Here is a 112827-nt window from a genome sequence, read left to right as displayed (position 1 = left end):
GAGGTGAAGGTGCCGGCCTCGAACATCGACTCGTCGTTTCCGGAGCCCGCGATCAGCAGCACCTTGCCGTTGTGCAGGACGACGGAGTGCATCGAGCGGACCGGGTTCTGCGTGGGCAGCACGTCCCACTTGCCGTTCGCGCACTGCTCCGCCGTGCCGGTGCACTCGGGCGGCAGGACCGGGTCGGGCACCTGGTCCATCGTGTAGTCGTCGGTGGTGGCGGAGCCGGTGCCGTAGACGGAGACGCCCCAGGAGATGCGGTCGGTGCCGGCCGGGACCTCGGGGGTGCGGACCGTGGCCTCGGTCCAGCTGCCCGCCATGTCCAGAGTCCTGAGGTCGGTCCAGTACTGCCAGCCGGACGTGGTGTCGTGCCGGAACAGGGTGATCGCGGCGTCCGGGGTCGTCGTCTTGTACCAGAGACCCAGGTCGTACTGCTTGCCCGGCGTCACCACCGGAGCGCACGCTGCGGACTCGGTGATCAGCGCCTTGCGGTCGCCCTCGACGCGGCGGGTCAGCTCGACCTTCATGGCCTTGGAGCCGGTGTGCGCGTCGGCCGTGGTGGTGAAGGTGAAGTCGTTGTCGCCCCAGCCGGACTTCTCCCAGCAGTACGGCATGTCGCCGGTGCCGGCGGTCTCGAAGCCGGGGTTCTTGATGAGGTTGGCGGCGGAGGCGGACTGGGGTGCGGTCAGGAGCAGGCCGGCGGTGAGGCCCGCCACGGCCAGGAATGCGGTACGTCTACGACGTCTGTTCACACGGCTCTCCTTGCTGTGCGGTGCTCCCGCGCCCGGGCTTCTCACGTCCCCGGCGCGGCAGGTAGACCAGCGCTTCGGTCCCGGCGAAGCGCAGGACGAACGTCGTCACCAGCGCGAGCGCGGTGGCCGACAGCACGCCCAGGTGCAGCTGGTGCACGAACAGGGCGATCAACGGGATGCGCAGCACCAGATCGGCGTTGGCGAGCAGCGCGAACCGCCCGGCCCGGTCCCACCAGCGCCGGTGCCGTCGCCGCTCGCGGAACAGCAGGTGCTCGATGAGCACGAAGTTCCAGGCGACACCCAGTTGGTTGGCGAGGATCTCCGCCGGTACGTAGTGCATGCCGGCGGCGGTCAGCGCCCACAGGCCCAGCAGGTTCGGCACGAAGCCGGTCAGCCCGATCAGGCCGAACCCGATCATCCGCGCGACGGGCGAGGCGGAGCGCAGCCCGGCCAGGTGGCGCAGGAAGCGCAGGCCCTCCTGCGCGGTGGACTTGGACTCCCCGGCGAACCGGTCCTGGAAGACGAAGGGCACCTCGGTGACCGTGCGGGGGCGGCTGCGGACGGCGAGTTCCAGGAGGATCTTGTAGCCGAGCGGCTGGAGGACTTCGGCGGTGACCGCGCTGCGGCGGATCGCGAAGAAGCCGCTCATCGGGTCGCTGATGCCGTGCAGCCGGCGCGGGAAGAGCGCCTTGGTCAGCCAGGTCGCCCCGCGCGAGACGGCCACGCGGTAGCTGCCCGCGAGCCCGGCCCGGCTGCCGCCCTTGATGTACCGGGAGGCGACGACGAGTCCGGCGTTGGCCCGCTCACCGGTGGCGACCAGGTCGGGCACGAGGGACGGCGGGTGCTGGCAGTCGCCGTCCATGACGACGATCCAGTCGGACGTGGCCGCCTTCAGTCCCTCGACGACCGCGCCGCCGAGCCCGCCCACCGGCTCCTCGCGGTGCAGCACGGTCACCGGGAACGGGCAGTCCTGCGCCGCCTTCTCGATGGCCTCGGGCGTGTCGTCGGTGGAGTCATCCACGAAGACGACCTCGCAGGGCAGCCGGGCCGGGACGGCCTCGGTGATCTGGCGCAGCAACTGCCGTACGTTCGCCGACTCGTTGAACGTCGGTACGACGATGGTGACGGCGCCCGGTTCGGGGATCTCGGTGGTCTCGACGACCTCGCCGGGGACGGTGGACTCCTGGCTCATCGCGCGCCTCCGGCGGACGTCTGGATCTGGCGGATCTCGATGCGGTCCTCGCCGGTGCCGAAGGTGGCGACCGGTTCCGAATGCTCCATGGCGGCCTTGACGTTGGGCAGGTCGGCCGCGTCACGCCGGACGGTCGGCGAGGCGACGACGTAGTCGAGGTCCTTCCAGCCGCGCGGCATCGTCTTCGTCACCGCCGGGTCGAGGTCGGCCTTGTAGAACCAGATGACGCCGAGCCCGGGCCGGTAGCCCTGGTGCACCAGGTCCAGCCAGAGGGCGTCGTCCACCAGCACCCGGGTGCGCTCCGGGTCCTCGACCTCCGTGGCCAGCCACTGGGAGGCGGCCTTGTAGGGGGCGTTGGCGTCGGTGGTGACGGCCGTGTGCGCGCCGTCGTACCAGCGGGGCACGACGTAGGCACCGGCGGCCAGGGCGAGGACGGCGGCGAGCGCGTACCGGCCCACACTGACGTACCGTTTCTCCGCCTCGGAGCGCCAGCGGCTCAGCACCGCGTGGGCGACGGAGGCGGTCCCTCCGGCGAGGACCAGCGCGAGGAACGGCAGGGCCTGGATGACGTACATCGCGGGCAGGTAGCCGTTCGGGCGCAGGGCCAGCGCCGCGAAGATCGCCACGGCCAGGGCGGGACCGGCCAGGGCCCGGGCGGTGACCGACCACCGCCAGGTGAGGAGCAGGAGCAGGGCGCCCGCGAGACCGCCGAGGGGCAGGACCTTGTCGTAGTACAGCCACGACTGGAGCACGCCCCAGGAGCCGGAGCCCCGGTCCAGGATGAAGCCCGAACCGGGTCGGGTCATCTGGTACTTGACGCCGTCCCAGAGGGACACGTGTCCGGCGCCGGGCAGCAACTCGCCCTTGAGCAGGGCGAACAGCGGGTACGAGAAGCCGATCAGGGCGCAGGCCGTGACGGCCCCGGTGATGGCGAACTTGCGGGTGTCCCGGTGGCTGTGGCGCCACATGGTGAGGAACAGGGCGGGCAGGACGACGAGCATCGTCTCCTTGGTGAGGACGGCCGTGGCGGCCGCGATGCCCGCGCCGAAGTGGTGCCACAGGTGGCGGCTCGGGGAGGCGGCCAGGGTGAAGGCCAGCAGCGTCCACATCACCGCGAGGTTGTCGAGGAAGATCTCCCGCTGGAGGACGACCGACAGCGGGGAGAGCCCGAAGAACACCATGCCGAGGGCGGCCGCCCAGCGGGGCAGCGCGAGGCGCCGGCCCAGTACGTAGACGAGGACCGCGCTGATGCCGCTGATCACCAGCATCGCGGCGCGCATGGTGCCCACCGTCATCGACTCGGGGCTGATCAGCGCGGGGATCCAGGTCAGCACGGCGATCTGGATCCAGCCGAGCGGCGGATGGTCGTACCAGTAGGTGTAGTGGGCCAGGCCGTTGCCCTGCTGGACCGACCAGGCCTGGGCGAGATAGGTGCCCTCGTCGTCACTGAGGGCCGGGTAGTCGGCGATGTTCCAGCCCTGCACGACGAGGATCGCCGCGAGGAGGACGCCGCAGAGGATCAGGTCGGAGCGCGAGGAGCGCAGCCGGCTCGGCGGCTCCGGTCTGCGGTGCGCACCGGTCCGGGGCGCAGGCCGGCGCTGCGCGGGGACCTTGGCGGTGGTCACCGCGGGAAGGGTGGAGGTCACGCGGGAACGTCCTCTCGGGTCACGGGAACGTCCTGGCGGGGCGTGGCCGGCTCGTCGAGATGCGCTCCGACATGGGTCGTCAGCTCCCAGTCGTTGCGGCCGCGCTGCTCACGCCAGACGGCCCGCACGGCCGCTCCGGCGAGCAGGACCTGGTAGAAGGGGCCGCCGAGGATCAGCTTCAGGTAGTGCGCGAAGCGGACGCGCAGCCCGTACTGCTTGCCGAAGTCGTGCAGTCCGACGACCTCGAAGACGAAGGTGACCAGGGCGGTGACGGCCGGCAGGAAGGTGATGAAGGCAATGCCGACGGGCACGTCCAGGAACAGCGCGATCGCCACGTTCAGCGGGATGATCAGACCGGTGAAGGCCTGCATGAACGGCGTCATCAGGGTGTAGCGGGCGAGCAGCCGCTGCCCGAGGGTGGGCAGTTGCCTCCAGTCCTTCTTCCGGTACACCTGGAGGAACCCCTGGTTCCAGCGGGTGCGCTGCTTCAGCAGGGACATGAGCGAGCCCGGGGTCTCCTCCCGGGTCACCATGTCGGAGTCGTAGGCGACGACGACCTTCTTGCCGACGCTGGACAGGCGCACTCCGAGGTCGCAGTCCTCGGCGAGGCAGTTCGGGTCCCAGCCGTCGGCTTCCCGCAGGACGTCCGTGCGGACGAAGACGGTGTTGCCGCCGAGCGGAATGAAACCTTTCTGCGCGTGCAGGTGGAGCCGCGAGCGGAACCAGAAGAAGTACTCCAGGCAGTTGCGCAGGCTGTACCAGCTGGAGTGGAAGTTGATCAGCTGCACCCCGCCCTGCACGACGTCCGCGCCGGTGGTGCGGAAGGCGTGGTCGACGTGCGCGAGAAGCTCGGGGTGGACCTGGTCCTCCGCGTCGAACACGCCGACGACGTCGCCGCGGCAGTGCGGCAGCGCCGTGTTCATGGCCTTCGGCTTGTTCTTCTTCTCGTGCGTGTCGACGACGACCCGGACCCGGCGATCACGCGCCGCGGCCTGCTCGGCCACGGCGGTGGTCTCCGGGTCGTCGTGCCCGACGATCACGATGATCTCGAAGTCGGTGTGGCTCGACTCCAGCAGCCGCTGGATCGTGTGGTCCAGCACCGCCTGTTCGTGCCGCGCGGGCAGCAGCAGCGAGAAGGAGACGTGCTCGTCCCCGTCCGGACTGCTGAACCGGGTGGAGGCGAGCACTTCCGGCGTGCGCCAGGCGTGCATCTGCCACCACAGCGTGAACGCCGCCATCCAGAACAAGGCCAGTGAAACGGCAGCGATGAAGACAGACGTCAGCAAACAGATCCCCCCAGATCCCAGAGCCCCCGGTCGTGACGGTGTGCCGGTGCGGCCCCTCCCGTCACGTCACTGTGCAGAGATTAGGGGGGAACTGTGAAGCCTGGGGGCTGTTCAGATAAAGAGCGTGTTTCCGTTGATTCCCGACTTCAGTCGCTCAGCACCGCACGCAACCGTTCAACTTCCGTTGTCGGCGCGTCACACGTGAAGTTACGGCAGACATAGGCCGCTGGTTCACCGCCGACCAGCGGACGGCCGCTGACCAGCGGGAACTCGTCGCTCTCCGGCACGCCGACGGCGACGACGGCACCCGGCGCGGTCCCCAGAAGTGCCGTGCGGTGCAGCGACCTCGTGCCCTCGTCGTCGAGCGACGGCCCCACGACCGCGACTTCCCGCGGACCGTCCAGCACGGCCTCCGCGACCGCGAGCCCCCAGCCGATGAAGCGCGGCACCCGCGGCCCGAGCGCCTTGACGACACCGAGGGCCTTCTCCGCGGCCGTGCGGTGCGGCTCGGAGCCGGTGTGCGCGGCGTACCCCAGCAGGGCACCGGCCGCCGCGCTCCAGCCGGACGGCGCGGCATTGTCGGTCGGGTCCTGCGGACGACGGATCAGCCGCTCGGCGTCGGCCGCGGTGTCGTACAGCGACCCCGACTCCGGGTCGGTGAAGCGGGCCAGGACGTGGTCGACGAGGAAGCCGGCGAATTCCAGCCAGACGCCCTCACCGGTGACGGACGCGAGCGCGAGGAAACCCTCCGCCACATCCGCGTAGTCCTCCAGGACACCCGCGTTGGCACCGGCGTGGCCGTCCTTGCTGGTGCGGGTGAGCCGGGCCTGCTCGTCCAGGTGCAGCCGGACCAGGAGATCGGCCGCGGCGACGGCGGCCTCGACCAGGTCGGGCCGGTCGAAGTAGGCGCCCGTCTCGGCCAGCGCGGCGATCGCGAGGCCGTTCCAGGCGGCCACGACCTTGTCGTCCCGGCCGGGCGCGGGCCGCTCCGACCGCGCCGCCAGCAGCCGCTCCCGGACCGAGGCGACCTTCTCCGCGTCGGACAGGGCCTCCCGCACGGGCAGTTGGAGGACGGACGCGCCCTCCTCGAACGTGCCCTCCTCGGTCACCCCGAAGTGCCGCGCCGCGAGGTCCGCGTCCTGCTCGCCTAGGACCTCCCGCAACTGCTCCGGCGTCCACACGTAGTACGCGCCCTCGACGTGCTTCCCGGTGCCGTCGTCGCTGTCGGCGTCCAGCGCGGAGGCGAACCCGCCCTCGTTCGTGCGCAGTTCGCGCACCATGAAGTCGGCGGTCTCCAGGGCGACGCGGCGCGCGAGCTCCGAGCCGGTGGCGCGCCAGAGGTGGGCGTACACCCGGCACAGCAGGGCGTTGTCGTACAGCATCTTCTCGAAGTGCGGCACCACCCAGTCACGGTCGACCGAGTAGCGGGCGAAGCCGCCCCCGAGCTGGTCGTAGATCCCGCCCCGGGCCATGCGCTCGCAGGTGTCGCTCGCCATCTGGAGCGCACCCTCGGCGCCGGTCCGCGCATGGTGCCTCAGCAGGAACTCCAGCACCATCGACGGCGGGAACTTCGGCGCCCCGCCGAATCCGCCGCGCTGCGGGTCGTACTCCCGGGTCAGCCCGAGCAGCGCCTGCGCGAGCTCCTCCTCTCCGGGGGGCTGCGCGTCGCCGTAGGAGATCTCCCGCCCGGCCAGATCCCGGACGATCTTCCCGGCGACCTCGGTCACCTCGTCCCGCCGCTCGTCCCACGCCTGGTGCACGCCCTGGAGCACCTGCCGGAAGGACGGCATGCCCTGGCGGGGAGCGGGCGGGAAGTACGTGCCGAAGTAGAACGGCTCGGCTTCCGGGGTGAGGAAGACGGTCATGGGCCAGCCGCCCTGCCCGGTCGCGGCCTGCACGGCTTCCATGTAGACGGCGTCCACGTCGGGGCGTTCTTCGCGGTCGACCTTGATGTTGACGAAGTGCTCGTTCATGACCTCGGCCGTCACCTCGTCCTGGAAGCTCTCCTTCGCCAGGACGTGGCACCAGTGGCAACTGGAATAGCCGACACTGAGATGCACCGGCACCCCCCGCCGCCGCGCCTCTGCGAAAGCCTCTTCCGACCAGGGCCACCAGTCGACGGGGTTGTCGGCATGCTGGAGCAGGTACGGGGACGTCTCATGAGCCAGTCGGTTCGGCATGCTTCCATCCTGCCTCACGGCGGCCGGCCTGCCGCGGAACGCGCCTCCCGCCCCTGTCCTCTGCCGGTGCGAAGGGGCTCGCCTCACGCCAGACGGGCTCGACGCGAGAGTGGTCCCATGTGCACCGCAGCGCCGAAAGCCACTGGCGAGACCACTGGGAGCAGTGGTCCCCGTGGTACGCCGCGGAGCAGCACTGCCGCGGTGCATGTAGAGGTTCCCGGGAGAGAACGTCGCACACACCGCCATCCACTGCTCCGGCGTCACCACGGGCTCCCACCGGCCGGGAACCGGTCCCCCAGTCTCCGGCAAGAGCAGCAACTCGCCCTTGTCGGCTCGGTAACCGCACACTCGGGGCGCCGTCATGATCTGTGTGATCGTCTGGGCGTTGGGTCTGCCACCACGAGTCCCTGTGACCCCGAGATCGCACCATTCCCGTGCGATGGCGCGGACTGCCCTGCCACCGACACGGTCGGTCACCGCCTTTCGGATGAGTGCCGCCTCGACCGGATGGAGCGTGGGTCTGTCTTCTTGCCGGCCGAAAAGGCCGCGGCCCGCTGTGCGGAGCCCCCTCCACAGCTCGTGCCCAGTGCCGGTCCGATACCCGTCGGCTCCTCAGTCGCGTCTCTGTCATAGCGGCCTCCAGTGACCGTTGCCGGAAGTCCTCGGACGTGCGGGCGTAGGACACAACGGGGGTCCCGCCGCTCCTTCGCCCCTCCGTGGAACCCGTCACTTCCCCCCGCCCGACCGTCAGCCCGGCACTCGCACCAACGAGCGAGCAGTGTGTGGGGCACCGGACCGCATCCGTTGATCGTCGCCCCCTCGCGCTCGCGTCTCCCACCAAGGACACTCAGACGCAAAGGAGTTGCCGCCGGAGGGGGACGTGACATGCGGGACGCTCATCGGGCGGAGGCCGAGCGGTTGCTGGTGCGGGCCGTGGAGGAGGAGGTGCGTCGCTCGGGCGGGCGCAGTGACGGGAAGGTGCTGCTCGCGCGGGCGCGCGGGGCGCTCGACACGATGGCGCGGAGTGCGGGCGACGAGTACGAGGCCTTCACGCGCGCCCTGGACGAGGCGGCGGCCGGTCAGCAGACCTTCGGGCAGCGTTACGCCCGGGAGGGCGCCGGGACGCCGCTGCTGGTGGCCGGGGTCGCGGCGGTCGCGGCCGTCGTCGCCGACCTTGCGCTGGGCACGGGGACCGGGACGGCTCTCGGGGCGGGTGTGACGGTGGGTGCCGTGGGGGCCGCGGCGACGGTGGTGAAGGTGGTCGGGTCGCATCTGCCGGCCGCGCATCGCCGTGCCGGTGCCGTGAGCCAGCCGGGCGGCCCGGAGCAGTTGCGGTTGCAGTGGCTGACGGCGCTGGAGGTGCGGGGCATCCGGCCGTTCCTGGACCAGCAGCGGGTGCTCGCGGCTTCGACGGGGCGGAAGAAGCCGGGTCCGCGGCTGCGGGGGGCGGACAAGAGCGCGGCGGCACGCGGGCGCAATGTGCTGGAGCAGTCCTTCGGGCAGCTCCCCGAACAGGCGGAGCCGTTCGCGGGGCGGCGGCACGAGCTGGCGCAGATCCGGCAGTGGGTGCAGTCGGCCCGGGCGAGCACACAGACGCAGCCGACCGTGGTCGTGCTGCACGGCACGCCCGGCAGCGGCCGTACGACGCTCGCGGTGCACGCTACGCACGATCTGAGGGACTACTTCCGCGGTGCCTGTGTCGTCGACCTGCGCGCGGACGGGCCGGGCGAGTCCCCGCTGTCCACCCGTGACGCGCTGCTGCATCTGCTGAACCGGCTCGGCGCTCCCCGCGAGCAGCTGCTGTTCCGCGAGCGGTCCTCGCCCCACCAGCAGGTCAAGCGGCTGAGCGAGCTGTATCACCAGCATCTGACGGGCCTGCCGGTCACGGTCGTCCTCGACGACGCCGCCGACGCGGAGCAGGTCCGCGCCCTGATCCCGGAGCGGTCCGACAGCCTGGTGCTGGTGACCGCGCGGGGCCCGCTGGAGCTGGAGGGCCTGCCCGCGCGGGTGCACCAGCTGGCGGTGGCACCGTTGGACGCGGCGGGTGCGGAGGAGCTGCTGGGCGCGGCGGCGCAGGACCGTTCCGGGCCGTACGACGCGGAGTCCGCGGACCGGGTCAGAGAGCTGTGCGGTGGGCTGCCGCTGGCGTTGCGCATCGCGGGCTCGTGCCTGGGTCCGCGCTCGCCGCGCGCGCTGGCGACGGACCTCGACGCCTACGGCCCGGTCGAGCCGGTCGAACGCGCCCTGTGGCTGCGTTACACCGACCAGTCGGAGACCGTACGGCGGTTGCTGCGCCGGCTGGCCCTGGCCGGGCGGGCCTCGCTGGGTGCCGCCGCGGCCGCCGCGCTGCTGGCGACGGACGAGGCGGAGGCCAAGCGTCATCTGCGGGTGCTGACCCGGGCCGGTCTGATCGACCACGTCCGGGGCGACCGCTACCGGCTGCACGATCTGGTGCGTTCGTTCGCGCAGGCCCGCCTGCTCGACGAGGAGGAGCCGGCGGAGCGCACGGCGGCGCAGGAGCGGCTGATCGTGAACTACGCGGAACTGGCCGACTCGGTGCTGCGGATGGTCGACGGCAACATGTCGACCCGGACGAACCGCTTCAGCCCCTACGGCTTCACCTCCCTCGACGAGGCGCTGCGCTGGCTGGACGACGAGTCGAGCTTCATCACGGCGGCGCTGCGGCATGCCGAGGGTGTGAACCAGGCGGCGGTGCTGAACCTGCTGGGCGCCCTGTGCGACTACTGCCTGCTGCGGGGCGACCTGTACCGCCTGGGCGAGATCAGCGAGCTGGCGCAGGCGGTGGACGAGGGGCTGATGGTGCGCTCGGTGCAGTGGCGTACGGGTATTGCGGCCCGGCAGCTCGGCGAACTCGACAAGGCCCGCACCACTCTCGCCTCGGTCGTGGACCTCTACCGGGAGGCCCACCACGACGCGGGTGCCGCCCGCGCGCTGTGCTCCCTCGGCATCACGCTGCACCACCAGGGCAACCTGACGGAGGCGTCGGCGAAGCTGCGCGAGGCACTTGCCCTCCAGGCCTCGCCCGCGCTGGCGGTGGACCGGGCGTGGACGATGCACGCCCTCGCGGCGGTGGAGCGGGACCGGGCCCGGCTGGCGGAGGCGCTGGAGCTGCTGACCGAGTCGCTGGTCCTGCACCGGCGGGGCGAGTCCGTGCACGGCCAGGCGTGGGCGCACTTCCAGCTCGGTCAGCTGGGGCTGCGCATGGGCGACGTCCCGCGGGCCGAGGGCGAGCTGCGGGCGGCCCTGGAGCTGTACGGGCGGACCCGTGACGCCCGTGGTGAGGCGTGGGCCCTGACGCAGCTGGCCCGTGCGCTGCTGGTCGCCGGGGACGCGTCCCCGGCGGTGGAGGAGCTGCGCGGGGCGGCGGCCCGGCACCGCGACAACGAGGATGCGCGCGGCGAGGCCTGGTCGCTGTACTACCTGGGCCAGGCCCTGGAGGAGACGGGCGATCTCGATCAGGCGGTCCGCGAACTGGAGCGCGCCCGCACGATGTTCTCCCGCATGCGTGACGTCTACGGTCTGGCCTGCGCCCGCCACCACTCGGCGCGCGTCACCCGCGACCAGCGGGCGGCCCAGACGGGCTCGCTGCGCAATTCGGGCTTCGCCCGCCAGCTCCTGGTCGACGCCCGGGCCGACTTCCAGCGCATCGGCGTCGCTCATGGCGAGGCCTGGACGTGCCTGGAGCTGGCGGTCGTGGACGCGGGCAACGCCCGCACCCAGCAGGCTCTGGCCCTGTGCGACGAGGCGGTGGAGCTGTTCGCGTCCTACGGAGACCGCCGAGGCGAGGACTGGGCCCGTTTCCTGCGCTGCACCCTGCTGCCGTATGCGGCCCCGGGCGGCATGGAGGTGGGTACGGCGGTGGCCCAGGAGGAGCTGACGCAGCTGTCCCGCGCGAGCCACGAACTGCGCGACCGGAAGCTGGACGACTACCTCGACGCGTACCAGCTGCTGCTGGAGCGGGGCGTGACCCTGGAGGCCGGCTGGCAGGCCTGGCGCCTCGGCATGGTCCCGGACCGGCATGCGCGGGAGGTGATGGGCGTGGCGGTCACGACAGAACAGAAGTGAGGTTCTCGCGCGGGTCGTTGTGGGACGTTTCGCTGGCGTCGCCGCCGCGCGACTGCGACCGTTGAAGAGCAGCGCCGGTGCGGGCGGGCGACGGGGGGAAGCCATTGCGACAGGACCTGCGGTGTCCGACACCGCCTCCGGACTTCGGTGGGTTCTTCGGACGAGCGGACGAACTCGACCGGATCGAGGCGTGGATGAGGGACCACGTGGCCACACGACCGCCGTCCGGACACGGCTACCTGTCCCCGCTGGTGCTGCACGGTCCGCCCGGCGTCGGCAAGTCCGCCCTGGCCGCCGAGGCCTGCCGTCGGCTGAACGTCGTGACGCACTGGGTCTCCCTGTACGACGCCGACCGCTCGGACGTGGAACCGACACTGTTACGGCTGCTCGGCGAGAGCCGAGCGGCCCGCGCCGTCATCGTGCGGGCGGCCTCGGGTGACGACCGTGCGTTCCGGCGCACCCTGCGCGATGAACTCACCCGGCGGCTCTCCGGCCGTCTGCTCGTTCTGGACGGGGTCCCGCCGCCCGTGGGCCGGGCCCTGCTGTCCTTCCTGCGTGACTGCCCCGGCCTGGCGGTGCTCGTCACCTCACGGCAGAAGGCCGGCTGGCGGCGCACGGGCGCCCGACTGCTCGCCGTCAAGCCGCTGGACGTCAGGGCGACCAGGGATCTCGTCGCGCGGAGCGTGACCGGAGAGCCCTGGCCGGACCGGGGGCCCTGGTCCTCTCGCGCGCGCTGGGCGGCCTCCCTGACCGACGCTGCGCAGGGGCTGCCCGCACTCGCCCGGATCACGAGCTCCTTCATCGCCCACGAGAGGAAGCCGCGGTCGCAGGCACAGACGGACGAGTCAGGGCCTCAGTGGCTCGTCCGGCTGGCCCTGGAAGGCTGTACGTCCGATGAGCGGGACCTGCTGGGACATCTCGCGGAGCGGAACTCCGCTTCACCCTTCACCCCGCGTGCCGTGCAGTGGCTGTACTCGCCGGACAGCCACCCGCGCGACGTACGCTCCGTGCTCGGCGGCCTGCTGGCCAAGGAGCTGGTGCAGCGGTGGAGCGGCGAGGCCTACTGCCTGCCCCAGCCGGTGGCGGACGCCGTGAGGACGGCGGAGCGTCCGTCGCCCGTTCCCTCGTCCAGGGCGGTGACGAGCCTCTGGGCGGAGCGCGTCCTGCAGAGCACCGCCGTACTGCTGGACGGCCGGGCCCTGCCGGAGCACCGGCACGGCCCGGAACCCGGGCCCGTCGACCCTTCCGAACTCGTCCCCCACTTGGACGAGTTCATGTCCCTGCTCACCGGGGACGCGCCCCGGGGACGGCAGCAGGACGCCATCGCCGACGGTCTGGCGTTGCTGCTGGCCGTCCTCGGGGATGCTCACCGGCTCGTCGCGCTGCACCGGCTGTGGCCCACGCTGCCCGTGCGCCGGGCGCTGAGCTCCCTCGCCGCCGACCTGGGCCTGCCGGAGCAGGCCGGGCAGCTGTACGACACCGACACGTGGATGAACCCGGCCGCGAGCCACCACAAGGCCGACGTCCTCTACCGGTCGGGCCGGCTGGGCGACGCGCTGAAGGCGCTGGAGGAACTGCTGGACGAGGACCGCACCGTGGACCGGCACACGGCCTGGGCCTTGCTGATCCTCGGGGCAGTCCGGTGCGACCGGGGTGAGGTGGCGGAGGCCGAGCAGGCACTCTTCAGGGCGGCCACCCTGCACCGCGCCTCGGGGTGCCGGCGCGGACTCGGCTGGTCGCTGCTGCACAGCGCGCGGGTGTGCCTGCTGAGCGGCAGGGAAGCGGAAGCCGGCCGTCTGCTCGAGGAGGCCGATGAGGTGCTGCTGTCCGTCGCTGACACCCGTGGCGGCAACTGGGTCACGACAGAGTCGCTCCGGATCACCCTGCGGAGCGGCGAGCAGGACGCGGGCATGGAGCTGGCCCGGCAGGCGCAGGCACAGCACGCGGCCGCGGAGGACGTCCGCGGGCTGGCGTGGACGCTGCTGCACATGGCCCCCTGGGCCCTGGAGCAGGGCGACGTCCGTGGCGCCCGCGCGGCGCTGGAGTCGGCCGAGAAGTTCTCCGTGGAGTGCGGGGACGACCTGGGCCGTGCCTGGGCGAAGCACCGGATCGCTGTTCTTCCCTCCGCCCGCGACGGGGATCACTCCGCGTCCGTTCTGGTGTCGCTGGGTCCCGCCCTCGCCCTGTTCGGGGAGATCGGATGCCCGCTCGGTGCGGCGTGGACCGGTCTGGAGATGGTGGCCCGCCGCAGGCCCACCGACATCCACGAGCCTCTCCTGAACATGGCGGAGGAGCGCTTCCAGGCGCTGGGGGACGCCTACGGCCTGGCATGGACGGCCGGCGTAAGGGCCGTGCACCACGGCCGGTTGCACGAGGAGTGGCGCACTGCCGCGGCCATCATCGCCTCCCTCCCGCGCGACATCCCGGTCCCGGACCCGGAGCGGCTGATGCGGGAGCTCACGCGGTTCCTGGACGGCTCGAGGGCGCTGGGAGGCCGGACCATTCCCTCCCATGCCCGGGACCACGTCGCCGTCCGCCACACGGGCCCCTGGTTCCTGGATCTGCCCGGCCAGGCCGCGGCACGCTGCCGCGTGCGGGTCACGCTGCTCGACGACTCCCCCTCCGACGACACCACCGCACGTCTGCTCGTGCGGGTCTCCCCTGAGGACGGCCACCCCTGGGCGGCGGCGCGGGGAGAGCGCCCCTGGCTGACCGTGACGGCCACGCCCCTCACGCACGCGTCCGTCGACCCCGCAAGCGCACTGCTGCTGCCCTCGGAACAGACCGTGCACGGCGCCGAGTTCGGCTTCACCGCGCATCGCATCGGTACCCACCGCATCCGCTTCACCATCGCCTTCGAACGCACCGGGACGGTCCTGCAGCAAGTGGAAACAGAACTCGACATCCTGGATCAGGACGAGCACCGTGGGCTGACTTCGCCCGAAGCCGTCCCTCACCGAGGCCGCTAGGAACGCCCCGCGCATGCCAAGAGAGCTACAGGTCCGCATCATCCAGGACCCCAGCCGCGGCTTCACCGCGCTGCCCGACGCGTTGACCCGGGGGCCGGACATCACGATGTCCCTGGACGTCCTCGGCGAGGACCGTCTGAGAGCACGGCTGTACGGCCCTGCCGTACAGCCGTTGTACGGCACCGAGCACCGCGTGGATCTGGCGGTGCATCCGGCGGAGGTACGGGCCGCCGCGGCCCGCCTGTGCCGGATGTGGAAGGAGGTCCTCGTCGACCACCGTCCGCTGACGGCCGACGGCCGGCCGGTGCCGGGTGAGCCGGAGACGCCGTACGCGTCCCTGGTCGACCTGCGCACCCGCCCGGAGGACGAACTGACCGCCCTCATGGAGGAACTCGCCCTGGTCGGCTCGGAGTTGCTGTACGGCACCTTGCTGGGCGGCAGCGACCGGCGGATCGACCGGTTCCGCGGCTATCTGACCGAGGCACTGGCCGGCAGTGAGGATCTGCGGATCCGCTTCGACTCGGATCTGCACCTGCCCTGGCCGATGGTGTGCCTGGCACCCGAGGACCTGGCGCCCGACACCGGGGCCTCCTCGACGGCCTCGCCCCTGTCCGCGCTCTTCAGCCGCTTCCTCGGCCACCGCCATCAGATCGAGCAAACCGGCGGCGCGTACCCGTGGCTCGCCGGCCTGCGCGAGGTTCCCGACGTGCCCGCCGTCAGCCTCAACCACGACACCCGAGTAGACCGGGCGGGCCGCACCCGGGCCGCTGACGTGGCCGCGCTCCTCGCCAAGGGGACCCGGTTCGTCGAGCGGTCCACGTGGCGGGAACTGGTGAGCGCGCTGGCCCGGTCCGATCTGTGCGAGCAGCTGATGTACTTCTGGTGCCACGGCCGCTTCGCCGCCGACGGGCCGCAGCCGCCTTCCCTGGTGCTCAGCCTGACCGACCAGAAGAGCATCGACGCGCACACGATCCGGGACCGTCGGCGCCGGTTCGGCGTCGACCATGCTTTCCAGCCGTTCGTCGTCCTCAACGCCTGCTATGCGGGGCTGCCCGAGGGAAGCGCGGACGCCAAGTTCCTGAGCCGGGCGTTCGTCGACGCGGGAGCGCGGGGCGTGCTGGGCCCGCAGACAGAGATACCCCAGGTCTTCGCGGCCGAGTACGCGCTGGAGTTCCTGGCCCGCTACCTGGACGGGACGCAGACCGCGGGCAGCATCGCCCTGGAGGTGGCCCGGTACTTCGCCGCCGAACTCCACAATCCGCTGGGTCTGGCCTACGCCCTCCACCACGGCATGGACACCCGGCTGGAGCGCTCTTCCGGAGCCCGCTCCGACGCCGATCAGGAGGTGCCCGTGTGAATGCCCCCGAGGCACCGGTGCGCACCATCGATCTCGGGCCGGACGGCTGGCTGCTGGAGGACACCGCCCGCGGACCACGCGCGGTGCCCGCCGACCGACTGGCCGACCACTTCGCCGAGGAACTGTCCCCGCCCGCCTGGGCGACGGATCTCCTCGTCTACGTCCACGGATGGCAGACCGGCTCCGATTCGGCCCTGGCCGCGATCCGCCGTCTGCTGGCCCTTGTCACGGCCCAGTACGAGAAGGACCCGGCGGCGTACCGTGCACTGCGGCCGTGGCGCCCCTGGACCGTCCTGGTCCGCTGGCCCTCCCGCTCCCTGCCGTCGCTCGGTGGCTACCGGCTCATCCGGGACCGGGCGCACGCCATGAGCACTCGGGGTCATGCGGCCCGGGTCATCGGCCGGCTGCTCGGCTATCTGGACGACCGGCGTGGAGACCCGGCCGCCCCGCCCGTCCTGGCCAACCGCGACGGCCAGTATCTGCACCTGATCGGGCACTCCTTCGGCTGCCGCTTCCTGTGCGAAGCCGTGCAGTGGGCAGCGGACGGGCCGCTCACGCTGGGCTGGAGCACGCCGACGCCGCCCGGGCGTCCCTTCACGGTGGACTCGATGCTGCTGCTGCAGATGGCAGCCCCGCGCGATGCGTTCGCGACCCGCTTCACCGCTCTCGCCGAGGCGCCCCTGCGCGGCCCGGTGGTCGCCACCTACTCCCAGCACGACCGCGCGACCGGCTTCTGGCACCTGCGGGCCGAGAAGCGGGCGGGCGTCGGATATGCCGGCATCGGCACCGCACCAGCGCCGGTGTCAGCGGTTCGGATGCTGCCGCCCGCCGAGCCCTACCCCCTCGCCGCTCTCGACCACCGTTTCGTCAGTGTGGACGCGAGCGATGTCTTCACCCGGGGGAAGGGCCCGGCAGGCGCCCACTCCGATCATCTGCGGCCGGAGACGGCGCACCTGCTGCTGTCCCTGGCCGCGCACTCCCGGTGAGGACGCCTGCTGTCCCGCCGGGTGTCAGCCGTTCCCGGACGGCTTCTTGCCGGCACCGGCAGCGCTCTCGGCGGACTCCTCCGGCGCGGCCTGCTCCGCCGGTTCCGGCTGCTCCGCCTTCGGGTCCGGGACCTGGGTGAAGTCGACCCGGTTCATGTGCCGGCTCATCGACTTCATCAGGGCCCACACCGCCAGGGCCATCGCCGCGAAGACGATGAAGCCGAGGACGCCGGGGGTGACCTTGTCCTCGTCGACCTCCTTGGCGAAGGAGACGAGGTGCGTCATTGCCAGGCTTGCGCTTGCGCTCATGTCAGGCATTGTCGCGGATGCCCGCGAAGAGGTCGTCCTCGGGGAGGGAGGTATCGACGAGGGCCTTCGCCAGCTCGTACTCCTCCGTCGGCCAGACCTCCTTCTGGATCTCCATCGGCACCTTGAACCAGCCGCCGTCCGGGTCGATCTGCGTGGCGTGGGCGATCAGCGCCTTGTCGCGGATCTCGTAGAACTCGGCGCACGGGACGTGCGTGGTGAGCGTGCGCTGCTTCATACCGAACTCCTCCCAGCGCTTGAGCCAGTCCCCGTAGGGGGACTCCAGGCCGCGGTCGAGCATCGCCTGGTGCAGGGCCTCGGTACGCGGGCGGTTGAAGCCCTGGTTGTAGTAGAGCTTCTGCGGCTGGTAGGCGGGGCCGTACTCCGCCTCCGGGTACTTCTCGGTGTCCGCCGCCGACTCGAACGCCACCATCGAGATCTTGTGGGTCATGATGTGGTCGGGGTGCGGGTAACCGCCGTTCTCGTCGTAGGTGGTGATCACCTGCGGGCGGAAGGCACGGATCTTGCGCACCAGCTCCCCGGCCGCGTGGTCCACGTCCTCCAGGGCGAAGCAGCCCTCCGGCAGCGGCGGCAGCGGGTCGCCCTCGGGCAGGCCCGAGTCGACGAAGCCGAGCCATTCCTGCTTGACGCCCAGGATCTCCCGGGCCTCGTCCATCTCCTTCTTGCGTACCTCGTGGATGTGCTCCTCGATGTACGCGTCGCCCTGGAGCTTGGGATTGAGGATGGAGCCGCGTTCCCCGCCCGTGCAGGTCACGACCAGCACGTCCACCCCCTCGGACACGTACTTCGCCATGGTCGCAGCGCCCTTGCTCGACTCGTCGTCGGGGTGGGCGTGAACGGCCATCAGTCGCAACTGGTCAGTCAAGACTCAATCCTCAGTAAGTCGGCGCCCTGTGTGCGTCGGCGCAATCAGCGGCTTCTATAGTGACCGAATCGGGGGGCGAATAATTCCGGGGCCCGGTGCTGGAGCCCCTTCCGGGACCTTCGTCCCGGCCCTGCCAGGAGGACGATCATGAGTACGGCGAGCACGCGACTGCCCGAGGGCCGATACGGCCGTTCCTCGGACGAGCGCGCCGACCGTACGCTCAAGGTCGTGGGCGCCGTCCTCGCGGTGGCGCTGCTGGGGCTCGTCGGCTGGTTCGGCTACCACTACGTCGCCAAGAGCGAGATCAGTGCCGAGGTGATCAGCTTCGAGCCGGGCAAGAAGTCCGTGCAGGTGCATCTGGAGGTCCGCAAGGACGCCGGTGCCAAGGGCTACTGCACGGTGCGCTCGCAGGCCGAGGACGGGGCCGAGGTGGGCCGGGCCGACTTCCGCTTCGACGGGGACGGGACCCGCATCGACAAGGTCGTCACGCTCCGTACGACCTCCCCGGGGACCACGGCCGAGCTGCTGGGCTGCCACACCGGCTGACGGCCACCGGGCATCACCTGTAATCCGTAGGGCCTGACCTGCCTTGACGTAAATCTGGTGGCTTATGTCCTCCCCCTTGGGCCCCTGAATTGTTAGGCTCGTGGTTTCGCCCTTCCGTGAAGGAACATTCTTCTGTGTAGGGCGATGCTTTGTATTCCCAGTACCTACGAGGAGCACCTGTGACCCAGACCAGCGAGAACGTCACCTGGCTGACCCAGGAGGCGTACAACAAGCTCAAGGCTGAGCTTGAGCACCTTACTGGTCCCGCGCGGGCGGAGATCTCCGCGAAGATCGCCGCGGCGCGCGAAGAGGGCGACCTGCGTGAGAACGGCGGGTACCACGCGGCCAAGGAGGAGCAGGGCAAGCAGGAGCTCCGTGTGCGCCAGCTCACCCAGCTCCTCGAGAACGCCAAGGTCGGCGAGGCGCCCGCGGCGAACGGCGCGGTGGCTCCCGGCATGGTCGTCACGATCGCGTTCGACGGCGACGAGGATGACACGCTGACGTTCCTGCTCGCGTCCCGCGAGTACGCGAGCTCCGACATCGAGACGTACTCCCCGCAGTCCCCGCTGGGCACCGGCGTGATCGGCCACAAGGTCGGCGAGGACGCGGAGTACGAGCTGCCGAACGGCAAGAAGGCCCTGGTGAAGATCCTGAAGGCCGAGCCGTACGAGGGCTGACCCACCGCGGTCCGAGCCCTGATCTGCCCCCGGCGCCAGAGCGGCACCGGGGGCATCGTCATGCCGTCGCCGAGCGGTACTTGCGCACCGCCAGGGTCCGGAAGACCACCAGGATCAGGATCGAGTAGATCAGCGAGGCCCACACGGGGTGCTGCATGGGCCAGGCGTCCGACGTCGACTGGCCCGGGTTGGCGAAGAGGACCCTGCAGGCCTGGACCGTGGCACTGAAGGGGTTCCACTCGGCGATGTGGCGAAGCCACGGGGTCATGTGGCTGGTGTCCACGAACGCGTTCGAGATGAAGGTGACCGGGAAGAGCCAGATCAGGCCGCTGGACGTGGCCGCCTCGGGGGTCCGGACGGACATGCCGATCAGGGCGCCGATCCAGGTGAACGCGTAGCCGAGCAGGAGCAGCAGGCCGAAGGCCGCGAGGACCTTGGCGGCGTTGGTGCTGCCGTCCGAGCCGACGCGCCAGCCGACCAGGAGGGCGACCACGGCGAGGACCACCAGGGTCAGGGCCGTCTGCACGGAGTCGGCGAGGGTGCGCCCGGTGAGCACCGCGCCGCGTGCCATGGGCAGGGAGCGGAAGCGGTCGATGAGGCCCTTGTGCATGTCGTCGGCGATGCCGGCGCCGGAGCTGGCGGTGGCGAAGGTGACGGTCTGCGCGAAGATGCCGGCCATCAGGAAGTTCTTGTAGTCGGCGGCGCTGGTGCTGTTGCCGATCTGCATGGAGCCGCCGAAGACGTAGGTGAACAGCACCACGAACATGATCGGTTGGATCAGCCCGTAGATGATCATCTCGGGGATCCGGGACATGCGGATCAGGTTCCGCTTGGCGACGACCATCGAGTCGCGGATCGACTGGCTGACCGGGGTCGCGGCCGGCGCGACCCGCACGGTGTCGGTGACGGCGCTCACTGGGCGGCCTCCTTGTCGTTCTCCTGGTCCTTGGCCTCGGCGACGTGCCCCGTGAGGGACAGGAAGACGTCGTCGAGGGTCGGCCGGCGCAGGCCGATGTCGTCGATCTCGATGCCCCGGGTGTCCAGCTCGCGGATGACCTCGGCGAGGAGCTTGGCGCCGCCGGTCACGGGGGCGGTGAGCTTGCGCATGTGCTCCTCGACCGTGGTCTCGCCCTTGCCGAAGCCGGCGAGGACCTCGGTGGCGGCCTGGATGTGCTCGCGTTCGTGCACCACGACCTCGACGCGTTCGCCGCCGGTGCGGGCCTTGAGCTGGTCGGAGGTGCCCTGGGCGATGACCTTGCCGTGGTCGACCACCGCGATGTCGTGCGCCAGGTGGTCGGCCTCCTCCAGGTACTGGGTGGTGAGCAGCAGCGTCGTGCCTCCGGAGACCAGTTGCTTGATGACCTCCCACAGCTGCTGGCGGTTGCGGGGGTCGAGGCCGGTCGTGGGCTCGTCCATGAACATCACCGGCGGCGAGACGACCAGGGCCGCCGCGAGGTCGAGGCGGCGGCGCATGCCTCCGGAGTAGGTCTTGGTGGGGCGGTCGGCGGCGTCGGTGAGGTGGAACTGCTCCAGCAGTTCGGCCGCGCGCTCCTTCGCCGCCTTCGCCCGCATCTGGTAGAGCTGGCCGACCATCTGGAGGTTCTCCCGGCCGGTCAGGTATTCGTCGACGGCCGCGAACTGGCCGGACAGGCCGATGGAGCGGCGGACCGCGTCGGGCTGCTTGAGCACGTCGATGCCCGCGACGACCGCCCGGCCGCTGTCGGGGCGCAGCAGGGTGGTCAGGCAGCGGACGGTGGTGGTCTTGCCCGCGCCGTTCGGCCCGAGCAGGCCGAGGACCGTGCCCTCGGGCACGTCCAGGTCGACGCCGTCCAAGGCCTTTACGTCACCGAAGGTCTTGACCAGACCTTCGGCATAGATGGCGCCTGGCATATGAGTCTCCACGTCTTCGGGGATGACCGGACAGACGTCCGGTGAGGCTTCGCACCAACACACCATAACGCGATGTATCGCGTCTCACAATGCGTTTTTCCTCGTTGCATTCCGTGAGACGAAAGGATCTTGGACCGGCAGCCGGGCCGGCCAAGGCCGATGGCCCTGTGATCAGCCGATGACCGTGTAGCCGGCCTCGCGCAGCGCCTGACCCACCTCGGCGCAGTGCGCCGGGCCCTTCGTCTCCAGGTGCAGCTCGACCTCCGCCTCCGTGAGCCCGAGCCGCGGGTCGGTTCGCACATGGCTCACATCGAGGACGTTAGCGTCGACCACTGACAACGCGCCCAGAAGAGTGGCGAGAGCACCTGGCCGGTCCGTCAGCCGCAGCCGCACCGCCAGGTAGCGGCCCTGCGCGGCCATGCCGTGCCGCAGGACCCGCTCCATCAGCACCGGGTCGACATTGCCGCCGGACAGCACCGCGACGACCGGGCCCTCGAACGCGCCGGGCTCGCTCAGCAGCGCCGCGACCGGGCTCGCCCCGGCCGGCTCCACGACCAGCTTGGCCCGCTCCAGGCACAGCAGCAGCGCGGCCGACAGCTCGTCCTCGCTGACCGTGCGCACCTCGTCGACCAGCTCGCCGACGATCCCGAACGGCACGTCGCCCGGCCGCCCGACCTTGATGCCGTCGGCCATGGTCGCCGGGTTCTCGACCGACACCGGCCGGCCCGCCGCCAGCGAGGGCGGGTACGCCGCCGCGCCGGCCGCCTGCACGCCCACGACCCGCACGTCCGGCCGCAGGGACTTCACCGCCACCGCGATCCCGGCGGCCAGCCCGCCCCCGCCGATGCCGACCAGGATCGTGCGCGCCTCCGGGCACTGCTCCAGGATCTCCAGGCCCACCGTGCCCTGCCCCGCGATGATGTCGGGGTGGTCGAAGGGGTGGATGAACACCGCACCCGTCTCGGTCGCGTACTCCTGTGCCGCGGCCAGCGTCTCGTCGACGACCTGGCCGTGCAGCCGCACCTCGGCCCCGTAGTCCCGGGTGGCACTGACCTTGGGCAGCGGCGCGCCCTTCGGCATGAACACCGTGGAGCGCACGCCGAGCAGGGCGGAGGCGAGGGCGACGCCCTGCGCGTGGTTGCCCGCGCTCGCGGCGACGACACCCGCGGCGCGCTCCTCCGGCAGCAGACCGGCGATCCTCACGTACGCGCCGCGCAGCTTGAACGAGCCCGTCCGCTGGAGGTTCTCGCACTTGAGGTGAACCGGCGCACCGACCATCTGGGACAGGTGCCTGCTGCCCTCCATCGCGGTCACCCGCGCCACACCCGAGAGCATCTTCTGCGCGCCGCGCACGTCGTCGAGGGTGACGGGCCGAAAGGAGTCAGCCGTGCTGTAGCTCATGACTCCAGCATCGCAGTTCACAGGCGGGAACGACCGTTGTGACCAACCTCCGAGACCCGCTTTGCGCAGCGCCGGTACGGCCCGCCTTCCGGCCGCGTACCCTGTCCCCCAATCTGCCAGCCCTCCACGAAGTGAGCCCCCGGCCATGCCCACAACACCTGAAATGTCGATGGACATGACGACCGTCGGTGACACCGGTCTTCTCGACACGCTGCAGCACGAGGTGGCGCTGTTCGCCCGCCGTGCCGAACAGACCCGGCTCGGCGGAGTCGGGCAGGTGCGCAACTCCATGGACCGCGCCGCGTACCTGCTGCTCAACCGTCTCGACAAGGAAGGCCCGATGGGCGTCAAGGCGCTCGCCGCGAGCATGGGGATCGACTCGTCGACGGTCACCCGGCAGGTGGCACCGCTCGTCGACACCGGCCTGGTCAAGCGCACCTCGCACCCCGAGGACGGGCGCGCGGTGGTGCTGCAGCTGTCCCCGCGCGGACAGGCCCGCCTGGAGGAAGTGCGCTCCTCCCGACGGCAGTTGATGGCCGAACTGACCCACGACTGGCAGCCCGAGGAGCGCGAGGCGTTCTGCGACCTCCTCACGCGCTTCAACAGCGCCCTGTCCTCCCGGATGGCGGCCCAGGGGGTGCCGGGGCCGGAGGCGGACCCGGCGTCCTGAACGCCCTGCCGCGCGGGGGCGCCGCGTACGACGGCCGGGCCTCCACGCGTGCGTGGCACCGTCCGGGCCGTGCGCGGCTCTTGACCTCGGGGCCGTCCCTGGCCTGATATGAGACCGGGCCCCCGACATGTGCGGCGGGTGCCCGCATCCTCAGGGTCGCCGTCAGGCGGGAGGCGCGGTGCTGGAGCGGCATGCGTCCCGGGCAACCCGTCGCGCCCGGGAGTTCGAGGCGTTCGTCGCGGGCGCGGCCGGGCGGCTGCTGCACGCCGCCACGCTGCTCACCGCGGAGGCCCCGGACGACAACCCCCGCGCGCGGCGCCTTCTGACGCTGTCACTGGCCCACACGTACGCGAGCTGGGACCGGCTGCGCGGCGAGGACCCCTACGACCGCACCCGCTCGCACCTCGCCGTCCGCTTCGCGCGCGGCGCGTGGCACCACCACGGCGGGCTCGGCCGCTCCCGCCCGGACCCCGCGGGCCCTCTGGCCCCGCTGACCCCGCAGGAACGGCTGGTCCTGGTCCTCCGGCTCCACGAAGGCGTCGCCGAGGAGCAGACGGCGGCCCTGCTCGGCCTGTCCCCGGAGCGCGTACGGGCGATCTGCCACCGGGCCACATCGACCCTGCTGCACAGGCCGCGGGGCCCGGCGCCCGCGGTGAGGGCCACCAAGGCGGTGCCGTCATGAGCCCGGACCGCGACCGGAGGGCGACATGAGCGGGAACGACCGCGAGGCGGCCGTACGACGGCTCCTGGAGCAGGCGCCACGCTCCCTGCCGCCCGAGATCCACACGGAGGCGGTGCGCCGCGGCGGCCGCATGCTGCGGCGCCGGACGCTCGCCCGCCGCGCTCTGTGGCTGCTGATGCTCGCGGCGGCCCTGGCGTTCACCGTGTGGGCGCTGACGGCCCGCCCGTGGGTGGAACCGCCGTCCGAGACGACTCCACCCCTGAGCGGCTGGTGACCCCGTGAGGGGGCCGGTCTAGCCGAGCGCCTGCTGAAGGTCCTCCAGCAGGTCCTCGGCGTTCTCGATGCCCACGGACAGACGCACCAGGTCACCGGGAACCTCCAGCGCCGAGCCGGCCACGGACGCGTGCGTCATGCGGCCGGGGTGCTCGATCAGCGACTCGACGCCGCCCAGGGACTCGCCCAGCGTGAAGATCTTCGCCCGGTTGCACACCTCGACGGCCGCCTCCTCACCGCCCTCGACACGGAAGGAGACCATGCCGCCGAACGACTTCATCTGCTTGGCGGCGACCTCGTGACCCGGGTGCTCCGGCAGCCCCGGGTAGAGCACGCTGCTCACGCGCGCGTGCCGGGTGAGCATGTCGGCGATCTTGGCCGCGTTCTCGCTGTGCCGGTCCATGCGCACGGACAGGGTCTTGGTGCCGCGCAGCACCAGCCAGGAGTCGAAGGGGCCGGCGACCGCGCCCATCGCGTTCTGGTGGAAGGCCAGCTCCTCGCCGAGGCCGGCGTCGCCGGTGATCAGCGCGCCGCCCACGACGTCGGAGTGACCGCCCATGTACTTGGTCAGCGAGTGCACGACGATGTCCGCGCCCAGCGCCAGCGGCTGCTGGAGGTAGGGCGTGGCGAAGGTGTTGTCGACGACGAGGCGGGCGCCCGCGTCCCGGGCGACCTGGGCGACGGCGGCGATGTCGGTGATGCCGAGCAGCGGGTTGGAGGGGGTCTCCACCCAGACGACCTTGGTCTTCGGGGTGACGGCGGCCCGCACCGCGGCCGGGTCGCTCGTGTCGGCGACCGACCACTCCACACCCCAGCGGGCGACGACCTTGGCGAACAGACGGAACGTGCCGCCGTACGCGTCGTTCGGGATGACCACGTGGTCGCCCGGGCTGAGCAGCGTACGCAGCAGGCAGTCCTCGGCCGCCAGCCCGGACGCGAACGCGAGACCGCGGCGGCCGCCCTCCAGGGCGGCGAGGTTCTCCTCCAGCGCGGTCCTGGTGGGGTTGGCGCTGCGGCTGTACTCGTAGCCGCCGCGCAGGCCGCCGACGCCGTCCTGCTTGTAGGTCGAGACCTGGTAGATCGGCGGGACGACCGCGCCCGTCAGGGGGTCGGCGGTGTTGCCCGCGTGGATCGCGAGCGTCTCGAAGTGCTGACTGATGTGCCTGTCGCTCATGAGCACCGAGGGTAGTGCGCCGGGGCGAAGAGTGCCGGGGGTCCGGGTGACGCGGGGTTTTCCACAGGTTCGGGGAGCAGGTTGGCCAATTGTCGGCGCGGTCTGGTTCGCTTGTTGCATGGAGATTCTCTGGGTCCTGATCGCGCTGGTCATGCTGGGCTTCGTGCTGCTCCCCTTCCTGCGGCGCAGGCGCGGTGGTGCGATAGGGCTGGTCTCGCCCGACCACCCGGACGCGGCCGACCCGGCGAACTACGGCTTCGTCCTGGAGGAGGAGCTCGACATCCGCATGCCCGGCCCCGACCAGGACCTGCTGGACGTCTTGGACGTGGTGCAGCGCACGCAGGACTACCGCGCCGCGCAGCAGCTCCTGGCGGGCACGGAGACGGAGGGCGAGCGGCGCTGGCAGCGCGTCCAGGCCTTCGCGGGCGCCGCCTCGCTGGAGCTCTCGCGGCGGTCCGGCGGGGTGAGCGAGGCGCCGGGCGGGCAGTGGCTGCGCGTGTGGCGGGCCGAGGCGCCCAAGGACGCGGGCGGCGCGGCGGTGCACGCCGAGTTCCTCGTGCAGCAGGCCTGGCGTACGGCCACACCCGGGACGGACGAGTTCCGGATCATCATGGAGGAGGCGAGGACGGCGTGTGGCGAGGCGGCGCTGCTCGCCCCCGGCGACCCGATCCCCTACATCGTCGAGCTGTCGGTGGCCCGCGGTCTCGGCTACTCCCAGAAGGACTTCGAGCAGATCTGGCTGAAGATCCTGGACCGCGCCCCGGCCCACATGGGGGCGCACCTGGCCGCGCTGCACTACTGGTGCGAGAAGTGGCACGGCTCCCGCGCGGAGGCCTACTCGTTCGCCGAGGCCGCGGCGGCCCGGGCTCCCCAGGGCTCCCTCCTCTCGGCGATGCCCCTCTTCGCGGTGTTCGAGCACCTCCCCGAGGTGACCCTCGTCGCGAGCTTCTGGCAGAGCGAGGTGGTCACGAAGGCGGTCCACGGCGCGCTGCACGCGGTGCACTCGGCCCGGCCGGACGACCCGATGCTGGCGCACGTACGGCACATGCTGGTGTTCTTCCTGGTCCGCAGCGAACGCTGGTCGGAGGCGATGAACCAGCTGGTCCACATCGACGGCCATGTGGGCGCCCTGCCCTGGACGCTGTCAGCCGACCCGGCGGCGGAGTTCGCGGTGTACCGGGCGCTGGCGGTGGCGGGCTACGAGGCGAACGGCGGCAGCCCCGCGAGCCTGCCGCACTGACGCCGGCCCTTGCGGTTCCCCGCCGGAATTCCGGGAAGTCCCGGCACGTTGCAGAGGACGCCGACCCGATGGGAGACCGCATGTTCGCGCACAGCCGCACGCCCCACCTGCCGACCCCCGAGCAGGCGCTGCCCGGCCGCCCGGAGCCGGTGTTCACGGTCCCCGACCGCCACACCGTCCTCGGCAACCCGCTGCTCGGCCCCTACCCCGAGGGCCTGGAGACCGCCGACTTCGGCCTGGGCTGCTTCTGGGGCGCGGAGCGCAAGTTCTGGCAGCTCCCGGCCGGTGTGTGGACGACGCTCGTCGGCTACCAGGGCGGTCACACGGAGAACCCCACGTACGAGGAGGTCTGTTCGGGCCTGACCGGCCACACGGAGGTCGTGCGCGTGGTCTTCGACCCGGCGCGGATCTCGTACGAGCGCCTCCTCAAGACGTTCTGGGAGTCCCACGACCCCACGCAGGGCTTCCGCCAGGGCAACGACGTGGGCACGCAGTACCGCTCGGCGGTCTACACCCACACCCCCGAGCAGGAGGCCACCGCCAGGTCCTCCCGCGAGGCGTACCAGAAGGTCCTCACCTCCTCCGGCTACGGCAGCATCACCACGGAGATCGTCTCGGCGCAGGGCCGCCCCTTCTATCCGGCGGAGGGATACCACCAGCAGTACCTTTCAAGCAGCAAAAACCCGAACGGGTACTGCGGGGTGGACGGCACGGGGGTGTCTTGCCCGATCGGTGTCGCCAAGGCCGGTGGGTGACCCTTCGGGCTCCGCTGGGCACTGCGCATCCTCAGCTGGTACGCCGTCCGCTGACGGCGCGCTTCCGGGGGCGGGGCTGCTGCGGGTGCGCTCGCAGCCAATAGGGTGCCTGCGTGACTGCGCCTCTGAGTTCCGACAGATCCCGTGCCGCGTTGCGGATATCCGCGCGGGTGTCCGCTGAGTTTCTGCTGGTGTTGGCCGGGCTGACCGTGACCCTGTGGCTGCTGGGCCGGATGTGGTCGGTGGTGTGGCCGCTCGTGGTCGGGCTGCTGCTGACCACGCTGACCTGGCCCGCGGCCCGGTTCCTGCGCCGCCGGGGGTGGCCGCCCGCGTTGGCCGCCTCGGTCGTGACCGTGCTGTTCCTGCTGGTCGCAGCCGGTGTGGTCGCACTGATCGCCGTGCCGGTGGCGTCCCAGTCCGGGGAGCTGACCGACGGTGTCGTGCAGGGCATCCAGCGGCTGCGCGAGTGGGCCGCCGGGCCGCCGCTGAACATCGGTGACGCGCAGATCAACCAGGCCTTCGACAGTGCGGTCGCGCGCGCCCAGGAGGGCGTCGGCAGCATGGTGGGCGCGGTCGTCACGGGGGTGAGCACCGTGGTCAACGGTGTCGTCACCGCCGTCCTCGCGCTGTTCCTGATGTTCTTCTTCCTCAAGGACGGCCCGCGGTTCCTGCCGTGGCTGTCCCGTCAGCTGCCCGGCCGGCTCGCCACCGACGTGCCGACCGTGTTCGAGCGCGGCTGGGCCACCCTGGGCTCCTTCGTGCGCTCCCAGGCGGCGGTCGGCCTGCTCGACGCCGTGCTGATCGGCCTGGGCCTGTGGATCCTGGGCGTTCCCCTGGTGCTTCCGCTGGCCGTGCTGACCTTCGTCTCCGCGTTCGTGCCGATCATCGGCGCCCTGTTCGCCGGGTTCGTCGCGGTGCTCATCGCGCTGGTCTCCAACGGCCTGACGGACGCGCTGATCGTGCTGGCGATCATCGTCGTGGTGCAGCAGCTGGAGGGCAACGTCTTCCAGCCCATGATCCAGAGCCGCGGCCTGGGCCTGCACGCGGCCGTCGTGCTGCTGGCGGTGACCCTGGGCGGCAGCCTGGCCGGCATCGTCGGCAGCCTGCTCGCCGTCCCGGTCGCCGCGCTGATCGCGGTGGTCTGGAACTACGTGCGGGAGCAACTGATCGATCCGGCGGACGAGGCGAGCACCGGCGAGCCGGACGCCGACGCCGCCGACCCGTCCTGATGGGCCGGTAGCCGGGGCCGGCAGCCGGAGCCGATGACCGGAGCCGACAGCCGGAGCCGGTTACCGGCCAGGCCGGTAACCGGGAAGGCGGAGCCCGTGACCAGGGCAGCCGGGGCCGTTGGCCTGAGCTCGCGGCCGGGCCGGCCGAAGCCGGTACCCGGAGCCGGTGTCCCGGACCGGCCGAGGCCCGTAGCCGGAGCCCGTGATCGGGGCGGACGGCGCCGCGCGAACGGCCCCGTCCAGGTCGCGGGGCCGCTTCCCGCTTGCGAGTCTGCAGGCGAGAGGAGTGCCGCCCATGGTTCCTGCCGCGTCACCCGTACGTCTGGAAGCGTCCGTCGATCCCCGGCTGTCCCGATGGCTGTGGCTGGTGAAATGGCTGCTCGCCATCCCGCACTACGTCGTGCTGTTCTTCCTGTGGATCGCGTTCGCCGTCGTGACCGTGATCGCGTTCTTCGCCGTCCTGTTCACCGCGCGCTACCCCCGTCCCCTCTTCGACTTCAGCGTCGGTGTACTGCGCTGGAACTGGCGGGTCACCTACTACGCGCACACCGCGCTCGGCACCGACCGGTACCCGCCGTTCACTCTCGCCGACGTACCCGACTACCCGGCGCGCTTCGACGTCGCCTACCCCGAGCGGCTGTCGCGCGGACTGGTGCTGGTGAAGTGGTGGCTGCTGGCGATTCCCCAGTACGTCGTCGTCGCGATGTTCGCCGGTGGCGGCTGGGACGGCGGGGACACCTGGCGGGGCGGCGGGCTGATGCCGTTCCTCTCCCTGGTGGCCGTCGTCATCCTGCTCTTCACAGCCCGCTACCCGAGGCACCTCTTCGACTTCCTGATCGGCCTCGCCCGCTGGGCGGCGCGGGTGGCGGCCTACGCCGCGCTGCTGACGGACCAGTACCCACCGTTCCGGCTCGACATGGGCGGGCAGGAGCCCGCACCGGCGTCACCACCGGCATCGCCGCCACCGGCGGACCCGCTGACCAAGGCCTGACCCCGCAAAGGGCGCAATCCACAGCGGAAGCGTTTCCTCCCGCCCTACGCTCCCTCGCATGGTTCTCAGACGAGCGTTACAGCTGATCATGGTCATCGCTCTGGCCCTCGCGGGGGCGGTCCAGGGCGGATCGGGCACGGCGCGGGCGGAGGAGGACGGCACGGCGACCGGGCGGCAACTGCTGTTCTACAACCATGCCTACGGCGTGCTCGACCGGGAGACCGCGGACGCCATCGAGCACTCCTCCTACCTCCGGGACTTCGCCGCCTTCCAGGTCCGCACCACGACCGGTGCCGGCGGGCAGACCTGGACCGGCCGCTATCTGATGGGGCGCGAGACCTACCTGGAGTTGTTCGGGGTGGGTGACCTGCCCGGCAAGGACGGCACCCTCGGCGCCACCGGCATGGGCGTGTCCACCGAGCGCGCCGGTGACCTGCCGACGGTGGTCGAACGGCTGCGGAAGGCCGGGATCACCGACCCTGTCGAGTTCCGGCAGACCCGCGACTTCGGCGACGGCGTTCCCGTGCCCTGGTTCGACGCCGTCTTCACCACCGGCGAGTACGACCTGTTCGGCACCTGGGGGATGGAGTACCGGCCGGAGTACTTCGCCGACCCGCGCGGCAACACAGAGCCCGCCGCCCACCCCGGTGACGTGGGCCGGGAGCGCTACCTGCCCGACACCTACCGCGACCGTCTGATGCGGGACGTGACCGGGATCCGGCTCGCGGTGACCGCACGGGACCTCGCCAGCACGGTGCCGTTGCTGAAGGCCGGCGGTTTCGCGGTCCGGTCCCTGCCGGGTGGGGGCGTCGTCGCGAACGGCGGCGGCACCACGATCCGCTTCGACTCCGTGCCCGTGGAGCAGGTGGGCCTCAAGCAGGTCGAGATGTCACTGAACCAGCCGGTGTCGTACCGGCACGTGGAGCGGATCGGCCACTCGGCCCTCGTGGTCGGCCCGGGCTCACGCGCGGTGTGGACCTTCCAGGAGCAGGACCCGCCCGGCACAGCGGGCCAAGGGTCCTAGGGGCACCGCCTAGGCAAGCCTCTCCCTCAGGAACTCCTCCCACGTCCGCTTCCCCGCCTGCGCCCCGTCCAGCGTCAGGTTCGCCCCCGCCCGGTACGCCCGCCCCGCCTTGCCGGGGATGCGCACCGGCAGCATGGGGCGGCGCCTGCCGCGCAGGCCGAGGTAGGGGCGGGCCAGCGCGGCGAGGTCGTGGACGTCCGGCCCGGTCAGGTCCGGGACCAGGCCGGACGGGGTGCCGAGGGCCAGTTCCGTGAGGCGGGCGGCGACCTCGCGCGGATCGACCGGCTGGAGCCGGAGGCCGCCGGGGACCGGGAACACCGGCAGCTTCGCCGTCTTCTCGACCATGGTGAACACGAGGTCGTGGAACTGGGCCGCGCGCAAGGTCGTCCACGGGATGCCCGAACCGGCGACGGCCCCTTCCGCCTCCAGCTTCGTCCGCATCCAGGCCAGCGGCACCCGGTCGGCGCCGATGACGGAGATGTAGAGCAGGTGGCGTACGCCGGCCCGGGACGCGGCGCGTACCAGCGTGCGGGTCGCCTCGTCGTCGCCCTTGGGACCGCCCGCCAGGTGCAGCACGGTCTCCACTCCGTCGACAGCGGCCTCGACACCCTCGCCCTTCAGCAGGTCGCCGGTGACGTACGCGATGCCGTCCGTGGCGGGGCGGGCGTGCCGGGTGAGGATCCGCACGTCGTGGCCGGAGGCGCGCAGCAGCGGGACGAGGTGGCCGCCCAGGGTGCCCGTGCCGCCGGTGACCAGGATCGGTGATGTCATGACTGCTCCCCAGCTCGTCGGCCGTGTCTCGTTGGCCGTGTGATGTCGCCTTTCGCCGGTATGACGTGTGGCGGCGCGACGATGTGACGAGCCGGGGGGCGGAGGCCCGGCGGCGGCTCAGCCGCCGCTGCCGTAGGGCCTCGTGATGATCTCCAGGCGGTGGCCGTCGGGGTCGTCGAAGTACGCCCCGCGGCCGCCGTCGTTGTGGTTGATCTCGCCGGGACGGCTGTGGAACGGGTCCGCCCAGTACGTCAGGCCGGCTTCCCGGATGCGGCCGAAGATCTCGTCGAACTCGTCCTCCGAGACGAGGAAGGCGTAGTGCTGCGGCGTGATGGCGCCGGGACTGTCCATGAAGTCGAGTGTCACGCCGTTGGAGATCTCGACCGGGAGGAACGGGCCGTAGGGCGGACTGACGTCGAGCCCCAGGAGGTCGGCGAGGAACCGGGCCGAGGCGCGCTTGTCGTGGGCGGTGACGATGGTGTGGTTCAACTGCACGGTCATGGTGGGCCTCCCCTGACGTACTTGGCGGACCCCCCCCGGTGCACTCCCCTCACGCGTACCCCGCGCACTCCCCCACGTGTACCCCGCGTGCGCCCCGTCGTGCATCACGCGTGCGCCCCGTCGTGCATCACGAACGCCCTGAGGGCCCCGGCACACGTCCGGGGCCCTCGGGGGGTGCGTTCCAGCGAGTCAGCGGGTCATCGCTCAGATGGTCGCCGTGTCGATCACGAACCGGTAGCGCACGTCGCTGGCCTGGACCCGCTCGTACGCCTCGTTGATCTGGTCACCGCGGATCAGCTCGATCTCGGCGCCGAGGCCGTGCTCGGCGCAGAAGTCCAGCATCTCCTGGGTCTCCGCGATGCCGCCGATCATGGAACCGGCGAGGGTCTTGCCGCCGCCGATCACCGAGAAGAGGTTGAGGGAGATCGGCTCCTCGGGGGCGCCGACGTTCGCCAGCGTGCCCTCGGTCTTCAGCAGTGACAGGTAGGCGTTGAAGTCCAGCGGGGCGGAGACCGTGGACACGATCAGGTCGAACGTGCCGGCCAGCTCCTCGAAGGTCTTCGGGTCGCTGGTGGCGTAGTAGTGGGCCGCGCCCAGTCGCAGGCCGTCCTCCTGCTTGCGCAGGGACTGCGACAGCACGGTCACCTCGGCACCGAGGGCGTCGGCGATCTTGACGCCCATGTGGCCGAGGCCGCCCAGGCCGACGATCGCGACCTTCTTGCCGGGGCCGGCACCGAAGCGCCGGAGCGGGGAGTACAGGGTGATGCCGGCGCACAGCAGCGGGGCCGCGACGTCGAGCGACAGCCCGTCGGGGATGCGGACGACGAAGTTCTCGTCGACGACGACCTTCTGCGCGTAGCCGCCGTAGGTGGGCTCGCCGTCCTTGCCGATGCCGTTGTACGTGGGGACGTTGCCCTTGACGCAGTACTGCTCGCGTCCGTCCTTGCAGTTCTCGCACTCGCGGCAGGAGTCGACCATGCAGCCGACGCCCACACGGTCGCCGACGGCGAACTTCGTGACGCCCGGACCCACCTCGGTGACGACACCGGCTATCTCGTGGCCGGGGACCATCGGGAAGATCGCCTCGCCCCAGCCCTCCTGGGCCTGGTGGATGTCCGAGTGGCAGATGCCGGCGAACTTGATGTCGATCAGGACGTCGAACTCGCGCACCGCGCGGCGCTCGATGGTGGTGCGCTCCAGCGGAGCCTTGGGAGCGGGAGCGGCGTACGCAGCAACAGTGGTCATGCCGGGGGTTCTCCTAGCGGGGGTCGTGTGCCCGGCTGCCTTCTGGATCTTCTGACCGGGCACGATCACCAGCGTGCCCGATCCGCGAGCGCTCACCCAGACCACGCTTTTGCGTACGCACACGGTGCGTACCACTGGTGGGGTCAGGCTCGTGTGCGTACGACCGTGAATACTGGACGGCATGGACGAACAGCCCGAACCCGCACAGACGGCCGGTGGCGGCCTGGACCGGCGCGCCGACCTCAGTGAGTTCCTGCGCACCCGGCGGGCCCGGCTGAAGCCCGAGGACGTGGGGCTGCCCGACTTCGGGCGGCGCCGGGTGCCCGGGTTGCGCCGCGAGGAGCTGGCGCAGCTGGCCGGGGTGTCCGTGGCGTACTACACGCGGCTGGAGCAGGGCAACGGCCGCAACGTCTCGGCGGAGGTGCTGGACGCGATCGCGCGCGCTCTGCGGCTGAGCGACGCCGAGCACGCGCACCTGATGCATCTGGCGAAGCCGAAGCAGCACAAGAAGAAGACGGTGGCGCGCAGCCAGCAGGTGCGGCCGGCGCTGCGGCATCTGCTGGACTCGATCGAGAGTGTCCCCGCGTACATCGTCGGACGCCGCTCCGACATCCTGGCCTGGAACCGCATGGCCTCGGCCCTCTTCGGCGACTGGGCCGAGGTGCCGGCCCAGGAGCGGAACTGGGCGCGGATGGTTTTCCTCCGCCCGGAGTACCGCGAGCTGTACCTGGAATGGGAGCAGAAGGCGTCCGACATGGTCGGCTACCTCCGCATGGACGCGGGCTGCCACCCGGACGACCCGCGGCTGTCGGCCCTGGTGGGCGAGCTCTCCGTGAAGAGTGAGGACTTCCGCCGCCTGTGGGCCGCCCACGACGTCAAGGAGAAGAGCTACGGCGTCAAGCGCATGCGCCACCCCCTGGTCGGCGACCTGGCCTTGTCCTTCGAGACGTTCCGCCTGGTGGACGACGGCGAGCAGTCCCTGATCACGTACCACGCGGAACCGGGCACCCCTTCGGCGGAGGCCCTGCGCCTGCTGGCGAGCTGGGGGGCGGACGCGACCCGCTCCGGCACCAGGGCATCGGCGCCGTCGGAGTAGGAAGAGTCCGCTGGCCGGCCCGGGGCTCCTCGGCCCGCTGCCGTGCCGTCAAAGAGCCCCTGCCGACGCGGCAGGCCCGCCGGAAGCCGAGGCTTCCGACGGGCCGTCAACGCGCTTGCCCTACGGCATGGTCACTTGCCGAAGTACGCGTTGTAGATCGAGATCGTCGACTTGTTGCCCTTCTTGTCGGCGATCTTGGCGTGGAAGGAGATGCCCTTCCCCTTCGCCGGGTTCTTGACGCTCACCTTGCCGTCCTTGACGGTGAGCTTCTTCCAGGTCTTGCCGTAGTCGTACGACGCGTACACCGCCAGCGACTTCAGGTTGCTGCCCTTGGCCGCGCCCTCGACGGTGACCGGGATCTTGACGGTCTTGTCGGCCGGGGCCTTGCTGTCCAGACCCGTGGCCGCGAGGAAGCGGGCCGTGGAGACGGGCAGCTTGGTGATGTCGCTGGTCTTCTTCGAGCGGAACGTCCAGCTGGCGTCGACCCGCGTGGAGGCCGCCGCGACCTTGACGCTGCGCTTGACCGACGTCGTCAGTTTGTACGCGGCGTCACCGGCCGGGACCTTGAACTGCTTGTCGCCGAACAGCGGGTCGTCGTTGCTGCCGACCTTGGTGCCGTTGCGGTACAGGGTCGTGTCGACCGCGGAGAAGTCGGAGTAGCCCACGTTGCCCTTGCCGTCGGCGAACAGCGGCAGGGAACCGTAGATCTCGTTGCCCTCGCGGAAGACACCGAAGTCGGTCGTCAGGCGCGGTCCGAAGACAGCCGTGTTGACGGTCTTCGAGTAGCTCTTGCCGGCGGCGAACTTGTGCGTGCCCATCGCGTAGGCGGCCTCGTCGACCGGGAACCCGTCCTCGTCGACACCGCCGGACTGCGCGAATTCGAGCTGCCACTTCACGCCGCCCTGCGCGGACAGGTGCAGAGTGCGGGTGCCGGGCAGCGTCTGCAGCATGCCGATCGAGGAGGCGCTGGAGCTCCACGGCATCCAGCCCACCGCGTTGACCGAGCCCTTCTTGCCGCTCGCCGAGGCGCCGAGACCCGCCTTCACCGTGGCGAGTTCGCCGGCCTTGTAGTGCTTGGTGAAACCGGTGGCGAGCTGCTTGACCGGGCCGCCGGCGACGATGTTGTACTCCTCCTTGCCGCCCTTGGACCAGTGGCCGTCCCACTGCTGGGTCACCGAACCGTCGGTGATCTGCGAACCGACGTGGGCGGTGCGGATGTCGGCGAAGGAGTCCAGCCACCAGCCGAAGCCATGGCTCGCGTCACCGGCCTCCACGGTGTAGTCGGCCGAGGCGAACTCCGACTTGACGCCCGTGGCCGGGACGGTGATGTTCACCGGCTTGGCCTTGCGGGCGTCCAGCGTGACCGTCGTGTTCTTGGTGACGCTCAGCTTGGGCTGGGCCAGCCAGTCGACGCCCTCGAACTTCTCCGGGTCGTCGCCCACGAAGATGTTCGCGTTGAGGACGTAGGTGCCCTTGGGGACACGGGCGGTGACCGTGCCGTCCTCGTCGTACGGCATGGACGACTTACCCTTGCCCAGGCCCGCGAGGCCGGTCAGGTCGGCGCTGTAGTTCTTCGCCGCCTTGCCGTCGCGGTCGAGGAACTTCATCGTCACGTCGTACGACTCGACCTCGCGCTGCACCGCCGCCGCCGTGCGGACGGTCTGGCCGCCGCCCGTGGCCGTCACGTACGCCGAGTACGCTCCGTCGACCGTGCCGCCCAGCTTGGTGTTGACGGTGAACGGCACGGAGGCCTTGCCGCCGGCCGGGACCGTCACCGAGGTGGCGCCGAGCTTGAAGAAGCCGGCCGGGGCCGCCTGGCCCTTCGGGTTGGTGGCTGTCGACGCCAGCTTCAGCGTGACGTCCTTCGTACCGAGGTTGCGGTACGTCAGCTCCTTGGCGACCGGCTTGTCGTCGGTGTGCGGCCACTGCTGCACGCCGAAGCTCACCGAGGCCGGCTCGGCGATCACGGTCTGCTTGATGGCCTTGTCGACCTGGATCCGGCCGGAACCCTGCTGGAACGGGGTGTACTTGCCGCCCTTGGTGGAGCCGGTGAGGGCGCCCTTCAGCTCGGCGTACTTCCACTCCGGGTGCTGCTGCTTGAGGATCGCCGCCGCGCCCGCCACGTGCGGGGTCGCCATCGACGTACCGGAGATCGTCATGTAGCCGGCCGGCTTCTCGCCGACCTCCTGGGCTATCAGGTTGCCCTCGGCGGAGGCCGCCGTGATGTCCACGCCGGGCGCGGTCACGTCGGGCTTGAGGGCGCCGTCCATACCGGGGCCGCGGCTGGAGAAGTCGGCGAGCTTGTCCTTGTCGTCGACCGCGCCGACGGTCAGGGCCGCGGCGGCGCTGCCCGGGGATCCGACGGTCTGCTCGCCGAAGTCGCCCTCGTTGCCGGCGGCGATGGCGAACAGGACGCCCTTCTCCTCGGAGAGCTTGTTCACCGCCGCTTCCATCGGGTCGATCGCGGGCGAGTCCGGGCCGCCCAGGCTCATGTTGATGACGTCGGCACCCTGCGCGGCGGCCCACTCCATGCCGGCGACGATCTCGGAGTCGCTGCCGAATCCGGCGTCGTCGAGCACCTTGCCGTTGAGGATCTTGGCGCCGGGCGCGACACCCTTGTACGTGCCGCCGGACTTCGCGCCGGTGCCGGCCGCGATGGCGGCGACGTGCGTGCCGTGGCCGACCTTGTCGGTGGTGTCGGGCGCGCTGGAGAAGTTCTTGGCGTCGACGACCTGGCCCTTGAGGTCGGCGTGCGTGCCGTCGACACCGGTGTCCAGGACGGCGATCCTGACGCCCTTGCCGTCGTAGCCGGCCGACCACGCCTTGGGGGCGCCGATCTGCGGGACGGACTTGTCGAGGCTGGCCTTGCGGACGCCGTCGAGCCAGACGTGTGCGATGCCGGAGGCGGTCTTGTCACCGTTGGTGACCGCGTCCCAGAGCTCGGGCGTCTCCGCCTGCGGCGTCTGGACCGCGTCGGCGTTCAGGGTCTTCAGCGTGCGGCTCAGGGTGCCCGCGTCACGGACGTCGGCCTTGGTGGACGCGGCGCTGCCCTGGTAGCCGACGATGACCTTCAGGCCCTTCTTCTGGGCCTTCCGGGTCGTCGACTTGTTGAGCTCGGTGACGTCGAACAGCCGCTGGTCGAGCTTGCCGGTGGCGACCAAGCGGGCCGCGTCGGCCGGGATGACGAGGGTGTGGCCGTCGACCTTGCGGATCTGGACGGGTACGTTCTCGCGGCCCTTGGCGTGCTCCAGGCCGATGACACGGCCCTTGGCGTCCAGGACGACGCGGTCGCCGGTGATCAGTGTGATGCGGTGCTTGGCGGTAAGGGACGCCGGCTTGGCGGACGCTGCCGCCTGCTCGCCGTTGGCCGACGCCGGGCTGGTCATACCCGCCGCCAGGGCCACGGCCGCCGCTGTGGCGACCGTGGCCGCGCACGCCCTTTTCACTTGTCTGCGCAAGTTTCCCCCTTGCAGAAGAACCGGGCGAATTCCCCGTTCACCCGGCCGGGGGTGGTCTCGTACGCATGCCCGTACACCCCCGGAATAGGCAGTATGCCGAGGGGTGATCAGGTGCTCAATAGATGAGAAGAAGGTAAGAATTCCGTCGGCTGACTGTTACACGGCCGTCGGAACTCCGTTACAGGGCAGCGTGGTTACGCACGCGTGTTCTCCTTGACGCTGATCCGGCCCTTGCGGATCGTCGCCAGGCACGGGGCCCGATCGCCGAGTCGTGGGTGATGGCCGTCGGGCCGATAAGAGACGAAAAGGCCGCCGCCCACCCCTGGCGAGGGGTGGGCGGCGGCCTTTTCGTCAGCGAAGCCGGCGAACCGTCAGACCGCAGAGCCGGCCTTCCAGTCGGCCCAGTTCATGTTCCAGCCGTTGAGGCCGTTGTCCGGCGCGATGGTCTTGTCGCCGGTGTTCTCGACGACCACCACGTCACCGAGCATCGAGTTCTTGAAGAACCACGCACCCGGGGTGTTCGGGTCGTTGGCGCCCTTGGCGTCCTGGAGGCCGACGCAGCCGTGGCTGGTGTTCACGCTGCCGAAGATGGACTTCGCGCCCCAGTAGTTGCCGTGGATGAACGTGCCGGAGCTGGAGAGGCGGATGGCGTGCGGCACGTCCTTGATGTCGTACTCGCCCTTGCCGTCGTCGTCCGTGAAGCCCACGGTCGCGCCGTTCATGCGCGTCTCCTTGAACTTCTCGGACATCACCATGATGCCCTCGTAGGTCTTGTTCTCGGGCGAGCCGGCGGAGATCGGGATCGTGCGGACGACCTTGCCGTCCTGCGTGATCTTCATCTGCTTGGTCTTCGCGTCGACGTACGAGACCTGGTTGCGGCCGATCTTGAAGGTGACCGTCTTCTGCTGGACGCCGAAGACGCCCTTGGCTCCCTCGACGCCGTCGAGCGCGAGCTTCAGCGTGACGGTGGAGCCTTCCTTCCAGTAGTCCTCGGGCCGGCAGTCCATGCGGTTGGCGTTGAACCAGTGGCAGGCGACCTCCTGGCCGCCGGTCGTGCTGACCTTGATGCCCTTCTGGACCGCGGCCTTGTTGGTGATCGCCTTGTCGAAGTTGATCGAGACCGGCATGCCGACGCCGACGGTGGTGCCGTCGTCCGGCGTGAAGTTGCCGATGAAGCTGTTGGCCGGAGAGACCGTGGTGAACGAGGCGTTCTCGTGGGCGACGCGTCCGTCGGAGTCCTTCGCCTCGGCCGACAGCTTGTAGGTGGTGGACCGCTCCAACTGGGTGGTGGGCTTCCAGCTGGTCTTGTCGGCGGATATCTGGCCGCTGACCTCCGCGCCCTCCGACGTCGTCATCTTCACGTTCGTGAGCGTGCCCTTGCTCACAGTGACGGCGGCGGAGTTGTTGATGGAGGCGTTGTCGGAGCCGTCCTCGGGTGTGATCTTGATCTGGGCCTCGGAAGCCTTCTTCGCCGCGGCCTCGTCGACCTTCGACTGGGAGCTGTCGCCGCCGTCGCCCCCGGAGGCGCCGTCGTCGCCTCCGGAACACGCCGAGAGCATCAGCACTCCGCCGAGCAGTGCGGACGCGACCGTCAGGCCCTTGCGCCGCTTACTGACCGTCATCACACGCTTCTCCATCGTTGCCGATTTCCCCAGAACCCCGAGTGTTCCCGTCACAACTGAGTGCCCCCGCCGCCACTCGTGAGTCCTCGTCCCGAACTCTCAACGCTACGACCGGTTCGTCCGGTTCCCCATGTCACGCAGGTGTGGGGATCACCACGTCCGTGACGGACGGTGCCGGCGATACGGGGGCGGTCGGTGCGCCGCTTGAGACGCGAAGACCCCGGGCGGCGGTTGCCACCCGGGGTCACGATTTTCCCGGACGCTCAGCCGTCGCTGTCGTCGCCATCATCCTCGTCGAGGTCCCAGTCGGGCGAATCGGGGTCGTAGTCGATGCGCTCGCTGCTCCAGGAGGCCTGCTGGAGCTCCACCCCCGGCACCTGACTGACCAGGTCGAACGGGTCCACGAGGTAGGCCAGGGCCTCCGCGGTGTCTTCCGTCACAGCGCTCTCGGCGTGGGCCCGCTCCGACGCCGGCATCTCTGCCTCGTCGGCGATCCGGCGCAGTGCCGACTTGGTGACCGCGTCCGCGTCGTCGACCTCAAGGACGAGTTCCACCCGAAGCCGTACAAAACGTGATGTCTCTGGAGTGCTCATGGCGCGAGCGTACGTCCAGGTCCTCCCGTGACTTTCCCGTGACCCGCGACTTTCACTAACATCGCCTCACACGGCCAATTCGCCAGCGCCACAAGGGGGATCGATATTCCGTGTCATCCGCTCGCCGATCGTTGCTGACCGCCACCGCCGCGGCGTCCCTGCTGGGCGCCCTGTGGTTCGTCCCGTCCGCGAACGCGACGTCGGACTCCCCGGTGAGAGACGCGGTCTCGGCGAGTCCGTCGCCGCAGGTCACAGAGCAGGCGCGGATCGCCGCCACGACAGCGGACGCCCCCGTCGGCGGCACCCGCCTCGCCGACACCGGCAGCTTCGACAGCACGCCGTACGTGCTCGGCGGGACCTTCTGCCTCACGCTGGGCGCCGGGTTCGTCGTGTACTCGGTGCGCCGGGAACGTCTCGGTTTCTGACGGCGGTTGACGCGGGACCCCGCCGGACGGCAGGGCCCCGCGTGCACTGACGGCAGGGCCCCGCCCGCCCTGACGGCAGGGCCCCTCCGGCCCTACCGGAGCGGCCCGGTGACCTTCTCGACCGCGGCCAGCAGCCGTCCGTCGCGCACGAAGGCGTCCGCCGCAGCGAGGTCGGGCGCGAGGAACCGGTCGGGTCCGGGACCCTGAACTCCCGCCTCCCGCAGGGCGTCGATGACCGCCCGCGACGCGGGCGCCGGCGTCAGCCCCTCGCGCAACTCGACGGCGCGCGTGGCGGCGTAGAGCTCGATGGCGATCACACGGGTGAGGTTGTCGACGGCCGTACGCAGCTTGCGCGCCCCCGACCAGCCCATCGAGACGTGGTCCTCCTGCATGGCGGAGGACGGGATCGAGTCGGCCGAGGCGGGTACGGCGAGCCGCTTCAGCTCGCTCACCAGCGCGGCCTGCGTGTACTGAGCGATCATCAGGCCCGAGTCCACACCGGCGTCGTCGGCGAGGAACGGCGGCAGGCCGTGGCTGCGGTTCTTGTCGAGCAGCCGGTCGGTGCGCCGCTCGGCGATGGAGCCGAGGTCGGCGGCGGCGATGGCGAGGAAGTCCAGGACGTAGGCGACGGGCGCCCCGTGGAAGTTGCCGTTGGACTCCACGCGGCCGTCGGGCAGCACGACGGGGTTGTCCACCGCGGACGCCAGCTCGCGGTCGGCGACCAGCCGGGCGTGGGTCATGGTGTCCCGCCCGGCGCCGGCGACCTGCGGGGCGCAGCGCACCGAGTAGGCGTCCTGGACACGCGGGGCGTCGTCCTGGTGGTGCCCGGTCAGGCCCGAGCCCTTCAGCACGGCCAGCATGTTGGCGGCGCTGGCGGCCTGCCCCGGGTGCGGCCGGATGGCGTGCAGTTCGGGGGCCAGGACCCGGTCGGTGCCGAGCAGGGCCTCCAGGGACAGGGCGGCGGTGACGTCCGCGGACCGGTAGAGCGTGTCCAGGTCGGCCAGGGCCATCACCAGCATGCCGAGCATGCCGTCGGTGCCGTTGAGGAGGGCGAGGCCTTCCTTCTCGCGCAGTTCGACCGGCTGGATGCCGTGCGCGGCGAGGAGTTCGGCGGCCGGGCGCACGACACCGTCGGGGCCCTCCGCGTCGCCCTCGCCCATGAGCGCCAGCGCGCAGTGGGACAGCGGCGCGAGGTCGCCGGAGCAGCCGAGGGAGCCGTACTCGTGGACGACCGGGGTGATTCCGGCGTTGAGGAGGTCGGCCATGGTCTGCGCGACCTCGGGCCGGACGCCGGTGTGCCCGGAGCAGACGGTCTTCAGCCGCAGGAACATCAGGGCGCGCACGACTTCGCGCTCCACGGCCGGGCCCATTCCGGCGGCGTGCGAGCGGACGATGTTGCGCTGGAGCTGTGCGCGCAGCTCGGGGCTGATGTGCCGGGTCGCCAGGGCCCCGAAGCCGGTGCTCACGCCGTACACGGGGTCCGGCTTGGCCGCCAGCGCGTCCACGATCTCGCGGGCCGCGGCGAGGGCGGCCACGGCCTCCTCGGAGAGCTCGACGCGGGCGCCGCCGCGCGCCACGGCGAGCACGTCGGACGCGGTCACCCCGGCCGTCCCCACCACCACAGTGTGCATATCCATATTCAGGAGCGTACGCAGTGAATTCGACGATGTCACCACTGGGGGCGGGGTTCACCCCTTACCGAATGCGTCACACCGCCGGTTACCGGTCACACCGCCCGGGCCGGGGTCAGGGCGCGTGCCGGCCCCGGAACCGCCGGCGCTCACCGCCGGACTCCTGGGACGGCTCGTCCGCCAGCCGCACGACGGGATCGTCGGGCCCGGCCCGCCCCGCCACGACCGGCCTGCTCGCCCGCTCGGCCTTGGCCCGGTACTGGGCGGCGTCGGCGAGCCGGAAGAGCCGCCGGGCCGAGCGCACGGGCCCGATCGGGTCCTCGGTGGAGGCGACCCCGCAGGCCACTCCGTCCCCGAGCTCCAACTCCGCTGCCCTGCGGCACAGTTCACCGGCCGCCTTGACGACCTGGTCAGCGGGCGGCCCGACCGCGAGCAGACAGAACTCGTCCCCGCCGAGCCGTGCGGCCAGCGCCCCGGGCAGCATGGCCCCGCACAGCGACAGCACCGACCCGAACCGTTCCAGGAGCCGGTCGCCGGCGGCGTGCCCATGGGTGTCGTTGACCCGCTTGAGCCCGTTCAGATCGCAGACGACGAGACTGACGACGGCCCCGTCCCTGCGGTGCCGCTCGATCGCCCGCTCCAGGCGTACGTCCACGGCACGGCGGTTGGCGAGCCCGGTGAGGGAGTCGGTGAAGGCGAGCCGCCGGGCCTCCTCCAGCCGCTCGGTCTGGGCGATGCCGGCGGCCACGACGGAGGCCAGGACCGTGGCGAAGTCGGCGTCGCCCCGCCCGAAGACGGCCTCACCGGCCGGGCGGGCCACGTACAGCTCGCCCCAGGCCCGGCCGTGCAGCACGATGGGCGCGACCACGCAGCAGCCGCGGCCCCGGCGGCGCAGGGCGGCGACCCGCTGGTGGCAGTACCCGGACTGCCGCCCGGCGGCGGGCCCTTCGGCGGTCTCCACCCAGGCGTCGGGCTCCCCGCCGCCGGCCCACTGCTCGTGCAGGAACTCGGTGATCTCGGCGAACTGGTGCACCGGGTAGGCCTCGTCCTCCGGGAACTCCTCCTCGCCCTCCGCCAGCTCGCCGACGTTCACGAGGACCCGCAGCCGCCCGAGCTCCCGCTCCCACACCGACAGCGCGGCGAAACTCCCACCCAGCGCCCGGCACGCCCCGACGGCCGCGGCACGCCACGCCTCACGCGACCCGTGTGCGGCCGCCATCCCCTGAGCCAATGCGACGACGGCCGCCAGCCGTCTGTCCTCACCCATCACTCCAGGCTAGGGAGTTTCCAGCCAGACTGACCTGTTTACGACGCGAACGGGGACGACCGATCTCGCCCGGTCCGCTCCGGCCCCTACTCCCCCGGCCACTGCGGCTTGCGCCGCTCGTTGAAGGCCGCGACACCCTCCGCCCGGTCCCCCGAGAACGCCGTGGCCCGCCATGCCGCGTCCTCGACCTCCAGCCCGGCACGCAGATCCAGTCCCTGCCCGAGCCGCAGCGCCCGCTTCGCCGCCCGCAGCCCCACCGGGGAGTTCCCGGCGATCCGGGCCGCCAGCGCCAGCGCCGCCTCCCGGTCCCGCCCCTCCTCCACCAGCTGATCGACCAGCCCCAGCTCGCCGGCCTCCGCGGCCTCCACCCGCCGCGCGGAGAAGATCAGCTCGGCCGCCCGGGCCGCCCCGACCCGCCGCGGCAGCAACTGCGTGCCCCCGCCCCCGGGGATCACCCCGACCGACACCTCCGGCAGGCCCACGACCGCCGTCCGGTCCGCCACGATCACGTCGCAGGCCAGCGCCAGCTCGAACCCGCCCCCGAGCGCGAACCCGTGCACCGCCGCCACCGTCGGCACCGGCAGCTCCAGCACCCCGGTGTACGCCCCCCGTGTCACCGGCCGCTGCCGCAGCAGATCCGCGTCGCTGAACGAGTTCCGCTCCTTCAGATCTGCGCCGACACAGAACGCCCGCTCGTGCGTCGAGGTCAGGACGACGGCCCGCACCTCCCGGTCCTCCCCCAGCGCCGCACACGCCCCGGCGATGGAGCGCGCCATCTCCGTCGACACCGCGTTCATGGCCTTGGGCCGGTCGAGGACGAGCTCCGCGACGTGCCCCTGCTCGTGCCGCCGCACCGCCACGAACTCCCCGAACCGTTCCTCACTCATGACACCCTCCGGTTAACGCGGGTTAACAAGGTCGACGCTCAGATCATCGCAGCCGCACCCCACCCGCGAAAGGGCGGACGCCCCCGGCCCCACCACCCCCGCCGACCCGTTCGAGTGACATCACCGCAACTCCCACCCAACCGCCCATGGGAGCGCATAGCGTGCGTCCCCCACGGCGCACAGGGGGCGCATGTGCATCGGGGAGGGACCGTGATGACGACGAACACGCCGACGAAACCGCACCAGGCCACCAGGGCCGCCCCGGCACCCCGCCGGCGGGAGCCGCCCGCGCCCCACGAGCCGGCCCCGGCCGAAACCCCCCGCGTCCGGGGCCGTCACCGCAAGCCCCACCCCCGCAAGGTCCTGCTCGCCGCCGGCGGCCTCGCCCTCGCCGCGGGCGCCCTGAGCCTCCTGCGCCTGACCTCCGGCCCGGGTCCCGACGCCCGCATCGTCGAGGCCGGGCCCCGCCCGGAGCCCGTCACCACCGCCACGGACGACACCACCGGCACGGCCGCGGCCTTCCCGGCGGCCCCCGACACGAGCCCCTCGTCGCCCGCGGCCCTGGGCGGCCTCACCCCGTCACCGGCCACCAAGGGCGCGCGCCCCTCCCCGTCCACCACGACCGGCCCTCCGGCGGCCTCCACGGCAGCCGTCCCGGCGCCCACGACCATCCCCGGCACGCCGAACCCGCCGAACGCCCCCGCCCCGGCACCGACGACCCCCGACGGCGACACCACGCGCCCGACCCCGGCCCCGGCACAGCCCGCACCGCCGAGCCGGACCACACCGACCCAGGCGCCCAAGCCCGAGGAGACGGAGAAGCCGCATGACCCGGGCCTGTGCGTACCGGTCATCGGCCTGTGCGTGGACTCGCCGGTCGACCGCCGCTGACACCTTCTCGACGGCCGGTAAGGGCACGCCCTCGCCGACACCCGGGTTACGGACGCCCGGGTTACGGACGCCTGGGTTACGGCGCGCTGTCCCGCCGCGTGAGCAGCCACGGCTCCACGACGCCCAGGCCACGCACCGGCCGCTGCCACATCGGCTGCAGCCCGAACCGGTACGACGGGGGCTCCTCGCCCTCCTTCTCCGCCGCCGCGGCCTCCTCGACCGCCTCCGCCTCCGAGGCCGGGGCGTCCTGCGTACGGATCAGCTCCTCGGCGAAGGCGGTGTCGACGAGGACGGCGTCCTTCGGAGCTATCGAGGTGAGCCGGGAGGCCAGATTCACGGTCGTACCGAACACATCACCCATACGGGTGGTCACCGTGCCGAACGCCATGCCGACGCGCAGCTCCGGCATCGTCTCGTCGTGCGCCATGGTCTCGATCAGCCGCAGGGCGATCTCGGCGGCCGTACCGGCGTCGTCGGCGGCGTAGAGCACCTCGTCGCCGAGGGTCTTGATCAGCCGCCCGCCGTTGGCGGCCACCAGGTCCGCGGCCGTGGTCTCGAAGGCCTCGACCAGCTCGCCGAGCTCCTCCTCCTCCATGCGGCGGGTGAGCCGCGTGAACCCGACCAGATCGGCGAAGCCGACGGCGAGGCGCCGGTCGACCATCTCCTCGTCGTCGGCCGCCTGCACGACCCGTCCGGCCGAGGCGGCGAGCTGCCGGCGCCAGACGTAGACCAGGAACTCCTCCAGCTCGGGCAGGAGCAGCTCGACGATCGGGTACGTCACCTCGGTGCGCGTCATGCCCGGCTCGGGCGGCTCGGTCAGCCCCTCCAGGAAGGAGTCGATCTGCCACTCGGCGAGCCGCGCGGTGGTCTGCCCGGTGGACCGGGCCACCTGCACGGCCATCGCCTCGCTCAGCAGCCCCGCCTCGACGAGACCGGCGAGGCGCCGCAGGGCGAGCACATCGGCCTCCGTGAGGGCCTTGGCCTGGCCGATGTCGGCGAAGCCCATGGCCCGCCAGAAGCGGGAGGCCAGTTCCATGGAGACGCCGGCGCTGCGGGCCGCCTGAAACGGGGTGTAGCGGCGCTCGGCGCCCAGGATGAGCCCTTCGAGGCGCAGGGCGAGCGGGTCCTCGCCGGAGTCGGCGCCCTGCGCGTCCTCGCCGGAACCCGAGTCGTCGACGGTCACGCGTGTTGCCCTTCCGATCTGTCACGGTCATGTATCGACCGGCCTCAACTCTACGGCAGGTGTGCGCCAGCTCACTCCGATAGGCACCGAGCTGCGGGCATGCGTGCCGCCGGGGGGCACGGGTGGGCGCTGCGCCGCTGCGGGCATGCGTGCCGCCGGGGCGGCACGGGTGGGCGCTGCGGCGCCCCGCTCCGCCGGGTTGCGGACCCACCCGGCCTCAGCTCACGCCGGCCTCAGGTGCACGATGTCCCCGGCCCCGACCGGCTCCTGCACCCCCTCCTCTGTCGCCAGCACCAGTCGCCCGTCCCCGTCCACAGCCACCGCTTCCCCCACGACCGACCGATCCCCCGGCAGCTCCGCCCGCACCACTCTCCCGAGCGTCGCGCAGCCGGCCGCATACGCCTCCTGCAACCCGCTCGGCCCCGGGTCGCCCCCGGCCCCGCGCCACTTGCCGTACCACTCCTCCAGCGAGCGCAGCACCCCCCGCAGCAGCGGATCCCGGTCCGTGCTCACGGCCCCGGCCAGGCCCAGCGACCCCGCCGTCGGCACCGGCAGTTCGTCGTCCTTGAGCGAGACGTTGATGCCGACCCCGATGACGACCCCGTCGCCAGCCCGCTCGGCCAGGATTCCGCCGGCCTTGCGCTCCACGCCCCCCACCGTGACCAGCAGGTCGTTCGGCCACTTCAGGGCCGTGTCCACGCCGGCCGCACGCGACAGGCCCGTCGCCACCGCGACGCCCGTGAGCAGCGGCAGCCACCCCCAGCGTGCGACCGGCACCTCGCTCGGTGTGAGCAGGACGGAGAAGAAGAGGCCGGAGCGGGGCGGCGCCGTCCACTGGCGGTCGAGGCGGCCGCGGCCCGCCGTCTGCTCCTCGGCGACCAGCACCGCGCCCTCGGTCACCTCGCCCTTCGCCGCCCGGGCCACCAGATCGGAGTTCGTGGAGCCGGTGCGCTGCACCACGTCCACCTCCGACCACAGCCCTCCCTGCCGCACCAGACCCCGGCGCAGGGCCGTGACGTTGAGGGGCGGGCGGCCAAGGTCGGACCATCGGCTCGACCTCGGCTCACGGGGCCCGTCGGACGAGTTTCCATCTGCACCTGGTGGCGTCTTCATGCAAGCCACCCTAGGTTTGACATCCTCCATCCCGCAGAGGGAGTGGATTCCAGCGACACCTTGATCGTATGCGCCGCCGTTGGCCGCTGCGCCGCCGGTTCCGTAGATCTCATCGGCGATCCTGGGAAGGCAGGGGCGGTGTGGCAAACGCCGCACTGCCGATGTGGAGGCCCCCCACTACTCTACGGATGAGTAACCGTCCCCCCTTTTGAGCAGGCAGGGAGCCGCATCCCGATGTCCGAGCCGGAAGAGCAGCAGCAGCCCGACATTCACACGACCGCGGGCAAGCTCGCGGATCTGAAGCGACGCATCGAGGAAGCGACACACGCCGGCTCCGCACGCGCAGTCGAAAAGCAGCACGCCAAGGGCAAGCTGACGGCCCGTGAGCGGATCGAGCTCCTGCTCGACGAGGGCTCCTTCGTCGAGCTGGACGAGTTCGCCCGGCACCGCTCCACCAACTTCGGCCTCGACAAGAACCGCCCCTACGGCGACGGCGTCGTCACCGGGTACGGAACCGTCGACGGCCGTCCGGTCGCCGTGTTCTCGCAGGACTTCACCGTCTTCGGCGGAGCCCTCGGCGAGGTCTACGGGCAGAAGATCGTCAAGGTCATGGACTTCGCCCTGAAGACCGGCTGCCCGGTCATCGGCATCAACGACTCCGGCGGCGCCCGCATCCAGGAGGGTGTCGCCTCGCTCGGCGCCTACGGCGAGATCTTCCGCCGCAACACCCACGCCTCCGGCGTCATCCCGCAGATCAGCCTGGTCGTCGGCCCCTGCGCGGGCGGCGCGGTCTACTCCCCGGCCATCACCGACTTCACGGTCATGGTCGACCAGACCTCGCACATGTTCATCACCGGCCCCGACGTCATCAAGACCGTCACGGGCGAAGACGTCGGCTTCGAGGAACTGGGCGGCGCCCGCACCCACAACGCGACGTCCGGCGTCGCCCACCACATGGCGGGCGACGAGAAGGACGCCATCGAGTACATCAAGCAGCTGCTGTCCTACCTGCCGTCCAACAACCTCTCCGAGGCACCGGCCTTCCCCGAGGAGGCCGACCTCGAGGTCAGCGACGAGGACCGCGAGCTGGACGTGATCGTCCCGGACAGCGCCAACCAGCCGTACGACATGCACGCGGTGATCGAGCACGTCCTGGACGACGCCGAGTTCTTCGAGACGCAACCGCTGTACGCGCCGAACATCGTCACCGGCTTCGGCCGCGTCGAGGGCCACCCGGTCGGCATCGTCGCCAACCAGCCCATGCAGTTCGCCGGCTGCCTGGACATCAAGGCCAGCGAGAAGGCCGCCCGCTTCGTGCGCACCTGCGACGCCTTCAACGTCCCGGTCATCACCTTCGTCGACGTCCCGGGCTTCCTGCCCGGCGTCGACCAGGAGCACGACGGCATCATCCGCCGCGGCGCCAAGTTGATCTACGCCTACGCCGAGGCGACCGTCCCGCTCATCACGATCATCACCCGCAAGGCGTTCGGCGGCGCGTACGACGTCATGGGCTCCAAGCACCTGGGCGCCGACCTCAACCTCGCCTGGCCCACCGCCCAGATCGCCGTCATGGGCGCCCAGGGCGCGGTCAACATCCTGCACCGCCGCACCATCGCCGAGGCCGAGGCGGGCGGCGAGGACCTGGAGGCGGTCCGCGCCCGGCTGATCCAGGAGTACGAGGACGCCCTCCTCAACCCCTACGTCGCGGCCGAGCGCGGCTACATCGACGCCGTGATCCTGCCCTCCGACACCCGCCGTCACGTCGTACGCGGCCTGCGTCAACTGCGTACCAAGCGGGAATCCCTGCCTCCGAAGAAGCACGGCAACATCCCCCTCTAGCCCGCAGCGAGCCCAGGAGGCCCACATGACGATCAAGGTCGTACGGGGCAACCCGACCCCGGAGGAGCTGGCCGCCGCCCTGGCGGTGGTCAGGGCCCGCGCCGCGGCGGCGGCAGCCGCCCCGCCCGGCGCGCCGACGTCCCGCGATTCCTGGTCCGACCCGTCCCGCATCGCGTCCCACCGCCTGCCCCTGCCGGGACCGGCGGCGTGGGGCCGCACCTACTGGCCGGGGTGACCTGTGGGGTGGGCCCGACAAGTTGAGTACGCGTACTCAGGCGCCGGCCCACCCCCCCTCCGACCATGGAAGGCATGCTGTGGTCCGACCCCGAGAACGAACCGCCCGAAGAACTGCGTGACATGCAGGGCATGCTGCGGCGGCTGAGCGTTCTCCTGGCCCTGGCGATGGTGCTCGCGATGATCGTGATCGGAGTGAGGTGAGTCCGCCTCGCCAAGGTGACTAACCTGACGGGCATGACTGATCAGCGCCGCAGGCGACTCGTCCTCGCCTCCCAGTCCCCCGCCCGGCTCGGACTGCTCCGCCAGGCCGGCCTCGCCCCCGAGGTGATCGTGAGCGGCGTCGACGAGGACGCCGTCACCGCCCCCACCCCCGCCGAGCTGGCCCTCGCCCTGGCCGAGGCGAAGGCGTCCGTCGTGGCGGCCCGGCCGGAGGTCAAGGGCGCGCTCGTGATCGGCTGCGACTCGGTGCTCGACCTGGACGGCCAGGCCCTCGGCAAGCCCGCGGACGCAGGGGAGGCCACCGCCCGCTGGAAGTCGATGCGCGGCCGCGCCGGCACCCTCCAGACCGGCCACTGCGTCTACGACACGCTCACCGGCCGCTACGTCTCCGCCACCGCCTCCACGGTCGTCCACTTCGGCGACCCCAGCGACGAGGAGATCGCCGCCTACGTCGCCTCCGGCGAACCCCTCTACGTCGCCGGGGCGTTCACACTGGACGGCCGCTCGGCCCCGTTCATCGACGGCATCGACGGCGACCACGGCAACGTCATCGGAATCAGCCTGCCCCTGCTGAGGCGGCTGCTGGCCGAACTGGGTGTCGGCATCACGGAGTTGTGGGCGCCGGCGGAGAAGTGACCGGGGACCCCTCGCCGCTCCTCCCGCCTCCGGGCGCGGTGTCGGCGGGCTCGGCCGGACGGTCGTACGTCATCAGCAGCAGCACGATCAGGGCGAGCACCAGCACCATGAACAGGAACGCGGGCCAGCCGACGAGCCCCACGGTGAACGCGCCCAGCAGCCCGTGCACGACGGCCGCGCTGATCAGCAGCACGCGTCCGAAGCCCGCCGGGGGCCGGTCCCGCAGCGCCACGAGCAGGGCGACCAGGCCGCACAGGGCGAAGTAGAGGCCGAAGGCGATCCCGCCGATCTTCGACGACACCGACATCATGTGCGGGTCCAGCCCGGCCAGCGACATCTCCTGCCGGTCGACGACGACCCCCAGGAACCAGTTGAGCGCGGCGATTCCGAACGCCTCGGCGAACAGCACCACCGCCACGACCCACGCCACCGGCCTGCGTATCACCGGGCCCACCCTCTTCCGCTTTGGGACACCGCGAACGCTACTAACGGGTAAACCCCGGGACAAGGGTTCGGCCGCCGGCAAAGAATCATTGGGCCATTCGTAGGGACTCCACAAAGAAACCGAGTGGCCCGCAGCACGTGATGACAGAGACCTTGGCCACAGGAGAGGGCTAGGGTTTCCCGGAGGAGTACTGCGTACCGCGGTGCGACAAGGGATTTCGCGGGTCGAGCGAGCCTCGCATCACGCTCCGTGTGGGCAAGCTCACCACTGGGGACGGGTCGAAGTGTCGTGTCGGCAGTCCCTAAACTCGGCTTGTTTCAAGGAGGGAGCCTCAATCGTGCGCAAGGTGCTCATCGCCAACCGTGGCGAAATCGCTGTCCGCGTGGCCCGGGCCTGCCGGGATGCCGGTATCGCGAGCGTGGCCGTCTACGCCGACCCGGATCGGGACGCTCTGCATGTCCGCGCCGCGGATGAGGCGTTCGCCCTGGGCGGTGACACGCCGGGCACCAGCTACCTCGACATCGAGAAGGTGCTGGGCGCCGCCCGCGAGTCGGGGGCGGACGCGATCCACCCCGGCTACGGCTTCCTCTCCGAGAACGCCGAGTTCGCGCAGGCGGTCCTGGACGCGGGCCTGATCTGGATCGGCCCGCCGCCGCAGGCGATCCGCGACCTGGGCGACAAGGTCGCCGCCCGGCACATCGCGCAGCGCGCCGGTGCCCCGCTGGTGGCCGGTACGCCCGACCCGGTGTCCGGTGCCGACGAGGTCGTCGCCTTCGCCGAGGAGCACGGCCTGCCGATCGCGATCAAGGCCGCCTTCGGTGGCGGCGGTCGCGGTCTGAAGGTCGCCCGCACCCTCGAAGAGGTGCCGGAGCTGTACGACTCGGCGGTCCGTGAGGCCGTCGCCGCGTTCGGCCGGGGCGAGTGCTTCGTCGAGCGGTACCTGGACAAGCCGCGGCACGTGGAGACCCAGTGCCTGGCCGACCAGCACGGCAACGTGGTCGTCGTCTCCACCCGTGACTGCTCGCTGCAGCGCCGCCACCAGAAGCTGGTGGAGGAGGCCCCGGCCCCCTTCCTGTCCGACGCGCAGATGGAGGAGCTGTACTCCGCCTCCAAGGCGATCCTGAAGGAGGCCGGCTACGTCGGCGCCGGCACGGTCGAGTTCCTCGTCGGCCTCGACGGCACGATCTCCTTCCTGGAAGTCAACACCCGTCTCCAGGTGGAGCACCCGGTCACCGAGGAGGTCGCCGGCATCGACCTCGTGCGCGAGATGTTCCGCATCGCCGACGGCGAGGAGCTCGGCTACGGCGACCCGGAGCTGCGCGGCCACTCCTTCGAGTTCCGCATCAACGGTGAGGACCCGGGCCGCAACTTCCTCCCCGCTCCCGGCACGGTCACGACGTTCGCCCCGCCGTCCGGCCCGGGTGTGCGTCTGGACGCGGGTGTGGAGTCCGGCTCGGTCATCGGCCCGGCGTGGGACTCCCTGCTGGCCAAGCTGATCGTCACCGGCCGCACGCGCAAGGAGGCGCTGCAGCGGGCCGCCCGTGCGCTGGAGGAGTTCCAGGTCGAGGGCATGGCGACGGCGATCCCGTTCCACCGTGCGGTCGTCAAGGACCCGGCGTTCGCGCCCGAGCTGACGGACTCGTCCGACCCGTTCACGGTCCACACCCGCTGGATCGAGACGGAGTTCGTCAACGAGATCAAGCCGTTCGCCGCGCCGGCCGACACCGAGGCGGACGAGGAGCCGGGCCGCGAGACGGTCGTCGTCGAGGTCGGCGGCAAGCGTCTTGAGGTCTCCCTGCCGTCGTCGCTGGGCATGTCCCTGGCCCGTACGGGTCTCGCGGCGGGCGCCAAGCCGAAGCGCCGCGCGGCGAAGAAGTCGGGCCCGGTGGCTTCCGGCGACACCCTCGCGTCCCCGATGCAGGGCACCATCGTCAAGGTGGCCGTCGAGGAGGGCCAGGAGGTCAAGGAGGGCGACCTGGTCGTCGTCCTGGAGGCCATGAAGATGGAGCAGCCCCTCAACGCGCACCGGTCGGGCACGATCAAGGGCCTGAGCGCGGAGATCGGCGCGTCGGTGACGTCGGGCGCGGCCATCTGCGAGATCAAGGACTGAGTCCCACCCCGGCGCGGCGCCCACCCCTCGGGGTGGGTCGGGGCCGCGCCGGGGGGGCCGTCCCCGGAACGGCGCGATGGACCCCCGTACCGACTGACTGGCTCGACGCGCCAACCGCGGCGGGCGGACACCCCCCCGACACGTCCCCTTCCCGCCGTACGCGGGTGCGGTTCCGCGTACGCGGGTGCGGTTCCGCGCAGCCTGCGCGCATGCGTGCCGCCCGGGGCGACATGGATGGCCGCAGGCGGCCCCCCGGTCCCCGCAGCCTGCGCGCGTGCGTGCCGCCCGGGGCGGCACGGGTGGGCGCTGGGGGGCACCCCCTGCTCGAAGAGCTTGGGGGAGGCACCCCGTTCCGCCGGGTTGCGGACCCACCCGGCCTCAACGGTAACGCCGGGTGAAAGCAACCGCGGCTCAACCCACCGTCGGCGTCAACGCCGCCGCAGATCCGCCACCCGAGCCCGCTCGGCCCCGGGCCCCTGGTCCCCCAGCATCGTCGTGGAGCGCAACCCGCCCCCACCCCCCGGCACCTGCCGCCGAGGCCCCGGCACCGGCACATCCCGGCGCTGCTGACGCGCCGGGACGGCATCACCCCCCGGGCCCCCCGGACCCGACCCCGCCGAACCCCCTTGCCCCCCGGCCACGGCGATCTGAACGCCCTGGTCGGCAAGCGCCTGGAGTTCCGTGGCCGCACGGTCGTCGTGGGCGGGCGGTTCGTCCGTGACGAGGCGCGTGATGAGATCCGTGGGCACCGTCTGGAACATGGTGTCGGTACCGAGCTTCGTGTGGTCGGCGAGTACGACCACCTCCGCCGCGGCCTGAACCAGCGCCCGGTCGACGGAGGCCGACAGCATGTTGGACGTGGACAGCCCGCGCTCGGCGGTCAGCCCGCTCCCGGACAGGAACGCCCGCGACACCCGCAGCCCGTGCAGGGACTGCTCGGCACCGCTGCCGACGAGGGCGTAGTTGGAACCGCGGAGCGTGCCGCCGGTCATCACCACCTCGACCCGGTTGGCATGGGCCAACGCCTGGGCGACGAGGAGTGAGTTGGTGACGACGGTCAGCCCGGGCACCCGGGCGAGCCGGCGCGCCAGCTCCTGGGTCGTCGTACCCGCCCCGACCACGATCGCCTCCCCCTCTTCCACGAAGTTCGCGGCGAGGTCGGCGATGGCGGTCTTCTCGGCGGTCGCGAGATGAGACTTCTGCGGAAAGCCGGACTCCCGCGTGAAACCGCCCGGCAGTACCGCACCGCCGTGCCGGCGGTCGAGGAGTCCTTCTGCCTCCAGCGCGCGCACGTCCCGCCGTACGGTCACTTCGGAGGTCTGGACGACGCGGGCGAGCTCACGGAGCGACACGGCCCCGTTGGCTCGCACCATTTCGAGGATCAATTGGCGACGTTCTGCAGCGAACACGAAACTGACAGTAACGCCAGCGACCGTCTGCTTTCAGCAGTTTGCGCTGAATAGCAGAAGATGTTCGCACTGAGCAGCGGGAGGTGGTATAAGGCCTATTCCCGCCGCCTATGCCGCACGCACGGCCGAGCACTCCCCGTGACCAGGGAGGAGTCGGATTCGGCCGCTCAGCCCTCGCCGTCCTCCTTGCGGGTGTGCAACTGCCGTGCCACCTCGGCGATCGAGCCCGACAGGGAGGGGTAGACGGTGAAGGCCTTCGCGATCTGTTCGACGGTCAGATTGTTGTCGACCGCGATCGAGATCGGGTGGATCAGTTCCGAGGCGCGCGGCGCCACGACCACACCGCCCACCACGATGCCCGTGCCCGGCCGGCAGAAGATCTTGACGAAGCCGTCCCGGATGCCCTGCATCTTCGCGCGCGGGTTGCGCAGCAGCGGCAGCTTCACGGCCCGGGCGTCGATCTTCCCGCCGTCGACGTCGGCCTGCGTGTAGCCGACGGTGGCGATCTCGGGGTCGGTGAAGACGTTCGACGAGACCGTCTTCAGGTTCAGCGGGGCCACCGCGTCGCCCAGGAAGTGGTACATGGCGATGCGGCCCTGCATGGCGGCCACGGACGCGAGGGCGAACACGCCGGTCACGTCACCGGCCGCGTACACGCCCGGAGCGGTCGTGCGCGACACCTTGTCGGTCCAGATGTGACCGGACTCGCGCAGCTTGACCCCGGCGTCCTCCAGCCCCATGCCCGCGCTGTTGGGCACGGCACCGACGGCCATCAGACAGTGCGATCCGGTGATGACGCGCCCGTCGGAGAGGGTCACCTCGACCCGGTCCCCCACCCGTTTGGCGGACTGCGCCCGGGAACGGCCCATGACGTTCATGCCGCGCCGCCGGAAGACGTCCTCCAGCACGGCGGCCGCGTCCGGGTCCTCGCCCGGCAGCACCCGGTCCCGCGACGACACGAGCGTCACCCGCGAACCCAGCGCCTGGTAGGCACCGGCGAACTCCGCACCGGTCACACCCGAACCGACCACGATGAGCTCCTCGGGGAGTTCGTCGAGGTCGTACACCTGGGTCCAGTTCAGGATCCGCTCACCGTCCGGCTGGGCGTCGGGCAGCTCACGAGGGTGCCCACCCGTCGCGATGAGGACGGCGTCAGCGGTGAGCGTCTCCTCACTCCCGTCGGCGGTGCGCACCACGACCTTGCGCGACCCGTCGAGCGCCTGCATGCCCTCCAGCCGCCCGCGCCCGCGCATGACACGCGCCCCGGCACGCGTCACCGAGGCGGTGATGTCGTGCGACTGTGCGAGCGCGAGCCGCTTCACACGCCGGTTGACCTTGCCCAGGTCGACGCCCACCACCCGGGCGGCCTGCTCGATGTGCGGGGTGTCGTCGGCGACGATGATCCCCAGCTCCTCGTACGAGGAGTCGAAGGTGGTCATCACCTCGGCCGTGGCGATCAGGGTCTTCGACGGCACGCAGTCGGTGAGCACCGACGCCCCGCCCAGACCGTCGCAGTCGACGACGGTCACCTCCGCGCCGAGTTGGGCGGCCACCAGGGCCGCTTCGTATCCGCCGGGTCCGCCACCGATGATCACGATCCGAGTCACGTACTCCATTGTCCCGCACCGCTCGCGGTGCCACCGCCCCGGGGCCCCGCCGCTGCGCCTGTTGTTACGACAGTGACGCCGGGCGGCCTGCCGTACCCTCTCCCCATGTCGCTCTACGCCGCGTACGCCGGCAACCTCGACGCGCGGCTGATGTCCCGCCGCGCCCCGCACTCGCCGCTGCGCGCCACCGGCTGGCTGAACGGATGGCGACTGACCTTCGGCGGCGAGCACATGGGCTGGGAGGGCGCACTGCCGACGATCGTGGAGGACCCGTTCTCCCAGGTCTTCGTCTCCCTCTACGACATCGCCCCGATGGACGAGGAGTCACTCGACCGCTGGGAGGGCGTGGGCCTGGACATCTACCGTCGTACACGCGTCCGGGTCCACACCCTGGAGGGCGAGGACACCGCCTGGGCCTTCACCCTGAACGCCTACGAGGGCGGCCTGCCCTCCGCCCGCTACCTGGGCGAGATCGCCGACGCGGCGGAGTCGGCCGGCGCCCCCCACGACTACGTGATGGAGCTCCGTAAGCGCCCCTGCTGACGGCCGCCCCCGCGAGCCGCCTCGTCGGAAACGACAAGACAACGATCGCCACCCCGTGAGCTCTGCCATCTACGCGCGTAGGCAATCACCGGCTACCCTCATCGGCGTGAACGCATCTCTTCTTCCGGACGACATCCAGGGCGACCCCCACGCGGCCGCCGACGCCGCCGCGGCCCGCCTGCGCGAACTCACGGGCGCCGAGACCCACGACGTCGCCCTCGTGATGGGCTCCGGCTGGGCACCGGCCGTGGACGCGCTGGGTGCCCCCGAGGCCGAGTTCCAGGTCACCGAGCTCCCTGGTTTCCCGCCACCGGCGGTGGAGGGCCACGGAGGCAAGATCCGCTCGTACCGGATCGGCAACAAGCGCGCCCTGGTCTTCCTGGGCCGTACGCACTACTACGAGGGCCGCGGGGTGGCCGCGGTCGCCCACGGGGTCCGCACCGCGGTCTCGGCCGGCTGCAAGACGGTCGTCCTCACCAACGGCTGCGGCGGCCTGCGCGAGGGCATGCGCCCCGGCCAGCCGGTCCTCATCAGCGACCACATCAACCTCACCGCCACCTCCCCCATCATCGGCGCGAACTTCGTCGACCTCACCGACCTGTACTCCCCGCGTCTGCGCGCCCTGTGCAAGGAGGTCGACGCCACGCTGGAGGAGGGCGTCTACGCCCAGTTCCCCGGCCCGCACTACGAGACTCCGGCCGAGATCCGCATGGCCCGGGTCATCGGTGCGGACCTGGTGGGCATGTCGACGGTCCTGGAGGCGATCGCCGCACGTGAGGCGGGCGCCGAGATCCTGGGCATCTCCCTCGTCACCAACCTCGCCGCGGGCATGACGGGCGAGCCCCTGAACCACGAGGAAGTCCTCCAGGCGGGCCGCGACTCCGCGACGCGCATGGGTTCGCTCCTGACACAGGTCCTGGGCCGCCTGTAAGAAGACTTCGCCAGGGCGGGCGGCTGCGGGCCCCCGTAGTGGCTGGTCGCGCAGTTCCCCGCGCCCCTGGGGATCGTTGGCGGCCTGCGCGAAGGAGCAGCCGCGTCCGCCACGGAAAGGGGGCGCACGCGCGCCCGCGTACGGCGAGCAGGGGACGTGTCGGGGGGGGGCCGCCCGCAGCGGTTGGCGCGTCGACGAACGGTTGGCCGGTACGCAACCCCATCGCGCCGTTCCGAGGACGGACACACCCCGGCGCGGCCCCGACCCACCCCCGGCGGCAGGCGGAGGCGTGCACCCCGACCACCCCGCGCAGGCCGCCGCAGGCACACCCCCACCACACCGGAGAGGCTGACACCCCACCGTGCACGAAGAACTCATCGCACAGGCCCAGGCGTGGCTCACCGAGGACCCCGACCCGGAAACCCGCACCGAGCTCGCCCGCCTCATCGACGCCGAGGATCACACCGAACTCGCCGCCCGGTTCAGCGGCACCCTCCAGTTCGGCACCGCCGGCCTCCGCGGCGAACTCGGCGCCGGCCCCATGCGCATGAACCGCTCGGTCGTCGTCCGCGCCGCCGCCGGCCTCGCCGCGTACCTCAGGAAGCAGGGCCACGGCGACGGCCTCGTCGTCATCGGCTACGACGCCCGCCACAAGTCCCACGACTTCGCCCGGGACACCGCCGCCGTCATGACCGGCGCCGGCCTGCGCGCGGCCGTCCTCCCCCGCCCCCTCCCGACCCCCGTACTCGCCTTCGCGATAAGGCACCTCGGCGCGGTCGCGGGCGTGGAGGTCACCGCCAGCCACAACCCGCCCCGCGACAACGGCTACAAGGTCTACCTCGGCGACGGCTCCCAGATCGTCCCCCCGGCGGACATCGACATCGCGGCGGAGATCGCCGCCGTCCCGTCCCTCACCACCGTCCGGCGCCCCACCGAAGGCTGGGACACCCTCGACGACAGCGTCCTCGACGCCTACCTCGCCCGCACGGACGCCGTCCTGTCCGAGGGTTCCCCCCGCACGGCCCACACGGTGTACACGGCGATGCACGGCGTCGGCAAGGACGTCCTCCTGGCCGCCTTCGCCCGCGCCGGCTTCCCGGCACCGGTCCTCGTGGCCGAGCAGGCCGACCCCGACCCGGAGTTCCCGACCGTCGCCTTCCCCAACCCGGAGGAACCCGGCGCGATGGACCTGGCCTTCGCGACAGCACGCGCCTGCGAGACCGCCCCGGACCTGATCATCGCCAACGACCCGGACGCGGACCGCTGCGCCGTCGCCGTCCAGGACGGCACCGACTGGCGCATGCTCCGCGGCGACGAGGTCGGCGCCCTGCTCGCCGCGCACCTGGTCCGTAGCGGGGCGACCGGCACCTTCGCGGAGTCGATCGTCTCGTCGTCCCTCCTCGGCCGGATCGCCGAGAAGGCGGGCCTCCCCCACGTCGAGACCCTCACCGGCTTCAAGTGGATCGCCCGCGCCGAGGGCCTGCGCTACGGCTACGAGGAGGCCCTCGGCTACTGCGTCGACCCGGACGGCGTACGCGACAAGGACGGCATCACGGCCGCGCTGCTGATCACGGAACTGGCCTCGCAGCTCAAGGAGGAGGGGCGTACGCTCCTCGACCTGCTGGACGACCTGGCGGTGGAGCACGGCCTGCACGCGACGGACCAGCTCTCGGTCCGCGTCGAGGACCTGTCCATCATCGCGGCGGCGATGCAGCGCCTGCGCGAGCAGCCCCCGACCGAGCTGGCCGGTCTGCCGATCACCCGTACCGACGATCTCACCGAGGGCACGGCCGAGCTTCCGCCCACGGACGGTCTGCGCTACACCCTCGACGGCGCCCGGGTGATCGTCCGCCCGAGCGGCACGGAACCCAAGCTGAAGTGCTACCTGGAGGTCGTGGTCCCGGTCGGGTCGCACCCGGGCCTCCCGGAGGCCCGGGCGAAGGCGACGGCGCTGCTGGAGTCGATCAAGCGCGACCTGTCCACGGCGGCGGGCATCTGAGGCCGAGGGCCCGCACCACCGCCCTCCACCGAGGGCTCAGGAACTCTTCCGGGCGGCCTCTCGCCGCTGCCGCTTGCCGAGAGGCGCCTGGGAGAGGTCCTCGGCGCTGGACCTGAGGTTCTTGTAGCCGTACCCGCGCTGCTCCAGCCGGCCAGGCCCGCGCCGCGTCCTCGGCCCGCCCGGTCGCCTCCAGGATGTCCTCCTCGCCCTCCCCGGAGTCCAGGAAGCGGAAGACGAAGGCGGGCCGCACGGCCACGTCGTACGTGAGGCTTCCCTCGGGGGAAGGCCGCGCGCAGCACGTCGTGCTCCGCGGCCCGCTCCCACAGCCCGCCCCGCTGATCGGCACTCAGCCCGCCGAAAACGCCTCGGACCGGAACCCGGTACCGGCGGAACCGCGCGGCCGGTCAGCCCAGCGCCATCAGAACAGGTCGGGCGCTCAGTCCACCGGAACCGGCGTGACGGGTCAGCCCAGCACCCACAGGACCAGCCGGGCGTTCATGGTGGGTGGGCTGATTGCCCGGCCGGCTCTGATGGCGCGCGCCACTCAGGCCGGCCCCACCAGCACCACCGGGGTCGTCACCGCCCCCACCAGTACCACTCGGGCCGTCACCCCAGCCCCACCAGACCCGACAGGCCCCTCACCCCAGCCCCACCAGAATCAGCGCCAGCACGGCCCCCGCAACCGCCGGCGCCAGCACCTCGTACGCCCACCGCACGGTCACCTCGCCCCGCGCCGACTCGGCCTGCCGCCGCGCCTCGTGCAGTCCCCGCAGGTCGTCCATGATCCGGTCGGTCTCCGCCCGGACGGGCCCGTCCGACAGCGGCTCCCGGCTGAAGCCCTGCCTCAGCCCCTCGGTCGTGCCGAGCGCGCCGCCCCGGCTCACTTCGCGCCCCATCCCCCGCCGCGCCTGCGCCGTCGCCCTCATCTCACGCCGCGCGGCCTTCTTGCGCGCGCGCAGCGACACCGGCACGGCCCACAGCTGGTACTTCGCACCGGACTCGGTGAGGACCTCGTTCGAGTAGGCGGAGCGCAGCGAGGCGACCTGTCCCCAGGGCACGACGACGATGCGGAAGGGGTTGCGGATCCGCAGCCGGTCGTCGCCGGCGTAGACGGCCGGGCGCAGGGTGAAGGCGACGACCAGCGGCACGACGAGGAGCAGCAGCGCGAGCGCGAGCCACGGCGTGCGCCCCTCCCCGGTGATCACCGCGTCGACGCCGAGCCACCCGGCGATGGCGAGCAGCAGGACGCCACCGGCGATGGCCGGGGCCGACCGGTACACCCGGTCCTTGGACTCGGGCTCCGCAGGCTGCGGCGTCGGCGGCTGGGATTCGGGGCTCGTCATGTCTCGATTCTGCCGGACCGGTCCGCACGTCCCTCATCCACGTCCCCGATGCCTGAGAACCCATCGGCGGATCCGCCCGAGGAGAACCAGGAGAAACCGGGGGGCTGTACAGCCGCTACGCGCGTAGATATGCTCGTCTGGTGACCATGCCCAGTTCTGCACTCACCGCAGCTCACCCCCTCAAGGACGTCGCCGCGTCCGACAGCGCGCTGCGCCGCTTCCTCCACGGGCTCCCCGGCGTCGACGCGGTCGGGCTCGAAGGCCGTGCGGCCTCGCTCGGCACCCGTTCGATCAAGACGACCGCCAAGGCGTACGCCATCGACCTCGCCATCTCGATGGTCGACCTGACGACGCTGGAAGGCGCGGACACCCCGGGCAAGGTCCGGGCGCTCGGCGCGAAGGCGGTCAAGCCCGACCCGACGGACCGTACGACGCCGTCCACGGCGGCGGTCTGCGTCTACCCCGACATGGTGGCCGTGGCCAAGGAGGCCGTCGCGGGCTCCGGCGTGAAGGTCGCCTCGGTCGCCACGGCGTTCCCGGCCGGCCGCGCCGCGCTGGACGTCAAGCTGGCCGATGTCCGTGACGCCGTCGCCGCGGGCGCCGACGAGATCGACATGGTCATCGACCGCGGGGCGTTCCTCTCGGGTCGATACTTGAAGGTGTACGACGAGATCACCGCCGTGAAGGAGGCCTGCGGGACCTCCGCGCGCCTGAAGGTCATCTTCGAGACGGGCGAGCTCTCGACGTACGACAACATCCGCCGCGCGAGCTGGCTCGGGATGCTGGCGGGCGCGGACTTCATCAAGACCTCCACCGGCAAGGTCGCGGTGAACGCCACCCCCGCGAACACCCTCCTCATGCTGGAGGCCGTCCGCGACTTCCGCGCCCAGACCGGCATCCAGGTCGGTGTGAAGCCGGCCGGCGGCATCCGCACCTCCAAGGACGCCATCAAGTTCCTGGTGCTGGTCAACGAGACGGCGGGCGAGGACTGGCTGGACAACCACTGGTTCCGCTTCGGCGCCTCCTCGCTGCTGAACGACCTGCTGATGCAGCGCCAGAAGCTGGCCACCGGCCGCTACTCCGGTCCCGACTACGTGACGGTGGACTGATCACCATGGCATCGGTATTCGAATACGCCCCGGCCCCCGAGTCGCGCGCGATCGCCGACATCGCGCCCTCGTACGGCCTGTTCATCGACGGCGAGTTCGTCGAAGCGGCGGACGGCAAGGTCTTCAAGACCGTCTCCCCGTCCACCGAGGAGGTCCTCTCCGAGGTCGCCCGGGCCGGTTCCGAGGACGTCGACCGTGCGGTGAAGGCCGCGCGCCGGGCCTTCGAGAAGTGGTCGGCCCTCCCGGGCGCGGAGCGCGCGAAGTACCTCTTCCGGATCGCCCGCATCATCCAGGAGCGCTCCCGCGAGCTCGCCGTCCTCGAGACCCTGGACAACGGCAAGCCGATCAAGGAGACCCGCGACGCCGACCTGCCGCTGGTCGCCGCGCACTTCTTCTACTACGCGGGCTGGGCCGACAAGCTCGACCACGCCGGCTTCGGCGCGAACCCGAGGCCGCTGGGCGTGGCGGGCCAGGTCATCCCCTGGAACTTCCCGCTCCTGATGCTGGCGTGGAAGATCGCCCCGGCGCTCGCGACCGGCAACACGGTCGTCCTGAAGCCGGCCGAGACCACTCCCCTGTCGGCGCTGTTCTTCGCGGACATCTGCCGCCAGGCGGGCCTGCCCAAGGGTGTCGTCAACATCCTCCCGGGCTACGGCGACGCCGGCGCCGCGCTGGTGTCCCACCCGGACGTGAACAAGGTCGCCTTCACCGGCTCCACGGCCGTCGGCAAGGAGATCGCCCGCACGGTCGCCGGGACGCGCAAGAAGGTCACACTGGAGCTGGGCGGCAAGGGCGCCAACATCGTCTTCGACGACGCCCCGATCGACCAGGCCGTCGAGGGCATCGTCAACGGCATCTTCTTCAACCAGGGCCAGGTCTGCTGCGCGGGCAGCCGTCTCCTGGTCCAGGAGTCGATCCAGGAGGAGCTGCTCGACTCCCTCAAGCGCCGCCTGTCCACGCTGCGCCTCGGCGACCCGCTGGACAAGAACACGGACATCGGCGCGATCAACTCCGAGGAGCAGCTCACGCGCATCACCTCGCTCGTCGAGCAGGGCGAGGCGGAGGGCGCCGAGCGCTGGTCCCCGGCGTGCGAACTGCCCGAGAGCGGCTACTGGTTCGCCCCGACGCTGTTCACGAACGTCACCCAGGCGCACACCGTCGCCCGGGACGAGATCTTCGGCCCGGTGCTGTCGGTGCTGACGTTCCGCACGCCGGACGAGGCGGTCGCCAAGGCCAACAACACGCCGTACGGCCTGTCCGCCGGCATCTGGACGGAGAAGGGCTCGCGCATCCTGGCGGTCGCCGGCAAGCTCCGCGCGGGTGTCGTCTGGTCCAACACGTTCAACAAGTTCGACCCGACGTCGCCGTTCGGCGGTTACAAGGAGTCGGGCTTCGGCCGCGAGGGCGGCCGCCACGGCCTGGAGGCGTACCTCGATGTCTGATCGGCTCAACGTCCTGAAGACCTACAAGCTGTACGTGGGCGGGAAGTTCCCGCGTTCCGAGAGCGGCCGGGTGTACGAGGTGACCGACTCCAAGGGCAAGTGGCTGGCGAACGCGCCCCTGTCGTCCCGCAAGGACGCCCGGGACGCGGTGGTCGCCGCCCGCAAGGCGTTCGGCGCCTGGTCCGGGGCGACGGCGTACAACCGCGGTCAGGTCCTCTACCGCGTGGCCGAGATGCTGGAGGGCCGCCGCGACCAGTTCACCCGTGAGGTGGCCGACGCGGAGGGCCTGTCGAAGTCCAAGGCGGCGGCGGTCGTGGACGCCACGATCGACCGCTGGGTCTGGTACGCGGGCTGGACCGACAAGATCGCCCAGGTGGTCGGCGGCGGCAACCCGGTCGCGGGCCCGTTCTTCAACCTGTCCTCCCCCGAGCCGACCGGCGTGGTCGCCGTCCTGGCGCCCCAGGAGTCGTCCTTCCTGGGCCTGGTGTCGGTGCTCGCCCCGGTGATCGCGACGGGCAACACGGCGGTCGTGGTGGCGAGTGAGAAGGCTCCGCTGCCCGCCCTGTCCCTGGCCGAGGTGCTGGCCACCTCGGACGTCCCCGGCGGCGTGGTCAACGTCCTGTCGGGCCGCACGGCGGAGCTCGCGACCCCGCTCGCGGCCCACCAGGACGTCAACGCGATCGACCTCGCGGGGGCCGACGAGTCCCTGGCGAAGGAACTGGAGATCGCCGCGGCCGACAACCTCAAGCGCGTCCTGCGTCCACAGCCTGTGGATTACGCGGAGACCCCCGGCATCGACCGCATGACGGCGTTCCTGGAGACGAAGACGGTCTGGCACCCCACGGGTTCGCTGGGCGCGTCGGGTTCCTCGTACTGAGCGACCCCTCACAGCCGAAGCCCCGGCCCTCCTCCGTCCGGGAGGGCCGGGGCTTCTCCGCGTGCGCACCTACTGCTGCGACAGCAGCCCCGCCACCTGTCCCACCACCGGGACGCTCCCGACCGACTGCGCCTGCGCCACCGGCCCCGTGAGCGCCTGGGACGTCATCGGCTTGAAGTCGGCGAGCTGGGTGCCGAGGCCGTTGTCGAGGGGGTCGACTCCGGTGCCGGCGAGCGGATTGGGCTTGAGGCCGGCTACGGGGCCGGTGACATAGCCGACGGTGCCGGTCGCGGCCTGGAGGCCGGACTGGGGGTCGATCTTGCCGAGGGAGGTCGGGCGGGTGTTGACCACGCCCAGGATCGAGGTCGTGTCCGCCGCGGCCGACGCCGTGCCCGCCCCCAGTGCCACGCCCGCGGTCGCGAGGACGGCCAGGGCACGCTGGGCGGCCGGCTTCTTGGGAGAGTCGTGTCGGGCCATGACTGCCACCTTCTGATGCACTGAGTAATCAGGACGGGACCGAGGGTAGTTGAGGTGTGACGCGCGTATCAAAGGCGACCCGCGGGGTCGTACGGCCCCCGGTGGATGCCTCACACTGGTGTCCCGTGAGTTCTCCACTGCCCATATCGACGCGAGTCGTGCTGCTCTGCGGCCCTTCCGGCTCCGGCAAGTCCCTCCTCGCGGCCCGCTCCGGCCTCCCGGTGCTGCGGCTCGACGACTTCTACAAGGAGGGCGACGACCCGACACTGCCACTCGTGCCGGAGAGCTCCGACATCGACTGGGACCATCCGGACTCGTGGGACGCGGACACGGCCGTGGCCGCGATCACCCGGCTGTGCCGCACGGGCCGTACGGACGTTCCCGTCTACGACATCTCGCTCAGCGCCCGCACCGGCGCGGAGACGGTCGACATCGGACGGACCCCGCTGTTCATCGCGGAGGGCATCTTCGCCGCGGAGGTCGTCACGCGCTGCCGTGAACTCGGTGTCCTGGCCGACGCGCTGTGCCTGAGCCGCGGCCCGGTGAAGACGTTCCGCCGCCGCTTCCTGCGGGATCTGAAGGAGGGCCGCAAGTCGGTGCCGTTCCTGCTGCGCCGCGGCTGGCGCCTGATGCGGGAGGAGCGCACGATCGTCGCCCGTCAGACGGCACTGGGCGCGCACGCATGCGACCGCGACGAGGCGATGGGCCGGCTGGCCGCAGCGGCGGCAGGCCGGTGCGCGAGCCTCCGTACGGCGGCCTAGCCCGCGGCTTGGCCCCAGGAGGCCGGAGCACAAAGGAAAGCGGGACTGGACGGACCCCCCGGCCCTCCAGTCCCGCTCCTGTGCTCCCCCGTGGTGCTCCCCCGAGTCCCCACTCTCCCGCGAAGACGCCCCCCAGCGTCCGTACGGTTCCCCCGTGGGCCCCCTTGTGGTGCTCCCCCCCGACCTTCAGGCGACGAGCTCGCCGAAGGCGTCCTCCTCGTCACGGCCGAAGCTGAGGACCTCGTCCTCGCGCAGCCGGCGGAGCGACCGCCAGATGCTGGACTTCACCGTGCCGACACTGATGTCGAGGATCTCCGCGATCTCCGGATCCGTGCGGCCCTCGTAGTAGCGCAGGACCAGCATGGTGCGCTGGAGTTCGGGAAGCCGGGCCAGCGCCTGCCACAGGACGGCGCGCAGCTCGGTGCCGCGCATCGCGTCCGTGTCGCCGGGCGTCTCCGGCAGTTCCTCGGTCGGGTACTCGTTGAGCTTGCGGCGCCGCCAGGCGCTGATGTGCAGGTTCGTCATGGTGCGGCGGAGGTAGCCCCCGACCGCGGCCTTGTCGCTGATCCGGTCCCACGCCCGGTAGGTCGAGAACAGCGCGCTCTGCAGCAGGTCCTCGGCCTCGAAGCGGTCGCCGGTGAGGTGGTAGGCGGTTGCGTACAGGGAGGCGCGGCGCTCCTGGACGTAGGCGGTGAACTCCGCCTCCGACAGCGAGCGGCGCTCCCCCGAGCCCTCCCCGTACGCGGCCCCCCCGTGAGCCGCCCCCGTCCCCTTGCTCTCCCCCGTGGGTGCGTCAACCACCGTCATGAACGCGGTGTGCTGACGCCCGGCGCCGCGAGCGCACCCCCGCCCGCTCACGGCACCGGACTTCTCGGAACCCCTGTGCACGTCGTGCAGACGCGTGACAACTGCGCTGGTGCTGATGCCGTGCAGCGTGTTCATCTCGCGCCCCCCGTCGTGGACTTCCGGTGTGCGGCCCGCCTGTTCGGGCGGGCTTCCTTGCCTGTGCCGAAAAGCTTGCCGCGGCACTTTCATGGCCGTGTCCGCCGACTGTCACAGACCTGTCACAGGGGCCGGCCACAGGTCGTCCACAGGTCGCACACACGCGTCGGCGGTACCGGCCGCACCGAGTGGGCCCCACCGGTCGAACCCCGACCCCCTCATGGGCCAGAATGAGCGCGTGCCTTCCCTGTTGCTGATCGAGGACGACGACGCCATCCGGACGGCCCTGGAGCTCTCACTGACGCGCCAGGGCCACCGCGTGGCGACCGCTGCCAGCGGTGAGGACGGTCTGAAGCTCCTTCGCGAGCAGCGGCCGGATCTGATCGTGCTGGACGTGATGCTGCCCGGCATCGACGGGTTCGAGGTGTGCCGGCGCATCCGGCGCACGGACCAGTTGCCGATCATCCTGCTGACCGCGCGCAGCGACGACATCGACGTGGTCGTCGGACTGGAGTCCGGCGCCGACGACTATGTCGTCAAACCGGTGCAGGGACGGGTGCTGGACGCCCGGATCCGGGCCGTGCTGCGGCGCGGCGAGCGGGAGTCGAACGACGCGGCGAGCTTCGGCAGCCTCGTCATCGACCGCTCGGCGATGACCGTGACGAAGAACGGCGAGGACCTCCAGCTGACGCCGACCGAGCTGCGGCTGCTGCTGGAGCTGAGCCGGCGGCCGGGCCAGGCGCTGTCCCGGCAGCAGCTGCTGCGGCTGGTGTGGGAGCACGACTACCTGGGCGACTCGCGGCTCGTGGACGCGTGTGTCCAGCGGCTGCGCGCCAAGGTCGAGGACGTGCCGTCGTCCCCGACGCTGATCCGTACCGTGCGCGGTGTCGGCTACCGGCTGGACGCGCCTCAGTGACCCAGGCGCACCAAGGGGGGGCCCGCGGCTGGACCGGGGCGCGCAAGGGAGTTCTGTCGCGGCTGCGCTTCACCAGCCTGCGGCTGCGGCTGGTCGTCGTCTTCGGCCTGGTGGCCCTGACGGCCGCCGTGTCCGCGTCCGCGATCGCGTACTGGCTCAACCGCGAGGCCGTGCTCACCCGCACCCAGGACGCCGTGCTGCGCGACTTCGAACAGGAGATGCAGAACCGGGCGGCCGCGCTGCCCGAGCGTCCGACGCAGGACGAGCTGCAGCACACCGCGGGCCAGATGGCGGGCAGCGACCAGCGCTTCAGTGTGCTGCTGGTCGGCCGCGACACCGCGGGCCGGACCGTCTACGGCAGCTCCGGCGGCCTGAGCGGCTTCTCGCTGGGCGACGTGCCGGTCTCGCTGCGTACGGCCGTGAACAAGGCGCAGAAGGTCGACGCAGGCAACAAGCAGCCGTACCACCTGTACTGGCAGCGGATAGTCGACCACGACACGCCGTACCTGGTGGCCGGTACGCGCGTGATCGGCGGCGGGCCGACCGGTTACATGCTCAAGTCGCTGGAGCCGGAGGCGAAGGACCTCAACTCATTGGCCTGGTCGCTGGGCATCGCCACGGGCCTCGCGCTGATCGGCTCGGCGCTGCTCGCGCAGGCCGCGGCGACGACCGTGCTGAAGCCGGTGCAGCGGCTCGGGGCGGCCGCGCGGCGGCTCGGCGAGGGCAAGCTGGACACCCGGCTGCGGGTGTCGGGGACCGATGAACTCGCCGATCTGTCCCGGACGTTCAACAACGCGGCCGAGGCGCTGGAGAAGCGGGTCGCCGACATGGCCGCCCGGGACGAGGCGTCCCGGCGGTTCGTGGCCGACATGAGCCATGAGCTGCGCACGCCGCTCACCGCCATCACCGCCGTCACGGAGGTGCTGGAGGAGGAGCTGGAGGCGGAGACCGGCAGCATGGACCCGATGATCGAGCCCGCCGTCCGGCTGGTGGTGAGCGAGACGCGGCGGCTGAACGACCTGGTCGAGAACCTGATGGAGGTCACCCGCTTCGACGCGGGCACCGCCCGGCTCGTGCTGGACGACGTCGACCTCGCCGACCAGATCACCGCCTGCATCGACGCCCGGGCCTGGCTGGACGCGGTCGAGCTGGACGCCGAGCGCGGTCTGCACGCCCGGCTGGATCCGCGCCGCCTGGACGTCATCCTGGCCAACCTCATCGGCAACGCGCTCAAGCACGGTGGCTCCCCGGTGCGGGTGTCGGTGCGGGAGGCGGACGACTCGATCGTCATCGAGGTGCAGGACCACGGGCCGGGCATCCCGGAGGACGTCCTGCCGCACGTCTTCGACCGCTTCTACAAGGCCAGCGCCTCCCGGCCGCGTTCCGAGGGCAGCGGCCTGGGTCTGTCCATCGCGCTGGAGAACGCCCACATCCACGGCGGCGAGATCACCGCGGCCAACTCGCCCGATTCCGGCGCGGTGTTCACCCTGCGGCTCCCGCGCGGCACGTCCCCCGCGGAGGAGCAGCCCGCCGAGGACGGGCTGAGGCCCGAGAGCGACACCTCCCGCCCCCAGGGCGAGGACTCGAAGGGGGACGCATGATGACCGCCCGTCTCACGGCCGTGCCCCGTCTGCTGGCCGTTCCGGCGCTCGCCGTGCTGCTGGCCGGCTGCGGGATCCGGGCCACGGAGGTGCCGACGAACTTCGGGCCCGCGCCCTCGCGGGTGCAGTGCTCGCTCTCCGAGCCGGACGTCTCGACGCAGGCGGCCCGGGGGCTGTCGGTGCAGGTGTTCCTGCTGTGCGGGTCCGCGCTGGTGACCGTCGACCGGACCGTGCGGGTCCCGGACGGCGCGGCCGACTCCGAGCGGCGCATGCTCGTCGCGCAGGGCCTGCTGGACCAGCTCGCCACACCGCCGTCGGCCGCCGAGAAGGAAGCCGGCTACAGCACGGCCGTCCGCGACGGCATCACCGTCGGCGGGCCGCGCCCCGGCGACCCGGAGGACACGCTGCGGCTGAGCACGACCCCGGCCGGACTCACCTCGTACGCCCTGGCGCAGATCGTCTGCACCTTCTCCGACTCGGCGGCGGCCGAGGGGGACGGCTCGGTGGTCCTGGGCGGGCCCGGCACCGAGGCACCGCGCCGCTACGAGTGCACGCATGAGGTGCGGGCCCGGCCTGGCAGCACGGAACCGCCGTCCAAGGGCGTGGCCGGGGAGTGACCCGGCCGGGTTGTGGCGCATGCCTCACAGGCCTGTCGGGGCCCCTCCCGGAACCGATCCTGCCGGAGGCCGCGTCTAGGGGGGCGTGCAGCGTCAAGGCTCCATCGGCGGCAGCGCCGCGTTCCGCATCCGTGTGACAGGAGGTGTCCTCCTCGTCGCCCACCTCGCGTTCGTCGCCTGGTTCACACTGCGGCCGCTGGACGTGCCCTGGGTGATGCCCGCCAATCTGCGGCCGTTCGCCGGTATCCGGGCCGATCTCGCCCTGGGCTGGCCCGCGGCGGCCCGTCGGATCGGCGAGGGGCTGGCGCTGCTCGCCCCGCTGGGCGTGCTGCTGCCGATGGTGAGCGGCAGGCTGGTCGTCTCGCCGCTGGCGTCCCTGCTGCGCACCGTCGCGGCCGGCGCCCTGCTGTCCTGGGGCATCGAGCTGCTGCAGACCGGTGTGCCCGGTCAGGTCGTCGACGTCGACTCGCTGTTCCTGAACACCGTGGGCGTGGCCCTCGCGCATCTCGCGCTGGTCCCGGCGGGCCGCTCCTGGCTGCGCCGCCGTACCGCCGCCCGTGTGCTGCGTGCGCCCCTCCCCCCGGAGGAGCCGGCTCAGGGTCGGACCCCGACGATTCCCAGGGTCGGGATCGCCCCGTGGAGCGACGCTTTGCCCCCTTCGTCTCCGTAGCGTGGAGTGCAGATGGGGTACTCGGACGAGAAGCCCCAGGCACACCCACGTTGAAGGAGTCGCACATGTCCCGCCTCGCCCGCCCCACCCACGGCCGCATGATCGGCGGAGTGTGCGCCGCGCTGGCACGGCGCTTCGGCACCTCCGCGACGACGATGCGCGTGATCTTCCTCGTCTCGTGCCTGCTGCCCGGCCCGCAGTTCCTGCTGTACATCGCGCTGTGGATCGTGCTGCCCTCGGAGGACAAGGTGCAGGGCAAGACCCAGACAGCCTGGTGAACCCCCTGATGTGAGAACGCCGATGGGGCGCACCCCGTGCGGGTGCGCCCCATCGGCGTGTGTGTGCGCCTCGGCGGGAGGATCAGCCGACCGGCACGCCGTTCACCGGCAGGCCGTGGGTGGGCATTCCCTGCACCGGCAGGCCGCCCAGCAGCTTGGCGGCCGGGCCCGTCGGGCCGTTGGCGAGCACCTGCTCGGCGACCGGCTGGGCGGCGGCCAGACCGGCGCCGGCCGCCGTCTGCCCCTGACCCAGCGCCTCACCCGAGCCCGGCAGCGTCTGGGAGAACTGCTCCGCCGGGAGCGCCGCGGTGACGGTCTCCAGCGTCTGGGCGGTGTCCGGGAGGGCCGGGGCGGCGTTGGCGGCGCCCGCACCGGTGGCGGCGAAAGCGGCACCGAGAGCGGCGACACCGAGGGACTTGGCAGCAGACTGCTTCATGAAATGCGTCCTCGTAACGGATGACGGGGTGGGTGAGCGGTCCAACGACCGTAAACACCGGGCGCCACCCGCCGCAAACATCGAAATGCGGACGGATTGTGAACGCCGTCCGCGTCCACAGTGCGCCGAATACCCCCGGATCAGCCCTCGGAATCGGCAGAACCGCTGGTGGAAGCGGTCTGACGGAACAGCCATTCGGATTTCAGCTCGGCATATCCGGGCTTGATGACGTCATTGATCATGGCCAGTCGTTCATCGAAAGGAATGAACGCTGATTTCATCGCATTGACGGAGAACCACTGCATGTCGTCGAGCGTGTATCCGAATGCCTCGACGAGGTGCTCGAATTCCCGGCTCATGCTGGTGTGGGACATCAGGCGGTTGTCCGTGTTGACCGTCGCCCGGAAGTGCAGCCGGCGCAGCAGCCCGATGGGGTGCTCGGTGTACGAGGACGCCGCCCCGGTCTGGAGATTGGAGCTCGGGCACAGCTCCAGCGGGATGCGCTTGTCCCGGACATAGGAGGCGAGCCGCCCCAGTTCGACCCGGCCGTCCTCGTGGACCTGGATGTCGTCGATGATCCGCACGCCGTGCCCGAGCCGGTCGGCGCCGCACCACTGCAGGGCCTGCCAGATGGAGGGCAGCCCGAAGGCCTCCCCGGCGTGGATGGTGAAGTGGTTGTTCTCGCGCTTCAGGTACTCGAAGGCGTCGAGGTGCCGGGTGGGCGGGTAGCCGGCCTCGGCACCGGCGATGTCGAAGCCGACGACTCCCAGATCGCGGTGGCGGTTGGCGAGTTCGGCGATCTCCAGGGCGCGTGCCGCGTGCCGCATGGCGGTGAGCAGCGCGCCGACCCGGATGCGCTGTCCGTTCTCGCGGGCGCGCCGTTCCCCTTCCCGGAAGCCCTCGTTGACGGCCTCGACGACCTCTTCGAGGCCGAGGCCGCCCTCCAGGTGCTGCTCGGGGGCGTAGCGCACCTCGGCGTAGACGACGCCGTCGGCGGCCAGGTCCTCGGCACACTCGGCGGCGACCCGGACCAGGGCGTCGCGGGTCTGCATGACGCCGACGGTGTGGGAGAACGTCTCCAGGTACCGCTCCAGGGAGCCGGAGTCGGCGGCCTCGCGGAACCACACGCCGAGCTTCTCGGGGTCGGTGTCGGGGAGTTGGGTGTAGCCGTTCTCGCGGGCGAGTTCGACGATGGTGCCGGGGCGCAGACCGCCGTCGAGGTGGTCGTGCAGCAGAACCTTGGGCGCCCGGCGGATCTGGTCCGATGTCGGGGTGTTCGCGGTGGTCTGGCTCGTCATTTCCGCACTCTAACTCCTACGCGCGTAGAGGGCGCGACCCCCGGCTGCTTTACTTTTTCGTCGATACGTAACGGTGACCCCGAGGACGGGCCGTGTACACCCGCGCTTCTGACACTGTTCTGTCATGGCACACCAAGCGACGCCGGTTCGCAGGGCCCGGCTGGGCAGGGCACTCGGTCCGCAGCCGACGGCGGTGAGCGGCGCGGTGCTGCTGCTCCCCGGCGGTGACGAGGTCTCCGCCCGCAGACCGTCGCCCATGCTGGCGACCGCCTCCATGCGCGCCGTCGGGCGACGGCTGGCCCGCGCCGGCCGGGACGAGGGTCTCGCCGCGCACGTGGTGCACTACCGCTACCGCGGATGGAACGGCAGCGAGGCCCGTCTCGCGCAGGACGCCACCTGGGCGGCCGACGAGATCGTACGGCGCTACGGGGACGTCCCGGTCTGCCTCGTGGGTCTCGGGATGGGCGGCCGGGCGGGGCTGCGGGCGGGAGGCCATGACGCCGTCAACTCCGTGCTGGCGCTCGCCCCCTGGCTGCCGGAGGAGGACGTCGCGGTGCCACCCGAACCGGTGAAGCAGTTGGTCGGGCGCCAGGTGCTGATCGTGCACGGCACGAACGACGGGCGGACGGATCCCGAGCTGTCGTTCCGGCTGGCGGCGCGGGCGAAGAAGGCGAACCGGGACGTGTGCCGGTTCGAAGTGCACGCGGACGGGCACGGGTTGCATCAGTACCGGGACGAAGTGCTGGCGCTGGCCGAGGACTTCGTGATGGGGGCGTTGTTCGGGCGGGTGGTGTCGCGGCCCGTGCGGGACGCGTTCGCGGCGCCGCCGCCCTTGGGGTTGCGGATGCCGTTGGCTGCGGGGTTCAGCCCTTCTCGGCGATAGCGCCATGGGGGCGCTCGTCCATCGGCCTGTGCGGGTGGCCGGTGGCTTGTCGCGCCCACGCGGCGGAGCCGCCGAACCGATACAGCCCCGCGCCCCTGACTAGGGCAGCAGACTGCCTCTTCTTGAGAGCAGGAACTTCTTGAAAGCCGCCACCGGGGGTGTGTCCGGGTGGCCCTCCAGCCAGGCGACCCCGATTTCGCGGGCCGCCCTCGGGGCCGTGACCGTCAGTTCCACCACTCCCGGGCGGGGGACGGCCGGCGGGGGCAGGAGGGCCACCCCCAGGCCCGCCGCCACCAAGCCCCTCAGTGTCTCCGCTTCCTCGCCCTCGAAGGCGATGCGGGGCTTGAAGCCGGCCTCCTTGCAGAGGTCGTCGGTGATGCGGCGCAGTCCGTAGCCGGGTTCCAGGGTGACGAAGGTTTCGTCCGCGGCCTCGGCGAGGCGGATGCGACGGCGGCCGGCCAGGGAGTGGTCGGCGGGGACGACCAGGCGCAGCTTCTGCTCGTCCAGGCGGCGGGCCACCAGGTCGGGGGCGTCCGGCACCGGGGACGTCAGGCACAGGTCGAGCTCGCCCGCGCGCAGGCGTTCCAGCATGGCCTCGCCGTAGTTCTGGACGAGGCTGAAACGGACGCGCGGGTGGTCGGCGCGGAAGGCGTGCAGGAGGCCCGGGACGGTCTCGGCGCCCATGGTGTGCAGGAAGCCGAAGGCGACCTTGCCGGTGGTGGGGTCGGCGTCGGCGCGCACTTCCTCGGCGGCGCGCTCGACCTCGGCCAGGGCGCGTTCGACGGAGGTGAGGAAGGTGCGGCCGGCCGGGGTGAGGGACACCGTGCGGCCGTGCCGGGCGAACAGGTCGACGCCCAGGTCCTGCTCCAGGCGGGCCATGGACCGGGACAGGGTCGACTGGGGGACGTTCATCTCCTGGGCGGCTCGGGTGACGTGCTCGGTGCGGGCGACGCCCGCGAAGTACGCGAGGCGCGGCGCCAGCACCTTCGACATCTCTGCCATGTCTTCTGTGTCACTGCTTGGTGACAGGCGGGGCCGTGAGCTCGGTTGATGCACCATGGGAACGATTATGACCGTTCCATGCATTGGACGGATGAGTGCGGTCGTCCGTAGGTTCGAGGCATGTCTCCCGCCAGTACCGGGGCGTCCACGATCGTGGGCGCCGATGCCTCTGTTCCCACCCCCGATTCACGTGTCTCCCCGGGCGGCCCCGGCTACCGCCGGATGAGCTTCGCCCTCTTCCTCGCGGGTGTCGCGACCTTCGCGCTGCTGTACTCCACCCAGGCGCTGCTCCCGCTGATCTCCGGCGAGTTCGGAGTGGCGGCGAGCGACGCGAGCTGGACGGTGGCCGCCGCGACGGGCGGGCTGGCGCTGTTCGTGCTGCCGATGAGCGCCCTGTCGGAACGCTTCGGACGCCGGGCGGTCATGACCGCGTCGCTCGCGGTGGCCGTCACGCTCGGGCTGCTGGTGCCGCTGGCCCCCTCCCTCGGTGTGCTGATCGCGCTGCGGGCGCTGCAGGGCGCCGCCCTGGCCGGGCTGCCCGCTTCGGCGACCGCGTATCTCGCGGAGGAGGTCAGCCCGAAGGCGCTGGTCACGGCGATCGGACTGTTCGTCGCGGGCAACAGCGTCGGCGGGATGAGCGGCCGGGTCATCACCGGCTGGGTCGCGCAGGAATGGGGCTGGCGGATCGCCGTCGGTGTCATCGGGGTGATCGCGGTGGCGTGTGCGGTGGCCTTCCGGCTGCTGCTCCCCGCCCCGAAGCACTTCAGGGCCGGTTCGCTGCGGCCGGGTGTCCTGGCCCGGACGGTCCGCGCCCACCTGTCCGACCCGCTGCTGTGCCGGCTGTACGCGATCGGCGCGCTGTTCATGACCGTCTTCGGCGGTGTGTACACGGTCATCGGCTACCGGCTGACCGAGGCTCCGTTCTCGCTGCCTCAGGGCATCATCGGCTCGATCTTCCTGGTGTACCTGGTCGGCACGGTGTCGGCGTCGACGGCGGGCCGGCTGGTCGGGCGGCTGGGCCGCCGGGGCGCGCTGTACGCGGCGGGCGGTACGACGACGGCGGGCCTGCTGCTGTCCCTGGCGGGCTCGCTCCCGCTGGTCCTGGCGGGCCTGGTCCTGATCACGGCGGGCTTCTTCGCGGGCCACGCGGTCGCCTCCTCCGCGGTCAGCAAGACGGCCGCGCACGGCCGCGCCCAGGCTTCGGCGCTGTACCAGTCCGCGTACTACATCGGTTCCAGCGCGGGCAGCACGGTCGGCGCGCTCGCCTTCCACGCGAGCGGCTGGGCCGGGACGGTCGGGGTCGGACTCCTGGCGGTGCTGGGCGTCGTCACGATCACGGTCTTCGGCACCCGGGCGGCCCGGCTGCAGCGCCGGGAACTTGCCACGGCCGCCTGAGACCTGGCGGCATCCCCCCTGGTCGGGGCCGGTTGTCAGTGGGTGCGGATAACGTCCGCGCCGGCTGATCACCGGTTTCGAGCAGGGGGATTTTCATGGAGTTCCGCATCGACCGTACGGAGTTCGCCGATGCCGTGGGCCGGGCGGCACGCGCGCTGCCCGGGCGGACACCGGTGCCGGTGCTGGGCGGGCTGCTGCTGGAGGCGGACGCGGGGCGGCTGGCCGTGACGGGGTTCGACTTCGAGGCGGCCGTCCGGGTGGAGGCCGACGCGGAGGTCGCCGTGCCCGGGCGGGTGCTCGTCCTGGGGCGGCGGCTGCTGGACGTCTGCCGGGTGCTGCCGGACGGGCCGGTGGGCTGTGTGCTGGAGGGCTCGCGGTTCACGGTGGAGGCGGACGGTACGCGCTTCGGGCTGTCGACGCTGCCGCTCGCGGAGTACCCGTCCCCGCCCGGGCCGCCCGCGCCCTACGGCACCGTCGACGCCGCCGCCTTCGCGACCGCCGTCGCCCAGGTCGCGGTCGCCGCCGGACGCGACGACACGCTGCCCCTGCTGACGGGCGTACAACTGCGCCTCGACGGCGGGGAGATGACCCTGTCGGCCTCGGACCGCTACCGGTACGCGGTACGGCGGCTGGAATGGAAGCCGGAGGCCGCCGCCGGGGACGGGGCCGTGGAGATGCTGCTGCCCGCACGGCGGCTGCTGGACATGGCGCGGTCGCTGGGGCGCGGCGGGGACGTGCGGATCGGGTGGGAGCCGGGCGGGGGCGGCGGGCTGGTCGGCTTCGAGGGCGGGCGGACGCGGACCGCGCTGCGGCTGCTGGACGGGCGGCTGCCGGCGTACAGGTCGCTGTTCGACATGGCGGGGGCCGCGGTCGCCGAGGTGGCGCGCGAGGACCTCGCGGAGGCGGTACGGCGGGTCGCGGTGGTGGCGGAGGCGAACAGCCCCGTGCGGCTGGACTTCTCGGCCGGCGGATCCGTACGGCTGCGCGCCGGCTACGGCGACGACGTGGCGGCCCAGCGGCTGCCCGCCACGCTGAGCGGCGCCGACGAGGTGCCGGTCGCGTTCAACCCGGCCTACCTGCTGGACGCCCTGACGTCCTTCGAGAGCCCGCGGGTGCGGCTGGAACTGCTCGGGGCGGGGCAGCGGGCGCTGCTGCACGCGGTGCCGGGCGACGGGGAGGAGGGTGCGGGCGCGGCGGCCGGGGAGCACCGGCATCTGCTCATGTCGGTCAAGGAGCTGGTGTGAAGGCCCGTGCGCCTGTCGCTGCCGGTCTGGAGCACCGGCTTTCACCTGCGCCTTTGTGCGCTCGGGGGGCCGTTGTCAGTGGGCTGCGGTAGCTTCCGAAGTGCTGGGGCGCAAAGGCGCGTGAACAGAACGTCCACAGGGGTGGGTGGAGATGGCGAACGGCACGGCGACACCGACGGACCTGGACACCAGGCTGGAGGCACACCGGACGGAGCTGACGGGGTACTGCTACCGGATGCTCGGCTCCTCCTTCGAGGCGGAGGACGCGGTGCAGGACACGATGGTCCGCGCCTGGCGCAGCTACGACAAGTTCGAGGGCCGCTCCAGCCTGCGCTCCTGGCTCTACCGCATCGCGACCAACGTGTGCCTGGACATGCTGACCGCGGGCAACAAGCACGCCCGGCCCATGGACCTGACCGAGTCCACCCCGCTCGCCCAGGCCGCTCTCTCCCCCCGACCGGACAACACCTGGCTGGAGCCCATGCCGGACGCCCGTGTGCTGCCCACCACCGGTGACCCGGCGGAGGCGGCGATCGCCAAGGAGTCCGTGCGGCTCGCGTTCATGGCCGCCCTGCAGCAGCTCCCGGCCAAGCAGCGGGCCGTGCTGATCCTGCGCGAGGTCCTGGCCTGGAAGGCCAGTGAGGTCGCCGAGCTGCTGGACACCTCGGTGGCGTCGGTGAACAGCGCCCTCCAGCGGGCCCGTGCCACCCTCGCCGAGCGGCAGGAACCGGGCGCCGAGGCGGCCGTCTCCGACCCGCTGGACGAGGACCAGCAGAAGCTGCTGGACCGCTATGTGGCGGCCTTCGAGGGCTACGACATGACGGCGCTGACGGCGCTGCTGCACGAGGACGCGGTCATGACGATGCCGCCGTTCGACCTGTGGCTGACCGGCACGCGCGACATCACCGGCTTCATGACCACCCTCGGCGCGCCCTGCGCGGGGTCCCGGCTGGTGCCCGTCCAGGTCAACGGCCTGCCCGGGTTCGCCCAGTACAAGCCGGACCCCGAGAAGGGCGGCTTCACGCCGTGGGCGGTCCAGGTGCTGGAGATCTCAGACGGCCGGATCACCGGGTTCCACTGCTTCCTCGACACCCAGCGCTGGTTCCCGCTCTTCGACCTCCCCCTCCACCTCGAAGCGGAGACCGACCAGGTCGAGCAGGGCGCGTAGGGCCGGGTCGGGGTCGCGCAGCCGGATCCGCCCCCCGGCGCGGCGGGCGGCCAGCTGGAGCCTCGCCAGCAGGTCGACGGCGGCGAGGCCCGGCGGCCCCAGGCCCGCGACATCGCACACCACGACCCGGGCACCGCTGCCGTGCAGCAGTGCCCGGACCTCGTCGCTGAGCCCTCTCACCTCGTCCCGGGTGAGGGGGCCGGGCAGTACGAGCACGGGCGGTGTCATGGCGTCCACGATCGGTAGACCGGGCGGGCGCCGGTAACTCATCGCGGCTGTCCGTCCTGTCGGGCGCCCTCGCCCTCCACGGGGCGTCCCAGCTCGACGTGGTGGCGGCGTTGCTGAAGTGACTCAGCTCTCCGGGAATTCGCCGTGTCGAGTTCGAGAGAGAAGGGCTCCGGCAGGATGATGCGTTCTCCGAACGTGCGGGTCCACCAGTCCCGTGCCCCCGAACGAGAAAACCCCAGGTCAGGCGATCCGCTCCAGCACCACCGGCGACGCCGTGAAGGCCGTTCCCGCGGCTGCGATGTCGTAGGAGCCCTCGACCGCCTGGAGGGCGTACTCGAAGCGTTCCGGCGTGTCCGTGTGGAGGGTCAGCAGGGGCTGGCCCTCGGTGACCCGGTCGCCGGGCTTGGCGTGCATCTCGACGCCCGCGCCCGCCTGGACCGGGTCCTCCTTGCGGGCACGGCCCGCGCCGAGGCGCCAGGCCGCGACGCCGATGCCGTAGGCGTCGAGGCGGGTCAGGACGCCCGAGGCCGGGGCCTTGATCACGTGCTGCTCGCGAGCCACCGGAAGCGCAGCGTCCGGGTCGCCGCCCTGGGCCGCGATCATGCGGCGCCACACGTCCATGGCCGAGCCGTCGGCCAGGGCCTTCGCCGGGTCGGCGTCCTTCACCCCGGCCGCGTCCAGCATCTCGCGGGCCAGGGCGATCGTCAGCTCGACCACGTCCGCGGGGCCGCCGCCCGCCAGGACCTCCACCGACTCGCGGACCTCCAGGGCGTTGCCGGCGGTCAGGCCGAGGGGCGTGGCCATGTCCGTGAGGAGCGCGACCGTCTTCACGCCGTGGTCGGTGCCCAGGCCGACCATCGTGGAGGCCAGTTCGCGGGCGTCCTCGATGGTCTTCATGAAGGCGCCGGTGCCGACCTTCACGTCCAGGACCAGCGAGCCCGTGCCCTCGGCGATCTTCTTGGACATGATCGAGGAGGCGATCAGCGGGATGGCCTCGACCGTGCCGGTGACGTCCCGGAGGGCGTACAGCTTCTTGTCGGCGGGGGCCAGTCCGTCGCCCGCCGCGCAGATGACCGCGCCGGTGGTGTCGAGGACGTGCAGCATCTCCTCGTTGGAGAGCAGCGCACGCCAGCCGGGGATCGCTTCGAGCTTGTCGAGGGTGCCGCCGGTGTGGCCGAGGCCGCGGCCGGACAGCTGCGGCACGGCCGCGCCGCAGGCGGCGACCAGGGGGGCCAGCGGCAGGGTGATCTTGTCACCGACGCCGCCCGTGGAGTGCTTGTCGGCGGTGGGGCGGGACAGGGACGAGAAGTCCATGCGCTCGCCGGAGGCGATCATCGCGGCCGTCCAGCGGGCGATCTCGCGGCGGTTCATGCCGTTCAGCAGGATCGCCATGGCGAGGGCGGACATCTGCTCGTCGGCGACCTCCCCGCGGGTGTACGCGTCGATGACCCAGTCGATCTGCGCGTCGCTGAGTTCACCGCGGTCCCGCTTGGTGCGGATGACGGAGATGACGTCCATGGCCATGGCTTGGCTTCCTTCCGAGGGTTCCAGAAGCCGCACGGCCCCTCCGAGCCGGTCACGTGAGCAACTCGGAGGGGCCGCACGGTGGTTACTTGCTGAGGTGGTCCGGGCCGAAGGCCTGGGGCAGCATCTCCGAGAGCGGCAGGATCCCCGCCGGGGTCTCCAGCAGCATGTCCGGGCCGCCGAACTCGTGGAGCAGCTGGCGGCAGCGGCCGCACGGAACGAGTCTGTCGCCGTTGCGGTCGACGCAGGTGAAGTGCGTCAGACGGCCGCCGCCGGTGTTGTGCAGCTCCGACACCAGACCGCACTCGGCGCACAGGCCGAGTCCGTACGAGGCGTTCTCGACGTTGCAGCCGGAGATGATCCGCCCGTCGTCGACCCGGGCCGCCACGCCGACCGGGTAGCCGGAGTAGGGGGCGTACGCCCGGGACATGGCGTCCCGGGCCACCGCACGCAGCTTCTCCCAGTCGACCGCGGGACCGGCGTCGGTCACTTGCCCTGCCCCTTCCGGTACGGCATGCCGTTCGCCCTCGGCATCCGCAGCCGCTGGGCGGACAGGGCGAGGACGACCAGGGTGATGACGTACGGCGTGGCGGAGACGACCTGGTTCGGGACCTCGTCGGTGGTCGCGTACCAGGCGAACACCAGGGCGCCGGCGACCAGCGTGCACACGGCCGGGACGTACTTCTTGCGGACGACCAGCCAGATGGCGCCGATGATCAGCAGCAGCGCGCCGAGCAGCAGCAGGGCGTGGACGTTGGCGGAGCCGCCGCGCAGGTTGAGGCTGTCGGTGTAGCCGAACAGGCCCGCGCCGAGGGCGAGGCCGCCCGGCATCCAGTTGCCGAAGATCATCGCCGCGAGGCCGATGAAGCCGCGTCCGCTGACCTGGCCCTCCAGGTAGAAGGGGTTGGCCACGATGGACAGGAAGACACCGCCGAGGCCGGCCAGACCGCCGGAGATGACGACGGCGATGTACTTGTACTTGTAGACGTTGACGCCGAGGGACTCGGCGGCCACCGGGTTCTCGCCGCAGGAGCGCAGGCGCAGGCCGACCGCGGTCCGCCACAGGATCCACCAGGTGGCGGGGATCAGCGCGACGGCGATCAGCGTCAGCCAGGACACGTTGGTGACCAGGCCGCCGAGCAGGCCGGCGATGTCCGAGATCAGGAACCAGCCGTGGGCGTTGAGGTCCCGCAGGGCGTCGGACAGTCCGGGCACCGTGAAGTTCCCGAGGGATTCCACCGCCGGGGACTGCTTGGCGGAGCCACCGGTGTGGCCCTCGAAGGCGAGGGGCGCGAGGTAGCGGGTGGCGCCGAGGGCGAGGATGTTGATGGCCACACCGGAGACGATGTGGTTGACGTTGAAGGTGACGGTCACGAAGGCGTGCAGCAGACCGCCGATCGCGCCGCCCAGGATGCCGACCAGGACACCGGTCCACGGGCCCCACTGGAAGCCGGCCCAGGCACCGAACCAGGTGCCGAGGATCATCATGCCCTCGAGGCCGATGTTGACCACGCCCGCGCGCTCGGCCCACAGACCGCCGAGACCGGCGAGGCCGATCGGCACGGCGAGCTGGAGCGCGGTGGACATCTGGCTGACGTTGGTGATGCCGTCGGCGCCCGTGATGATGCGGACGATCGAGGTGAGCGCCAGGCCTCCGGCGATGATGAGCAGCAGGACGGGCCACGACAGGCGGCGGCCGGTCGGCGCCGCGGGCTGCAGCGAGGGCTGGTTGACGTCGGTCGCGGTGGTCATCGGCCAGCCACCTCCTTCGTGTTCTGGGCGCCGAGGACGTGACCGGCGGCGAGTTCGGCACCGACGCGGCGCTGCTGGCGGCGCAGACCCCATTCGCGGACGGCCTCGTAGGAGACCACGACCGAGAGGACGATCAGGCCCTGCATGATGACCGCGATCTCCTTGTCGTAGCCGTGGAAGTCCAGCTCGGGCGAGGCCTTGTCGAGCCAGGCCCACAGCAGGGCGGCGAAGGCGATGCCGACGGGGCTGTTGCGGCCCAGCAGGGCGATGCCGATGCCGAGGAAGCCGATGCCGGTGGGGAAGTTCAGGCTGTAGGTGTGGGTGTCGCCGAGCAGGATCGGCAGACCGGCGAGGCCCGCGATGCCGCCGGAGATCAGCATGGCGCTGAGCACCATGCGCTTGGGGTCGACTCCGCTGGCCGCGGCGGCGGTCTGCGAGGCGCCGGAGGCGCGCAGGTCGAAGCCGAAGCGGGTGCGGTTGAGGACGACCCAGTAGCCGATGCCGAGCAGCACGGCGAGGAGCACCAGGCCGTAGATCTCGCCGGCCGCGCCCATGGGGATGCCGGGGATCCAGCCGGACTCGTACATCTCGCCGGTGGTGTTGTTGTTGCCGACCTTCACACCGAAGACGTCGGGCAGCCACAGGTAGGCGATCACGGACGTGGCGATCGCGTTGAGCATGATCGTGGCGACGACCTCGCTGACGCCACGGGTGACCTTGAGGACACCGGCGATGCCGGACCAGAAGGCGCCGGTGAGGACGGCCGTCAGGAGCAGCAGCGGGACCTGGAGCGCGGCGGGCGTGTTCACATGCGCGCCGACGATGGCGGCCATCATGGCGCCGAGCTGGTACTGGCCGTCGACGCCGATGTTGAACAGGTTCATCCGGAAGCCGATGGCCACCGCGAGGGCCGCGATGTAGTACATCGAGGCCTGGTTGATGATCAGGACCTGGATGTCGGAGAAGCCGAGCTGCTCGAACATCAGGGCGAACGGTTCGAAGGGGCTCTTGCCCGACGCGAGCAGCACGATCGCGCTCAGGACGAAGGCCACGGCCAGCGCGATGACCGGTCCGGCCACCGCGAGGAGCACGCGCTCCTTGTCGAACTTCTTCATCAGCGGGCCTCGTCTTCCGGAGACTCGGGGGCGTCGGCCTTCGAGATCTCGGGGGTGTCGTCGTGCTCGAGGTGCCCGGTGGCGGCACCGGTCATGGCCGAGCCGAGCTCCTCGGGGGTGATGGTGGCCGGGTCGGCGTCCGCGACCAGCTTGCCGTTGTAGATCACGCGCAACGTGTCGGACAGGCCGATCAGCTCGTCCAGGTCGGCGGAGATCAGCAGCACGGCCAGGCCCTCGCGGCGCGCTTCGCGGATGTGGTCCCAGATGGCGGCCTGGGCGCCGACGTCCACGCCCCGGGTGGGGTGTGCGGCGATGAGGAAGCGCGGCTTGTGGCTCATCTCGCGGCCGACGATCAGCTTCTGCTGGTTGCCGCCGGACAGGGAGGCGGCGGTGACGTCGATGCCGGGGGTGCGGACGTCGTACTCCGTGACGATCCGGCGGGTGTCCTCCTGGGCCGCCTTCGGGTCCAGCCAGACGCCCTTGGCGAGGGGCTTCTCGGTGACGTGGCCGAGGATGCGGTTCTCCCAGAGCGGCGCCTCCAGGAGGAGGCCGTGGCGGTGCCGGTCCTCGGGGATGTAGCCGATGCCCTGCTCGCGGCGGCGGCGGGTGGGCCAGGCCGTGATCTCCTCGTCGGCGAGCCGGATGGTGCCGGAGTCGGCGTGTTTGAGGCCGATCAGGGCGTCGACCAGTTCGGTCTGGCCGTTGCCCTCGACGCCGGCGATGCCGAGGACCTCGCCCGCGTGGATGGTGAAGCTGATGTCGTCGAGGAGGGCCTTGCCGCCGGGGGCCGCCAGGCGCAGCTTGTCGACGCTGATGACCGGGCGGTCGGTGACCGTGGACTCGGCCGTCTCGGGCGTGGGCAGTTCGCTGCCGACCATCATCTCGGCGAGCTGACGGGGCGTCGTCTCGGCGGGGACGGCCGTGCCGACGGTGGTGCCGCGGCGGATGACGGTGATCTCGTCGGCGACGGAGAGCACCTCGCCGAGCTTGTGGGAGATGAAGATGACCGACAGTCCCTCGGAGCGCAGTTCGCGCAGGTTGGCGAAGAGGGCGTCGACCTCCTGCGGCACGAGCACGGCGGTCGGCTCGTCGAGGATGAGGGTGGTGGCGCCGCGGTAGAGGACCTTGAGGATCTCCACGCGCTGGCGGGCGGCGACGCCGAGCTCCTCGACGAGGAGGTCGGGCTCGACGCCGAGGCCGTAGCGCTCGGAGAGCTCCTTGATCTTGCGGCGGGCCTTGGCGCCGATGCCGTAGAGGTTCTCGCTGCCGAGGACCACGTTCTCCAGGACCGTGAGGTTGTCGGCGAGCATGAAGTGCTGGTGGACCATGCCGATGCCGCGGACGATGGCGTCGGCCGGCGACGAGAAGCTGACCTGCTCGCCGCTCACGGCGATGGTGCCCTCGTCCGGCTTCTGCATGCCGTAGAGGATCTTCATCAGCGTCGACTTGCCGGCGCCGTTCTCACCGACGAGGGCGTGCACGGTGCCCTTGCGAACGGTGAGGTGGATGTCGTGGTTGGCCACGACACCGGGGAAACGCTTGGTGATCCCGGCGAGTTCGACGGCGGTCACCGATTCGTTGACCGCCGCTCCGGCCGGAGGGCTGCTGGACGCGTTGATGGCGCACTCTCCTGGGGACGGGGGCCGTCTACGCGCGTAGCGCCCCTACGGCATACAAAGGGGCCGACGCCCCGCGGCAACGGGGTACGGGGAGCAGCTTCCCGTACCCCGTCGAGCGGACGTAACCCCGGGGGTTACCGCCTGCTTCGAGGCAGTCGCTCGTCAGCTGCTCTTGACCTTGATCTCGCCGCTGATGATCTTCTCCTTGGCCGTCTTGATGGCTGCCTGAAGCTCGGCATTGTCCGCGAACTTCGGGTTGGAGTTCGACAGGCTCACTTCGCCGGTCTTCAGATCGCCACGAACGATACCGGTCTCGGGCTTGCCGTCCTCGACCGACTTCGCCAGGTTGTACACCGCCTTGGCGACGTCCTTCATCGCCGACGTCAGGATGGAGTCCTTGTACTTGGCGAGGGCTTCCTGCTCGTACTGGTCGGAGTCGACACCGATGGCCCACACCTTGTTGGCGGCGGCGGCCTCGATGACACCCTGACCGGACAGGCCGGCGGCCGCGTAGACGACGTCGGCCTTCTTCTCGATCTGGCCCTCGGCGGCCGTCTTGCCCTTGTCGGGGCTGGCGAAACCGCCCTCCTCGGCCGTCTGGGTGAGGTACTGGGAGAGCACCTTGACCTTCGGGTCGGTGTCCTTCACGCCCTGCGCGAAGCCCGCCTGGAACTTGTGGATCAGCGGGATGTCCACACCGCCGACGAAGCCGACGACCTTGGTCTTGCTGGTCTTGGCGGCGGCGACACCGGCGAGGTAGGAGGCCTGCTCCTCGTTGAAGACCAGGTCGGCCACGTTCTTGGTGTTGATCGTGGCGTCGTCGACGATGCCGAAGGTGGTGTCCGGGAACTTCTCGGCGGCACCCTTCACGGCCGAGGCGTACGCGTAGCCGACACCGATGACCGGGTTGTAGCCCTGCTTGGCCAGGGAGGCCAGGCGCTGCTCCTTGTCGGCGTCCGTCTCGCCCTCGGTGGGCTCCACGTCGGCCGTCTGGTACCCGAACTCCTTCTTCGCCTGTTCCAGGCCCGCGTACGCGGCGTCGTTGAAGGACTGGTCGCCCTTGCCGCCGACGTCGTAGGCGATGGCGAGGCCCTTGTCGCCCTTCGAGTCCGACGACCCGGCGGAGGTCGAGGTGCCGCCGCAGGCGGAGAGCGCGAGGGCCAGGGAGGCGGTCGCTGCGCCTGCGACCGTGATCCGGGAAATCCGGCGCATGTGTGGGTGCTCCTGTCGTACAACGAGGTCGCACAGCGCCGGGACGGTTCAGCTTCAGCGCTGGCTTCGCCGCAGATTAACGCGCGTAGACCTGCCTGAAAACCCCTTCTGTCCACCTTGTTATGCGCCCGTGGCCAAGCCATCACCGGGCCTTGGCCGGGGCGTTGCCGACCGCAAACGGGGGGTGGCGCTGGGTGATCCGCTTCCGTGATCTGTGCGTGAGAGGCAGGAAACATGAAACGGGCGGACACCCTGGGGTGTCCGCCCGCTCCGTTGCCCTGCGAGGGCGGTACTACTCGGTCTTCACCTTGATGGTGCCGTCGTTGATGCCCTGCTTGGCCTTGTCCACGGCCTCCTTGAGGCCCGCGACCTTGGCGTACTCGGGGTTCGACTCGGAGAGCCCGACGCCGTTGACCTTCAGGTCGAAGGTCTGCGTGCCGGTCAGCGGCTTGTCGTCCTGGACCGACTTGGACAGCGCGTAGACCGCTCCGCCGACGTCCTTGAGCGCGGACGTGAGGATGTAGTTCTTGTACGGGGCCAGAGCGGCCTGCTTGTACTGGTCGGAGTCGACGCCGATCGCCCAGACCTTCGCCTTGGCGGCGGCCTCGATCACGCCCTGACCGGACAGGCCGGCGGCCGCGTAGAGCACGTCGGCCTTCTTCTCGATCTGGCCCTCGGCGGCGGCCTTGCCCTTGTCGGGGCTGGAGAAACCGCCCTCCTCGGCCGTCTGGGTGAGGTACTGCGACAGCACCTGCACCCCGGGCTTGGTGTCCTCGACGCCCTGCTTGTAGCCGGCCTCGAACTTGTGGATCAGCGGGATGTCCACGCCGCCGACGAAGCCGACGACGTCGGTCTTGGTGGCCTTGGCGGCGGCCACACCGGCGAGGTACGAGGCCTGCTCCTCGGCGAAGACGAGGGAGGCGACGTTCTTGCCCTCGACCACGGAGTCCACGATTCCGAAGGTGGTGTCCGGGTACTTGGCGGCCACGGCCTTCATCGCAGGGCCGTAGGCGAACCCGACGCCGATGACCGGGTTGTAGCCCTGCTTGGCCAGGGAGGCCAAGCGCTGCTCCTTGTCGGCGTCCGTCTCGCCCTCGGTGGGCTCGATGTCGGCCGTCTTGTAGCCGAACTCGTCCTTGGCCTTCGTCAGGCCGGCATAGGCGGCGTCGTTGAAGGACTGGTCGCCCTTGCCGCCGACGTCGTACGCGATCGCGACGCCGCGCTCGCTGGTGTCGCTGTCGCCGCTGTCGCTGCTGGTGCCGCCGCAGGCCGTGGCGACGAGCCCGAGCGACGCGACCCCCACCGCGACGCGGGTCAGTTTGGAAATCCGACGCATCTGAAGTTCCCCATTCTCCAAAGCCCCGCAGTGGGTGCTCGGTTCGGCGCACATTAACGCGCGTAGACACTCCTGGGAACGGTTCGCCGCGGGGCCGTTATCCATTCGTGCCGATGGCCGGTTACGCCCTTGTGAACCACGGGATCGAACGGGGTCGAAAGGTGTACTCGGGGACACGGCGCGTGCCTACCTCGCCACGGGCACCAGGCTGCCGTGAGGCTGCGCCGCTCGCAACCGGGGGGCGTTGCGGGGGCTGCCGGGTGGGGCCGGGGGTGGGGTGCGGGGGGCCGTTGTTGTGTGCGGGGGCGTTGTGGCTGGTCGCGCAGTTCCCCGCGCCCCCAAGGGGTCGGGTTGCCCCGTGGCCCCGAGTGGTGCCGTCGGCCGGGTGGGGCTTTGGGGGCTTGAGGCCGTGGGTCGTGTGCGGGGGTGCTGCGGCTGGTCGCGCAGTTCCCCGCGCCCCCAAGGGGTCGGTTGCCCGCCCCCCGAGAAGGTCGGATTGTTGTCCGCAGCCCCGAGAAGGTCGGGGTGCCTAGCGGAGGCCGTTGACCAGGGCTGCGGCTGTGAAGAGTTCTACGCCTACCGTGATGGCCGACTCGTCGACGTCGAAGTCGCCCTGGTGGAGGTCGCGCACGTGGCGTTCGCCGGGGGTGCGGACGCCCAGGCGGGCCATGGCGCCGGGGACGTGCTCCAGGTACCAGGAGAAGTCCTCGCCGCCGAGGCTCTGCTCGGTGCCCTCGACGGACTCGACGCCGCGACGGGCGATCATGGCGTCGCGCAGCAGTTCGGTGACGCCGGGCTCGTTGACGACCGGCGGAACGCCGCGCACGTAGTTGATCTCCGACTTGGCGCGGTGGAGGTTGGCGACCTCGTCGATGGCAGCGACCACGACGTCGGGGGCCTGCCGCCAGGCCTCGATGTCGAGGCAGCGCACCGTGCCGGAGAGCTCGGCGTGCTGCGGGATCACGTTCGGTGCGTGGCCCGACTCGACGCGGCCCCAGGTGATGGCGAGGCCGCTGCGGCTGTCGAAGCGCCGGCCGACCAGCGCGGGCACGTCGGTGACGACGCGGGCCGCGGCGGTGACCAGGTCGGTCGTGAGGTGGGGGCGGGCGGTGTGGCCGCCCGGGCCGTCGAGGCCGATCTCCAGCCGGTCGCAGGCGGAGGTGATGGGGCCCTCGCGGAGCCCGATCTTTCCGGCGTCCACGCGAGGGTCGCAGTGCACGGCGATGATCGCGCCGACGCCTTCCAGCGCTCCGCACTTGATGACGTCGGCGGCGCCGCCGGGCAGCACCTCCTCGGCGGGCTGGAAGATCAGCCGGACGGGGCGGGGCAGCGCGCCCTGCCGGTGCAGCTCGGCGAGGACCAGGCCGGCACCCAGGACGACGGTGGTGTGCACGTCGTGGCCGCAGGCGTGCGCGCGGTCGGGCACGGTCGAGCGGTACGGGCACTCCGTCTTGGTGTCCGGAATGGGCAGGCCGTCGATGTCGGCCCGCAGGGCGAGCATGCTGGGGCCTCCGTCCCACTGCTCGCCCGCCACACCGATGTCACAGACGAGCCCGGTCCCCACGGCGAGGACGCGTGGCTTGAGGCCGGCCCGCTCGAGCCGCTCCTTGATCGCGGCGGTCGTGCGGAACTCCTGGTTGCCGAGCTCCGGGTGCATGTGCATGTCGCGTCGGAACGCGATGAGCTCGGCCCGCAGAGCGTCGGGCAGTGCACCGGGAAGTACGGCTCCGCCGGGAAGATCGACCTCGGACTCCAGTGACATCAGTTGCTTCACCCTTTGAAGGGTAGGGCGCCGGGGCGGTCTTCTGACCCTGGATCAACAAAACTTCAACCCGATAGGGGAAGAAAATATGACCGCCGGACGCATAGCTATCAAGTGAGATGGGTACACTCGCCTGCCTTTTGGGCCGGGACGGGCCCTCCATCCCCCGGAGTGTGACTTCGGCCACATCAGTGTCACGACTCCGGTATCCATCCATCCTCTCCACGGATACCACGCCCTGCGCGGCGAACACGGGCTCGTTCATCTGCCGGACGGGCACCCCGCTAGTCTGCGCCCCGTGCGCGCCCCCGATTTCTTACAGTCCACGCAGTCCTCGTACGACGCCATCGCCGAGGCCTACACCGCCGAGCACCCCGACAGTCTGGCCGGAAGACCACTGGAGCGGGCGCTGCTGACGACCTTCGTGGAGCTGGTCCGGGCGGCCGGGACGGCCGGGCGGCCACCGGTCGCGGACGTCGGCAGCGGCCCGGGGTACGTGACGGCTCGCCTGCACGAGGCCGGTCTGCCGGTGTTCGGGGTCGACACGTCGCCCCGCATGGTGGCCCTGGCCCGCCGGGCGCACCCGGAGCTGCGCTTCCACGTCGGCTCGATGACGGCGCTGGACCTGCCGGAGGAGACGCTGGGCGGCATCGTCGCGCTCTACTCGATCATCCATGTGCCGGACGATCACCTGCCGTCCGTCTTCGCCGGGTTCCGCCGCGTCCTGCAGCCGGGCGCGCCCGTGCTGCTCGGCTTCCAGTCCGGTGACGAGGACGGACACCAGCGCCTGACCGAGCGCTACGGCCAGGAGATCTCGCTCGACTACTACTGGCGCACTCCGGACACGGTCGCCGCGCACCTCGAAGAGGCGGGCCTGGAGATGTACGCCCGGGTGCTGCGTGCGCCCCAGGGTGAGGAGAAGATGCCGCGCGCGTTCCTCCTGGCCCGCAGACCGATGCCCGACAGGTCCGGTGCTGCTTTTCGGCCAAGCGGTCGCGGCTAGGCAGAACTGCCGAAGCCCCCGCGCCCGGCGCGCCGGTAGAAACGCGCAGCGAGCGCCGGCCGCAGGGTGTTTCCCTCCTCGGTGGTCAAGTTCCCGTGGTCGGCCGCGCAGGTAGTGCCCGCGCCGCGGATGCGGGCGGCGTCGGCGGCGTTTCCGGTGCGCAGGCAGGTGGCGCGGGCCTCGTTGAAACCGGCTGCGCGGGGCCGGCTCGGCGGCTCGGGCCAGGGCCCGTACGCCGTCCTAGGTCCGGCCCGGGAGGACGGCGCGTTCGGCCTGTCTGCGGAGGGTCCCGGCTCGGCTCGGAGCGTGGTGTTCCTCGTGTCCGGCCGCTGCCACCGAGCCAGCGCATGGCGCCCCCGGCCGACGGGGTCGCCCCGGGCGCTCAGACCGCCCGCACCGCTGACAGGCGGTGGACGTCCCGGGCCGTGCCCGTGACTCCGGACAGGAAGCCCTGGGCACGCGGGGAGGCGTTCTCGGTCAGCCAGGCCGGGTCGATGTCGCAGACCGCCACGCGGACCTCCGTGCCGGACAGGGCGAGGGGCAGGGTGTGGACGACCGTGGAGGGGAAGCTGAGGATCGTGCGGCCGATGGGGCCGCGGCGGGCGATCAGTTCCAGGGGCAGCTCGGGGCGGACGATCTCCAGGCCCGTCTCGACGGCGAGGCGGTGGAGTTTGTCGGTGCTCTCGCGGCGGTGGGCGAAGTAGCGCGTGGCGCCGTGGGTTTTCGCCAGGGTGCGGACGGCCTCCAGGTAGCGGCCGTCGTCCACCACGCCGGTCTCCACCAGGGACGTGCCCACCATGTCGGCGCCCTTGGTGATGCGGGGCGGGCCGAAGCGGGCCCGGGTCCAGGCGAAGGTGTTGGCGCCGACTGTGACGCCCGCCGGGGTCTCCTCCATCGGCATGGAGGAGAAGATCTGGATCCGGCGGCTGTCGGAGGGGGTCAGGCGGCGGCGGGCCGAGGCCGACACCGGCGCGAAGATCACGTCACGGGGGCCGGGGCGGCCGCCCTTGCGGTGCCAGCGCACCAGCCGCTCGCCCCGGGCCAGCTGCCCGACGAACTCCATGGTCGCCGTGCCGTCGTCGACGACGACCAGGTCACGGACGTGGGTGATCGTCAGCAGCAGCTGGACATAGCGGGAGAAGGGGTCCCCCAGTACGACCCGGCGTGCCCTGCGGAGCAGGCCGGTCAGGCCGCCGATGGTCCGGAAGGGCGCCAGGGGACCGCCGCGCGCTTCCTCCCAGCGGACCTGGTGCCCCTCGTCGCGGGCCAGGTCGGACATCCGCCGCAGCTGGCCGCGTGTCATCGGGTCGAGGGGCGACAGCACCACGAGGGTGAGCCCCACGCCGGGCGCGTGCGCGTGCGCCCACTCCAGCACGTTCAGCAGCTGTACCGGACTCTCGACGAAAGCGAGGGTGTGGGGGCCGGCGTTCCCGGCGCGGGGTCTCATCGACGTACGACCGTCCCGTGGTGAGGGGGGTTGTGGGGGTGTGGGATCAGACGCCTACCGGCTCGCCCGCGGCGTCGGCGATCTCCGCCTCGGCGACCACGCCGGTGACGCGGCGCAGCTTCTTCATCGGGCCCAGCTCGGACTCGTAGACCTTCTTGACGCCGTCGCCCAGGGAGGCCTCGATGGTGCGGATGTCGCGGACGAGGCGGGTCAGGCCCTGCGGCTCCACGGACGCGGCCTGGTCCGAGCCCCACATGGCGCGGTCGAGGGTGATGTGGCGCTCGACGAAGGTGGCGCCCAGGGCGACCGCGGCGAGGGTGGTCTGCAGGCCGGTCTCGTGGCCGGAGTAGCCGATCGGGACGTTCGGGAACTCCTGCTGGAGGGTGTTGATGACGCGCAGGTTGAGCTCCTCGGCCTTCGCCGGGTAGGTCGACGTGGCGTGGCACATCAGGATGTTGTCGGAGCCGAGGACCTCGACCGCGTGGCGGATCTGCTTCGGCGTCGACATGCCGGTGGAGAGGATCACGGCGCGGCCGGTGGAGCGCAGGGCCTGCAGCAGCTCGTCGTCCGTGAGGGAGGCGGAGGCGACCTTGTGGGCGGGGACGTCGAACTTCTCCAGGAAGGCGACGGCCTCGGTGTCCCACGGGGAGGCGAACCAGTCGATGTTCTTCGACTTGCAGTAGTCGTCGATGGCGCGGTACTCGTCCTCGCCGAACTCCACGCGGTGGCGGTAGTCGATGTAGGTCATCCGGCCCCAGGGAGTGTCGCGCTCGATGTCCCACTGGTCGCGCGGGGTGCAGATCTCGGGGGTGCGCTTCTGGAACTTGACGGCGTCGCAGCCGGCCTCGGCGGCGGCGTCGATCAGCTTGAAGGCGTTCTCGAGCTCGCCGTTGTGGTTGATGCCGATCTCACCGCAGACGTAGACCGGACGGCCCGGGCCGACCTCGCGCGAACCGAAACGGCGGATACGGGAGTTGGTGCTCATGGCAGAGATGTCCTTACTTGGTGAGGGAATCGAGAGAGGGGCCGAGGATCCAGCTGGCGATCTCTCGGATCGCGCCGTCGCCACCGGGGACGGTGGTGACCGCGCGTGCGGCGCCGCGCACGACGTCGTGGGCGCTCGCGACCGCCACGGGCCAGCCCACGAGGGCGAAGCACGGGAGGTCATTGACGTCGTTGCCGACGTAGAGCACGCGCTCCGGCGCGATGCCCTGCTCCTCGCACCACTGCTTCAGCGCGAGGTCCTTGCGGTCGATGCCGTGCAGCACCGGGAGCTTGAGCTTCCGGGCCCGGGCGGCGACCACAGGGTTCTGTTCCGTGGACAGGATCAGCATCTTCAGGCCGCTGTTGCGGAGGGCCGCGATGCCGAGTCCGTCCCCGCGGTGCACGGAGACGAACTCCCGTCCGTCGGAGTCGACGAGCACCCGGTCGTCGGTCTGGGTGCCGTCGAAGTCGAGGACGACCGCGTCGATGTCGTCGGCGGTCGGGAGCGCGCCGGGCCGGTCCGCGTCGAAGAGCGGGGCGAGGGCCCGGGCGCGGGCGAGGTCGTGCGGGTCGTCGATCTCCAGCACGCGCGCGGGGTCCGTGCGGACCAGCTCGGTGCGGCCGAAGAAGCGGTGCTGGTGCTTGCGGAAGCCGGTCGCCTCCATGGCGTAGGCGGCGCCGGTCTCCAGCAGGTCCTGCGGGCGGTCCTGGCGGCGGGGCCGGAAGGACTTGTCGTGGTTGACGCCGTAGCCGCCGCCGGCCTCGGCGTCGCTCTCCGCGACGGAGCCGGCCGCCGCCTCGTCCTCGGCGTCCCGCCAGATGAACCCGTGGAAGGGCGCGACGGTGACGGCGGTGTCGGCGCCGTTCCCGGCGATCGCGCCGGCGACCCCGTCGATGTCCTCGCGGACGATGAACGGGCTGGTGCACTGCACGAGCAGGACCACGTCCACCGGCGCCCCGTGCAGGGCCTCGTGGGCGTCCATGGCGTGCAGGACGGCGGCCTCGGAGGTGGCCGTGTCGCCGGCGATGGCGGTGGGACGCAGCACGACCTCGGCGCCGGCCTCACGGGCGGCGGCGGCGATGGCCTGGTCGTCGGTGGAGACGACGACGTCGGTCACCAGCCGGGCGGCCCGGCACTCGCGCACCGCCCGGGCCACCAGCGGGACGCCACCGACGGGGAGGAGGTTCTTGGCGGGGACGCCCTTGGAGCCGCCGCGTGCGGGGATCACCGCGAGCACGCGGCGCACGGAGGCACCTCGGCCCGCTTCCGGTTGGGACATGGGGTCTACTCCTTGGGCAGGGGTGTCGGGGCGGCTCACAGCTCGCCCATCCGCCGGATGACGGGCGCCACGCGCTGCACGCCGTGCCGGTAGGCGCCGCGCGCCGCCCGGCGCACGATCTGCCGGACCGGTCCGGGGTCCTTGTCGGCGGCGGGTGCGCCGGGCAGCGGGGCGCCGTCCGGGCCGAGGTGGTGGCGGGCGAGGATCCCGGGCAGATAGCCGGGCGCGGTGACGGGGGTGTAGTACGGGGCCAGCGGGGGCAGGCCGCCGGGCCGGTCGAGCAGCCCGGCGATGCGCCCCCGGGCCGCGTCGAAGGCGGAGTCGTAGGAGCCGTCCGCGGCGACGCCCTGGCGGGAGACCCACTCCTCATCGGGCACGGGCCGGTGCCCGGCGTCGAGCTGGTCCCAGGAGGCGAGGCAGCCGGAGCCCACGAAGTGGTGGTTGCCGAGGGACTCGCGGATGCCGAGGTCGGTCAGTACGACCGTGGGGATCCGGCGGTGCAGGGACTCCAGGGCGGCCGTGGAGCTGACCGTCACCAGCAGGTCGGTCCGGTCCAGGACCTCGCCCATGTTGCCGTACACCAGGCGGAAGTTGGCGGGCGGATCGAGGCGCTGCACCAGCTTCTGGTACGGCAACTCCTCGATGTGGGTGGTGTGTTCGCCAGGCTTGGAGCGCAGCTTCAGCAGCACCTCGCGCTCGGGGTGCCGGCGGGCGTGCTGCACCAGCCGGTTCAGCAGGTACGTACGGTCCTTGCGGCTCTCCGGGACGGAGGGCTGGGCGGCGAAGACGACCGTGCAGGGGTCGTGCTCACCTTCGTACGGCGCGCCGCCGAGGAAGGGTAGGGCCACCTCGGTCACCGCCGAGGCGTCCGCGCCGACCCCTTCGTACACGGCCCGGAAACGGTCCGCGTCCTGGCGGGAGTTGGCGAGGACGAGGTCCGCTCCGTGCCGCAGCAGCAGGCCGTCCGCGAGCTTCTCGTAGACGACGCCGACGTAGCCGGTGACGACGACGGGCCGCGCGGTGCGGTCCTGCCAGGCGTGCTTCAGGCCGTGCAGCATCGCCTGCACACCGCCTCCCACCAGGGAGAGGACCAGGAGGTCGTAGGACTCCTCGGCCATGGCGCGCAGGAACTCGACGGCGGTGACCTCCCGCAGTGAGTCGGCGCGCACGCCCACTTCCTCCAGCTGGCGCGGGGTGGGCGTCGCCCGGCCGCGCAGCAGGAATCCGTCGAGGCGGGGGCGGGCTTGCGCGCCCTCCCGGGGTGCGGTTTCCATGGACGGTCCCGGGGCGATGCGGTCCGCGGTCAGCGCACCCCATTTCCATCGGGTGTCGGAGTCCGCAAGGACCGCGATTCGCGGGCGCTTCGGTGTACTTGTTGGCACGTCGGTGACGCTAGGAAGCGAATGCTAGGTATGGCGGAACCGCGACTCAACGAAAAGTTAACAACAGCCCACCGAGAGCCGAACTGGCCTGCTGGAAGGCGGGAAGTACACGGGGTGCACCGTTCTGACACATGGAGTTCACCCGGTGTACCTTCATCGGAAAGTTCCGCTGCCGGGCGGGCTCCTAACGTTTTGCGGGTGCCTAAGCTTTCCGTGATCGTGCCGTTCTACAACGTGCAGCAATATGCCCCGGACACCCTCAGAAGCCTTCGGTTGAACGCCGACCGCGATTTCGAGTTCATCTTGGTCGACGACCATTCGAAGGACGAAACTCCGGCCATTCTCGAACGAGCGGCCGAGGACCTTTCGGATGTCGCCCAGGTGCGGTACATCCGCCACGAGCAGAACGGTGGGCTCGCCACCGCCCGCAACACCGGCCTGGACGCGGCGCAGGGCGAGTACCTGACGTTCCTGGACGGTGACGACTGGCTGGCCCCCGGCTACTTCGCCGAACTGGTGTCCGCGATGGACGACTTGGGGTGCGACTTCGTGCGCACCGACCATGTGCAGGCCACCGCCCGGGCCCGTTCCGTGAGCAGGGTGCCCATCGGCCGGCGGTGGGAGGTGTTCAGCCCGCGCGAGGCGATCCTGCCCGCCCACCGCTCGACCTCGGTGGACTACGCCTACGCCTGGGCCGGCGCCTACCACCGCCGCCTGGTGGACAAGGGCCTGCTCCACTTCACCGACGGGCTGCGCACGGCCGAGGACCGGCCGTGGATCTGGAAGCTGCACCGCGAGGCGGAGTCGTTCGCCGTGGTGAGTCTGCTGGGCGTGTTCTACCGGCGCGGGGTCGCCTCGTCCCTGACGCAGATCGGCGACGTCCGCCAGCTCGACTTCATCCGCGCCTTCGACCAGGTGATCGAGGAGACGGCCGCGGACCGCGACGCCGACCTGCTGCTGCCCAAGGCGGTACGCACCTACTGCGCGATCATCGCCCACCACCTCTCCAACGAAGACAGGTTCGAACCGGCCGTGGCCAGGCAGCTGCGGTCGATGAGCGCGGCGGCCATCAAGCGCATGCCGCAGGACGCGCTCGCCGACGCACTGGAGGCCATGGACATGGACCGCTCGTCCAAACTGCGGCGGCTGCGGCGCCGGGTCACCACGACGGGAGCGGCCGCCTGATGCCCGGGACCACTCAGATCTTCTGCGCCTCGACGCTGTACGGCGTCGCCACCCTGGCCGCCGCGATCGACTCGGACCTCTTCGAGGAGCCGGACCGCCGGGTGCTGCTGGTGTTCAACAACGCCACGACCCCGGAGACCACTCCGGCCCTCGACGAGATGCCGGGGTTCGCCCCGCTGCGCGAGCACTTCGACGAGGTGCTGTCCTGGAACGAGGCCATCCGCCCCTTCCACCCCGGGGCCTGGGCGCCGCGCTCCGACGACATCCCCCTCTTCGAGCGCTACCTGCGGCTGTTGTGGGGCCTCGGCGACGACCGGGTGAGCCTGGCGCTGGAGTCGATCCAGGTGACACCCGCCCTGACGCTGGCCCAGCTGTTCACCGACGCGCCCATCGACGTCTACGCCGACGGACTGATGAGCTACGGCCCCACACGCAACAAGCTCGACCCGCTGGTCGGCACGCGTGTGCGGCGGCTGCTGCACCTGGATCTGGTGCCGGGGCTCACGCCGGTGCTGCTCACCGAGTTCGGCGTGCCGGCGCACCTGGTGCCGACGTCCGCGTTCCTGAAGGTGCTCGGCGAGGTCACCGAGACGGTGCCCGAACTGCCGGACGTGCCGGGCGACTCGGCGCTGCTGCTCGGCCAGTACCTGTCCGCGCTGAACATCCTCTCCCCCGAGGAGGAAGAGGACCTGCACGTGCGGATGATGCGGGGCGCGGTCGCCCGCGGCCACCGCACGGTCGTCTTCAAGCCGCACCCGACCGCACCGGCCCGTTACAGCCGTGCCCTGGAGACCGAGGCCGAGAAGCTCGGCGTGGACCTCACGGTCCTGGACACGCCGGTGCTCGCCGAGGTGCTGTTCGACCGGGCCCGGCCCGCGCTGGTCGTCGGCTGCTTCTCGACCGCGCTGTTCACGGCCTCGGCGTTCTACGACCTGCCGGCCGCGCGCATCGGCACGGAGCTGCTGCTGGAGCGGCTGACGCCGTATCAGAACAGCAACCGGCTCCCGGCCACCCTGGCGGACGCGTTGCTGCCCGACCTGGACAGCGGCACGGACGGTGACCTCCTGCCGGCCGAGCGGCTGTCCGCCCTCGTCACGGCCCTCGCGTTCACCATGCAGCCGCAGATCTACCCGGACCTGCGCCCGCAGGCCGAGCAGTTCCTCGCCCGGCATCTCGGGCCGCGCACCCGGCGCTACTTCAAGAAGCGCCGTCTGACCGCGCTCGGACTGCCCGGCGGCATCCCGCAGCGGCTGGCGTTCCTGCCGCGCAATTCCACGGCGCGCCGGGTGGTCCGGCGGGCCAGGGCCCTGCGCAAGGCGGTACGCCGCTGACGCCGGTTCCCGCTCGCCGGACCGCGCCGGGCGACATCCAGATGAACCCATGGAGACCGGCGGGCGAAGCCTGTCGCCGTCGAACGTCATTGCGTCAACTCTCGTCCTAGGGTGACAGGCGCCCGCCCACAGGCGGCTCAGGTGAAGGACATACGAGCCACACAGAGGTTTCCAGCGTGACCGAGACGGTCGTCAGCCCCCGCAAGCCCCAGCCCGGCGTCGCCGTGCTGGTCGACCCACCGGGCGCCACGACCGTCCCACGGCGCAGAAGGGATTCCGGTGGCCGGCTGCGCGCCCTCGACGGACTGCGGCTGGTGGCCGCGCTGATGGTGGCGCTGTACCACTACGGCGGGCGCGGCGGTGAGGTCGCCGAGGCCTGGGGCACCTCGCCCAGGGACCAGTTCCCGACCCTGCACTCGCTGTTCGCCTACGGCTGCCTCGGCGTCCAGGTCTTCTTCGTGATCAGCGGGTTCGTGATCTGCATGAGCGGCTGGGGCCGTCCCCTGAAGTCGTTCTTCGCCTCCCGCGCCTCCCGGCTGCTGCCCGCCTACTGGGTGGCGGTGCTCATCGTCACCGCGGTGTTCGCGCTGCCGGTGGTGGCCTACAAGGCCGTCTCGCCCAGCGACGCCCTGGTCAACCTGACCATGCTGCAGATGCCGCTGGGCGTGGACAGGGTGCTCGGGGTGTGCTGGACCCTGTGGGCGGAGGTCCGCTTCTACGCCCTCTTCGCCCTGTGCGTCGTGCTGCCCGGAGCGAACCGCCGCCGGGTGATCATGTTCTGCGCGGGCTGGACGCTGGCTGCGGTGATCGCCGAGAACGCGAACATGCCGCTGCTCGACATCGTCCTGATGCCCGAGTACGCGCCCTTCTTCATCGGCGGTGTCGGCCTCTACCTCGTACACCGCGACCGGCGGGACGTCTACGGGTGGGCCGTCGTCGGCGTCAGCTGGCTGATCGGCCAGCACTACGCGGTTCAGGGGCTGTGGCACGCGCCCGACCCGGAGGCCTTCTCCTACCGCTCCTCGTTCGGGATCATCGCCGTCGTGACGTTCGGCTTCGTGGCGGTCGCCGCGATCGCGCTGGGCCTGCTGGGCCGCGTGAACTGGCGGTGGCTGACGGTCGCGGGGGCGCTGACGTACCCCTTCTACCTGGTCCACGAGCACCTCGGCTGGGTGGTGATCCACGCCCTGCACCGCACTCTGGGGCTGGCGTCCGGGGTGACCTTCGCGCTGACGGTGGCGTCAATGCTGCTGCTGGCGTGGTTGCTGAACAAGTATGTGGAGAAGCCGCTGACGCCCCGGCTGCGGGCGGCCCTGACGAAGACCCGCTGACCCTGTTCACGGGACGTTCAACCGGCCGTCGATCGGGGCAACGCTCAGAGAGAAGGCTCGCCTCATGACCAACGCAACCGCGACCGACAAGCACCCCGGTGAACTCGCCGATGTCCCGGGCTGGTTCCCGCCGCTGGACCAGACGCTGTTCACCTGGTTCCTCGACCGGCAGAAGAAGGCAGGCATAAAGGGCGACCTGCTGGAACTCGGCGTCTACATGGGCAAGAGCGCGATCCTCCTCGGCCACCACCTCCAGGACGGCGAACAGTTCACCGTCTGCGACCTGTTCGAGGGCGACGCCCCGGACGAGGCCAACAAGGCGGAGTCCTCGAAGTCGTACGCCTCCCTCACCCAGCAGGCGTTCGAGCGGAACTACCTCTCCTTCCACGACAGCCTGCCGACGGTGATCACCGGCCCCAGCTCCCTGGTCGACGAGAAGGTGGCCCCGGACTCCTGCCGCTTCATCCACATCGACGCCTCGCACCTGTACGAGCACGTGTACGGCGACATCGGCGCGGCCCACGACATCCTGCTGCCCGAGGGTGTCGTGGTCCTGGACGACTTCCGGTCCGAGCACACCCCGGGTGTCGCGGTCGCCGCCTGGGAGGCCGTCCTCAACCGGGGTCTGCGCCCGATCTGTCTCAGCACGCAGAAGCTGTACGCCACCTGGGGCGATCCGGAACCGCTCCAGGAGGAACTGCTGGAGATGTTGCGGCAGCGCTCGGACGTCGGGCTGAGCCTGCAGGAGGCGGCCGGGCACCGGCTGATCCGGACCCGCTCGCGGGGCATGAAGCCGCCGCCTTTCCCGCCCTCACGGCACTACGTGGAGCCCGTGGCCACGCCGGCCCCCGCGCCGCAGGTCGCCGAGTCGCGGGCGGCGCACCCGGCCGGGCCCGCCCCCTCCCGGGCCCGTCGGCTCGCCAAGGACCTGCTGCCGCCCGTGATCACCCGGGCCGTGCGCCGGGCCCGCGCGAAACGGTCCTGACGCGCCGGACCGCGTCATGAGACCCCGTAGCGCGCCCCGATCCCCTCGATCACGAGGGCGAGTCCCTCCTCGAAGTGCCGGTCGTAGTCCTCGAAGATCTCCGCGCCCGCCTGGGCCGCCAAGGGAAAGTCGGCCATCAGGCGGGCGCGTTCGTCCATGTCGTAGCCCGCGCGGCGCTCGCCCGGCAGCGGCTGGACGCCCTGCTCCTCGGTGACGAAGCCCAGTGTGTACAGGTACGTCGTGGTGAGCGCGCGGGCCGCCCGGGCGAGGGTGAGACCGGCGGCCGTGAGCAGGCGCCGGCGTCCGGCTCTCGACGCGTTCCGCGGCACGCACTGGACGCTGCCGGCCCTGGGCGGCGCACCGGCGCCGGATCCCGGCGGGCGGATCCGGGTCGTACGGGGCCCGGCACCCGGCACGTACGGGCCCGGCCTGTACCTTGTCCGCCCCGACGGCTATGTCGGCTGGGCAGCGGACACGGCGGCCGGACTCCCGGACTACCTGGCCCGCTTCGGCCGGTGCCAGCCGGCCTGTCCTACGGACCCGCCAGCGTCAGCTTCACGGCGAAGCCCAGGAACAGGGCACCCGCTGCCGAGGTCGCCCCCGCCGACAGGCGCCTGCGGCTGCGGAAGGCGGCGGCCAGCCTGGTGCCGCCGAAGATCAGCGCGCTGAGGTAGAGCACGCTGGCGAGCTGCGCGAGGACGCCGAGGACGACGAAGGACAGGGCGGGGTAGGCGTACGCCGGATCCACGAACTGCACGAAGAAGGCGACGAAGAAGAGGATCGCCTTGGGATTGAACAGGCTGACGACGAAGGCACGGCGGAAGGGCCGCTCCCCGGCCGGCGCGGGCGCCCCGTCACCGGCGGTCCGCTCCCCTCGGGCCCGCCACATGCCCCACGCGGCCCGCAGCATGCCGACGGCCAACCAGGTCAGATATCCGGCCCCCGCGTACTTGACCACGGCGAACAGCACGGCGTTCCCCTGGAGCAGCGAGGCGACTCCCGCCGCGGACAGCGTCATCAGCACCGCGTCCCCGCACCAGACGCCGGCGGCGGCTCGGTACCCGGCGCGCACGCCACGGCGGGCGGCCACGGACAGCACGTACAGCGAGTTGGGGCCGGGCAGCAGGACGATCAGGACGAGGCCCGCCAGATAGGTGGGCAGATCAATGACGCCGAACATGCGCATGAGTGTGGCACGCGGGTCTGACACCGCCGCCCCGGCCACGGCTCAGAAGGCGTCCGACGGGACGTACGCCCCCCACACCCCGCGCAGTGCGTTGCAGACCTCGCCGACGGTGGCGCGAGCGCGCAGGGCCTCCTTCATGGGGTAGAGGACGTTGTCGTCGCCCTCGGCGGCCTTCTTCAGCGCCGCCAGGGCCGCGTCCACGGCCGGCTGGTCGCGCTCCGCGCGCAGGTGCGCCAGGCGTTCGGCCTGCCGGGCCTCGATGGCGGGGTCGACGCGCAGCGGCTCGTAGGGCTCTTCCTCGTCGAGCCGGAAGCGGTTGACGCCGACGACGACCCGTTCCCCGGAGTCGGTTTCCTGGGCGATGCGGTAGGCGTTGCGCTCGATCTCGTTCTTCTGGAAGCCGTGTTCGATGGCGTCGACGGCGCCGCCGAGTTCCTCGACCCTGTCCATCAGCGCCACGGCCGCGGCTTCGAGGTCGTCGGTCATCTTCTCGACGACGTAGGACCCGGCGAAGGGATCGACGGTCGCGGTCACGTCGGTTTCGTGGGCCAGGACCTGCTGGGTGCGCAGAGCGAGCCGTGCCGACCTGTCGGTGGGCAGGGCGATGGCCTCGTCGAAGGAGTTGGTGTGCAACGACTGCGTCCCGCCCAGCACCGCGGCCAAGCCCTGCACGGCGACCCGGACCAGGTTCACCTCGGGCTGCTGGGCCGTCAGCTGCACCCCGGCCGTCTGGGTGTGGAACCGCAGCATCAGCGACTTCGGATTCCGCGCCCCGAACTCCTCACGCATCACCCGCGCCCAGATCCGCCGCGCGGCACGGAACTTCGCGACCTCCTCCAGGATCGTGGTCCGCGCCACGAAGAAGAACGACAGCCGCGGGGCGAAATCGTCCACGTCCATGCCGGCGGCCACGGCGGTGCGCACGTACTCGATGCCGTCGGCCAGGGTGAAGGCGATCTCCTGCGCGGGCGAGGCCCCCGCCTCGGCCATGTGATAGCCGGAGATCGAAATGGTGTTCCACTTCGGGATCTCGGCCCGGCAGTACCGGAAGATGTCCGCGATCAGCCGCAGCGACGGCTTCGGCGGGAAGATGTAGGTCCCCCGGGCGATGTACTCCTTCAGCACGTCGTTCTGGATCGTGCCCGTCAGCTGATCCGCGGCGACACCCTGCTCCTCCGCGACCAGCTGATACAGGAGCAGCAGGAGGGCCGCCGGGGCGTTGATCGTCATCGACGTCGAAACCCGGTCCAGCGGAATCCCGCCGAACAGCACCCGCATGTCCTCGACCGAGTCGATGGCCACACCCACCTTGCCGACCTCGCCGTGCGCGATCGGGGCGTCGGAGTCGTGGCCCATCTGGGTGGGCAGGTCGAAGGCGACCGACAGACCCGTCGTACCGTGCGCGATCAGCTGCCGGTAACGGGCGTTGGACTCCGCGGCCGTACCGAACCCCGCGTACTGGCGCATCGTCCACGGACGGCCCGTGTACATCGACGGGTACACACCGCGGGTGTACGGGAACTCCCCCGGCTCCCCCAGCTTCTCCGCCGGATCCCAGCCCTCAAGGGCCTGCGGCCCGTAGACCGGCTCGATGGGCAGTCCGGACTCCGACTCACGCGCCATGGTGGATTGCCTCCCGCAGAGCAGTGACCTCGCTCACCACCATGCCCCCTGGTTCGCGGCCGGTCACGCCCGGGGAACATCTCAGGTGACATCCGGGCACACCGGTGAGACGAGCGGGGGGCCGCGTGCGTACCACGGGCATGGGGAGAGCGTTCGTAGCGGGACTCGTTGTGGTGGCCGCGCTGTCCGGCTGCACGGTGCAGACCCCCGAGGGCGAGGGGAAGCGCCGCTCGCCGGTGCGCATCGAGCTGCCCAGCGGCACCCCGTCCCCGGGCCGCACACCCGCCGGTGACGGCGGCGGGACTGACCCGGCACCGCGGCCGGCCGACGACAAGCCCCGTGCCGCCCCCGTCCCGCCCCGCGTGCTGTGGTCCCGCGGCGACACCGGCCGGGACGTCCGGGAGCTGCAAGCCCGGCTGCGGCAGGTCGCCTGGCTGTTCGAGGGGCCGACCGGGACGTACGGCGAACAGACGGAGCGGGCGGTCAGCGGCTTCCAGGGCAAGCGCGGGCTGCCGCGCACCGGGAAGACCGACGCCGTCACCTGGCAGCGGCTGCTGCGCATGACGCGCGAGCCGGGCCGGTGGGACCTGTATCTGATGGGCGGCCAGCGGGCCGACCCGCCGGACGCGCGCTGCCGGGCCGGCCGGGTGCTCTGCATCGACAAGACCAGCAGGACGCTGCGCTGGATGGTCGACGGGCGGACCGTGTCGACGATGGCGGTCCGCTTCGGCTCGCAGGGCACGCCCACCCGGGAGGGCGTCTTCTCCGTCTACTGGAAGTCCCGCGACCACGTCTCGACGCTCTACGACTCGCCCATGCCCTACGCGATGTTCTTCAGCGGCGGCCAAGCCGTGCACTTCTCGGCGGACTTCGCCGCACGGGGCTACGCGGGCGCCTCGCACGGCTGCGTCAACGTACGGGACGAGGCGGCGATCGCACAGCTGTACGCGCAGGTCCGCAACGGCGACAAGGTCGTCGTGTCCTGGTGACGGCGGGGAGAGCGAGGATGGGGCGCGGGCGGGACCGGGGGAACGTGTCCCGCCCGCGCTCAGGTGCACGAGCCGTAGGTACGGGGGGAACCCCGGCTCTGTGCGACGGCCGATGACCAGTCGGCTCACTCATTACTGCGCCGGGGCGGCCGAAAACGTCACACCCTCGGCCTGGAGATTTTCACGGATTGCGAAACCGCAGGTCACGGCGTTGCGGGAACACCCTTCTTCCCGGTCCGCTGATCGGCCTTCCGGTCGCTCTTCAGCTCGGTCTTGTCCTGCTTCCGGTCCCGGTGGCGGTCCGGGTTGCGGTCCCGGTCCGCGCCCTTGCCCTGGTGCCGGCCCTGGTCCGCGCGGTCGTCGTGCCGGCGCTCCCCGGAGCGGGGGCCGGCCGAGGACAGGACGCCCTTGCAGTACTTCCACACCCGGAGGCCGTCCGCCGCATCCCGCAGGGCGCGCCTGCGGTCGGGGGCGAGCCGCTTGCCGTCGCGGAGGTCGCGGCAGGCAGAGCGGATCTCCTTGCGGTGATCGCCGGAGCGGCCTTCACGGTCGTCCGGCTTCGGCGCCGCGTCGTCGCGCCGCTCGTCCCGGTCCTGGGTACCGGGCCCGCCCGTCGCCGAGCCGCCCGGGGCGTCGTCGGGGGTGGAACCGCCCTGCACGGCGTCGCTCGGCGAGGGCGACACCAGCGGGTCCGGGTGGGTGGCGGCGGCCGAGACGGAGGCGCCGGGGTCGGGTTCGTCGCCGCCGAACGGGGCTCTCAGGGCTCCGGTTCCGGTCGCGAGGGCTACCCCGCCGGCCATGCCGACGGCCAGCACGGCGGCCAGGGCGAAGCGCGCGGGACGGGCCCAGCGCGGCCGGCGCGCCGTCCCGCCACCGCTGCCGCCGGGGGTTCCGATACGGACCAGGCCTGCGTCGGTGATCCCGGCCGCGTCGGGTCCGCCGGTGCCCGCACGGGCCGCGGTCGCGTCGGCGCGTTCCGCGCGGGCCTTGCGGAAAGCGGCCACCGCGGCGGCCTCGCCGGGGAGTTCATCGCTGGTCAGCGGGGGTTTGGCGGACAGTGCGCCGAGGGTCCTGGCGAGGTGTTCGGCCTGGTCCCGGCCGGCGCCTTCGACAGCTCCGGGTGGCTCTCCGCTCAGCAAACGCTCCGCCGTTTCGCTGTCCAGCCACCTGTACTGCTCGTCGGCCATCACACATCCTTCTGCGTCCGCGCAACGCTACGCGTCACACCTGCGGACGTCACGGCACCGCCGCGCGGTTCTCGCTGGGGCGGCAGCGCGTCGAGCACCCCGGCCGATTCCGGATCGGCCTGCGGGTCGTCGCCGAGCAGTTCGGCGAGCCGCTTCAGACCCCGGTGCGCCGCCGTGCGGACCGCGCCCGGACGCTTGCCGAGCGTCTCGGCGGCGGTCTTCGCGTCCAGCCCCACCACCACGCGCAGGACGACCGCCTCGGCCTGGTCCTGCGGCAGCCGGGAGATCAGGGAGAAGGCGCCGTCGGTGGCGAGCGCCTCGATGGCCTCACCGGCGGTGTCCGACTCGGCGGCCCGGCCGGTCAGCTCGGTCTCGTCACCACCGATCGCGGGCCGGCGCCCGCGCATGCGTATGTGGTCCAGGGCACGGTTGCGGGCGATCCGGGCGGCCCAGCCGCGGAACCGGTCCGCGTCGCCGGTGAACCGCTCCAGATCGCGGGCTATCTGGAGCCACGCCTCGGATGTCACGTCCTCGGCGTCGGGGTCGCCGACGAGCGTCCGTACGTACCCGAGCAGCCGCGGGTGAACGGTGCGGTACACAGTCCGGAACGCGTCTTCGTCTCCGTCCTGTGCCGCGCGCACCGCGGCGGTCAGCTCCGCGTCGTCCCCCAGCACCGCACCCCTTATGCGCCTAAACCGGCGCCGCTTTCGCGGACCGGGTTCTCGCCGTCGTGGTTCCTCAATTGATGGTTGCGGTATCAAGACCGCAGGTGGTTGCGGTGGTCGTACCGCCTTCGCGTTGGCGCGAATGGCACGTTACGACCTGAAACCATGCCCCGTCCATGTCCGTCCGGGATGCAACTAAGCCGTGACGCGGCGGGGTGTGACAGAAAACGCACACCGGGCGCTGTAGGGAGTACGGGCCGCCGCGCGGCCCGTGCCGCGCGACGGCCGGGGCCTCTCCTGTGGGGGGTGGCGGCCTCGGCCGTTGCCAAGGCAGGTGCCGGCGGATGCGCGTTCCCCGCCCGGCGGTGCCGGCCGGCGCTTCGTGGAATCCCTTACTCGTGACGGCCGTTGGGCCGGCCTTCGGGCTGGGGACGCTTGCCCTCGCTCGCGCTCCTGCCCGTGCCGCTGTCCGGCCCGTTGCCCGCACCGTTGTCCGGCCCGTTGCCCGCACCGTCGTTCGCGGCGGGTGCGCCGTCGTCCTCGGCGGGACCGTCGTTCCCGGGGCCGCCGCTCCCGGCCTTCGGCTCGTCCCGTCGCCCGGCGCAGTACGCCGTGACGTTCCTCTCACCGCCGGCGGCGGCCACGAGCCGCTGCCAGGCCGTCGCGTCCATGGCGTTGCCCCGTCCCCCGGCCCGCTCGTAGGCGCCGCAGTGGGCCTCGGTGTCCTGGGCGGGGTCCGGCCGGTCCGGGTGAGCCGGCGAAGAGCCGGTGCCGGGGCTGTGGCTGCCCCGGGGAGGCTTGTGCGCCGGCTCGCGCGGGGCACTGCTCGGGGCGGGCGAGCGGTCGGGGGCGTCCTTCGGGCCCTCGTCGGGCGATCCGGCCACGCCGATCGCCGCCACGGCGACACCGCCCAGCGTGAGGCTGGCGAGCAGCACGGAGAGCGTCGTCTTCAGGGACCGCCCCAGGTAGCGCCGCTCCCGGGCACGCCAGTCGTCCCGGCGCCGGGTGCTGGTACGCAGGGCTCCGGCGTCCCGGGCGGCCCGGAAGGCGGCCACGGCCCGCTGTTCTGCCTCCGCGTCGACGCCGTCCCGGATGAGGGAGGCGATGATCAGCGCCTCCACGTCGGAGTCGAGGAGGGCGTGACGGGAACCACGGCCGGACAGCCCGCCGTCGCTCTGCCGTTCACCCATGTCCTGTTCCGTTCCTGCTCGATCCGATCGATCCGTCCACTCCGGATGCTGCGCCCGGCCCGCCGAGCTCCAGTACGTCACGCCGGTCCGCCCTGTTCAGGGCGCCGGATCCGTGCCACCCGCCCGGTCCGTCCGCGAAACCGCCGGTTCCGCTCACGTCGACTCACCCAGCGTCCGGGGAGCGTCATCCGTCACACTCTTCTCCGCGCCCAGCTGCCCGGCGAGGCGTTTCAGGCCCCGGTGGGCAGCCGTGCGTACCGCGCCCGGCCGCTTGCCCAGCACCCGTGCGGCGGCCGGCCCGTCGAGGCCCACCACCACCCGCAGCAGCACGGCCTCGGCCTGGTCGCGCGGCAGCCCCCGGACCAGCCGCAGCGCGTGCTCGGTGGAGAGGGCCTCCAGCGCCTCATCGTGCGTGCTCTGCGGTCCGGGCAGTTCCAGGACGTCCTGCTCCAGCGCGGACGACCGGGGACGTACCCGCTGCCGGCGCAGATGGTCCAGCGCCCGGTGCCGGGCGATGGTCGCCGTCCAGCCGCGGAAGCCGGCCCCGTCGCCCCGGAACCGCCCGAGGTCCCGGGCGATCTCCAGCCAGGCATCGGACGCCACGTCCTCCGCGTCGTCCCCGACCAGGCCGCGCAGATAGCCGAGCAGTCCGGGCTGCACGAACCGGTAGGCGACCGCGAAGGCCGCCTCGTCACCCTGCTGGGCCTTCGCGACGGCCGCGCCGAGTTCCCCGTCGTACGCCTGTCCGCGCCGGCGTTCCGCTCCCTGACCCAAGTACCGTCCTCGTCCGTGCCGGCTGCGCGTCCTCCCACGGTCATCAGCGCCGGTTCGCGCGGAAGTGTCACAGCGCGTCAGGCTCCGGGCGGCGACGACCGTTCGGGTCAACCCCGCCCGCCGTCCTCGGGAGCCCGGCCCCGGGGAGGTTTCGGCCAAGTGACGTGCCGGGGAGCTCTGCTCGCGATGCAACCGCCCACGAAAGGCGAGCGCCGTATGACACTCCGCCTCCTGCGCACCGCCGTCGCCACCGCCCTGGCCCTCGGTGCCCTCGGACTGACCCATCCCGCCCGGGCCGCCTCCTCGGACGGGGTGCACACCGTCCGAGTGCCGGACGGCGACCCCCACGAACGGTCCCTCGCCCCGCGTACCTCCGAGCCGTTCAGCCTGATCGGTATCACCTGGGACGACCCGGACGCGGTCCTGGACGGCACCGCCCAGGTGCGCACCCGCTCCCGGGAGAACGGCGCGTGGAGCGCGTGGCGCCCCCTGGAGACCGACGTCCGTGCGCCCGAGGCGGGCCCCGACCACGACCGGCCCGGGGTGCGGGGCAGCACCCAGCCGCTGTGGACGGGGCCCTCGGACGGCTTCCAGGTGCGCGTCTCGGGCGCCCGTCTGCCGGCAGGGCTGCGTGTCGAACTGGTCGACCCCGAGGCCGGGTCGGACGCCGTGCACACCGCGGTCGTCGAACCGGACGCCGTCGGGCCGGACATCGCCGGGCCGGCCGCCGGGCCGCTCTCCGCCGAGCGTCCCGTCGTGACGTCGCGCTCGGCCTGGGGCGCCGACGAGTCCCTGGTGAAGGACCCGCCCACGTACACCGGCGACACCAAGGCGATGTTCGTCCACCACACGGCGGGCACCAACGACTACGCCTGCTCCGAGTCGGCGTCGATCGTGCGCGGCGTGTTCCTCTACCACGTGCAGAGCAACGGCTGGAACGACATCGGCTACCACTTCCTCGTCGACAAGTGCGGCACCGTCTTCGAGGGCCGTGCGGGCGGCATCGACAAGCCCGTCCTCGGCGCGCACGCCTACGGGTTCAACACCGCCACCAGCAGCGTCTCGGTGCTCGGCGACTACTCCACGGCGGCCACCAACGCCGCGGTGCGCGAGTCGGTCGCGAAGGTCGCGGCGTGGAAGCTCGGCCTCTACGGCATCGACCCGACCGGGACGGTCGTGCTGACCTCCGGTGCCGACAACGGAAAGTACAAGCTGGGGCAGAAGGTGACGTTCCACCGCATCTCCGGGCATCGCGACGGCTACCCGACCGCGTGCCCCGGCCAGAACCTCTACGACGACCTGCCCGAGATCCGCACCCTGGCCGCGAACGCCGGCAAGCCGGCCCCGCCGACTGCGGACCCGCTCGGACCCTCGGCCGAGGACGAAGAGGATGAGGGCGAGGACGAAGACGAGGGCGCGCTCGGACGCTGACGCTACGGCCGGGGCCCGGTGCTCACCGCGTCCCGGCACAGCAACCGCAGCGAGCCGTGGCCGGCGTAGCAGCGGCGGGCCTCGTCGATGGGGTCCCACAGGCGCCCGTCGGGGGTGCGGATCCAGTGGTCGCCGCCGGTCGCCCACCACTCGGCGCCGGTCTGACGCACGATCACCTCACCGGTATAGGCGCCGAAGCCGCGCAGTACCTGATGGACCGCGGCCTCGGGCGCCCCCTCCCGCCGTATCCCCTCGATCATCCGGTCGATGCTCCACAGACTCTGTGCCGTGTAGTCGAGGCGCAGCCGTGCTCCCTCGCGCATCGTCGCCACTGTGTCCGCCGCCCATCGCAGTGGCTTCGCAGCCGCCGACGGCCTGGTCTCCGCTTGAGTCGTCACATCCCGGAAAGCGCTGCGGCGAAGCGTTTCGTCACCCGGAATCGGCGACTCCCCCGAAGCGGCGCAGGACCGCCCCACCTCGCCCAAGGGACAGTCACAGGACCTCTTCCGGGATCGGGGTTTAGGCCGGGCGGGGCACCCTGAAGGCCCGCTCCGTCAGCCCCGCTGCCGGCTCCGGCGGGAGACCACCGCGCGCAGTACACGCCGCCCCTCGGTCGACACCTCCAGCGCCCGGCGCAGCCCGGCCGGGCCGTGTCCGGCCAGGACCTCCAGGACGACGACCTGGCGGCGCAGTTCGGCGGCGACCAGGGGTGACATGCCGTCCGTACGGCCCTCACGGCGGGAGTCGACGGACGAGGCCTCGTCCTGGGCGGTGTCCAGGAGCCGGTGGATCTGGAGGGAGGCGACGGAGCAGGCGTCGGCCCACACCCGGAGTCCCGGTGCGGAGCGCTCGGCGGGAGCGGCCTCCAGCATCCGGTGGGCGAGCACGGCCGCCTCGTCCCCGGCGCCGGCCGCGTCCAGCTTGCAGCGCGCCTGCTCCAGCCGCTCGCCCCACTCACCGGCGCCGGCGTCGTCGCCGAGGCTCGCCCACACCGGCCGCAGGGTCTCGTCGTCGCCGCCCAGCAGGGGCACGCACCGATCGAGACAAGCCAGTCCGCTCGCGGCCAGCCCGCGTTCGTCGGCCTGTGCGATCAACTCCACCAGGCTCATCCACGCCTCCCTCCGCGGGCCTTCTCCGGGGCCCGATCAGGCCGCCCAGCCCTCACCCCTCACGGAACCCGCACTTCCCCTTACTGCGCGCAACGGCCCCGGAGTGTCACAGGGGCACCACGCCCAGTCTGTCGAGGAAGCGGAACAAGAGGTTTTCGGCCAGGGGGTCAGGGTCTGAAGTCAGTACGGCGACGACGGCGTCGGCGTTCACATCGCACCCGGCCTCGGCGGCCCAGCGCACGGCACGCTCGGCGGCGTCACCGGGTTCCAGGAAGTAGTCCTCCAGCGTGAGGCCCTCGCTGCCCGCCCCCAGGTACCCGGCCATCGCGGAGCGCGCGAGGCAGGTCGTCCACGCCCCGCTCTCCGGTGCCGCGGCCTCCAGCACCACGCACTCGCTGTTCATGACGTACCCGAAGAGCGCGGGAGCCCCGGTCTCCCGGGCCAGGGCGTTCATGTTCCCGATGTCGCCGTCGCTGCTCGGGTACTCCCACACCTGCCATCCGCCCGGCGCCGAGGCGCGTTGCGTCGGCCCCTCCCCGGCCCCCGCCAGCGCGTCCAGCTCCGGCAGCGGCCGCTCCCCCCGGCCCACGACGAAATATCCCCAGTAGCCCATGTCCCGGTTCCCCCCGGCATATTCGACTCCACTCGCGCCAGAAGACCACCACAGCCGTACGGGCGTTCGCAGCCGTATGCGCCAATTCGTTCCGGTCAGCCGAGCCTGTCCGCCAGCGCCCGGAACTGCGCCCAGGACAGCTCGGGCCTGTCCGGGTCCCACAGCTTCTGGACGGTCGCCCGCAGCGGCATCCGGATCCCGGCCGCCACCTGGCTCTCCGTCTGGGAGTTCGCGAGGTCGCACCAGACGGCGAAGGACCCGCCGAGGATCTGGCCGTCGTAGCGCGCCGGGACGGCCGCGGTGCCGCGCAGTACCCGCGGTGTCCACTGCTCGTAGATCCGCTGGCCCGTCGGATAGACGAAGGTCTGCGGCTCGCCCAGCACGTAGTACAGGAACTCGTCGTTGTAGTTGATCACCTTACGGCCCGCCTCCAGGTACTCCAGCGGAGCCCGGGCGCCGATCTCCTTGCCCGTCCAATAGGCCACCTGGATGTCCTTGGCGGCCTGGACGGAGGTACCGCGGAAGAAGCCGTCGTTCCAGGCGCGCGGGACGCGCTGATGCTTTCGGACGGTGTCGGCCCGGTCGTTCAGCCAGCCGGTCGTGAGGTCGGCGACCGTCGCGCCGGAGCCGTACTTCTCCCGGGCGGCCGCGGCCAGCTGCGGGAACGACGCCTCCGGGTTCGACCGGGTCAGCGCCTGGTACTCGTCGCCGCCGAGGTGCCACGGCCCGCCGGGGAAGAGATCGGCGTACTCGTTGAGCAGGTCGTCGACGATCCGGGCGCTCTCGGCCTTGGAGATGTCGATGGCGCCCTGCACCGGCGACCCCTGCGCGGTGCGCAGTTGCAGGTCGGGGTGGGCGTCGAGGACGGCGCCGAGGTGTCCGGGCGAGTCGATCTCGGGGACGATCGTGATGTGCCGGCTGCGCGCGAGGTCGATGATCTTCCGCACCTGGGCCTTGGTCAGGTGCTGCTGCGAGACGATCTCGGGATGGGAGGAGGACTCGATCCGGAAGCCCTGGTCGTCGGAGAAGTGCAGCCCCAGCTGATTGAACTTCAGGTCGCCCAGTTCCCTGATGCGGTCCTCGATCCAGCCGGCGGTGAAGTTCTTCCGGGCGATGTCCAGCATGAACCCGCGCTGCGGCTTGGCCGGCTCGTCCTTCACGACCCCCTCGGGCGCCGTGCCGCCGTCGTGGGTCTCCTGCTTGAGCGTGCGGGTGCCGTAGAAGACCCCGGCGTCGGACGGCCCGTCGATCTCCACCCGCCCGCCGCGCACGGTCATCGTGTACGACTCCGGGTTGGCGCCCTTGTCGCCGTTCAGCGCCAGGCGCAGATCCCCGGCCTTCTTGTCGTCCTTCTCACCCGCGTAGGCCATCCCCAGCTCGCTCGCGACCAGCCGGCCCTCGTCGGCCAGCGCCGGGTCGTCCACGACCACCCGGTTGCCCTTCTCCGGCTGCCAGCCCGGGCCGCGCGCCGGTTCGTGGTCGCGCACGGCGGGGATGGTGCGGGGCGCCTCGGACAGGGGGTAGGAGCGCGTGGGACTGGGGGTCGGGGCCGCCTCCGGCGCCTGGTCCGGGGGCGCGGCCGCGGTGGCCCCCTGCGAGGATCTGGCCTCCGAGCCGGTGGACCCGGCGTCGCCGCCCGAGGCCGCCCAGAGCCCGAGACTCACCCCGGCTGCGACCACGACCAGGGCTACCGCCATGGCCACGACCAGCACCTGCCGCTGTTTCTCCTGCTTCGCCGAAGTCCGGCGCCTGTGCTGACTCACTCAGCCAACCTAAGACCCGGGGCCGCATGGCGCGCGTCCACCACGCGTGCCGAATCTCTCCCTCCCGGGTGAAATTCAGGCATCCTTCGGACACGTCGTGGTCGTACTCGATAGCGTGACGTCACATCTCTCACAGCTCGCCCTGCTGACACACGTGACGCCCACGAGGACCCACGCTGCCTGCGCACCGTCTCCCAGACCTCCCCGGCCGGCTCGCCATACCGGTGGAGCATTTCAACGCAGCCTCCACACAGGAGCTGGAGCAGGCCCTCCTCGCCTGCCTGCGAAGCCTCCGCTGGGCCCGGCGCGTCGCGGACCACCGCCCCTACCCGGACGTGGACTCCCTGCTGGCCGCCGCGGACGAGGCGGCCTACGACCTGACCTGGCCCGACCTCACGGAAGCGCTGGCGGCCGAGCCTTTGCCCGCCCTCCCGCCGGACATCTACGCCGCGGCCCACACGGCCCTGAGCGCGGCCCACGCCGCCTACGAGGCCCGCTTCGGACATGTGTTCGTCATCTGCCTGGACGGTGTGTCCCCGTCCGAGACCCTGGACCGGCTCCTCGAAGCCATCCGGTCACGATTGACGAACGATCCCGAGGAGGAGCGGGCGGTGACGGCGGACGAACTCCGGCGGCTCGCGAGGGAACGGTTGATCAGCGCCTTGAGGGGCGCGGGGAACTGCGCGATCAACCACTGACGGCCCGCATCCCGGCAACCCCACGGACACCCCCCGCCCCCCTGGCCGCACTAGCCCACCAGTACCTCTTTGCGTGCCAGTTTGATCACACCCCGGGACCCCGGCGCAGCCCGGCCGCAGCGCATCGCTACGATGCTGGGGGCCGGTGGACCGTACCCGGCCGGGCCCGACCGACACACCAAGCCGGCGCGGCCCCAATCCCCGCTCCCGGAGGAAACTTCCGTGCCGGCTGGAACGCTGTACCGCGGCCGGGAAGGAATGTGGTCCTGGGTGGCTCACCGAGTCACCGGCGTCCTCATCTTCTTCTTCCTGTTCGTTCACGTGCTGGACACCGCACTCGTCCGTGTGTCCCCGGAGGCCTACGACACCGTCGTGGCCACGTACAAGACGCCGATCGTCGCGCTGCTGGAGTACGGCCTCGTCGCCGCCATCCTCTTCCACGCGCTCAACGGCCTGCGCGTCATCGCTGTCGACTTCTGGATCAAGGGCGCCCGCTACCAGAAGCAGATGCTCTGGACCGTCGTCGCCCTGTGGGTCGTGCTGATGCTCGGGGCCATCTACCCCGTCCTCGGCCACGCCGCTCGTGAACTCTTCGGGAGCTGACGCCAATGTCCACGTCTGAGAAGACCGCCGCCGGCGTCGGCCCCGTCGAGGGCGGCGCCGTCTACACCGTCGACAACCCGGCGCCCTACATCGAGGCCCCGCGCCAGCGCACCAAGAAGACCCCGAAGACCACCCGGGGCAACTTCGAGCTGGCCGCCTGGCTCTTCATGCGCCTGTCGGGCGTCGTGCTGGTCGTCCTGGTCCT

102 protein-coding genes and 4 pseudogenes (2 of these 106 running past the window's edge) are annotated in these 112827 nt (G+C 71.6%); 49 read left to right on the top strand and 57 right to left on the bottom strand.

Features of this window, described 5'->3' with window-relative positions; genetic code table 11:
• The 6 genes and pseudogenes from A4E84_RS25635 to A4E84_RS45825 form a co-directional block, all read right to left on the bottom strand.
• Positions 1 to 752, bottom strand: partial view of a galactose oxidase-like domain-containing protein gene (locus A4E84_RS25635; RefSeq protein WP_107308374.1) — the start only. It extends 1654 nt beyond the left edge of the window; only the first 752 of its 2406 coding nucleotides appear in the window; its start codon is at positions 750 to 752; its stop codon lies off the left edge, out of view.
• Positions 736 to 1944, bottom strand: coding sequence for a glycosyltransferase (locus A4E84_RS25630; RefSeq protein WP_062928795.1), 1209 nt, complete (start codon positions 1942 to 1944; stop codon positions 736 to 738). The genes A4E84_RS25635 and A4E84_RS25630 overlap by 17 nt, the downstream gene beginning before the upstream one ends.
• Positions 1941 to 3590, bottom strand: coding sequence for an ArnT family glycosyltransferase (locus A4E84_RS25625; protein WP_062928794.1), 1650 nt, complete (start codon positions 3588 to 3590; stop codon positions 1941 to 1943). The genes A4E84_RS25630 and A4E84_RS25625 overlap by 4 nt, the downstream gene beginning before the upstream one ends.
• Positions 3587 to 4876, bottom strand: coding sequence for a glycosyltransferase (locus tag A4E84_RS25620; protein WP_062928793.1), 1290 nt, complete (start codon positions 4874 to 4876; stop codon positions 3587 to 3589). Before A4E84_RS25620 ends, A4E84_RS25625 begins: the two co-directional genes overlap by 4 nt.
• A gap of 146 nt (positions 4877 to 5022) precedes the next feature.
• Entirely contained in the window at positions 5023 to 7056 is a 2034-nt protein-coding gene (locus tag A4E84_RS25615; RefSeq protein WP_062928792.1) for a thioredoxin domain-containing protein, read from the bottom strand.
• Between the two features lie 237 nt (positions 7057 to 7293).
• Positions 7294 to 7632 (bottom strand): annotated as a pseudogene (locus tag A4E84_RS45825) (recombinase family protein); the annotation flags it as partial.
• A gap of 309 nt (positions 7633 to 7941) precedes the next feature.
• Between A4E84_RS45825 and A4E84_RS25610 the strand changes: the two are divergent.
• From A4E84_RS25610 to A4E84_RS25595, 4 genes are all read left to right on the top strand, one after another.
• Positions 7942 to 11142 carry a tetratricopeptide repeat protein gene (locus A4E84_RS25610; RefSeq protein ID WP_062928791.1) on the top strand — a complete coding sequence of 1067 codons (3201 nt, stop codon included), beginning with the start codon at positions 7942 to 7944 and terminating at the stop codon, positions 11140 to 11142.
• Between the two features lie 206 nt (positions 11143 to 11348).
• Positions 11349 to 14111, top strand: a complete 2763-nt coding sequence (locus tag A4E84_RS25605) for a tetratricopeptide repeat protein (RefSeq protein ID WP_159029619.1) — start codon at positions 11349 to 11351, stop codon at positions 14109 to 14111.
• Positions 14112 to 14124: 13 nt separating this feature from the next.
• Positions 14125 to 15468 (top strand): CHAT domain-containing protein, encoded by a 1344-nt coding sequence (locus A4E84_RS25600; RefSeq protein ID WP_062928789.1) that lies wholly within the window; start codon positions 14125 to 14127, stop codon positions 15466 to 15468.
• Positions 15465 to 16454 carry an alpha/beta hydrolase family protein gene (locus A4E84_RS25595; protein WP_237305001.1) on the top strand — a complete coding sequence of 330 codons (990 nt, stop codon included), beginning with the start codon at positions 15465 to 15467 and terminating at the stop codon, positions 16452 to 16454. Before A4E84_RS25600 ends, A4E84_RS25595 begins: the two co-directional genes overlap by 4 nt.
• A gap of 24 nt (positions 16455 to 16478) precedes the next feature.
• On the opposite strand, the gene A4E84_RS25590 is transcribed toward A4E84_RS25595, so the two are convergent.
• Complete coding sequence (locus tag A4E84_RS25590; RefSeq protein ID WP_079129113.1) at positions 16479 to 16772, bottom strand: hypothetical protein; 294 nt, start codon at positions 16770 to 16772, stop codon at positions 16479 to 16481.
• Positions 16765 to 17646 (bottom strand): mycothiol conjugate amidase Mca, encoded by an 882-nt coding sequence (mca, locus tag A4E84_RS25585; RefSeq protein WP_062928787.1) that lies wholly within the window; start codon positions 17644 to 17646, stop codon positions 16765 to 16767. Before mca ends, A4E84_RS25590 begins: the two co-directional genes overlap by 8 nt.
• Positions 17647 to 17793: 147 nt before the next feature.
• Between mca and A4E84_RS25580 the strand changes: the two genes are divergently transcribed.
• Positions 17794 to 18192 (top strand): DUF4307 domain-containing protein, encoded by a 399-nt coding sequence (locus tag A4E84_RS25580; protein WP_062928786.1) that lies wholly within the window; start codon positions 17794 to 17796, stop codon positions 18190 to 18192.
• Positions 18193 to 18371: 179 nt separating this feature from the next.
• Positions 18372 to 18869 (top strand): transcription elongation factor GreA, encoded by a 498-nt coding sequence (gene greA / locus A4E84_RS25575; protein WP_062928785.1) that lies wholly within the window; start codon positions 18372 to 18374, stop codon positions 18867 to 18869.
• A gap of 58 nt (positions 18870 to 18927) precedes the next feature.
• On the opposite strand, the gene A4E84_RS25570 is transcribed toward greA, so the two are convergent.
• The 3 genes from A4E84_RS25570 to ilvA all read right to left on the bottom strand — a co-directional run bounded on the left by A4E84_RS25570 (position 18928) and on the right by ilvA (position 22160).
• Complete coding sequence (locus A4E84_RS25570) at positions 18928 to 19785, bottom strand: ABC transporter permease (protein ID WP_062928784.1); 858 nt, start codon at positions 19783 to 19785, stop codon at positions 18928 to 18930.
• The gene (locus tag A4E84_RS25565; protein WP_062928783.1) at positions 19782 to 20759 is read right to left on the bottom strand and encodes an ATP-binding cassette domain-containing protein; all 978 of its coding nucleotides are present in this window, start codon (positions 20757 to 20759) and stop codon (positions 19782 to 19784) included. The genes A4E84_RS25570 and A4E84_RS25565 overlap by 4 nt, the downstream gene beginning before the upstream one ends.
• 171 nt (positions 20760 to 20930) lie before the next feature.
• Positions 20931 to 22160 (bottom strand): threonine ammonia-lyase, encoded by a 1230-nt coding sequence (ilvA, locus tag A4E84_RS25560; RefSeq protein ID WP_062928782.1) that lies wholly within the window; start codon positions 22158 to 22160, stop codon positions 20931 to 20933.
• 163 nt (positions 22161 to 22323) lie between these two features.
• Here ilvA and A4E84_RS25555 point away from each other — a divergent pair, with 163 nt between their 5' ends.
• The 3 genes from A4E84_RS25555 to A4E84_RS25545 all read left to right on the top strand — a co-directional run bounded on the left by A4E84_RS25555 (position 22324) and on the right by A4E84_RS25545 (position 23786).
• Positions 22324 to 22830 (top strand): MarR family winged helix-turn-helix transcriptional regulator, encoded by a 507-nt coding sequence (locus A4E84_RS25555; RefSeq protein ID WP_174569459.1) that lies wholly within the window; start codon positions 22324 to 22326, stop codon positions 22828 to 22830.
• A gap of 178 nt (positions 22831 to 23008) precedes the next feature.
• Positions 23009 to 23512, top strand: a complete 504-nt coding sequence (locus tag A4E84_RS25550) for a sigma factor-like helix-turn-helix DNA-binding protein (RefSeq protein WP_062928781.1) — start codon at positions 23009 to 23011, stop codon at positions 23510 to 23512.
• A gap of 25 nt (positions 23513 to 23537) precedes the next feature.
• A complete protein-coding gene (locus A4E84_RS25545; RefSeq protein WP_062928780.1) occupies positions 23538 to 23786 on the top strand; it encodes a hypothetical protein in 249 nt (82 codons plus the stop codon).
• An 18-nt stretch (positions 23787 to 23804) separates the two neighbouring features.
• Here A4E84_RS25545 and A4E84_RS25540 read toward each other — a convergent pair whose 3' ends face one another.
• Positions 23805 to 24959: a cystathionine gamma-synthase gene (locus tag A4E84_RS25540; RefSeq protein WP_062931613.1), complete on the bottom strand. Its 1155-nt coding sequence runs from the start codon at positions 24957 to 24959 to the stop codon at positions 23805 to 23807.
• A 118-nt stretch (positions 24960 to 25077) separates the two neighbouring features.
• Between A4E84_RS25540 and A4E84_RS25535 the strand changes: the two genes are divergently transcribed.
• From A4E84_RS25535 to A4E84_RS25515, 5 genes are all read left to right on the top strand, one after another.
• On the top strand, positions 25078 to 26199 hold the full coding sequence (locus tag A4E84_RS25535; protein WP_062928779.1) for a hypothetical protein: 1122 nt from the start codon (positions 25078 to 25080) through the stop codon (positions 26197 to 26199).
• An 80-nt stretch (positions 26200 to 26279) separates the two neighbouring features.
• Entirely contained in the window at positions 26280 to 26954 is a 675-nt protein-coding gene (gene msrA, locus A4E84_RS25530) for a peptide-methionine (S)-S-oxide reductase MsrA (RefSeq protein ID WP_062931612.1), read from the top strand.
• A 113-nt stretch (positions 26955 to 27067) separates the two neighbouring features.
• The gene (locus A4E84_RS25525) at positions 27068 to 28183 is read left to right on the top strand and encodes an AI-2E family transporter (protein ID WP_062928778.1); all 1116 of its coding nucleotides are present in this window, start codon (positions 27068 to 27070) and stop codon (positions 28181 to 28183) included.
• A gap of 295 nt (positions 28184 to 28478) precedes the next feature.
• Entirely contained in the window at positions 28479 to 29174 is a 696-nt protein-coding gene (locus tag A4E84_RS25520; protein WP_062928777.1) for a DUF4389 domain-containing protein, read from the top strand.
• An 82-nt stretch (positions 29175 to 29256) separates the two neighbouring features.
• Positions 29257 to 30198, top strand: a complete 942-nt coding sequence (locus tag A4E84_RS25515) for a DUF5829 family protein (RefSeq protein WP_062931611.1) — start codon at positions 29257 to 29259, stop codon at positions 30196 to 30198.
• Positions 30199 to 30207: 9 nt separating this feature from the next.
• Here the strand turns inward: A4E84_RS25515 and A4E84_RS25510 are convergent, their stop codons facing one another.
• The 3 genes from A4E84_RS25510 to A4E84_RS25500 form a co-directional block, all read right to left on the bottom strand.
• Positions 30208 to 30969: an SDR family oxidoreductase gene (locus A4E84_RS25510; RefSeq protein ID WP_062928776.1), complete on the bottom strand. Its 762-nt coding sequence runs from the start codon at positions 30967 to 30969 to the stop codon at positions 30208 to 30210.
• 117 nt (positions 30970 to 31086) lie between these two features.
• The gene (locus tag A4E84_RS25505; RefSeq protein ID WP_062928775.1) at positions 31087 to 31470 is read right to left on the bottom strand and encodes a VOC family protein; all 384 of its coding nucleotides are present in this window, start codon (positions 31468 to 31470) and stop codon (positions 31087 to 31089) included.
• Between the two features lie 204 nt (positions 31471 to 31674).
• Positions 31675 to 32715, bottom strand: a complete 1041-nt coding sequence (locus A4E84_RS25500) for an NAD(P)-dependent alcohol dehydrogenase (protein ID WP_062928774.1) — start codon at positions 32713 to 32715, stop codon at positions 31675 to 31677.
• Between the two features lie 181 nt (positions 32716 to 32896).
• On the opposite strand from A4E84_RS25500, the gene A4E84_RS25495 reads away from it, so the two are divergent.
• On the top strand, positions 32897 to 33811 hold the full coding sequence (locus tag A4E84_RS25495) for a helix-turn-helix domain-containing protein (RefSeq protein WP_062928773.1): 915 nt from the start codon (positions 32897 to 32899) through the stop codon (positions 33809 to 33811).
• A gap of 131 nt (positions 33812 to 33942) precedes the next feature.
• On the opposite strand, the gene A4E84_RS25490 is transcribed toward A4E84_RS25495, so the two are convergent.
• From A4E84_RS25490 to A4E84_RS25480, 3 genes are all read right to left on the bottom strand, one after another.
• Positions 33943 to 37197 (bottom strand): S8 family peptidase, encoded by a 3255-nt coding sequence (locus tag A4E84_RS25490; protein WP_062928772.1) that lies wholly within the window; start codon positions 37195 to 37197, stop codon positions 33943 to 33945.
• A gap of 443 nt (positions 37198 to 37640) precedes the next feature.
• Positions 37641 to 38891, bottom strand: coding sequence for a L,D-transpeptidase (locus A4E84_RS25485; RefSeq protein WP_062931610.1), 1251 nt, complete (start codon positions 38889 to 38891; stop codon positions 37641 to 37643).
• A gap of 263 nt (positions 38892 to 39154) precedes the next feature.
• Positions 39155 to 39484 (bottom strand): hypothetical protein, encoded by a 330-nt coding sequence (locus A4E84_RS25480; protein WP_062928771.1) that lies wholly within the window; start codon positions 39482 to 39484, stop codon positions 39155 to 39157.
• Between the two features lie 110 nt (positions 39485 to 39594).
• On the opposite strand from A4E84_RS25480, the gene A4E84_RS25475 reads away from it, so the two are divergent.
• Positions 39595 to 39909, top strand: a complete 315-nt coding sequence (locus A4E84_RS25475) for a hypothetical protein (RefSeq protein WP_174569458.1) — start codon at positions 39595 to 39597, stop codon at positions 39907 to 39909.
• 92 nt (positions 39910 to 40001) lie between these two features.
• Here A4E84_RS25475 and hutH read toward each other — a convergent pair whose 3' ends face one another.
• The 3 genes from hutH to A4E84_RS25460 form a co-directional block, all read right to left on the bottom strand.
• Positions 40002 to 41540, bottom strand: a complete 1539-nt coding sequence (hutH, locus tag A4E84_RS25470) for a histidine ammonia-lyase (protein ID WP_062928769.1) — start codon at positions 41538 to 41540, stop codon at positions 40002 to 40004.
• A 115-nt stretch (positions 41541 to 41655) separates the two neighbouring features.
• Complete coding sequence (locus tag A4E84_RS25465; protein ID WP_062928768.1) at positions 41656 to 42807, bottom strand: GGDEF domain-containing protein; 1152 nt, start codon at positions 42805 to 42807, stop codon at positions 41656 to 41658.
• 86 nt (positions 42808 to 42893) lie between these two features.
• Positions 42894 to 43694, bottom strand: a complete 801-nt coding sequence (locus A4E84_RS25460; RefSeq protein WP_062928767.1) for an enoyl-CoA hydratase/isomerase family protein — start codon at positions 43692 to 43694, stop codon at positions 42894 to 42896.
• Positions 43695 to 43907: 213 nt separating this feature from the next.
• Between A4E84_RS25460 and A4E84_RS25455 the strand changes: the two genes are divergently transcribed.
• Positions 43908 to 44585, top strand: coding sequence for a hypothetical protein (locus A4E84_RS25455; RefSeq protein ID WP_062928766.1), 678 nt, complete (start codon positions 43908 to 43910; stop codon positions 44583 to 44585).
• 76 nt (positions 44586 to 44661) lie between these two features.
• Here the strand turns inward: A4E84_RS25455 and A4E84_RS25450 are convergent, their stop codons facing one another.
• Positions 44662 to 45768 carry an adenylate/guanylate cyclase domain-containing protein gene (locus A4E84_RS25450; RefSeq protein ID WP_062928765.1) on the bottom strand — a complete coding sequence of 369 codons (1107 nt, stop codon included), beginning with the start codon at positions 45766 to 45768 and terminating at the stop codon, positions 44662 to 44664.
• Positions 45769 to 45990: 222 nt separating this feature from the next.
• Positions 45991 to 46881: a biotin--[acetyl-CoA-carboxylase] ligase gene (locus A4E84_RS25445; RefSeq protein WP_062928764.1), complete on the bottom strand. Its 891-nt coding sequence runs from the start codon at positions 46879 to 46881 to the stop codon at positions 45991 to 45993.
• Between the two features lie 234 nt (positions 46882 to 47115).
• Here A4E84_RS25445 and A4E84_RS25440 point away from each other — a divergent pair, with 234 nt between their 5' ends.
• The 4 genes from A4E84_RS25440 (at position 47116) to A4E84_RS25430 (ending at position 49812) form a co-directional block, all read left to right on the top strand.
• Positions 47116 to 48720 carry an acyl-CoA carboxylase subunit beta gene (locus A4E84_RS25440; protein WP_062928763.1) on the top strand — a complete coding sequence of 535 codons (1605 nt, stop codon included), beginning with the start codon at positions 47116 to 47118 and terminating at the stop codon, positions 48718 to 48720.
• A gap of 25 nt (positions 48721 to 48745) precedes the next feature.
• The gene (locus A4E84_RS25435; protein WP_062928762.1) at positions 48746 to 48955 is read left to right on the top strand and encodes an acyl-CoA carboxylase epsilon subunit; all 210 of its coding nucleotides are present in this window, start codon (positions 48746 to 48748) and stop codon (positions 48953 to 48955) included.
• A 74-nt stretch (positions 48956 to 49029) separates the two neighbouring features.
• The gene (gene mmpB / locus A4E84_RS45255; protein WP_107308373.1) at positions 49030 to 49158 is read left to right on the top strand and encodes a morphogenic membrane protein MmpB; all 129 of its coding nucleotides are present in this window, start codon (positions 49030 to 49032) and stop codon (positions 49156 to 49158) included.
• Positions 49159 to 49191: 33 nt separating this feature from the next.
• Positions 49192 to 49812: a Maf family protein gene (locus tag A4E84_RS25430; RefSeq protein ID WP_062928761.1), complete on the top strand. Its 621-nt coding sequence runs from the start codon at positions 49192 to 49194 to the stop codon at positions 49810 to 49812.
• On the opposite strand, the gene A4E84_RS25425 is transcribed toward A4E84_RS25430, so the two are convergent.
• The gene (locus A4E84_RS25425) at positions 49781 to 50257 is read right to left on the bottom strand and encodes a hypothetical protein (RefSeq protein ID WP_062931609.1); all 477 of its coding nucleotides are present in this window, start codon (positions 50255 to 50257) and stop codon (positions 49781 to 49783) included. The two genes, A4E84_RS25430 and A4E84_RS25425, sit on opposite strands and share 32 nt — an antisense overlap.
• Positions 50258 to 50594: 337 nt before the next feature.
• Here A4E84_RS25425 and A4E84_RS25420 point away from each other — a divergent pair, with 337 nt between their 5' ends.
• Positions 50595 to 52367: an acetyl/propionyl/methylcrotonyl-CoA carboxylase subunit alpha gene (locus A4E84_RS25420; RefSeq protein ID WP_062928760.1), complete on the top strand. Its 1773-nt coding sequence runs from the start codon at positions 50595 to 50597 to the stop codon at positions 52365 to 52367.
• Positions 52368 to 52795: 428 nt separating this feature from the next.
• Here A4E84_RS25420 and A4E84_RS25415 read toward each other — a convergent pair whose 3' ends face one another.
• Positions 52796 to 53776: a DeoR/GlpR family DNA-binding transcription regulator gene (locus A4E84_RS25415; RefSeq protein ID WP_079129111.1), complete on the bottom strand. Its 981-nt coding sequence runs from the start codon at positions 53774 to 53776 to the stop codon at positions 52796 to 52798.
• 167 nt (positions 53777 to 53943) lie between these two features.
• Positions 53944 to 55392 carry an NAD(P)H-quinone dehydrogenase gene (locus A4E84_RS25410; protein WP_062928758.1) on the bottom strand — a complete coding sequence of 483 codons (1449 nt, stop codon included), beginning with the start codon at positions 55390 to 55392 and terminating at the stop codon, positions 53944 to 53946.
• Between the two features lie 96 nt (positions 55393 to 55488).
• On the opposite strand from A4E84_RS25410, the gene A4E84_RS25405 reads away from it, so the two are divergent.
• From A4E84_RS25405 to A4E84_RS25395, 3 genes are all read left to right on the top strand, one after another.
• On the top strand, positions 55489 to 55926 hold the full coding sequence (locus A4E84_RS25405; RefSeq protein ID WP_062928757.1) for a gamma-glutamylcyclotransferase family protein: 438 nt from the start codon (positions 55489 to 55491) through the stop codon (positions 55924 to 55926).
• Positions 55927 to 56032: 106 nt separating this feature from the next.
• Positions 56033 to 56857, top strand: coding sequence for a purine-nucleoside phosphorylase (locus A4E84_RS25400; RefSeq protein WP_062928756.1), 825 nt, complete (start codon positions 56033 to 56035; stop codon positions 56855 to 56857).
• 361 nt (positions 56858 to 57218) lie between these two features.
• The gene (locus A4E84_RS25395; protein ID WP_062928755.1) at positions 57219 to 58856 is read left to right on the top strand and encodes a phospho-sugar mutase; all 1638 of its coding nucleotides are present in this window, start codon (positions 57219 to 57221) and stop codon (positions 58854 to 58856) included.
• A gap of 36 nt (positions 58857 to 58892) precedes the next feature.
• Here A4E84_RS25395 and A4E84_RS44060 read toward each other — a convergent pair.
• A pseudogene (locus A4E84_RS44060) lies at positions 58893 to 59206 on the bottom strand (DUF6204 family protein).
• A gap of 288 nt (positions 59207 to 59494) precedes the next feature.
• Entirely contained in the window at positions 59495 to 60199 is a 705-nt protein-coding gene (locus A4E84_RS25390) for a PH domain-containing protein (RefSeq protein WP_062928754.1), read from the bottom strand.
• Positions 60200 to 60345: 146 nt separating this feature from the next.
• On the opposite strand from A4E84_RS25390, the gene deoC reads away from it, so the two are divergent.
• Genes deoC through A4E84_RS25375 form a run of 3 tightly spaced genes read left to right on the top strand, consistent with a single transcriptional unit; the run spans position 60346 to position 63627 of the window.
• A complete protein-coding gene (deoC, locus tag A4E84_RS25385; protein WP_062928753.1) occupies positions 60346 to 61308 on the top strand; it encodes a deoxyribose-phosphate aldolase in 963 nt (320 codons plus the stop codon).
• Between the two features lie 5 nt (positions 61309 to 61313).
• Positions 61314 to 62750: an aldehyde dehydrogenase family protein gene (locus A4E84_RS25380; RefSeq protein ID WP_062928752.1), complete on the top strand. Its 1437-nt coding sequence runs from the start codon at positions 61314 to 61316 to the stop codon at positions 62748 to 62750.
• Positions 62743 to 63627, top strand: a complete 885-nt coding sequence (locus tag A4E84_RS25375) for an aldehyde dehydrogenase family protein (protein WP_062928751.1) — start codon at positions 62743 to 62745, stop codon at positions 63625 to 63627. Before A4E84_RS25380 ends, A4E84_RS25375 begins: the two co-directional genes overlap by 8 nt.
• Before the next feature lie 69 nt (positions 63628 to 63696).
• Here A4E84_RS25375 and A4E84_RS25370 read toward each other — a convergent pair whose 3' ends face one another.
• Positions 63697 to 64104, bottom strand: a complete 408-nt coding sequence (locus tag A4E84_RS25370; protein ID WP_062928750.1) for a hypothetical protein — start codon at positions 64102 to 64104, stop codon at positions 63697 to 63699.
• Between the two features lie 125 nt (positions 64105 to 64229).
• Here A4E84_RS25370 and A4E84_RS25365 point away from each other — a divergent pair, with 125 nt between their 5' ends.
• Positions 64230 to 64865 carry a uridine kinase family protein gene (locus A4E84_RS25365; protein ID WP_237305000.1) on the top strand — a complete coding sequence of 212 codons (636 nt, stop codon included), beginning with the start codon at positions 64230 to 64232 and terminating at the stop codon, positions 64863 to 64865.
• A 186-nt stretch (positions 64866 to 65051) separates the two neighbouring features.
• Here the strand turns inward: A4E84_RS25365 and A4E84_RS25360 are convergent, their stop codons facing one another.
• Complete coding sequence (locus A4E84_RS25360) at positions 65052 to 65807, bottom strand: SigE family RNA polymerase sigma factor (protein WP_062928748.1); 756 nt, start codon at positions 65805 to 65807, stop codon at positions 65052 to 65054.
• A 238-nt stretch (positions 65808 to 66045) separates the two neighbouring features.
• Between A4E84_RS25360 and afsQ1 the strand changes: the two genes are divergently transcribed.
• The 5 genes from afsQ1 to A4E84_RS25335 all read left to right on the top strand — a co-directional run bounded on the left by afsQ1 (position 66046) and on the right by A4E84_RS25335 (position 69889).
• The gene (gene afsQ1, locus A4E84_RS25355; protein WP_053675520.1) at positions 66046 to 66723 is read left to right on the top strand and encodes a two-component system response regulator AfsQ1; all 678 of its coding nucleotides are present in this window, start codon (positions 66046 to 66048) and stop codon (positions 66721 to 66723) included.
• On the top strand, positions 66720 to 68324 hold the full coding sequence (locus A4E84_RS25350) for a sensor histidine kinase (RefSeq protein WP_062928747.1): 1605 nt from the start codon (positions 66720 to 66722) through the stop codon (positions 68322 to 68324). Before afsQ1 ends, A4E84_RS25350 begins: the two co-directional genes overlap by 4 nt.
• Positions 68321 to 68941, top strand: a complete 621-nt coding sequence (locus A4E84_RS25345; protein WP_062928746.1) for a hypothetical protein — start codon at positions 68321 to 68323, stop codon at positions 68939 to 68941. Before A4E84_RS25350 ends, A4E84_RS25345 begins: the two co-directional genes overlap by 4 nt.
• A gap of 85 nt (positions 68942 to 69026) precedes the next feature.
• Positions 69027 to 69611 (top strand): VanZ family protein, encoded by a 585-nt coding sequence (locus A4E84_RS25340; protein WP_062928745.1) that lies wholly within the window; start codon positions 69027 to 69029, stop codon positions 69609 to 69611.
• Between the two features lie 65 nt (positions 69612 to 69676).
• Positions 69677 to 69889 carry a PspC domain-containing protein gene (locus A4E84_RS25335; protein ID WP_062928744.1) on the top strand — a complete coding sequence of 71 codons (213 nt, stop codon included), beginning with the start codon at positions 69677 to 69679 and terminating at the stop codon, positions 69887 to 69889.
• A gap of 82 nt (positions 69890 to 69971) precedes the next feature.
• Here A4E84_RS25335 and A4E84_RS25330 read toward each other — a convergent pair whose 3' ends face one another.
• Positions 69972 to 70325 carry a hypothetical protein gene (locus A4E84_RS25330; RefSeq protein WP_062928743.1) on the bottom strand — a complete coding sequence of 118 codons (354 nt, stop codon included), beginning with the start codon at positions 70323 to 70325 and terminating at the stop codon, positions 69972 to 69974.
• A 140-nt stretch (positions 70326 to 70465) separates the two neighbouring features.
• Positions 70466 to 71623, bottom strand: a complete 1158-nt coding sequence (locus A4E84_RS25325) for an adenosine deaminase (RefSeq protein ID WP_062928742.1) — start codon at positions 71621 to 71623, stop codon at positions 70466 to 70468.
• 124 nt (positions 71624 to 71747) lie between these two features.
• Here A4E84_RS25325 and A4E84_RS25320 point away from each other — a divergent pair, with 124 nt between their 5' ends.
• The gene (locus A4E84_RS25320) at positions 71748 to 72506 is read left to right on the top strand and encodes an alpha/beta hydrolase family protein (RefSeq protein ID WP_062928741.1); all 759 of its coding nucleotides are present in this window, start codon (positions 71748 to 71750) and stop codon (positions 72504 to 72506) included.
• 99 nt (positions 72507 to 72605) lie between these two features.
• Here A4E84_RS25320 and A4E84_RS25315 read toward each other — a convergent pair whose 3' ends face one another.
• A complete protein-coding gene (locus tag A4E84_RS25315) occupies positions 72606 to 73565 on the bottom strand; it encodes a LysR family transcriptional regulator (protein ID WP_062928740.1) in 960 nt (319 codons plus the stop codon).
• A gap of 63 nt (positions 73566 to 73628) precedes the next feature.
• Here A4E84_RS25315 and A4E84_RS25310 point away from each other — a divergent pair, with 63 nt between their 5' ends.
• The 3 genes from A4E84_RS25310 to A4E84_RS25300 all read left to right on the top strand — a co-directional run bounded on the left by A4E84_RS25310 (position 73629) and on the right by A4E84_RS25300 (position 77315).
• The gene (locus tag A4E84_RS25310) at positions 73629 to 74903 is read left to right on the top strand and encodes an MFS transporter (RefSeq protein WP_062928739.1); all 1275 of its coding nucleotides are present in this window, start codon (positions 73629 to 73631) and stop codon (positions 74901 to 74903) included.
• A gap of 95 nt (positions 74904 to 74998) precedes the next feature.
• On the top strand, positions 74999 to 76147 hold the full coding sequence (dnaN, locus tag A4E84_RS25305; protein WP_062928738.1) for a DNA polymerase III subunit beta: 1149 nt from the start codon (positions 74999 to 75001) through the stop codon (positions 76145 to 76147).
• Positions 76148 to 76298: 151 nt separating this feature from the next.
• Complete coding sequence (locus tag A4E84_RS25300) at positions 76299 to 77315, top strand: sigma-70 family RNA polymerase sigma factor (RefSeq protein ID WP_062928737.1); 1017 nt, start codon at positions 76299 to 76301, stop codon at positions 77313 to 77315.
• Here the strand turns inward: A4E84_RS25300 and A4E84_RS41200 are convergent.
• The 9 genes from A4E84_RS41200 to A4E84_RS25260 form a co-directional block, all read right to left on the bottom strand.
• Positions 77199 to 77585, bottom strand: coding sequence for an STAS domain-containing protein (locus tag A4E84_RS41200; protein ID WP_159029618.1), 387 nt, complete (start codon positions 77583 to 77585; stop codon positions 77199 to 77201). The two genes, A4E84_RS25300 and A4E84_RS41200, sit on opposite strands and share 117 nt — an antisense overlap.
• A 198-nt stretch (positions 77586 to 77783) precedes the next feature.
• Entirely contained in the window at positions 77784 to 79067 is a 1284-nt protein-coding gene (locus A4E84_RS25295; protein WP_062928736.1) for a thymidine phosphorylase, read from the bottom strand.
• Between the two features lie 85 nt (positions 79068 to 79152).
• Positions 79153 to 79557, bottom strand: a complete 405-nt coding sequence (locus A4E84_RS25290; protein WP_062928735.1) for a cytidine deaminase — start codon at positions 79555 to 79557, stop codon at positions 79153 to 79155.
• The gene (locus A4E84_RS25285; protein ID WP_062928734.1) at positions 79554 to 80819 is read right to left on the bottom strand and encodes an ABC transporter permease; all 1266 of its coding nucleotides are present in this window, start codon (positions 80817 to 80819) and stop codon (positions 79554 to 79556) included. Before A4E84_RS25285 ends, A4E84_RS25290 begins: the two co-directional genes overlap by 4 nt.
• Entirely contained in the window at positions 80816 to 81934 is a 1119-nt protein-coding gene (locus A4E84_RS25280; protein WP_062928733.1) for an ABC transporter permease, read from the bottom strand. Before A4E84_RS25280 ends, A4E84_RS25285 begins: the two co-directional genes overlap by 4 nt.
• On the bottom strand, positions 81934 to 83505 hold the full coding sequence (locus tag A4E84_RS25275; RefSeq protein ID WP_062928732.1) for an ABC transporter ATP-binding protein: 1572 nt from the start codon (positions 83503 to 83505) through the stop codon (positions 81934 to 81936). The genes A4E84_RS25280 and A4E84_RS25275 overlap by 1 nt, the downstream gene beginning before the upstream one ends.
• A gap of 210 nt (positions 83506 to 83715) precedes the next feature.
• Entirely contained in the window at positions 83716 to 84765 is a 1050-nt protein-coding gene (locus A4E84_RS25270; protein ID WP_062928731.1) for a BMP family lipoprotein, read from the bottom strand.
• Between the two features lie 292 nt (positions 84766 to 85057).
• Entirely contained in the window at positions 85058 to 86101 is a 1044-nt protein-coding gene (locus tag A4E84_RS25265) for a BMP family lipoprotein (protein WP_062928730.1), read from the bottom strand.
• Positions 86102 to 86630: 529 nt separating this feature from the next.
• Entirely contained in the window at positions 86631 to 87863 is a 1233-nt protein-coding gene (locus A4E84_RS25260; RefSeq protein WP_062928729.1) for a M20 family metallopeptidase, read from the bottom strand.
• 289 nt (positions 87864 to 88152) lie between these two features.
• Here A4E84_RS25260 and A4E84_RS25255 point away from each other — a divergent pair, with 289 nt between their 5' ends.
• Positions 88153 to 88866: a class I SAM-dependent DNA methyltransferase gene (locus tag A4E84_RS25255; protein ID WP_418082264.1), complete on the top strand. Its 714-nt coding sequence runs from the start codon at positions 88153 to 88155 to the stop codon at positions 88864 to 88866.
• 382 nt (positions 88867 to 89248) lie between these two features.
• Here the strand turns inward: A4E84_RS25255 and A4E84_RS25250 are convergent, their stop codons facing one another.
• From A4E84_RS25250 to A4E84_RS25235, 4 genes are read right to left on the bottom strand one after another with little or no spacing between them, the layout of a single operon-like run.
• The gene (locus A4E84_RS25250; protein ID WP_062928727.1) at positions 89249 to 90313 is read right to left on the bottom strand and encodes a ferritin family protein; all 1065 of its coding nucleotides are present in this window, start codon (positions 90311 to 90313) and stop codon (positions 89249 to 89251) included.
• A 46-nt stretch (positions 90314 to 90359) separates the two neighbouring features.
• Positions 90360 to 91298 carry an N-acetylneuraminate synthase family protein gene (locus A4E84_RS25245; RefSeq protein ID WP_062928726.1) on the bottom strand — a complete coding sequence of 313 codons (939 nt, stop codon included), beginning with the start codon at positions 91296 to 91298 and terminating at the stop codon, positions 90360 to 90362.
• 13 nt (positions 91299 to 91311) lie between these two features.
• Entirely contained in the window at positions 91312 to 92577 is a 1266-nt protein-coding gene (locus A4E84_RS25240; protein ID WP_062928725.1) for an N-acylneuraminate cytidylyltransferase, read from the bottom strand.
• A gap of 35 nt (positions 92578 to 92612) precedes the next feature.
• A complete protein-coding gene (locus A4E84_RS25235) occupies positions 92613 to 93959 on the bottom strand; it encodes a DUF6716 putative glycosyltransferase (protein ID WP_079129109.1) in 1347 nt (448 codons plus the stop codon).
• Positions 93960 to 94157: 198 nt separating this feature from the next.
• Between A4E84_RS25235 and A4E84_RS25230 the strand changes: the two genes are divergently transcribed.
• The 4 genes from A4E84_RS25230 to A4E84_RS25215 all read left to right on the top strand — a co-directional run bounded on the left by A4E84_RS25230 (position 94158) and on the right by A4E84_RS25215 (position 98791).
• Complete coding sequence (locus tag A4E84_RS25230) at positions 94158 to 95144, top strand: glycosyltransferase family 2 protein (protein WP_062928723.1); 987 nt, start codon at positions 94158 to 94160, stop codon at positions 95142 to 95144.
• Complete coding sequence (locus A4E84_RS25225) at positions 95144 to 96475, top strand: alpha-2,8-polysialyltransferase family protein (protein ID WP_062928722.1); 1332 nt, start codon at positions 95144 to 95146, stop codon at positions 96473 to 96475. Before A4E84_RS25230 ends, A4E84_RS25225 begins: the two co-directional genes overlap by 1 nt.
• 176 nt (positions 96476 to 96651) lie before the next feature.
• Positions 96652 to 97806: an acyltransferase family protein gene (locus A4E84_RS25220; protein ID WP_062928721.1), complete on the top strand. Its 1155-nt coding sequence runs from the start codon at positions 96652 to 96654 to the stop codon at positions 97804 to 97806.
• A 64-nt stretch (positions 97807 to 97870) separates the two neighbouring features.
• Positions 97871 to 98791 carry a class I SAM-dependent methyltransferase gene (locus A4E84_RS25215; RefSeq protein WP_062928720.1) on the top strand — a complete coding sequence of 307 codons (921 nt, stop codon included), beginning with the start codon at positions 97871 to 97873 and terminating at the stop codon, positions 98789 to 98791.
• Between the two features lie 14 nt (positions 98792 to 98805).
• Here A4E84_RS25215 and A4E84_RS25210 read toward each other — a convergent pair.
• Positions 98806 to 99087 (bottom strand): annotated as a pseudogene (locus A4E84_RS25210) (TetR/AcrR family transcriptional regulator C-terminal domain-containing protein); the annotation flags it as partial.
• Between the two features lie 16 nt (positions 99088 to 99103).
• Between A4E84_RS25210 and A4E84_RS44740 the strand changes: the two are divergent.
• Positions 99104 to 99304, top strand: a pseudogene (locus A4E84_RS44740) (aromatic-ring hydroxylase C-terminal domain-containing protein); the annotation flags it as partial.
• A gap of 19 nt (positions 99305 to 99323) precedes the next feature.
• On the opposite strand, the gene leuE reads toward A4E84_RS44740, so the two are convergent.
• Together leuE and A4E84_RS25200 are read right to left on the bottom strand one after the other, a co-directional pair.
• The gene (gene leuE / locus A4E84_RS25205) at positions 99324 to 99971 is read right to left on the bottom strand and encodes a leucine efflux protein LeuE (protein WP_062931608.1); all 648 of its coding nucleotides are present in this window, start codon (positions 99969 to 99971) and stop codon (positions 99324 to 99326) included.
• A gap of 48 nt (positions 99972 to 100019) precedes the next feature.
• The gene (locus A4E84_RS25200) at positions 100020 to 101600 is read right to left on the bottom strand and encodes an acyl-CoA mutase large subunit family protein (protein WP_062928719.1); all 1581 of its coding nucleotides are present in this window, start codon (positions 101598 to 101600) and stop codon (positions 100020 to 100022) included.
• A 140-nt stretch (positions 101601 to 101740) separates the two neighbouring features.
• Between A4E84_RS25200 and A4E84_RS25195 the strand changes: the two genes are divergently transcribed.
• Positions 101741 to 102589: a L,D-transpeptidase family protein gene (locus tag A4E84_RS25195; RefSeq protein WP_062928718.1), complete on the top strand. Its 849-nt coding sequence runs from the start codon at positions 101741 to 101743 to the stop codon at positions 102587 to 102589.
• Positions 102590 to 102792: 203 nt separating this feature from the next.
• Here A4E84_RS25195 and A4E84_RS25190 read toward each other — a convergent pair whose 3' ends face one another.
• The 4 genes from A4E84_RS25190 to A4E84_RS25175 form a co-directional block, all read right to left on the bottom strand.
• Positions 102793 to 103776: a hypothetical protein gene (locus A4E84_RS25190; RefSeq protein WP_062928717.1), complete on the bottom strand. Its 984-nt coding sequence runs from the start codon at positions 103774 to 103776 to the stop codon at positions 102793 to 102795.
• The gene (locus tag A4E84_RS25185; protein WP_033311424.1) at positions 103776 to 104450 is read right to left on the bottom strand and encodes an RNA polymerase sigma factor; all 675 of its coding nucleotides are present in this window, start codon (positions 104448 to 104450) and stop codon (positions 103776 to 103778) included. The genes A4E84_RS25190 and A4E84_RS25185 overlap by 1 nt, the downstream gene beginning before the upstream one ends.
• A gap of 383 nt (positions 104451 to 104833) precedes the next feature.
• Positions 104834 to 105631 (bottom strand): hypothetical protein, encoded by a 798-nt coding sequence (locus tag A4E84_RS25180; protein ID WP_063827517.1) that lies wholly within the window; start codon positions 105629 to 105631, stop codon positions 104834 to 104836.
• A gap of 153 nt (positions 105632 to 105784) precedes the next feature.
• Positions 105785 to 106405: an RNA polymerase sigma factor gene (locus tag A4E84_RS25175; protein ID WP_062928716.1), complete on the bottom strand. Its 621-nt coding sequence runs from the start codon at positions 106403 to 106405 to the stop codon at positions 105785 to 105787.
• A gap of 216 nt (positions 106406 to 106621) precedes the next feature.
• Here A4E84_RS25175 and A4E84_RS25170 point away from each other — a divergent pair, with 216 nt between their 5' ends.
• A complete protein-coding gene (locus tag A4E84_RS25170) occupies positions 106622 to 107836 on the top strand; it encodes an N-acetylmuramoyl-L-alanine amidase (RefSeq protein WP_062928715.1) in 1215 nt (404 codons plus the stop codon).
• Positions 107837 to 107838: 2 nt separating this feature from the next.
• Here the strand turns inward: A4E84_RS25170 and A4E84_RS25165 are convergent, their stop codons facing one another.
• The 4 genes from A4E84_RS25165 to A4E84_RS25150 form a co-directional block, all read right to left on the bottom strand.
• Positions 107839 to 108234, bottom strand: a complete 396-nt coding sequence (locus A4E84_RS25165; RefSeq protein WP_079129108.1) for a hypothetical protein — start codon at positions 108232 to 108234, stop codon at positions 107839 to 107841.
• Positions 108235 to 108390: 156 nt separating this feature from the next.
• Positions 108391 to 108945 (bottom strand): hypothetical protein, encoded by a 555-nt coding sequence (locus A4E84_RS25160; RefSeq protein ID WP_062928714.1) that lies wholly within the window; start codon positions 108943 to 108945, stop codon positions 108391 to 108393.
• Between the two features lie 106 nt (positions 108946 to 109051).
• Entirely contained in the window at positions 109052 to 109558 is a 507-nt protein-coding gene (locus A4E84_RS25155) for a hypothetical protein (RefSeq protein ID WP_062928713.1), read from the bottom strand.
• 95 nt (positions 109559 to 109653) lie between these two features.
• The gene (locus tag A4E84_RS25150; RefSeq protein ID WP_062931606.1) at positions 109654 to 111255 is read right to left on the bottom strand and encodes a beta-N-acetylhexosaminidase; all 1602 of its coding nucleotides are present in this window, start codon (positions 111253 to 111255) and stop codon (positions 109654 to 109656) included.
• A 290-nt stretch (positions 111256 to 111545) separates the two neighbouring features.
• Between A4E84_RS25150 and A4E84_RS25145 the strand changes: the two genes are divergently transcribed.
• The 3 genes from A4E84_RS25145 to A4E84_RS25135 all read left to right on the top strand — a co-directional run.
• Positions 111546 to 112019, top strand: a complete 474-nt coding sequence (locus A4E84_RS25145; protein WP_062928712.1) for a 2-oxo-4-hydroxy-4-carboxy-5-ureidoimidazoline decarboxylase — start codon at positions 111546 to 111548, stop codon at positions 112017 to 112019.
• A gap of 222 nt (positions 112020 to 112241) precedes the next feature.
• On the top strand, positions 112242 to 112622 hold the full coding sequence (gene sdhC, locus A4E84_RS25140; protein ID WP_031107855.1) for a succinate dehydrogenase, cytochrome b556 subunit: 381 nt from the start codon (positions 112242 to 112244) through the stop codon (positions 112620 to 112622).
• Between the two features lie 5 nt (positions 112623 to 112627).
• Positions 112628 to 112827 carry the beginning of a succinate dehydrogenase hydrophobic membrane anchor subunit gene (locus A4E84_RS25135; protein ID WP_062928711.1) on the top strand. It continues 283 nt past the right edge of the window, so the window shows 200 of its 483 coding nt (coding positions 1–200); it begins with the start codon at positions 112628 to 112630; its stop codon lies beyond the right edge, outside the window.

The sequence above is a fragment of the Streptomyces qaidamensis genome (assembly GCF_001611795.1).
Taxonomy (GTDB): Bacteria; Actinomycetota; Actinomycetes; order Streptomycetales; family Streptomycetaceae; genus Streptomyces; species Streptomyces qaidamensis.
The sequence above is the reverse complement of the archived record's forward strand: the minus strand, read 5'-3'. Positions and strand labels throughout refer to the sequence as shown.

Bases quoted from the DNA above. Each gene is read 5' to 3' on its own strand.
- A4E84_RS25270 (WP_062928731.1), bottom strand. From the start codon at position 84,765: ATGCGCCGGATTTCCCGGATCACGGTCGCAGGCGCAGCGACCGCCTCC.
- A4E84_RS25405 (WP_062928757.1), top strand. From the start codon at position 55,489: ATGTCGCTCTACGCCGCGTACGCCGGCAACCTCGACGCGCGGCTGATG.
- A4E84_RS25505 (WP_062928775.1), bottom strand. From the start codon at position 31,470: ATGACCGTGCAGTTGAACCACACCATCGTCACCGCCCACGACAAGCGC.
- A4E84_RS25325 (WP_062928742.1), bottom strand. From the start codon at position 71,623: ATGACGAGCCAGACCACCGCGAACACCCCGACATCGGACCAGATCCGC.
- A4E84_RS25445 (WP_062928764.1), bottom strand. From the start codon at position 46,881: ATGAAGACGCCACCAGGTGCAGATGGAAACTCGTCCGACGGGCCCCGT.
- A4E84_RS25590 (WP_079129113.1), bottom strand. From the start codon at position 16,772: ATGCCTGACATGAGCGCAAGCGCAAGCCTGGCAATGACGCACCTCGTC.
- A4E84_RS25535 (WP_062928779.1), top strand. From the start codon at position 25,078: ATGGAGATTCTCTGGGTCCTGATCGCGCTGGTCATGCTGGGCTTCGTG.
- A4E84_RS25360 (WP_062928748.1), bottom strand. From the start codon at position 65,807: ATGAACACGCTGCACGGCATCAGCACCAGCGCAGTTGTCACGCGTCTG.
- A4E84_RS25330 (WP_062928743.1), bottom strand. From the start codon at position 70,325: ATGAAGCAGTCTGCTGCCAAGTCCCTCGGTGTCGCCGCTCTCGGTGCC.
- A4E84_RS25465 (WP_062928768.1), bottom strand. From the start codon at position 42,807: ATGGGTGAGGACAGACGGCTGGCGGCCGTCGTCGCATTGGCTCAGGGG.
- A4E84_RS25555 (WP_174569459.1), top strand. From the start codon at position 22,324: ATGTCGATGGACATGACGACCGTCGGTGACACCGGTCTTCTCGACACG.
- A4E84_RS25440 (WP_062928763.1), top strand. From the start codon at position 47,116: ATGTCCGAGCCGGAAGAGCAGCAGCAGCCCGACATTCACACGACCGCG.
- A4E84_RS25195 (WP_062928718.1), top strand. From the start codon at position 101,741: ATGGGGAGAGCGTTCGTAGCGGGACTCGTTGTGGTGGCCGCGCTGTCC.
- A4E84_RS25565 (WP_062928783.1), bottom strand. From the start codon at position 20,759: ATGCCAGGCGCCATCTATGCCGAAGGTCTGGTCAAGACCTTCGGTGAC.
- A4E84_RS25170 (WP_062928715.1), top strand. From the start codon at position 106,622: ATGACACTCCGCCTCCTGCGCACCGCCGTCGCCACCGCCCTGGCCCTC.
- A4E84_RS25500 (WP_062928774.1), bottom strand. From the start codon at position 32,715: ATGACCACTGTTGCTGCGTACGCCGCTCCCGCTCCCAAGGCTCCGCTG.
- A4E84_RS25240 (WP_062928725.1), bottom strand. From the start codon at position 92,577: ATGTCCCAACCGGAAGCGGGCCGAGGTGCCTCCGTGCGCCGCGTGCTC.
- A4E84_RS25430 (WP_062928761.1), top strand. From the start codon at position 49,192: ATGACTGATCAGCGCCGCAGGCGACTCGTCCTCGCCTCCCAGTCCCCC.
- A4E84_RS25265 (WP_062928730.1), bottom strand. From the start codon at position 86,101: ATGCGTCGGATTTCCAAACTGACCCGCGTCGCGGTGGGGGTCGCGTCG.
- A4E84_RS25520 (WP_062928777.1), top strand. From the start codon at position 28,479: ATGGTTCCTGCCGCGTCACCCGTACGTCTGGAAGCGTCCGTCGATCCC.
- A4E84_RS25630 (WP_062928795.1), bottom strand. From the start codon at position 1,944: ATGAGCCAGGAGTCCACCGTCCCCGGCGAGGTCGTCGAGACCACCGAG.
- ilvA (WP_062928782.1), bottom strand. From the start codon at position 22,160: ATGAGCTACAGCACGGCTGACTCCTTTCGGCCCGTCACCCTCGACGAC.
- A4E84_RS25370 (WP_062928750.1), bottom strand. From the start codon at position 64,104: ATGGCCCGACACGACTCTCCCAAGAAGCCGGCCGCCCAGCGTGCCCTG.
- A4E84_RS25480 (WP_062928771.1), bottom strand. From the start codon at position 39,484: ATGAGCACTCCAGAGACATCACGTTTTGTACGGCTTCGGGTGGAACTC.
- A4E84_RS25295 (WP_062928736.1), bottom strand. From the start codon at position 79,067: ATGGCCATGGACGTCATCTCCGTCATCCGCACCAAGCGGGACCGCGGT.
- A4E84_RS41200 (WP_159029618.1), bottom strand. From the start codon at position 77,585: ATGAGTTACCGGCGCCCGCCCGGTCTACCGATCGTGGACGCCATGACA.
- A4E84_RS25600 (WP_062928789.1), top strand. From the start codon at position 14,125: ATGCCAAGAGAGCTACAGGTCCGCATCATCCAGGACCCCAGCCGCGGC.
- A4E84_RS25310 (WP_062928739.1), top strand. From the start codon at position 73,629: ATGTCTCCCGCCAGTACCGGGGCGTCCACGATCGTGGGCGCCGATGCC.
- A4E84_RS25280 (WP_062928733.1), bottom strand. From the start codon at position 81,934: ATGAAGAAGTTCGACAAGGAGCGCGTGCTCCTCGCGGTGGCCGGACCG.
- A4E84_RS25545 (WP_062928780.1), top strand. From the start codon at position 23,538: ATGAGCGGGAACGACCGCGAGGCGGCCGTACGACGGCTCCTGGAGCAG.
- A4E84_RS25380 (WP_062928752.1), top strand. From the start codon at position 61,314: ATGGCATCGGTATTCGAATACGCCCCGGCCCCCGAGTCGCGCGCGATC.
- A4E84_RS25160 (WP_062928714.1), bottom strand. From the start codon at position 108,945: ATGAGCCTGGTGGAGTTGATCGCACAGGCCGACGAACGCGGGCTGGCC.
- A4E84_RS25200 (WP_062928719.1), bottom strand. From the start codon at position 101,600: ATGGCGCGTGAGTCGGAGTCCGGACTGCCCATCGAGCCGGTCTACGGG.
- A4E84_RS25285 (WP_062928734.1), bottom strand. From the start codon at position 80,819: ATGACCACCGCGACCGACGTCAACCAGCCCTCGCTGCAGCCCGCGGCG.
- A4E84_RS25580 (WP_062928786.1), top strand. From the start codon at position 17,794: ATGAGTACGGCGAGCACGCGACTGCCCGAGGGCCGATACGGCCGTTCC.
- A4E84_RS25300 (WP_062928737.1), top strand. From the start codon at position 76,299: ATGGCGAACGGCACGGCGACACCGACGGACCTGGACACCAGGCTGGAG.
- A4E84_RS25455 (WP_062928766.1), top strand. From the start codon at position 43,908: ATGACGACGAACACGCCGACGAAACCGCACCAGGCCACCAGGGCCGCC.
- dnaN (WP_062928738.1), top strand. From the start codon at position 74,999: ATGGAGTTCCGCATCGACCGTACGGAGTTCGCCGATGCCGTGGGCCGG.
- A4E84_RS25615 (WP_062928792.1), bottom strand. From the start codon at position 7,056: ATGCCGAACCGACTGGCTCATGAGACGTCCCCGTACCTGCTCCAGCAT.
- A4E84_RS25375 (WP_062928751.1), top strand. From the start codon at position 62,743: ATGTCTGATCGGCTCAACGTCCTGAAGACCTACAAGCTGTACGTGGGC.
- A4E84_RS25190 (WP_062928717.1), bottom strand. From the start codon at position 103,776: ATGGCCGACGAGCAGTACAGGTGGCTGGACAGCGAAACGGCGGAGCGT.
- A4E84_RS25490 (WP_062928772.1), bottom strand. From the start codon at position 37,197: ATGACCAGCCCGGCGTCGGCCAACGGCGAGCAGGCGGCAGCGTCCGCC.
- mmpB (WP_107308373.1), top strand. From the start codon at position 49,030: ATGCTGTGGTCCGACCCCGAGAACGAACCGCCCGAAGAACTGCGTGAC.
- A4E84_RS25320 (WP_062928741.1), top strand. From the start codon at position 71,748: ATGGCACACCAAGCGACGCCGGTTCGCAGGGCCCGGCTGGGCAGGGCA.
- A4E84_RS25225 (WP_062928722.1), top strand. From the start codon at position 95,144: ATGCCCGGGACCACTCAGATCTTCTGCGCCTCGACGCTGTACGGCGTC.
- leuE (WP_062931608.1), bottom strand. From the start codon at position 99,971: ATGTTCGGCGTCATTGATCTGCCCACCTATCTGGCGGGCCTCGTCCTG.
- A4E84_RS25460 (WP_062928767.1), bottom strand. From the start codon at position 43,694: ATGAGTGAGGAACGGTTCGGGGAGTTCGTGGCGGTGCGGCGGCACGAG.
- A4E84_RS25155 (WP_062928713.1), bottom strand. From the start codon at position 109,558: ATGGGCTACTGGGGATATTTCGTCGTGGGCCGGGGGGAGCGGCCGCTG.
- A4E84_RS25245 (WP_062928726.1), bottom strand. From the start codon at position 91,298: ATGAGCACCAACTCCCGTATCCGCCGTTTCGGTTCGCGCGAGGTCGGC.
- A4E84_RS25485 (WP_062931610.1), bottom strand. From the start codon at position 38,891: ATGACGGTCAGTAAGCGGCGCAAGGGCCTGACGGTCGCGTCCGCACTG.
- A4E84_RS25260 (WP_062928729.1), bottom strand. From the start codon at position 87,863: ATGTCACTGGAGTCCGAGGTCGATCTTCCCGGCGGAGCCGTACTTCCC.
- msrA (WP_062931612.1), top strand. From the start codon at position 26,280: ATGTTCGCGCACAGCCGCACGCCCCACCTGCCGACCCCCGAGCAGGCG.
- A4E84_RS25510 (WP_062928776.1), bottom strand. From the start codon at position 30,969: ATGACATCACCGATCCTGGTCACCGGCGGCACGGGCACCCTGGGCGGC.
- A4E84_RS25150 (WP_062931606.1), bottom strand. From the start codon at position 111,255: ATGGCGGTAGCCCTGGTCGTGGTCGCAGCCGGGGTGAGTCTCGGGCTC.
- A4E84_RS25410 (WP_062928758.1), bottom strand. From the start codon at position 55,392: ATGGAGTACGTGACTCGGATCGTGATCATCGGTGGCGGACCCGGCGGA.
- A4E84_RS25345 (WP_062928746.1), top strand. From the start codon at position 68,321: ATGATGACCGCCCGTCTCACGGCCGTGCCCCGTCTGCTGGCCGTTCCG.
- A4E84_RS25180 (WP_063827517.1), bottom strand. From the start codon at position 105,631: ATGGGTGAACGGCAGAGCGACGGCGGGCTGTCCGGCCGTGGTTCCCGT.
- A4E84_RS25250 (WP_062928727.1), bottom strand. From the start codon at position 90,313: ATGAGACCCCGCGCCGGGAACGCCGGCCCCCACACCCTCGCTTTCGTC.
- A4E84_RS25390 (WP_062928754.1), bottom strand. From the start codon at position 60,199: ATGACGAGCCCCGAATCCCAGCCGCCGACGCCGCAGCCTGCGGAGCCC.
- A4E84_RS25215 (WP_062928720.1), top strand. From the start codon at position 97,871: ATGACCAACGCAACCGCGACCGACAAGCACCCCGGTGAACTCGCCGAT.
- A4E84_RS25495 (WP_062928773.1), top strand. From the start codon at position 32,897: ATGGACGAACAGCCCGAACCCGCACAGACGGCCGGTGGCGGCCTGGAC.
- A4E84_RS25435 (WP_062928762.1), top strand. From the start codon at position 48,746: ATGACGATCAAGGTCGTACGGGGCAACCCGACCCCGGAGGAGCTGGCC.
- hutH (WP_062928769.1), bottom strand. From the start codon at position 41,540: ATGCACACTGTGGTGGTGGGGACGGCCGGGGTGACCGCGTCCGACGTG.
- A4E84_RS25335 (WP_062928744.1), top strand. From the start codon at position 69,677: ATGTCCCGCCTCGCCCGCCCCACCCACGGCCGCATGATCGGCGGAGTG.
- A4E84_RS25540 (WP_062931613.1), bottom strand. From the start codon at position 24,959: ATGAGCGACAGGCACATCAGTCAGCACTTCGAGACGCTCGCGATCCAC.
- A4E84_RS25315 (WP_062928740.1), bottom strand. From the start codon at position 73,565: ATGGTGCATCAACCGAGCTCACGGCCCCGCCTGTCACCAAGCAGTGAC.
- deoC (WP_062928753.1), top strand. From the start codon at position 60,346: ATGCCCAGTTCTGCACTCACCGCAGCTCACCCCCTCAAGGACGTCGCC.
- A4E84_RS25610 (WP_062928791.1), top strand. From the start codon at position 7,942: ATGCGGGACGCTCATCGGGCGGAGGCCGAGCGGTTGCTGGTGCGGGCC.